At 36.3% G+C, this 115,343-nt stretch carries 88 protein-coding genes, 4 tRNA genes and 2 pseudogenes (1 of these 94 running past the window's edge); 36 read left to right on the forward strand and 58 right to left on the reverse strand.

Going from position 1 to position 115,343, the window contains the following annotated elements:
- The 19 genes from FcAc13_RS09365 to FcAc13_RS09455 form a co-directional block, all read right to left on the reverse strand.
- Positions 1-2,778 (reverse strand): toxin VasX (locus FcAc13_RS09365; protein WP_187755961.1); only part of this gene is annotated, 2,778 nt, incomplete at its 3' end.
- A gap of 11 nt (positions 2,779-2,789) precedes the next feature.
- Positions 2,790-3,701: a hypothetical protein gene (locus tag FcAc13_RS09370; protein ID WP_187755962.1), complete on the reverse strand. Its 912-nt coding sequence runs from the start codon at positions 3,699-3,701 to the stop codon at positions 2,790-2,792.
- Between the two features lie 535 nt (positions 3,702-4,236).
- On the reverse strand, positions 4,237-4,926 hold the full coding sequence (locus FcAc13_RS09375) for a helix-turn-helix domain-containing protein (protein ID WP_187755963.1): 690 nt from the start codon (positions 4,924-4,926) through the stop codon (positions 4,237-4,239).
- Between the two features lie 19 nt (positions 4,927-4,945).
- The gene (locus FcAc13_RS09380; protein WP_187755964.1) at positions 4,946-5,632 is read right to left on the reverse strand and encodes a hypothetical protein; all 687 of its coding nucleotides are present in this window, start codon (positions 5,630-5,632) and stop codon (positions 4,946-4,948) included.
- A 19-nt stretch (positions 5,633-5,651) separates the two neighbouring features.
- Positions 5,652-6,341, reverse strand: a complete 690-nt coding sequence (locus tag FcAc13_RS09385) for a helix-turn-helix domain-containing protein (protein WP_187755965.1) — start codon at positions 6,339-6,341, stop codon at positions 5,652-5,654.
- Positions 6,342-6,360: 19 nt separating this feature from the next.
- Positions 6,361-7,047 (reverse strand): hypothetical protein, encoded by a 687-nt coding sequence (locus FcAc13_RS09390; RefSeq protein WP_187755966.1) that lies wholly within the window; start codon positions 7,045-7,047, stop codon positions 6,361-6,363.
- Positions 7,048-7,066: 19 nt separating this feature from the next.
- On the reverse strand, positions 7,067-7,753 hold the full coding sequence (locus FcAc13_RS09395) for a hypothetical protein (RefSeq protein WP_187755967.1): 687 nt from the start codon (positions 7,751-7,753) through the stop codon (positions 7,067-7,069).
- Positions 7,754-7,775: 22 nt separating this feature from the next.
- Entirely contained in the window at positions 7,776-11,903 is a 4,128-nt protein-coding gene (locus FcAc13_RS09400; protein WP_187755968.1) for a toxin VasX, read from the reverse strand.
- A 17-nt stretch (positions 11,904-11,920) separates the two neighbouring features.
- Positions 11,921-12,835, reverse strand: coding sequence for a V-type proton ATPase subunit F family protein (locus tag FcAc13_RS09405; protein WP_187755969.1), 915 nt, complete (start codon positions 12,833-12,835; stop codon positions 11,921-11,923).
- Complete coding sequence (locus FcAc13_RS09410; protein WP_187755970.1) at positions 12,835-15,192, reverse strand: type VI secretion system tip protein VgrG; 2,358 nt, start codon at positions 15,190-15,192, stop codon at positions 12,835-12,837. The genes FcAc13_RS09405 and FcAc13_RS09410 overlap by 1 nt, the downstream gene beginning before the upstream one ends.
- A 130-nt stretch (positions 15,193-15,322) precedes the next feature.
- Positions 15,323-18,085, reverse strand: a complete 2,763-nt coding sequence (tssH, locus tag FcAc13_RS09415) for a type VI secretion system ATPase TssH (RefSeq protein WP_187755971.1) — start codon at positions 18,083-18,085, stop codon at positions 15,323-15,325.
- A gap of 304 nt (positions 18,086-18,389) precedes the next feature.
- Positions 18,390-18,878 (reverse strand): Hcp family type VI secretion system effector, encoded by a 489-nt coding sequence (locus FcAc13_RS09420; RefSeq protein ID WP_187755972.1) that lies wholly within the window; start codon positions 18,876-18,878, stop codon positions 18,390-18,392.
- Between the two features lie 39 nt (positions 18,879-18,917).
- Positions 18,918-20,693 (reverse strand): OmpA family protein, encoded by a 1,776-nt coding sequence (locus FcAc13_RS09425; protein ID WP_187755973.1) that lies wholly within the window; start codon positions 20,691-20,693, stop codon positions 18,918-18,920.
- Positions 20,694-20,710: 17 nt separating this feature from the next.
- Complete coding sequence (gene tssL / locus FcAc13_RS09430) at positions 20,711-21,376, reverse strand: type VI secretion system protein TssL, short form (RefSeq protein WP_187755974.1); 666 nt, start codon at positions 21,374-21,376, stop codon at positions 20,711-20,713.
- 10 nt (positions 21,377-21,386) lie between these two features.
- Positions 21,387-22,739, reverse strand: coding sequence for a type VI secretion system baseplate subunit TssK (gene tssK, locus FcAc13_RS09435; RefSeq protein ID WP_187755975.1), 1,353 nt, complete (start codon positions 22,737-22,739; stop codon positions 21,387-21,389).
- A gap of 269 nt (positions 22,740-23,008) precedes the next feature.
- A complete protein-coding gene (tssC, locus tag FcAc13_RS09440; RefSeq protein ID WP_187755976.1) occupies positions 23,009-24,538 on the reverse strand; it encodes a type VI secretion system contractile sheath large subunit in 1,530 nt (509 codons plus the stop codon).
- 87 nt (positions 24,539-24,625) lie between these two features.
- Positions 24,626-25,129 (reverse strand): type VI secretion system contractile sheath small subunit, encoded by a 504-nt coding sequence (gene tssB / locus FcAc13_RS09445; RefSeq protein WP_187755977.1) that lies wholly within the window; start codon positions 25,127-25,129, stop codon positions 24,626-24,628.
- Positions 25,130-26,216: 1,087 nt separating this feature from the next.
- A complete protein-coding gene (locus tag FcAc13_RS09450; RefSeq protein WP_187755978.1) occupies positions 26,217-26,618 on the reverse strand; it encodes a hypothetical protein in 402 nt (133 codons plus the stop codon).
- A gap of 26 nt (positions 26,619-26,644) precedes the next feature.
- Positions 26,645-27,730, reverse strand: a complete 1,086-nt coding sequence (locus tag FcAc13_RS09455) for a methyltransferase (RefSeq protein ID WP_187755979.1) — start codon at positions 27,728-27,730, stop codon at positions 26,645-26,647.
- A gap of 317 nt (positions 27,731-28,047) precedes the next feature.
- Here FcAc13_RS09455 and FcAc13_RS09460 point away from each other — a divergent pair, with 317 nt between their 5' ends.
- The 15 genes from FcAc13_RS09460 to FcAc13_RS09530 are packed head-to-tail and all read left to right on the forward strand — an operon-like array spanning position 28,048 to position 41,683.
- Positions 28,048-28,773, forward strand: a complete 726-nt coding sequence (locus FcAc13_RS09460) for a beta-ketoacyl synthase chain length factor (RefSeq protein WP_187755980.1) — start codon at positions 28,048-28,050, stop codon at positions 28,771-28,773.
- A complete protein-coding gene (locus FcAc13_RS09465; protein ID WP_187755981.1) occupies positions 28,758-29,543 on the forward strand; it encodes a lysophospholipid acyltransferase family protein in 786 nt (261 codons plus the stop codon). Before FcAc13_RS09460 ends, FcAc13_RS09465 begins: the two co-directional genes overlap by 16 nt.
- 42 nt (positions 29,544-29,585) lie before the next feature.
- Positions 29,586-29,843 carry a phosphopantetheine-binding protein gene (locus tag FcAc13_RS09470; RefSeq protein WP_187755982.1) on the forward strand — a complete coding sequence of 86 codons (258 nt, stop codon included), beginning with the start codon at positions 29,586-29,588 and terminating at the stop codon, positions 29,841-29,843.
- Positions 29,844-29,859: 16 nt separating this feature from the next.
- A complete protein-coding gene (locus tag FcAc13_RS09475) occupies positions 29,860-30,105 on the forward strand; it encodes an acyl carrier protein (RefSeq protein ID WP_187755983.1) in 246 nt (81 codons plus the stop codon).
- A 37-nt stretch (positions 30,106-30,142) separates the two neighbouring features.
- The gene (locus tag FcAc13_RS09480) at positions 30,143-30,694 is read left to right on the forward strand and encodes a COG4648 family protein (protein WP_187755984.1); all 552 of its coding nucleotides are present in this window, start codon (positions 30,143-30,145) and stop codon (positions 30,692-30,694) included.
- Positions 30,664-32,391: an ApeI family dehydratase gene (locus FcAc13_RS09485; RefSeq protein WP_187755985.1), complete on the forward strand. Its 1,728-nt coding sequence runs from the start codon at positions 30,664-30,666 to the stop codon at positions 32,389-32,391. The genes FcAc13_RS09480 and FcAc13_RS09485 overlap by 31 nt, the downstream gene beginning before the upstream one ends.
- Positions 32,382-34,118: a glycosyltransferase family 2 protein gene (locus FcAc13_RS09490; RefSeq protein WP_187755986.1), complete on the forward strand. Its 1,737-nt coding sequence runs from the start codon at positions 32,382-32,384 to the stop codon at positions 34,116-34,118. Before FcAc13_RS09485 ends, FcAc13_RS09490 begins: the two co-directional genes overlap by 10 nt.
- Positions 34,119-34,123: 5 nt before the next feature.
- Positions 34,124-34,546 (forward strand): acyl-CoA thioesterase, encoded by a 423-nt coding sequence (locus FcAc13_RS09495; protein WP_187755987.1) that lies wholly within the window; start codon positions 34,124-34,126, stop codon positions 34,544-34,546.
- Positions 34,543-35,154, forward strand: coding sequence for a LolA family protein (locus FcAc13_RS09500; protein WP_187755988.1), 612 nt, complete (start codon positions 34,543-34,545; stop codon positions 35,152-35,154). The genes FcAc13_RS09495 and FcAc13_RS09500 overlap by 4 nt, the downstream gene beginning before the upstream one ends.
- Positions 35,155-35,164: 10 nt before the next feature.
- Positions 35,165-37,456, forward strand: coding sequence for an MMPL family transporter (locus FcAc13_RS09505; protein WP_187755989.1), 2,292 nt, complete (start codon positions 35,165-35,167; stop codon positions 37,454-37,456).
- A gap of 40 nt (positions 37,457-37,496) precedes the next feature.
- Entirely contained in the window at positions 37,497-38,066 is a 570-nt protein-coding gene (locus FcAc13_RS09510; protein WP_187755990.1) for a DUF3261 domain-containing protein, read from the forward strand.
- A gap of 5 nt (positions 38,067-38,071) precedes the next feature.
- Positions 38,072-39,253: a beta-ketoacyl-[acyl-carrier-protein] synthase family protein gene (locus FcAc13_RS09515; RefSeq protein ID WP_187755991.1), complete on the forward strand. Its 1,182-nt coding sequence runs from the start codon at positions 38,072-38,074 to the stop codon at positions 39,251-39,253.
- A complete protein-coding gene (locus FcAc13_RS09520; RefSeq protein ID WP_187755992.1) occupies positions 39,253-39,726 on the forward strand; it encodes a hotdog family protein in 474 nt (157 codons plus the stop codon). Before FcAc13_RS09515 ends, FcAc13_RS09520 begins: the two co-directional genes overlap by 1 nt.
- 2 nt (positions 39,727-39,728) lie before the next feature.
- Positions 39,729-40,460, forward strand: a complete 732-nt coding sequence (locus tag FcAc13_RS09525; protein WP_187755993.1) for a 3-ketoacyl-ACP reductase FabG2 — start codon at positions 39,729-39,731, stop codon at positions 40,458-40,460.
- The gene (locus FcAc13_RS09530; RefSeq protein ID WP_187755994.1) at positions 40,457-41,683 is read left to right on the forward strand and encodes a beta-ketoacyl-ACP synthase; all 1,227 of its coding nucleotides are present in this window, start codon (positions 40,457-40,459) and stop codon (positions 41,681-41,683) included. The genes FcAc13_RS09525 and FcAc13_RS09530 overlap by 4 nt, the downstream gene beginning before the upstream one ends.
- Before the next feature lie 776 nt (positions 41,684-42,459).
- On the opposite strand, the gene FcAc13_RS09535 is transcribed toward FcAc13_RS09530, so the two are convergent.
- The 3 genes from FcAc13_RS09535 to gltB all read right to left on the reverse strand — a co-directional run bounded on the left by FcAc13_RS09535 (position 42,460) and on the right by gltB (position 50,074).
- Positions 42,460-43,560 carry a DUF6708 domain-containing protein gene (locus FcAc13_RS09535; RefSeq protein ID WP_187755995.1) on the reverse strand — a complete coding sequence of 367 codons (1,101 nt, stop codon included), beginning with the start codon at positions 43,558-43,560 and terminating at the stop codon, positions 42,460-42,462.
- A gap of 631 nt (positions 43,561-44,191) precedes the next feature.
- Positions 44,192-45,604: an FAD-dependent oxidoreductase gene (locus FcAc13_RS09540; RefSeq protein ID WP_187755996.1), complete on the reverse strand. Its 1,413-nt coding sequence runs from the start codon at positions 45,602-45,604 to the stop codon at positions 44,192-44,194.
- 12 nt (positions 45,605-45,616) lie between these two features.
- The gene (gene gltB, locus FcAc13_RS09545) at positions 45,617-50,074 is read right to left on the reverse strand and encodes a glutamate synthase large subunit (protein ID WP_187755997.1); all 4,458 of its coding nucleotides are present in this window, start codon (positions 50,072-50,074) and stop codon (positions 45,617-45,619) included.
- Positions 50,075-50,406: 332 nt separating this feature from the next.
- On the opposite strand from gltB, the gene mnmL reads away from it, so the two are divergent.
- Positions 50,407-51,339, forward strand: coding sequence for a tRNA modification radical SAM protein MnmL/YtqA (mnmL, locus tag FcAc13_RS09550; protein ID WP_187755998.1), 933 nt, complete (start codon positions 50,407-50,409; stop codon positions 51,337-51,339).
- On the opposite strand, the gene ribD is transcribed toward mnmL, so the two are convergent.
- From ribD to FcAc13_RS09585, 9 genes and pseudogenes are all read right to left on the reverse strand, one after another.
- Positions 51,336-52,463 carry a bifunctional diaminohydroxyphosphoribosylaminopyrimidine deaminase/5-amino-6-(5-phosphoribosylamino)uracil reductase RibD gene (gene ribD, locus FcAc13_RS09555; protein ID WP_187755999.1) on the reverse strand — a complete coding sequence of 376 codons (1,128 nt, stop codon included), beginning with the start codon at positions 52,461-52,463 and terminating at the stop codon, positions 51,336-51,338. The genes mnmL and ribD overlap by 4 nt on opposite strands.
- 2 nt (positions 52,464-52,465) lie before the next feature.
- Positions 52,466-52,918 (reverse strand): transcriptional regulator NrdR, encoded by a 453-nt coding sequence (gene nrdR / locus FcAc13_RS09560; protein WP_187756000.1) that lies wholly within the window; start codon positions 52,916-52,918, stop codon positions 52,466-52,468.
- A 220-nt stretch (positions 52,919-53,138) separates the two neighbouring features.
- Positions 53,139-53,312 (reverse strand): annotated as a pseudogene (locus FcAc13_RS12435) (threonine synthase); the annotation flags it as partial.
- Positions 53,313-53,404: 92 nt separating this feature from the next.
- Positions 53,405-53,578: pseudogene (locus FcAc13_RS12440) on the reverse strand (threonine synthase); the annotation flags it as partial.
- Between the two features lie 92 nt (positions 53,579-53,670).
- On the reverse strand, positions 53,671-54,960 hold the full coding sequence (gene thrC / locus FcAc13_RS09565; RefSeq protein ID WP_187756001.1) for a threonine synthase: 1,290 nt from the start codon (positions 54,958-54,960) through the stop codon (positions 53,671-53,673).
- An 83-nt stretch (positions 54,961-55,043) separates the two neighbouring features.
- On the reverse strand, positions 55,044-55,970 hold the full coding sequence (thrB, locus tag FcAc13_RS09570) for a homoserine kinase (RefSeq protein ID WP_187756159.1): 927 nt from the start codon (positions 55,968-55,970) through the stop codon (positions 55,044-55,046).
- Positions 55,971-55,979: 9 nt separating this feature from the next.
- Positions 55,980-58,436 carry a bifunctional aspartate kinase/homoserine dehydrogenase I gene (gene thrA, locus FcAc13_RS09575; protein WP_187756002.1) on the reverse strand — a complete coding sequence of 819 codons (2,457 nt, stop codon included), beginning with the start codon at positions 58,434-58,436 and terminating at the stop codon, positions 55,980-55,982.
- A 360-nt stretch (positions 58,437-58,796) separates the two neighbouring features.
- Positions 58,797-59,048, reverse strand: coding sequence for a hypothetical protein (locus tag FcAc13_RS09580; protein WP_223064579.1), 252 nt, complete (start codon positions 59,046-59,048; stop codon positions 58,797-58,799).
- A 383-nt stretch (positions 59,049-59,431) separates the two neighbouring features.
- On the reverse strand, positions 59,432-60,190 hold the full coding sequence (locus FcAc13_RS09585; protein ID WP_187756004.1) for an SDR family NAD(P)-dependent oxidoreductase: 759 nt from the start codon (positions 60,188-60,190) through the stop codon (positions 59,432-59,434).
- Between the two features lie 212 nt (positions 60,191-60,402).
- Here FcAc13_RS09585 and folK point away from each other — a divergent pair, with 212 nt between their 5' ends.
- The 3 genes from folK (at position 60,403) to gluQRS (ending at position 62,542) form a co-directional block, all read left to right on the forward strand.
- Positions 60,403-60,882, forward strand: coding sequence for a 2-amino-4-hydroxy-6-hydroxymethyldihydropteridine diphosphokinase (gene folK / locus FcAc13_RS09590; RefSeq protein WP_187756005.1), 480 nt, complete (start codon positions 60,403-60,405; stop codon positions 60,880-60,882).
- Positions 60,883-61,141: 259 nt separating this feature from the next.
- The gene (gene dksA / locus FcAc13_RS09595; RefSeq protein ID WP_187756006.1) at positions 61,142-61,597 is read left to right on the forward strand and encodes an RNA polymerase-binding protein DksA; all 456 of its coding nucleotides are present in this window, start codon (positions 61,142-61,144) and stop codon (positions 61,595-61,597) included.
- A 63-nt stretch (positions 61,598-61,660) separates the two neighbouring features.
- Complete coding sequence (gene gluQRS, locus FcAc13_RS09600; protein WP_187756160.1) at positions 61,661-62,542, forward strand: tRNA glutamyl-Q(34) synthetase GluQRS; 882 nt, start codon at positions 61,661-61,663, stop codon at positions 62,540-62,542.
- 69 nt (positions 62,543-62,611) lie between these two features.
- Here gluQRS and moaA read toward each other — a convergent pair whose 3' ends face one another.
- Positions 62,612-63,607, reverse strand: a complete 996-nt coding sequence (gene moaA, locus FcAc13_RS09605; protein WP_187756007.1) for a GTP 3',8-cyclase MoaA — start codon at positions 63,605-63,607, stop codon at positions 62,612-62,614.
- Between the two features lie 797 nt (positions 63,608-64,404).
- On the opposite strand from moaA, the gene rne reads away from it, so the two are divergent.
- The 5 genes from rne (at position 64,405) to FcAc13_RS09630 (ending at position 70,963) form a co-directional block, all read left to right on the forward strand.
- Entirely contained in the window at positions 64,405-67,128 is a 2,724-nt protein-coding gene (gene rne / locus FcAc13_RS09610; protein ID WP_187756008.1) for a ribonuclease E, read from the forward strand.
- A gap of 395 nt (positions 67,129-67,523) precedes the next feature.
- Positions 67,524-68,270: an ABC transporter permease subunit gene (locus FcAc13_RS09615; RefSeq protein WP_187756009.1), complete on the forward strand. Its 747-nt coding sequence runs from the start codon at positions 67,524-67,526 to the stop codon at positions 68,268-68,270.
- On the forward strand, positions 68,263-69,147 hold the full coding sequence (locus FcAc13_RS09620; protein ID WP_187756010.1) for an ABC transporter permease subunit: 885 nt from the start codon (positions 68,263-68,265) through the stop codon (positions 69,145-69,147). The genes FcAc13_RS09615 and FcAc13_RS09620 overlap by 8 nt, the downstream gene beginning before the upstream one ends.
- A 2-nt stretch (positions 69,148-69,149) precedes the next feature.
- The gene (locus FcAc13_RS09625; RefSeq protein ID WP_187756011.1) at positions 69,150-70,154 is read left to right on the forward strand and encodes a peptide ABC transporter ATP-binding protein; all 1,005 of its coding nucleotides are present in this window, start codon (positions 69,150-69,152) and stop codon (positions 70,152-70,154) included.
- Positions 70,148-70,963, forward strand: a complete 816-nt coding sequence (locus FcAc13_RS09630) for a peptide ABC transporter ATP-binding protein (RefSeq protein ID WP_220680024.1) — start codon at positions 70,148-70,150, stop codon at positions 70,961-70,963. The genes FcAc13_RS09625 and FcAc13_RS09630 overlap by 7 nt, the downstream gene beginning before the upstream one ends.
- 121 nt (positions 70,964-71,084) lie before the next feature.
- Here FcAc13_RS09630 and FcAc13_RS09635 read toward each other — a convergent pair whose 3' ends face one another.
- Positions 71,085-71,369 carry a pyrimidine/purine nucleoside phosphorylase gene (locus FcAc13_RS09635; protein WP_187756013.1) on the reverse strand — a complete coding sequence of 95 codons (285 nt, stop codon included), beginning with the start codon at positions 71,367-71,369 and terminating at the stop codon, positions 71,085-71,087.
- Between the two features lie 247 nt (positions 71,370-71,616).
- On the opposite strand from FcAc13_RS09635, the gene FcAc13_RS09640 reads away from it, so the two are divergent.
- The 8 genes from FcAc13_RS09640 to tuf (FcAc13_RS09675) all read left to right on the forward strand — a co-directional run bounded on the left by FcAc13_RS09640 (position 71,617) and on the right by tuf (FcAc13_RS09675) (position 84,041).
- Positions 71,617-73,185 (forward strand): TerC family protein, encoded by a 1,569-nt coding sequence (locus FcAc13_RS09640; protein ID WP_187756014.1) that lies wholly within the window; start codon positions 71,617-71,619, stop codon positions 73,183-73,185.
- Positions 73,186-73,341: 156 nt separating this feature from the next.
- Positions 73,342-75,114: a YbaL family putative K(+) efflux transporter gene (ybaL, locus tag FcAc13_RS09645; protein WP_187756015.1), complete on the forward strand. Its 1,773-nt coding sequence runs from the start codon at positions 73,342-73,344 to the stop codon at positions 75,112-75,114.
- 73 nt (positions 75,115-75,187) lie between these two features.
- The gene (locus FcAc13_RS09650; protein WP_187756016.1) at positions 75,188-76,522 is read left to right on the forward strand and encodes an NCS2 family permease; all 1,335 of its coding nucleotides are present in this window, start codon (positions 75,188-75,190) and stop codon (positions 76,520-76,522) included.
- An 871-nt stretch (positions 76,523-77,393) separates the two neighbouring features.
- Positions 77,394-78,851, forward strand: a complete 1,458-nt coding sequence (xylB, locus tag FcAc13_RS09655) for a xylulokinase (RefSeq protein ID WP_187756017.1) — start codon at positions 77,394-77,396, stop codon at positions 78,849-78,851.
- 779 nt (positions 78,852-79,630) lie between these two features.
- Positions 79,631-80,005, forward strand: a complete 375-nt coding sequence (rpsL, locus tag FcAc13_RS09660) for a 30S ribosomal protein S12 (protein ID WP_039105705.1) — start codon at positions 79,631-79,633, stop codon at positions 80,003-80,005.
- A gap of 95 nt (positions 80,006-80,100) precedes the next feature.
- Complete coding sequence (gene rpsG, locus FcAc13_RS09665) at positions 80,101-80,571, forward strand: 30S ribosomal protein S7 (RefSeq protein WP_187756018.1); 471 nt, start codon at positions 80,101-80,103, stop codon at positions 80,569-80,571.
- 109 nt (positions 80,572-80,680) lie between these two features.
- On the forward strand, positions 80,681-82,786 hold the full coding sequence (gene fusA, locus FcAc13_RS09670; protein ID WP_187756019.1) for an elongation factor G: 2,106 nt from the start codon (positions 80,681-80,683) through the stop codon (positions 82,784-82,786).
- 70 nt (positions 82,787-82,856) lie between these two features.
- A complete protein-coding gene (tuf, locus tag FcAc13_RS09675) occupies positions 82,857-84,041 on the forward strand; it encodes an elongation factor Tu (protein ID WP_187756020.1) in 1,185 nt (394 codons plus the stop codon).
- Between the two features lie 154 nt (positions 84,042-84,195).
- On the opposite strand, the gene rraA is transcribed toward tuf (FcAc13_RS09675), so the two are convergent.
- From rraA to FcAc13_RS09695, 4 genes are all read right to left on the reverse strand, one after another.
- Complete coding sequence (gene rraA / locus FcAc13_RS09680; protein ID WP_187756021.1) at positions 84,196-84,687, reverse strand: ribonuclease E activity regulator RraA; 492 nt, start codon at positions 84,685-84,687, stop codon at positions 84,196-84,198.
- Positions 84,688-84,877: 190 nt separating this feature from the next.
- Positions 84,878-86,032, reverse strand: a complete 1,155-nt coding sequence (locus FcAc13_RS09685; RefSeq protein WP_187756161.1) for an ABC transporter permease — start codon at positions 86,030-86,032, stop codon at positions 84,878-84,880.
- Positions 86,032-87,180 (reverse strand): ABC transporter permease, encoded by a 1,149-nt coding sequence (locus FcAc13_RS09690; RefSeq protein WP_187756022.1) that lies wholly within the window; start codon positions 87,178-87,180, stop codon positions 86,032-86,034. Before FcAc13_RS09690 ends, FcAc13_RS09685 begins: the two co-directional genes overlap by 1 nt.
- Positions 87,162-88,133 (reverse strand): HlyD family secretion protein, encoded by a 972-nt coding sequence (locus FcAc13_RS09695; protein WP_187756023.1) that lies wholly within the window; start codon positions 88,131-88,133, stop codon positions 87,162-87,164. Before FcAc13_RS09695 ends, FcAc13_RS09690 begins: the two co-directional genes overlap by 19 nt.
- A 435-nt stretch (positions 88,134-88,568) precedes the next feature.
- On the opposite strand from FcAc13_RS09695, the gene FcAc13_RS09700 reads away from it, so the two are divergent.
- Positions 88,569-89,855 (forward strand): NAD(P)/FAD-dependent oxidoreductase, encoded by a 1,287-nt coding sequence (locus FcAc13_RS09700; RefSeq protein WP_187756024.1) that lies wholly within the window; start codon positions 88,569-88,571, stop codon positions 89,853-89,855.
- Between the two features lie 89 nt (positions 89,856-89,944).
- Here FcAc13_RS09700 and nusG read toward each other — a convergent pair whose 3' ends face one another.
- The 7 genes from nusG to FcAc13_RS09735 all read right to left on the reverse strand — a co-directional run bounded on the left by nusG (position 89,945) and on the right by FcAc13_RS09735 (position 93,050).
- Positions 89,945-90,490, reverse strand: coding sequence for a transcription termination/antitermination protein NusG (nusG, locus tag FcAc13_RS09705; RefSeq protein WP_187756025.1), 546 nt, complete (start codon positions 90,488-90,490; stop codon positions 89,945-89,947).
- 1 nt (position 90,491) lies between these two features.
- Entirely contained in the window at positions 90,492-90,899 is a 408-nt protein-coding gene (gene secE / locus FcAc13_RS09710; protein ID WP_187756026.1) for a preprotein translocase subunit SecE, read from the reverse strand.
- 170 nt (positions 90,900-91,069) lie between these two features.
- Entirely contained in the window at positions 91,070-92,254 is a 1,185-nt protein-coding gene (gene tuf / locus FcAc13_RS09715; protein ID WP_187756027.1) for an elongation factor Tu, read from the reverse strand.
- A 250-nt stretch (positions 92,255-92,504) separates the two neighbouring features.
- Positions 92,505-92,580, reverse strand: a tRNA-Thr gene (locus FcAc13_RS09720).
- A 2-nt stretch (positions 92,581-92,582) separates the two neighbouring features.
- Positions 92,583-92,657: transfer RNA gene (locus tag FcAc13_RS09725), tRNA-Gly, on the reverse strand.
- A 190-nt stretch (positions 92,658-92,847) separates the two neighbouring features.
- Positions 92,848-92,932, reverse strand: a tRNA-Tyr gene (locus tag FcAc13_RS09730).
- A 42-nt stretch (positions 92,933-92,974) separates the two neighbouring features.
- Positions 92,975-93,050: transfer RNA gene (locus FcAc13_RS09735), tRNA-Thr, on the reverse strand.
- A gap of 562 nt (positions 93,051-93,612) precedes the next feature.
- Here FcAc13_RS09735 and FcAc13_RS09740 point away from each other — a divergent pair.
- Positions 93,613-94,332: a type 1 glutamine amidotransferase gene (locus tag FcAc13_RS09740; protein ID WP_187756028.1), complete on the forward strand. Its 720-nt coding sequence runs from the start codon at positions 93,613-93,615 to the stop codon at positions 94,330-94,332.
- A gap of 328 nt (positions 94,333-94,660) precedes the next feature.
- Here FcAc13_RS09740 and metJ read toward each other — a convergent pair whose 3' ends face one another.
- Positions 94,661-94,978: a met regulon transcriptional regulator MetJ gene (gene metJ, locus FcAc13_RS09745; protein ID WP_187756029.1), complete on the reverse strand. Its 318-nt coding sequence runs from the start codon at positions 94,976-94,978 to the stop codon at positions 94,661-94,663.
- A 168-nt stretch (positions 94,979-95,146) separates the two neighbouring features.
- On the opposite strand from metJ, the gene metB reads away from it, so the two are divergent.
- Complete coding sequence (gene metB, locus FcAc13_RS09750; protein WP_187756030.1) at positions 95,147-96,319, forward strand: cystathionine gamma-synthase; 1,173 nt, start codon at positions 95,147-95,149, stop codon at positions 96,317-96,319.
- 200 nt (positions 96,320-96,519) lie between these two features.
- On the opposite strand, the gene rlmB is transcribed toward metB, so the two are convergent.
- Positions 96,520-97,257: a 23S rRNA (guanosine(2251)-2'-O)-methyltransferase RlmB gene (gene rlmB, locus FcAc13_RS09755; RefSeq protein ID WP_187756031.1), complete on the reverse strand. Its 738-nt coding sequence runs from the start codon at positions 97,255-97,257 to the stop codon at positions 96,520-96,522.
- A gap of 9 nt (positions 97,258-97,266) precedes the next feature.
- On the reverse strand, positions 97,267-99,618 hold the full coding sequence (rnr, locus tag FcAc13_RS09760; protein ID WP_187756032.1) for a ribonuclease R: 2,352 nt from the start codon (positions 99,616-99,618) through the stop codon (positions 97,267-97,269).
- Between the two features lie 265 nt (positions 99,619-99,883).
- On the opposite strand from rnr, the gene FcAc13_RS09765 reads away from it, so the two are divergent.
- Positions 99,884-101,701 carry a SurA N-terminal domain-containing protein gene (locus FcAc13_RS09765; RefSeq protein ID WP_187756033.1) on the forward strand — a complete coding sequence of 606 codons (1,818 nt, stop codon included), beginning with the start codon at positions 99,884-99,886 and terminating at the stop codon, positions 101,699-101,701.
- 625 nt (positions 101,702-102,326) lie between these two features.
- On the opposite strand, the gene FcAc13_RS12145 is transcribed toward FcAc13_RS09765, so the two are convergent.
- The 11 genes from FcAc13_RS12145 to FcAc13_RS09820 form a co-directional block, all read right to left on the reverse strand.
- Positions 102,327-102,464, reverse strand: coding sequence for a DUF6882 domain-containing protein (locus FcAc13_RS12145; RefSeq protein ID WP_223064584.1), 138 nt, complete (start codon positions 102,462-102,464; stop codon positions 102,327-102,329).
- Positions 102,465-103,198: 734 nt separating this feature from the next.
- Positions 103,199-104,311: a hypothetical protein gene (locus tag FcAc13_RS09775; RefSeq protein WP_187756034.1), complete on the reverse strand. Its 1,113-nt coding sequence runs from the start codon at positions 104,309-104,311 to the stop codon at positions 103,199-103,201.
- Positions 104,312-104,479: 168 nt separating this feature from the next.
- Entirely contained in the window at positions 104,480-105,559 is a 1,080-nt protein-coding gene (locus FcAc13_RS09780; RefSeq protein WP_187756035.1) for a hypothetical protein, read from the reverse strand.
- A 130-nt stretch (positions 105,560-105,689) separates the two neighbouring features.
- Complete coding sequence (locus FcAc13_RS09785; RefSeq protein WP_187756036.1) at positions 105,690-108,389, reverse strand: inverse autotransporter beta domain-containing protein; 2,700 nt, start codon at positions 108,387-108,389, stop codon at positions 105,690-105,692.
- A gap of 509 nt (positions 108,390-108,898) precedes the next feature.
- Complete coding sequence (gene purF / locus FcAc13_RS09790) at positions 108,899-110,413, reverse strand: amidophosphoribosyltransferase (protein WP_187756037.1); 1,515 nt, start codon at positions 110,411-110,413, stop codon at positions 108,899-108,901.
- A gap of 61 nt (positions 110,414-110,474) precedes the next feature.
- A complete protein-coding gene (locus tag FcAc13_RS09795) occupies positions 110,475-110,933 on the reverse strand; it encodes a CvpA family protein (protein ID WP_187756038.1) in 459 nt (152 codons plus the stop codon).
- A 42-nt stretch (positions 110,934-110,975) separates the two neighbouring features.
- Positions 110,976-111,479 carry an SPOR domain-containing protein gene (locus FcAc13_RS09800; protein ID WP_187756039.1) on the reverse strand — a complete coding sequence of 168 codons (504 nt, stop codon included), beginning with the start codon at positions 111,477-111,479 and terminating at the stop codon, positions 110,976-110,978.
- Positions 111,466-112,764, reverse strand: coding sequence for a bifunctional tetrahydrofolate synthase/dihydrofolate synthase (folC, locus tag FcAc13_RS09805; protein ID WP_187756040.1), 1,299 nt, complete (start codon positions 112,762-112,764; stop codon positions 111,466-111,468). Before folC ends, FcAc13_RS09800 begins: the two co-directional genes overlap by 14 nt.
- Positions 112,765-112,778: 14 nt before the next feature.
- Positions 112,779-113,678, reverse strand: a complete 900-nt coding sequence (gene accD, locus FcAc13_RS09810; RefSeq protein ID WP_187756041.1) for an acetyl-CoA carboxylase, carboxyltransferase subunit beta — start codon at positions 113,676-113,678, stop codon at positions 112,779-112,781.
- A gap of 180 nt (positions 113,679-113,858) precedes the next feature.
- Entirely contained in the window at positions 113,859-114,638 is a 780-nt protein-coding gene (gene truA / locus FcAc13_RS09815; RefSeq protein ID WP_187756042.1) for a tRNA pseudouridine(38-40) synthase TruA, read from the reverse strand.
- A gap of 15 nt (positions 114,639-114,653) precedes the next feature.
- Positions 114,654-115,343, reverse strand: the 3' portion of a protein-coding gene (locus FcAc13_RS09820; protein ID WP_187756043.1) for an aspartate-semialdehyde dehydrogenase. The gene runs 315 nt beyond the window's last position; only the last 690 of its 1,005 coding nucleotides appear in the window; the start codon falls outside the window, past its right edge; its stop codon occupies positions 114,654-114,656.

The following is a 115,343-nucleotide window of genomic DNA, read 5'->3' on the forward strand; positions in this document are numbered from 1 at the left end:
GCCCTGAATATTGCGTATCACCTCATAACTACCACCTTGAACAGTCAGATCCGGAAAACGGTAGCTATTAATACCCTTTAGTTGAGGCAGTCTGGTTTCTAATTCCTTCATGATATGCGGTAATTGATTATAAGCGACTCTGGCGCCAAATGAATGCAAATAAATATCTGAGGTCACTAAACTTGCATCCATAAAGAAGGATTTTGCAATAAGGGCATTCGACACGGTACTCCCATTGGGGAAATGAGCCATGCCGGCAGCCGCTGTTATTGTAAAACGCTGAATCAGACGTTGGGTCATTGAAATGGCTTCTGATTCATGCCCCATTTGGATCTCAATGCCCATAAACTTATCGGTTTTCTCGGCTATCTGGGTCATTATTTGAGCGATACTTAGTAATTGTTGATTTTCATAACCCGCTTGCTTGCTCTCTATGATCGCTTGCCATAAGCCGCCCTCCTTACCCATTAAAGCATGAACGAATAAATTATGATTATCGTTTATTAAATTATTCCAGATTTCAAATTCTGAATCTAATTTAATATCCCCTAAATAGCCACCATCCAACATATTCACAATATCAGACATACAACCTAAATGAGCATCTGAGCTATTCGCTTCCACTTCAATCAGCCAAAAAGTATTTTCATTAATTTCAGCCTTTTCCGTTGGCTTAGCTAGCGTAAATAACCACTTGATATAATTTTTATGATCTTCTGAATACGCTATAATTTTCTTTTTAATCGTTTCAAAAGCGACTTTATCGATTTCGTCAAACTTTATGATTTTCTTTTCACTGAGTCTATCTTTATATTTTTTCCACTCTTCATCAAAATCTTTCTCGGAATTTATCAATTCGGTTTCGGGATAAATATATTTTTCAACTTTGGCAATCTCTAAATCTTTTCGGGTTAAATGCTGTTTTCCTGTTGTTTTCCTTAAATAGTTAATCTTATCCGTTTCAGGCCCCGAATAGCTATAACCTACATCATTAATCAGTATGTTATTTAATGACTTCTGATAAGCGGCCTTGACTTTGCTTTCCTCATCTTTATTAAACTTAATCTGCTGGCAACTGCCGTAACTTTCAGGTTTTACAGCGCGTTTTACCGCATCACTATCCATGTAACTAATATATCGCATATAAGAAATATCAATTCCAGGATAGTTAATCATAAATTTATAACGGGGGGATGCTATTTCATTCATGTTACCGCTGTCCATCGTAACGGATTGCTCTAATGAGTATGCAAAAACATTATGATTTGCGCCTTTAATTCCTAAAACATCACCGGCATGATTATAAAAAATATAACGAACATCTTCTTTATTGTTGGCATTTTTATTTTTTAATAATGAATGAAAGATGTTGATACAATGCTTCACTTGACGCCGGTAACTGAGATCCGGACTAAAATAATCTAATTTCTCTGTGTTACCCTTTTCCAGTTGTTCTGAATAATAATTGACAATTTGCTCTTCCCGAGTAGCTGCGCGAAGGTAGTCACTCAAATACAAGCCACCATCAACCATTGTGAGCGTTGGAGACGACATTGTTAACACTTTATTCATCATGTCACCCAACACATTACGCGGAATGGGCTCAAGTTTGAAAAGCTGTTCATTGATTTTTAGATCCAACTTGTTTTCTGTGTTCTTGGCATCATAGATAATCGGATTGGATTCTTTTTCGATTTCTTTCTGACTACTTACGATATCGGTTGGTGACATTTCTTTATCTGATACCGACAACAGTTTTTGGTTGTAGTCATCACGCATTGCTTCATAAATACTTTTATCTATATTTTGTAAACGATTGACAAGGGGAATGATATTTTGCCTTTTACTGATCGCTAATTCTTCAGCCACGCCAAACAAATCATCTAAAACCAGTACTGCTGCTTCTTGATTATAAATTGCTGGTTTTAAACTCAGCGAGTTTTTGAAAAAGGCCGCTTTATTATCTTTGATACTATTAAAGTAGCTTGAGCTATAAAAAACCGATGAATTTAATTTTTTACCCGACTCATCATCTTGAATATCTTTATAATAAAATCCAATATCTTGTTGACGACATTCAAGCTCAACTAAATATTTTGATTGCGATTCAAAATCGCTTAATGGAAATAACCGTGAATGATTTTTATCGCCCAACACATTATGTAAATCGATGGCGACAAATCTTGTTGTCAACTGCGCTTCGTCTAAATCGATGTAATAATCTCGAACTTTTTTTGACCAGCTACGATGACTATATGCAATCCATGCCTTGGTATACATATCATTAACTGAATCTATCGTAATAAAATATCCTCTTAAATAATGTTTATCGGCACTACTAAGACAGGCTTTTGGTGCTTCTTTCGGATGTAACGTTGCCATTTCTTCAATCGCTTTATGACGGTACAGCCCTTGCGCCGTCACTTCATACCCTAAATAACAACGTTTTTTATCGTTGGTTTCTAATAAAATATAAACAAAACCTTCTCTTAACATCCGGTAAGCATATTCATGTGTTGTTAAATCGATTGCTGGTTCACCATCTAACTTTGCCATGCCTTTTGACCAGGCAATATTTCTAAAACCTTTAGGCAAGATCGATTTACGGGTCAAAAACAGCGTAATACCTTTACGTTTACATAACGCACAGTTACCATCTGCCATACTAGAAGCGGTCTTCTGATGATATTCTTCATAAATAACATCATGATCAGCTTGGTATTTGTTATTCTCTTGCTCTAGTTTCTTTTCTTCATTTGATCGAATGTTATCTGTCATACTATTTCCCTTTAATTTTTATTAGATGACGCCACAAATTTTGCAATATCGATCTGTTTTAATCTTTCTGCTAGCGTCCCTGGTTCATCTTGACTGGCCAAAATCGCATTTTTTATCTCTTCGTTGTTTAGCAATGAGCCATACTTCATTGATAGTAAAACAAAAATATCATGATCTTTAACATCGTTAATGCCTAAGGTTCGTGCCTGATAACTGTATTGGCAAAATTTAACCAGTTGCGCTTTATTGCCTGAAACCGTCGTTTTATTCAGTTTCAAATAAATATTGTTCCACGCCTTATATAAGGCGAGTAAATTTTTTGCCTGATGCTGATAATATTTTTCTTCTTCTGTCAATACACGATCCATAGGATCGAAATCACGAATAGGCTGAATAGTGCGAATCGTTTGACTAACATCCGCATAAAAATAGCTGTCACACCAATTAATAATACTGGGCAACCAATGCGGAAAAAAGCCATTACAATCCTGTAACAATTGCATTCTAAAAGGCTCATAAAACGTTAAAAATGGCAGGTTAAATAGTCGCCCACATTGTGAACCAAAATCGAGACATTTTTGGGCTAATACCTCCGGTGGAAACTCACTCACTATCCATCCGCAGATATAATTTTTGGTGAATAAATGTTCTCTGATTACAATGCCAACGCTGGCTCTAACCAATTTATTATTTAATTTTTCATTGGGCTCTTTGATAACAATTAAGTGTGGACAAGCATTTAAATCATAAGCCAGTTCAGGGCGGGCAATTATAGCGATTTGATCCGATTTCACATTCTCTTTTATATTATCCAAATGAAGAGGGCTTATCTCGCTCACATAACCCAACATATCGATGAGTAAATAACAGTATTTATTATCATAAGTAGGATCGGTTAAATAGTTAGTTAGTGTTTTATCCATTGTATTGTTATTTCCTTATACTATTTTGTTGTTATTGTTGTCACTACGAATGCCATTACTAACAGTTGAAAAATGATAATCAACGGTTAGTTCTGGGTTTACAGTACATATTCCATGATCAATATCTTAGCTAAAAGTAGTCACGACTTTGTGCGTTGCCGTTCAATGTTTCAAAATTAAAGCGATGACCTCGCAAATAGCCTAAAAAATTAGCTGGATCGCTTCGAACGATATATTGAATTTTTACCATAAGTTATTTTCAATCTTGCTTGTTTAAATTATGTTTAACTTTTAAACTGATTTAATAAATGTCAACATTAATTTAATGAAATATAACAATCAGTTATTAGCGATTATCTTTTTGGATTATCGTTGCAAAGTGAAAACGATGCTTTAATAATATTTATATTTAATAATTCACTTAGGTAACCTTTCTTTTAGTGAACCATCAAAATCGGTACAACCCAATAAGCCGCATGCCAAGACTACGGCGCTGATTAATTGACCATATTTCATCGGTTATTCTCCTTTGCCATTAATATTGGCCTATTGCTAGCCGGCCAATACCACCGGCATTATAGTAAGCACCGCCTTTTTTAATGACCCGACCTGACCCTTTATAAGTCTTACCTTCATATTCTTTAGTAAATTGTTGAAATAAGGCCATTAACCGATCATCCCTTGCCCATTCCGGCACATTTTCAAGTTGATTATCATAACTAATTTCCGTATAAACATATTCGCCACCGGCCGCTCTGACATCCTCAATATCGGTTACCTTTAATATCACCCTGCGACCATAACAGAAGTAAGCTTTATCATCCAAATCACGCGATACCCCCGCTGGCCCTTGACCGGGCCAAAAGTAAAGCGCTTTTTGCCCTTCCTCAGTCAGGCTATAACGGAAATACGGCGAGCCCTCACTCACCGGTTGGCGCTCAAGTAACCCTAACTCGGCAAAAAGCGGTAAACGGATAGCTAACCGTTTTTGATTAACGTTATAGTAGCGCACTAAATCAGCTGGAATTTTCCCCTCGTCCAATGTCGGGTCATCAATATACGGGAACCGAACATGCCCGGCTAAATAGCATATTGCACGGTTACCGGTTTCGTTCATGCGATCATATTCCGCTTGTAACCTTTCTTTCAGTGAACCATCAAAATCGGTACAACCCAATAAGCCGCATGCCAAAACTACGGCGCTGATTAATTGACCATATTTCATCGGTTATTCTCCTTTGCCATTAATATTGGCCTATCGCTAGCCGGCCAATACCACCGGCATTATAGTAAGCACCATCTTTTTTGATGACTCGACCTGACCCTTTATAAGTCTTACCTTCATAATACTTGGTAAACTGTTGAAATAAGGTCAATAACCGATCATCCCTTGCCCATTCCGGCACACCTTCAAGTTGATTATCATAACGAATGATCGTATAAACATATTCACCACCGGCCGCTCTGACATCCTCAATATCGGTTACCTTTAATATCACCCGGCGACCATAACAGAAATAAGCATAATCTTTCAAATTACGCGCAACTCCTTCCCCTTGACCGGGCCAAAAGTAAAGCGCTTTTTGCCCTTCCTCAGTCAGGCTATAACGGAAATACGGCGAGCCCTCACTCACCGGTTGGCGCTCAAGTAACCCTAACTCGGCAAAAAGCGGTAAACGTTTAGCCAGCCGCTCTAAATTAGCATTGTAAGATTTCACTAAATTAGATGGAATTTTACCCTCGTCCAATGTCGGGTCATCAATATACGGAAACCGAACATGACCAGCTAAATAACATATCGCCCGATTGCCGGTTTCGTTCATCCGATCATATTCCGCTTGTAACCTTTCTTTCAGTGAACCATCAAAATCGGTACAACCCAATAAGCCACATGCCAAGACTACGGCGCTGATTAATTGACCATATTTCATCGGTTATTCTCCTTTGCCATTAATAATGACCTATCGCTAGCCGGCCAATTCCACCAGCATTATAGTAAGCACCGTCTTTTTTGATGACATTTCCAGCCCCTTTATAAGTCTTACCTTCATAATACTTGGTGAATTGTTGAAATAAGGCCAATAACCGATCATCCCTTGCCCATTCCGGCACATTTTCAAGTTGATTATCATAACTAATTTCCGTATAAACATATTCGCCACCGGCCGCTCTGACATCCTCAATATCGGTTACCTTTAATATCACCCGGCGACCATAACAGAAATAGGCTTTATCATCCAAATCACGCGATACCCCCGCTGGCCCTTGACCGGGCCAAAAGTAAAGCGCTTTTTGCCCTTCCTCAGTCAGGCTATAACGGAAATACGGCGAGCCCTCACTCACCGGTTGGCGCTCAAGTAACCCTAACTCGGCAAAAAGCGGTAAACGGATAGCTAACCGTTTTTGATTAACGTTATAGTAGCGCTCTAAATCAGCTGGAATTTTTCCCTCGTCCAAAGTTGGGTCATCAATATACGGGAACCGAACATGCCCGGCTAAATAGCATATTGCACGGTTACCGGTTTCGTTCATCCGATCATATTCCGCTTGTAACCTTTCTTTCAGTGAACCATCAAAATCGGTACAACCCAATAAGCTGCATGCCAAGACTACGGCGCTGATTAATTGACCATATTTCATCGGTTATTCTCCTTTGCCATTAATATTGGCCTATCGCTAGTCGGCCAATACCACCGGCATTATAGTAAGCACCGTCTTTTTTGATGACATTTCCAGCCCCTTTATAAGTCTTACCTTCATAATACTTGGTGAATTGTTGAAATAAGGCCAATAACCGATCATCCCTTGCCCATTCCGGCACATTTTCAAGTTGATTATCATAACTAATTTCCGTATAAACATATTCGCCACCGGCCGCTCTGACATCCTCAATATCGGTTACCTTTAATATCACCCGGCGACCATAGCAGAAATAAGAATAATCTTTCAAATTACGCGCAACTCCTTCCCCTTGACCGGGCCAAAAGTAAAGGGCTTTTTGCCCTTCCTCAGTCAGGCTATAACGGAAATATGGCGAGCCCTCACTCACCGGTTGGCGCTCAAGTAACCCTAATTCGGTAAAAAGCGGTAAACGTTTAGCCAGCCGCTCCAAATTAGCATTGTAGGATTTCACTAAATTAGATGGTATTTTCCCCTCGTCCAATGTCGGGTCATCAATATACGGAAACCGAACATGCCCGGCTAAATAACATATCGCCATATTACCGGTTTCGTTCATGCGATCATATTCCGCTTGTAACCTTTCTTTCAGTGAACCATCAAAATCGGTACAACCCAATAAGCCGCATGCCAAGACTACTGCGCTGATTAATTGACCATATTTCATCGGTTATTCTCCTTTGCCATTAATATTGGCCTATTGCTAGCCGGCCAATACCACCGGCATTATAGTAAGCACCGCCTTTTTTAATGACCCGACCTGACCCTTTATAAGTCTTACCTTCATATTCTTTAGTAAATTGTTGAAATAAGGCCATTAACCGATCATCCCTTGCCCATTCCGGCACATTTTCAAGTTGATTATCATAACTAATTTCCGTATAAACATATTCGCCACCGGCCGCTCTGACATCCTCAATATCGGTTACCTTTAATATCACCCGGCGACCATAACAGAAATAAGAATAATCTTTCAAATTACGCGCAACTCCTTCCCCTTGACCGGGCCAAAAGTAAAGGGCTTTTTGCCCTTCCTCAGTCAGGCTATAACGGAAATACGGCGAGCCCTCACTCACCGGTTGGCGCTCAAGTAACCCTAACTCGGCAAAAAGCGGTAAACGTTTAGCCAGCCGCTCTAAATTAGCATTGTAAGATTTCACTAAATTAGATGGAATTTTACCCTCGTCCAATGTCGGGTCATCAATATACGGAAACCGAACATGACCAGCTAAATAACATATCGCCCGATTGCCGGTTTCGTTCATACGATCATATTCCGCTTGTAACCTTTCTTTCAGTGAACCATCAAAATCGGTACAACCCAATAAGCCGCATGCCAAGACTACGGCGCTGATTAATTGACCATATTTCATCGGTTATTCTCCTTTAGTTAACTCAGTATTCATAATCTAGGATCAGCGGCAATACCGCTTGACCATCGTTAGTCTGTTTGCCATTGGGGTAGTAAAATAATTTACATCGGATTACCATTTGACCTGACAAAAATTCGCCCAATTTATAGCGGATTTGGTAATGGGGGCTTTCACCTTTATCTACGGCCTCAGGATCGCTCCCAACTTGTTCAATATACTTTACTTTCGCTAAACCATTTAAATCATCTTTTTTCGAAATTGGCATTAAATAACGCGCATCGCGCTGTACAAATATAGTTTGTTTGCTCGCTCCCGGCTGATCAAGCTGATGCTGCTCGCCAAGCTGGATTATTGGGTAATCTTTTCCGGTGGTTACCGATATATTGACCGTAGCACGGCTGCCACATCTTTTTTGCAAGCGAACCGAACACTCATAAACACTATTATCAATATCAAAACCAGGAAGATGCAAATACAGATACAGCCCTTTGACGAAACTAGCACGTGTTTGATAATGTGATTCGTTATATTCAATAAATTGGTCGTGTTCCAGCGGCATTAGCTCATCGACATAATAGCAATCATCGTAAACTTGCACATTACCATCAATCCCTAACCGCGCGACAAAATAGTCATTAGCTGAAAATGCAATGCCTTCAAAGGTGGGTGGGTAAGGCTGACCTTTATCACGATGCCCCCACAACCCAAATAAACAGCGATTAAACCATGTTTGCATTCGATTCCACTTATCGGATTCATCTTCAAATAGCAGGCTATATATAGCAACGGCAATCCCCATTACAATGCCAATAAAATAAATAACCGCCCCTGCTGGCCCTAACATCGCCAATATCCCGCCAATTTTAGCTAAACAAATTAAAGCCGAAATAACCATTAATGTACCGCAAAGCCTATACTGACTACGAACATGGGAAGGTAGATCTTTGGTCGTGTTAGCCTTAACGATCAACATTACACCGTCATATAATGACATCATTGGTCCAATGACCCCCAAAACGGTAGCCATGGAACTGAAGGATTTAAACACATTCTCCACGAGCAACGCCTTTACTGAGCCAAGAGAAAAAAATGAATTTATAAAGGCACTTATTTTAAGTTTACTACATAAATCACTCATAATCGTAATTGATTTGACGATTAATTGAGTGAAGTTTTTAACAATTTCCCTTTTTAACTCATCTTGGCGAGTTTGCCCAATACCCAGCCCATCAAGAATTTTATAGTTATGCGCTATTAACATGTAATGAGAATAGGCACTAATCCCATTTAACATGGTCGCTACGCTATCAGAGGATATTAATTTAAATGAACTGCTTGAAGTTGGATGCCATATTTCTTTGATATCATGTACCATTCCCGCCAGTTTGGCTTGTTTAAATTCAGCCCATGGCACGGTATTAATCATATGCAAATCGTTAAATAAACCAAATGTATCATCAGCGATTTGAAAATAATCAATAACTACTGGTTTATCTTCACTGAGTGGCAAGTCCTCGGTAATCGGTGGTAGGGATAATTTGTTATCAGTATCTTTAAGAACATTGGCCGTAAAGAGCTTAGCGCTGGCTCCTAACCCACGCAAAACAGACTTTAATTGCGATGCGTTGACTTGAAATGAAAAAACCTTGCCAACTACACCGGCAATGACCATCGCCGCTTCAAGAAAATGCGCTTGAATTAATTTATCATTAATTAGGCTGGTGGTCGGTTCACGTTGTGCTACGGCGCTGACGGCTCGAGAAATCATTATTTGATATAAATTTAATATGTGGGCGCCCTTTTCCAGAAAAAACAAACTATCGAGATCATGTTGATGCTGTTCTATTAACAGATTTATCGCTTCTGTAGCGCGCGCTGCGTAATCAATTATATCCTCTTTGGGTTGAACTCCGGTTATACTGACCTGATATTTTAATTCCGAATATTTTTCATCCAACTGCTGCCGGATGTTAAGCAATGCCGACCAAAAAGTTGGGGTGTTATCTTTAGGATTACCATTAATTAAATGAAAATAGATGGTATCTTCATCGCGCAGTAAAATATCCCATAAGCCATATTGATAGTCTAATTTTATATTGCCTAAACTGAGGGTACCAATGATGTTATTAAAATCAGTTAAATAACCTATATGGTTGTTAGAACTATTACTATCACATTCTATTTTCCAAAATGGGACTTGATTGTATGTTTTAACTGCTTGAGGTGTGTGAACTGAGGTAGTACCTTTTTCACTATAACCAAATAACCAAGTAGTATAGATGTAGTAGTCGATGGAGTGAGATTTAATTGCGTCAATTAGTTTATTGTAAGCCTTTTCTTCTTCGCTCATAAATTGTGTTATACGATAATCGGCTAAGTTAATCTTATACTTTTCTATCTCTTTGGCTATTTTTTTTTCTCGCTCGGCTTTAGCTGAATTAGGCAGTACAAATTTTCTAACATCATAATATTCAGTGGTTAAATTGCTATCATTAATTCTTGCTAAAAGATCTCTTTTTTCTTTTTCATCAATGGGTAGTTCAATATACCCCTCACGTAAATAGGTGGCTGCATGCGGATAAATCGTTGGCAAAACCGGCATTTCTGGGTTATAGTTCGTCTTACAATAGTCATAGACAACTTTATCACCGGTATCGCTAAATCGCTCAGCAATTTCATTATAAAAACAATCAATATACGATTTATGCTTACGCATATGCATTAATTTTTCATTAAAATATCGATAGGGTACCCCGGAAGCGACTAAATTATCATAACTTGCATAGTATTTTTCATGCAAAAAATCGTCATTAATGGGTCCTTCGGCTATTTTATTACGTGTATAAACCTGCCCATGATAACCTTTGACTTGAGAGGTCTGAAATGTTTTTCCATACTGTTCATCAAACAAAATTTTTGCTTCTTCGTTATGCGATTTTGCATAGTCCTGTTTAAGCTTTTCAAATTGTTCTGACATACTGGCAGTGGATAGATATAATTTTTCATACTCTTGTTGCATCTTGGTGGTATATTGCTGTTCTGCGTTATAGATAAATTCGAGAATTGGGCCAATTTTCATTTGCCTTTGGTAGCTTAGTTCCTCGGCAAGTCCGAAGGTATCTTCAACAACTAAAGCGCTCACCGCAACCTTCACAGACTCTGAAATATCTCGACTATTTTCTTTTCGAATTAATCGGCTAATTAAGCGACCTTGTAAATCAATGAAATGATCATATATCTGTTCACGCTCTACCTTCTTCTCGGTATTTTTCTTTGTCATAAATGAGCGAAAAGGATGATAAGTTATAAATAAGTTCTTAGATAAAGCCTGATTAAACTGTTTATCGTTTTTGGTGTTATCTGTTTCTGACTGATTATCACCAGATGAATGAGATAATGATTCATTTGGACAATAAACTTTCTCTTGGGGTAATTCAAATTCCAGCAGTTTAGGCCCTTCCGGCGTAAAAAATTCACTAAATGCAAAACTTCGTTGTTCGAGACTTAATTTTGTTGAGTTAGAAATCCCCTCAGCAGTTAACATTATTTTTGAAAATCGCGCCAGATGAATATTTTTTGGATCATCTTTTGCCATATCTAAATAGGTTTGTATCGTTTTGTCAGACCACGCTCTACGGGTATAAGCGACATATGCCGTATCACTATAAACCGTCGTATCAATATTAATAAAATAACCTGGAATTCTGTGTGCTTCTTTGGTACATGATTCAGGAATTTCTTTAATATTGCGTTCTTTCATATCATAGCGTGTTTTATGCCTAAAGATGCCTGATGGCGTAACCTCATAACCAATAGGTTCATAATTACCATCAAACCTTTTTGCCAGAATATAAACATACCCTTTGCGTAAAGTTCGATAAACATATTCATGAGTTTGTAACGATACTTCATTAGCGTCAGGCTCTCTACGACCCAAGGATATTATCTTATTAGACCAGTAATTATCTTTGTTATTATATGCTTTAGGAATGATAGCTTTACGCACTAAAAAAATCGGAAAACCTTGACGTTTACACGCAGCACACTGACCATTAGCTAATGCTGAGATTGAAATTGAGTCTGATTTTTCGTAAATAAGTATATCATTAAGTTCTTGTTGTCTTTCTGCATTTAAATCTATATTCTTCATTGATTGCCATCCACTCTTTATTCAATTTCTTTTTTGACCAGTGATAAAAACACACCTTTATCAATTGCTTTGAAACGATCAGATAAACTGCCCGGTTCAAGCACCGCCGCTTCGACAGCCGATTTTAGTTCAATATTACTTAGCAAATGATTACCATAACGATAAGACATTAATGCAAAAATAAACCTATCATTAACTGCCTGCAAACCATATTGCCATGCATCTCGATAGTATTCGGCAAGTTCGAGTAAACTAATTTGATTGGTGTCTTTTTTTATCTCTTGATAAATCTCATATTGAGCAAGATAAAGAAAAAACAATTGTTTCGCTTCTTGTTGATAAAACTTAGCTTCTTCAACCATAAATAAGTCAATATTTTTTGGTTTATAATTTAACTGTTTAATATTTCTTAAGGTATTTTGTATGGTTGGATAACAATAATTGAGAAACATGTTTAACATATCAGCGATAAATTCAGGACAAATGGCATTACCCTCTTGTAATAATTGCATCCTAAATGGCTCATAAAATGGTACAAAACCCATTGCGCAATATTTACTTAGTTGCTTACCAATATTGACCATCTGTTCGGTGATAATTTCAGGCGGGTATTGACTTACCATCCAACCACAGACATAACTTTTAGTACTTAATCGTTCATTTTGAGCCTGCACTACACTAAAATGTAACAACCTTTTATCCAGTTCCTGATTAGGTTTAGCGATGGTTATTAACTTAGGGCACGAATTTAAATCATGAGATATATCGGGTCTTATAACAGTAGCGATTGCCTGCTCACCAAGTAAAGCCTGTATATTATCTAAAGCGATAAAATCTATTTCGCTCACTGTGGTTAACCCATCGATCAATAAATAACGATACTGCCGGCTACTATTGTCATTAGCCAATATATTTAATAATTGTTGTTCCATTAACCTTCCTCCGTACATTTCACTCCTGCCGGCATTTGTACGGTTGAAGAATTGTAACTTTCAGGACTAACCACACCAAAGCTCGCCGCCAGCGCGGTGACATCGCCCGGTGCATAAAATTTAATCCCGCCGCCTTCTAGAACAATTGCCACACCGTCACAGACTAAGGTTAGTTTTTTACTGGCTGAGATAATTACTTCGCTATCCGTACTAGTGATTTTCATTGCTTGTTTTGATGATAGGTGCATTTCGTTATTTTGGGCCTGAATATCGACATTGCCTTTGGAAGCAAAGATTTTTATCCCCATCATGTTAGCAAATAGACTTATCATATTGCCGGCTGTCACCATAAAGCGTTTAAACGCACTGATGTCAACTGTGCTTTGCGCGGTTTGTATGATGTTTTCACCTGCGGTCTGCTGGATCGAGCTTGGCGTGACATCGGCAATACCCGCTGGCGCATAGTTTAAAATGGCCGGTTGGTTGAGTTGATCGAGATTTTGTTCCAGCAGCTGTTTCTGCGTCTGTAAATCAGCCAATTCTGCTTTCGCTGCTTGTGCCAATTCATTAAGCCGTTTCACCATCTGCGACGCTTGCTCAAGCTCTTTTATGGCACTGTCCATATTGCATTGTAGATCACCGGCTTTGTACTGTTCTTCGGTGGTAACATACAATCCTTTGCCGGCGCGAATTGCCCCCCACTCATCGGTACGCAATTCAAAACCATGGCCGCGATTCTTCTTTGTTTCATCAACTAAATGACCAATGTTAAGCTGTGTTTTGCCATACTCTGTCGCTAATTTAATATGTTCTTGCCCACGTTGGTCATCCATCCGTAGTTTGTTATTCGCCGGCGTTCGAATAACATTTCGGTGCTTATTAGCTGTGCTGACATGGTCAGGATGCGTACTATCATGCATTGCATGGGCAATATAGGGGCGATCAGGATTGCCATCGGTAAAGGCTATCGCAACTTCGGTGCCATCAATTAGCGGAAAATGAAAACCATAGGTATCGCCAGCATATGGTTTAGCCAAACGTACCCACAAGCTCTCTTCGCCACTGCGCCAAGTTGTTAAATCAAAATCAAACTTAACCCGGTAACGCCCTTTTGTATCAATATAGCCATAAGTATCATTAGCCGGACTGCTGACACGGGCTGGTAATGTACCGCCAATTTGTGGCCAGATTTTCGGTTGCGGACGGTACGGTTTTAATACCGCGTAAGGGATGGCAGTAAAGCTCAGTTCATAAGCATTACTTCGATCACCATCACTTTGGGTACTTAAAATAATGATTCCTTCGCTAATCTCCGCCAGCGGACTGTCGTCGATTACGATCCGTTGACCAGGTGCTAGGTTATAGTCATTACTTTTACCGTGAATAATAACTTTTTCACTGATGTGCTGCTCATGGCGAATTTTGGCATACCAATGACCACTTTCTACCTGTTGATGATCTCCTTTTGCTTTATAGTGCTCACCATAGCGGTAGTTCGTACCTACCGTTGTGCTATCTTTCGGCTCGGTATTGACTAACTCATAACGATCTGCCTCAGCATCACGATAGTTATAGTCATTCACCACCACTTGACGGGTCACGGTTTTGCTGGTTAACTGTAAATTCCATACACTGTGGCGGCTGTTATCCCCCATACCGCTAGGAACTTTATACACAATATGCCCAGCATCAGCTAGACCTTGTTCAAAATCACTGATCACCAATACATCACAGTGATGCTCTGCGTGGCTTTCAAAACGTAACCATATTCCCACATCGGCAAGCAAACGTTGCACAAAAGCTAAATCGGTTTCCTGCCACTGTGTGATAAATTCCCGTGCTGGATAAGTCTCCTTTAGCGCTAAGCGATAATCCACGCCAGTAAAACCATGGCGACGTAGCACGCTTTCGACCACATTTACCACACTTTGATTTTGATATATGGCAGATGAATGCTCATTGGCAAGCAACGCCAAGCGTGGGGCTAGCACTACCCGATAATGTGCTTCGTCTTCATTGATGGATAACTGACTAAATGCCGTTACCACCCCATATAACGTGCGTGGCATGGCCGGGGTATCGAGAGAGCTGATATGTTGTAACATATCACTAACGCTTTGCGGTTGAAATGAAAAAGAGGCAGATTGCGTTAAAACGGAATCGATCTGAATATGTTTATCCTTACTGGTGAACGTCACCTCATAATGCCATGGTGCATCTATCTGTTCGTGACCTTTCACTGATAAAACAGATAAAGGGGCCGTCAGTCCAGTAATGTTTAAACTATAACGGTTATGACTTGGTTGAGTTATTTTTGTAGTAAAATTTTCCAGTTCCTGACTGATATCTTTAGTCACGGCGTTACTCCTGTATTCCTGTTAAATCTATGGTTTTACATCATATTTTGGTTTCACAACAAAACTTGATATTTTGTCGCCATATTCTGGTACCATGCTCTAATAATTGATATTAGGCTAATGAGTAAAATCACGATCCTTTTGTTGTTTTTTTATTTTTATTTGTTGGTGATGATATTTTTTTTGCTTTTGGTTTACTCGTTAATTGCGCTGTATCCATTTTCCACTCTAATACAATTCCCTCACCATCAATAAAATCAAGACACAATACTTGACTATTGATATCACGTTTTTGTAACAATAGATTAGACACTGCTGGTAAAATTTGCTGATTTAAAATACTGTCAATATTACGCGCACCGGTATCCGGTAATAAACAGGCATCGACTAACTGTTTATAAAGCGCATCACCCACCTTAAATTGAATGTGATAATGTTGATTGAGGCGTTTTGCGACTTTAGCTAACTTCATTTCAACAATTTGTCGCATAGCATCGCCACTTAATGGAGTAAAGATAACGGTTTGGAAACGAGCTAATAATGCGGGTTGAAAATGTTCACGAATGATAGGGCGCAATAACTCTTGCTGTGTGGCAATTGGTGCATCTGGCATTTCCTCAAATAGTGCCATCAATTGATCACTGCCTAAATTGGAGGTCATTAAAATAAGGGTGTTGCGAAAATCAATTTCACGCCCTTCACCATCACGCATAAACCCACGATCAAACACTTGATAAAATAGATTAAGAACATCACGATGGGCTTTTTCAACTTCATCCAGCAGCACAACACTATATGGTCGTTTTCGCACCGCTTCGGTTAATACGCCACCTTGTCCGTAACCAACATAACCGGGTGGCGAGCCCTTCAGTTGTGATACCGTATGCGCTTCTTGATATTCCGACATGTTAATTGTGACTAAAGATTGTTCACCACCAAATAACGTATCCGCAAGTGCCAGCGCACATTCGGTTTTACCAACACCTGATGGACCAACCAATAAAAATACGCCCAGTGGCGCATCTTCAGCTGTTAAGCCGGTTTTGGCTGCGCGAATACGTTTTGCCAGTTCCGCTAGTGCGACATCTTGTCCGACTACGCGTGTACGCAAATCGTCCTCAATGTGTAATAGATGACTTTGCTCATCTTTTAACAAACTTTCGAGTGGCACGCCTGTCCAATCAGCTATGACAGTCGAAACCGTGCGACTATCTACATCAAGCGATAACAGCGGTGCACTAGCTTGCAATTCATGCAGTTGTTGCTGAGCGTCACTGATTTGTTTCATCACTTTTTTATTTTGTGCGTTATCTTGAGCACGTAGTTCTATCAGTTTTTCTACCCATGCTTTTTCTTGTTCAAATTGCGCTTTAGTTTTCGCAAGCACTTTCGTCACCGACGCAATTTGCGCATCAATCTCTATCACTCGGGGTTGTAGATCTTGTTCACCCAATGCCTGATCGGCAATCAATGCTGCCTGTTCCAATTGCAATGAGGTGATAGTTGCTTCAAGTTTAGTAATCGACTCAGGGATGGTATCTAAGCTCATTCTTACTCGAGCTGATGCGGTATCTAATAAATCCACTGCTTTATCCGGTAGTTGTCGACCACTGATATAACGGCGAGAAAGTGTGACGGCGGTTTTTACGGCCTCATCTAAAATATGTACGCCATGATGCTTGGCATATCGTGATTTTAGACCACGTAACATTAAGCAAGCATTATCATCATTCGGTTCATCAACTTTGACCATCTGAAATCGACGTTCTAGTGCTGCATCTTTTTCAAAATATTGTTTATATTCAGACCATGTCGTCGCGGCAATCGTACGCAGTTCACCACGCGCTAGAGCTGGTTTTAATAAATTAGCTGCATCCGCGCCACCAGCTGAATTACCGGCACCGATAATAGTATGAGCTTCATCAATAAACAACAAAATCGGTGTTGGTGATTGCTGTACAGCGTCTATCACGTTTTTTAATCGTTGTTCAAATTCTCCCTTTACGCCAGCACCCGCCTGTAATAAGCCTAAATCAAGTGTCATTATCGTGACATCTTTTAAACTCGTTGGCACGTTACCTTCGACAATTCTTAAGGCGAGTCCTTCAACTAATGCCGTTTTACCAACGCCAGGTTCACCGACTAAAATTGGATTGTTTTTACGACGGCGGGATAAAATATCAATCATTTGGCGAATTTCACTATCACGACCAAATACAGGATCGATTTTTCCGCTATGAGCTTTTTCAGTAATATTTTCACAAAAACGATTAAGCGCTGCTTGGTGATGTTTTTGTTGTTCAACTACCAAAGGTTGAACCTTTGAAGCGGTTTGAGTGTCTTTATGATTTTCAGGTTGTGTTGCAATCGCATTTTCAATATTTTCTGATACTTGTTGATGATTATCCAAGGGAGCCAGAACGTTTTCATCAGAACTGTCATCTAACATTGGCCGTAAACGTTTTAAAGCAACCACTGATAAGCTTAATAATTGCCAAGCATCCTGCGCTTTTAAACTTTGTGGTGATTCTTGTAAAGCTTGCAATAGATGGATAGAACGGATCTGTTCTTCATGATCTTCGAGAGAGGCTTTTAACCACGCAGCTTGTAATAGTTCCATTAATGAGCTTGAAAGACTCGGCTTTTGATTAATGCTATGTGGCAGTGAATCAAGATAATTTAGCAATCCTTGCCAGATGCCATCCATGTTTAGCTGATAGTGACGTGCAATAATAGTAATATCACTATTACCCTGTTCAAGTAATTTTAATAACCAGTGCGCTAATGTGATCTCACTATGTGCGCGCGTTTGGCATAGCCCAGCGGCAGACTCTAACGCTCTAGCACAGTAAGGATTGAGTCGTCGTAATAGTGTAGATGGATCAGTTATCATCGCGATTCCTTTTTAATTTATTATAATTATGTTTTGTTATTTAAATTGTGTTAACGATTAGCGTCATAGCGGTAAAATTTTATAAACACTATCACATCGACAAATCCGCTAATCAGTTTTTGCTTTGATACTACTTAAGCAAATGTATTTAATTTCCCTGTAAACATGATGCTATTGCGGTCAGTAGGCCTTGGTGTTTAAATACATTTGATTAATTAGTCTGTATTTTAATAATGCTGTCATTGATAAAACTAAATAGTTAAAGATGCCATCATTGCCATGATGACATCTGATTTTTAGTAAATTAACTTCGGCTTTCTACCCAGCTGTCTGAGTGAATGATGTTGCCATCTTTGAAAGTCCAAGTAATTTTTTCATAACGCAGTTCAACACGCTCTAAGTGATTGTATTGTTCTTTTGTTGGATCTTTGATGTTGTGCATTTCTGGTTTAACAGAAACAACTTTTACCCCTTCCATGAAAGTATTGAAATATTCAACTTCCTGACCCGCGTTATCAATTTGATACCATTTAATTTCAACAGATTTTAAGTTTTGACCGGTGGTTACTGCTTTGTAAAGATAAGGTGATGAAGAATCAACCTCTTTAACAAACTCAAGGGCTTTGTGTACACGTGTACCAGTTAATTTACCAGTATTACCGTCAGTAGGAATGTAAACTTGATGATCAAATTCAACAACTTCAACACTCCCCTCACGGCCTTCTACTGTCACTGAACCTTTAATTTCAGAACCACCATCATCTTTTAAAAACATATATGCAGGTACTGCCATAGTATTATCTCCTTATTGTTATTGTTAATTACTTAATATTTAGTTCTCATCTAGCAATTGACATGTTGTTATTTGAGGAACCAAATTTATTTCCACCCGTCGATTTTGTGAACGTTGCTCAGGAGTATCATTACTCACCAACGGTTTTTTTGCGCCATACCCTTGTATAGCAAAACAGGTTTCCGGAATGTCACTGGTTTTAATCATCCAATCCCTTACTGCCGCAGCCCGTTCTAATGAAAGCTGCTGGTTTTTATTTGCATCACCCGTTGAATCGGTATGCCCTGAAATTAAGACTAACCAACCTGCATTATCGTTTTGTTTAATTTGGGTTTTAATTTCCATAAGCGCATTGATTAAAACTTTGGTCGATTCAGGTTTTAACAAAGCTTTACCACTTTCAAATAACGATAAACTATCAAGCCGAATCACAGGATATTCTTTAATAACGACCTCTTTTTCTTTAATGATAATTTTTTCTGGTTCAGGTGGCGGTGCTGGGGGTGGCGGTGGTGGAACATAACGACCAATCGCACGATTAAGTGGTACCAGTAAATCTTGACCATGATAAAGCCCTAGTCCTAATTTTACCGGCACGCCTTGTTGATTGTAGTCATTCAGTAAATGACGATCTGCTTTCAAAATTGCTAAAGCTCTATACTTTTCGTCATAACTATCCATGGCAATGAGATCATAATGTTGAATATCATTGTTAATCTGCTGTGCTAACTTGATATTATTCCAATAAGAAGCACCGAGACCCGCCATAAAAAATAAGGAAGTGATCATTATCATATTGCAGATAGCTTTTCTCTTCGGCGAATATGGATAAGCAATCGGCATATATTTAACCAACCTATCTGGTGGGGTAACAATTTCCGCAATCGAATAATGATTGGGAATATCAAGTGTTGTCCGTCGATTGATAGTGTGGCTGAATAAATTGTCATGAATAAAATGTGAATTTAATGGATAAATAGCTATCCCTTCTGGTTCACATTTAGCAATAGTTTGTTTATTATCTGTCAATACACTTAAGACATGCGCATTCAACCACTGCTCATATTCTTGCAACATGGCACGAAGCGATAAACGTTGTTGACGTTCCTGTGAGTTAAGTTTTTTATCATTTATCCAGTTATCAATCGGTGATAAATACTCATCCATTAAGTAAATTTGGCGCGCTACAATTTGATACCAATATACAGGTAATGTCACATCATCATGATAATGGATATTATTTAAACCAATATGCGCTGAGACATATACTGGCAGTTGATATTTAGCGATCCGACAAGTATCCACCCAAGATTGTCTGAATGACTGTAATTTAGCTGTAAATAATCCCTGTTTATTTTCTAACTCAGGCGTGATAGCCAACAATAAACCGATACGGCCTAACATATCTGGCCAACGCGCTATTAGTGAATCAAAAACGATTGGTAACTCTGAATATTCTTCGACATATACCCAAACCGCTTCTGATGAAATAATAATATTGGACTCAGCTAAAGTAAGATCCTCGGGAAAATATTGTTTTGCGCAATTACCGGTCACTAACAAAATAGGTAACCGATAGCGTTGCCTAGCCGGTAATAACGATAGTTTTTGAGTTAAGAAATCAATATTTTTAGTGCAAGCATTTAATTTTTTTCGGTAAGAGAGCTGGCGATAAAATAATAAACTTGCTACACCTAAAATCAATATTACACCGATAATCTGCCAACCAATTGCAATTGGTAAGAAGACCAATAGTAAAACTAAACTTAGAATAACACTATAAATAATCTGTAAACGCCATGGATAATCGTTCATTATTAACCTCTTATCCTTTATTGAGTTAATGGCTTAATAAGAGCATTGAGCCTATCATCTAAGAAAAAATACAGACCAATAACCAATCCAATTGACAGCAAGGTAAAAAACATCAGCAGGGTTTTGCGCCCAAAATAGCGAAAACTTCGGTTTTGTTCAATAATTGCATGTTCAAGTTCTGGCTCGTGATAATGCAAAGCTTCTCTAAGGGCAATAATTAAATGTTCGCGCTCCATTTGCGGCTGATTTAAATAACAACCTTGAAACCCTAATCCTAATACCCGATCAAAGCAGCTTAAGATTAAATACTCTTTTTTGTCGGCACGTAGTCGATTGCGAATTTTTTCAAAGAGATCATGACCAGCATTATTGGTATTAAAAAATACGACTTGTAATGGCGCACCTAACCATTCATCATAATTTTGTGCTTGTTTATTATTTTGACTACATAACAGTACTGTTTCATCCAACAGTGCACATTGCGCATAACTAATATCATCAATCACCTCCTGACTGAAATGCGCGGCATGTAATTGTTCACGTAGAATCATCACTTGTTGTTTACATTGTTTATAAAGATTACTAACCGATGAAATTACTGTTCCTTCTTTTAGTTGCACTACCGTTAAAACGGTTTCTCTTAATAATTCATCAATTTCTATATTTTGTTGTTCAGTACTCATAATGCTAATCCTATGTACGTAGTACCGCAAAAAGCTCTAACGAAATATCGGGTATCGATCTTGGTATATAAAACTCACAACATCTTGCCAATAACATGGCTTTTGCTGAATCATGTGAAAGATCTAATGCAAAATACTGATTTTCTAAACGCATCGGTATCGCTGCCGGAACGTGACTTAATGCTTTAATCGGTATTCCTGATAGTGCAGAGTGAATAATTTGTCTTACATCATCCGGTGCACCAGCCTTACATAAAATCGGAAACTGTGATTGAAGTTGGTGACCAGGCATACTGGATCGAACAGATAAATAAAAATCAGCTTCTTCAACTAAACGTGCATCATGTAAGCGACCTGTCCAGAAAGTATCTTTATCATGTACCAAATCAATTTTAATAACACGTGAAGGTAAACTTTTTTCGAGCAAATTTCGCACTAATTCAAAAAGTGGAGGAAATACGGCATTTAAATTATCGTGTTGATAAGCAGGAATACCATCCACATCATGTTCCAGAGAGAAGGTTAATAACGCACCAGTAAAAGCGACCAATTTTTGATATAAATTTTCTGGATGTAACGATGGGTTATCGCGCAAAAATTTCAGTTGGGGTTCAAAAGTATTTAACGCATTAAGTAACCAGAATAAAGACACATCAGCAACTGCAAATTCGGCCATTTGTTGATTACGTTCATGGCGCATTCCCATTAAACGTTGGCGTTTAGCTTGAACTTGAATACATAATAATTCTAATTCTTTAAGTAACGTACTGTTTTGTTGATGTAAATTTAATACTGGTGGCAGATATTGATTATCTAACACAAATCGACCATTTAAATCGCGTTTTAACACCGCTATCGGACAAGTGAGGTATTCACTATGATCTTCAAAATCAAATAAAAAGCTTAAGGCACATCGTTCAACCGCTATAATTTCTTGACCGCTGCCGAGTAAATCTGAAACTTCCACCCATTCTTGACGGAATCGGGTTGGTTTTTCAATGAGCTTTTCATCATAAGCACAATTTTCACCATTCGCATTAAGTAATGGTAATCCAATATAAACTTTAACTTCATCAACAGCTACCGGAACCTCTGAGGCTAAATTTCTAACCATAGGAATGTTATCTGAAACATCAGTATCAATAAGTACTCCATCTGTAAAACGCATGCTCAATGTTTCTACACTAAGGCGATCAACTAACAACATTTGTTGATCAATTTGCAGACGGTCAATCCCCCAAGGATTTGCAAGGTACAGTTTAGCTAATTGTTGTTTATTATAAGATTCCCACAATGTTTGTTGTTGAAATTGTTCAGGTGTTAAAAATACACCTTCATTCCATAGCGGGCGATATATTTTCATTATTTTGTTAAGCTCCACTTATGTGATCGTTTTATGCAATACTAAAAGCCGTTCTCACTTTATTAAGAATCATTTAGTAGCACGCATTTATAATGATGCGAACGATATTATTAACTTATAAATCTCATACCTGTTTGACAGTCATAAACAAATTTAAATATAAAATTTAAAAATAGGCTTTTTAACTCACCTCACTGACCTTATTAGACCGGTGAGGTGGCGAACTCAAAAGTTTATTTCTGCATTTAACATAGCATTGTTCTCAATGCTTAAGCTTTTGCTTTAGGCATTTGTGATACCATTGATAAATTAATATCCATTCCCTCGATTTGGAAATGTGGCACCAAGAATGTTTTGACTCTGAAGAAGCCTGGGTTATCCTCTATATCTTCAACAATAACTTGTGCTTGACGTAATGGATGAGAAGCTTGCACTTCATCGCTTGGATCTGTCATTTCCGTCACCAAGTTATTAATCCATTTATTAAGTTCCAGTTCAAGAACTCGGCGATCTTTAGTTGCACCAATATTTTCACGTTGTATCACTTTAAGATAATGAGCAATACGTGAAAGTAAGAAAATGTAAGGTAAACGTGAATTAATACGGCTATTCGCTGTCGCTTCTTTGGTATCATATATCGCTGGTTTTTGTGCCGAGTTAGCAGAGAAGAAGCAAGCATAATCACGGTTTTTATAAAAAGATAGTGGAATAAAGCCAAGATTAGCAAACTCAAACTCTCGGGTTTCAGGAATTAACACTTCGGTTGGAATTTTAACTTGATTACCCGTACCGAGATCATATAAATGAATTGGCAGATCTTCAACTAAACCACCAGCTTGAGGACCACGAATTTGTACACACCAACCATTGCTAACAAAGCTTTGTACCATATTGGCAGCAAAAGCAAATGATGCATTTGCCCATAAATAACGGTCATGATCAGGACCTTTAACATCTTCAACATAGTTAAAGCTACGCACCGGCACAGTTTCTGGCCCATATGGTAAACGCGCCAATACTCTTGGCAAGGTTAAACCAATATAACGTGAATCATCGGTTTCTCTAAAACTATTCCATTTAGTGTATTCTGCACGATCAAAGTAGTTAGCGATGTCTTTAATTGCAGCCACTTCATCCATATTTTTCTTACCGAAGAATTTTGGACCAACCGATGCAATAAATGGCATATGCGCTGCCGCAGCGACTTTTGATACGTTTCGTAATAGAGCAATATCTTGTGGACCACGATCAAATTCATAATTAGAAATTGTCACACCAAGTGGTTCACCACCCGGCGTATCATATTCTTGAATGTAAGTATGACGATAAAAACCGGTTTGGTTAATTTCTGGCGCATCTTCAAAATCTTGACGCAAGTCATCTTTTGATACGTCTAATAATTCAATTTTTACATTACGACGGAAGTCAGTACGGTCAACTAAAAATTTTAAGCCACGCCATGTTGCTTCGATTTCTTGAAAAACAGGATGATGCATAATGGCATCGAGTTGCCGACTTAATTTTTGGTCAATTTGACTAATATGATAATCTAGAAGATGCTTATCTAATTTTTCAATTTTTTGTGAAGAATCTTGAATCATTTTTAGTAAAATATTGACCGCCATTGTCACGCGTTCATTAGGTGAAGATTCCGATAAAGTATCATTGTCTTCATACTTATCCATATCCTGTGCTTTATCGATCGGATTTAAATTAATTTTATTAAACAAGGATTGATATACGCCACTGGCGTCTTGTGTCACCGTTTGAACTGATTGTTCTACTTTTTGTTCTGACATAGTTCTATTCCTTTTATCATGATCCAATTTTGATCATCAGCTTTTCTTGCAAATTAGTTAATTACAGCACAATTACGACTGCTAAATTTATTCTTGAGTATTTTGGGCAACAATGGCATTTAATTCTGCGCGAAGTTCATCTGAAAGTTGTTCATCTTTAACGATTTTTTCCAACTCATGACGAAATGTTGCATTATCCATCAAGTTAGATTTGAGATCTCTCAACAGGTTGCGCATAGCCAGCAGTGAACGTAGTTGGGGAATTTTTTTAGCAACTTGTTCTGGTTTAAAATCATTCATCGATTGAAAATCGAGATTAACGTTAACTTCAGAATTGTCACCGGCAAGCGTATCCTGAACTGAAATCGTTGCTTGAGGATTTAATTCTTTTAAAACGGCATCAAAATTATTTTTATTGATTGATACTTTCTGTCTCTCAATAAGTGGACGAGTATCCTTACCATGACTGTAATTTCCCATAGCAAGAATTTTTAAGGGTAATTCAACCTTCTTTTGAGCCCCACCGGTATGAAGGTCTAGTTGAATATTAACACGTGAAGCGGGAACTTCATTTTGATAGCTATTTGACATAATTATTCCTCTTAGTAAATTCAATTGTTAACTTTACGATGACGAGTATATATAAGAGTAGCCATATCAACAACCGTATTGACGTATCAAAATTTATACTAAAATGAATTATTTTTTATGCGATTTTTGATTAAATTTTTATTATTTATAAGGTTAACGGTTAAGATTAATGGTGAAGATTATCTAAAAAGATTATTTATAATGCATTTTATTGTGCAAAAAATAGTCACCCATTTAAAATAAATATTCAATTGATCAGATTTTTAAGATACGAATTCAGATTATTCGACAATAACCATTGGTTAAACAGTATTGAAATGATTTGCACATCAGCATCGAATTAATAAGCGTTTATAACAGACTTTTTTGCCAAAATGGCTTAACAACTCTTTCTTTTCCATTTAGTTTGCAAACGATCAAATAATACTCTGTCAGTGTATTATCTCCCACTTAACCTGATTAGCGAATGTATTATTTTCTTCAACACTATCTATGACAATGTCTGAATGTGGTGTACAGACCGTCGGAATAACATACCAATGCTTTGTATTTATGATCAATTTGATGAAACTATTGCTTACGCTTAAATTAGCTGTACACTATGATTAAAGCTTTTATTATCAATGATTTTTCTTCATAAGTTAAATTCAACAGAGTGAGTTAATCGGCAGCGTTGTTACATTCGCATACACTGTTTTGCTGGCTTCAAGCACAATGTGCTCTATCACAAGCTTGCGCAACGCTATTATGTTTAAATTCACCATAAAACCTTGCTGAATTATTGTTATTAACTTCATTTTAATGAGGTTATTTTATTAGACTGAAATCATTAACCCACAATAGAAATTTTTCAATTATGGTATGTCACACTATTTTAGCATCGATTAGGTGAGTTTATGTAAAAACTGTTGTAAAAAATTGATACCAGATTCGTCAAAATTGCCATTATCATAACGGGAAAAGACGATTAGATTAATGCAATAGTAAGGTCTATTAAGAGGGGATATTATGCGTATCATCTATGCAAAAATACCCTCTTATGAGGGTATTGCAAGTATTTAATTGATCATTAAATATAATCAAGTTGTTATTGTTTCTGCATAAAAGCGTTCTGTTGAATTTTCTGATCCAAATTTGCGACCCAACGTTGATAATTGCGATGCACTTTACCATTTGGTCCTTTTAAATTTTCGCTGGTAGAAGCATATTTAATCGTATAACCTTTTTCAGAATAGATTATATTAACGGTAACATTATAGCCTCGATTATAGAGTGATGCTTCAATAGTATTTTTATTAATAGCATGCATATTCCATGAACCAAAAGCACGTTGACCTTTTGTTGCAGCTGCTAAAATGGATTGTTTTACTTGCTCTTTGGTTAAGCCAGTTAATGCAGTATTGTAGTCTTGTGGTTCTTGGTATTTTCCCGCACAACCAAATAAAGATATAGCTAAAACAGCTGATAATATGATTTTCCAAAACTTCATCAGTTACTCCTTGATATATTATTAGTTTAACGTTTTTTACAAATAAGTAAGGTATGACCTAAACCTAGACCATCAATATCTTGTTCAACATGAAAACCCGCTTTATTCAAGCATTGGTAAAATGTTTTAGAATGATAAAAACGGCTATTTCCATTAGCAAAGCAAGTAAAATAAAGTGATGAAGCATTCAAACTTAATGCTCCTGCTTCGAAAGGTTGTCGATCCCAAAACATTTCCATAATACAGACAACTGCGTCATTTTTCATGCTAGCGTGAATCAGTGACAAAATTGCGATAATTTGTGCTTCGCTAAAACAATCGAGAAATTGACTCATCCACCATAAATCAGCTTGATTAGGTAATGACACCGCCGACAATAAATTAACCGGATAACCTGTAATACGAGACGCAAATCCCGCTGCCTGAATGTTTTCTTGTGCTAGCTTAATTTGTTGCGGTAAATCTAGTAGTGTAATTTGGATATTAGGATCTTGATTAGCACAAAATAAAGCCCATTTACCGGTATTACCACCAACATCATAAATATGTTGCGGATTAAGTGATTTAATTTGTTTAAATGCATCAGGAAATGAACTATCAGAATAGAAATGATCGAATTCAAACCAACTTTTTTTCGCTTTGGTTGGCAATTGACTTAAGTATGGATAAATACTTTGCCAATCGCCAAATACTTGTAAACCTGAAGGCTTGCCTTCTACTAGCGCTTGCTCAAGATATTGCATTCCTTCGTAGCACACATCTTGAGTGAAATCTATATTAACATTGGTCATTTTATCATGTAACAAATAATGTCCGATTTTTGCCAAAATATAATGATCATTGTGTAAATAAACAATATGCATACTTAATGCAACATCGAGCAATAATTGAATTGCGTAGGGTGATAATGCAATATTTTCACATATTTGCTCTATTTTAACCCCTTGCTGATGAAATTGATCCAAATAAGCTAATATACCTTTATTTCGCAAACATAATACAGCTTGAAATAAAATAGGAGAAAACGCAATTTTCTGGGCTTCGGTAATGGCATCTAATGCTGTATAAATCTCTTTGTCATATCTATATTTTTTTGGTTGTTTTGTATCCACTAATCTTCCTTTTTAATTTTAATTATTATTAGGATCCTTGATAACAAGAATAAGAGATTGCTATTTATAGTCTATTTAGGGTTTGAATTAGCGCATTATAATGGGTTTAATTTCAAAACCCAAATAATTAATTGTGCTATAATTGTAAAGTTATTAATTATCGTAAGTTTATTAAGTTAAAAAAATTAAAAAGGGTAATTGGTTAGAGATTGATTAATTTAAAATAGCACTTTCAAATTTTTTATTTTGGAAATCATTTAATCAACGATATAATATTTAATCTTTTATGATTGTTGTAAAATAATAAAAATAATGGCATGAAACTTTCTTTTTCAATTGAAAATTGGTTTGCGATATCTTCTGGTTTATTAAATCAGGCTCAATGGCTTGCATGGTCAAATAAGCAAAACCATGATTGGCATTTACCCTTACCTAAATTGACTAAATTACCACTCTTACAAGCACGCAGGATGAGTATTCCTTCTCGGCTTGCTGTTGAAGTTGGATTAGAATTAATTAAAGAAACCCAAGTTGATTTTGCTATTTTTATCAGTCGTCATGGCGAATTGGAAAGAACCTACAAAATTCTTGATACATTAAATCATAATCAAGATATTTCCCCAACTGACTTCGCTTTATCGGTACATAACACCGCTGCTGGATTATTATCAATTATTGCAAAACAAGCGATCCCGATTAGTTCAATTTCTGCTGGACAAGATGGATTTCATCAAGGATTAATTGAGGCGATATCGCTAATAACACAAGGTTTCAAACGTATTTTATTAATTGATTTTGATGGTGCGATTCCTGATTGCTATCATTCCCAAATTACGGTTACCGTGCCCGCTTATGCTACAGGTTTCATCATATCACAAGGTAATACGTGCGAAGCGGAATCTTTGGTTAATCTTACCAATGAAGTTGTCCCCTATCAAGCCGGTTATCCGCAATCACTCGCTTTTTTGCATGGTTATTTAAATAAGCAATCCTCTTTTTATCTAGAAGGAAATAAACAACACTGGTTATGGACGATAAACTAACGATAAAAAGATTACTAATCAAAATTAATCAATTTTGGCGAATCATTGCTACGGCAATTGGTTTTAGCTTATTTGGGTTAGGTGGATTATTTTTTTTGTGGCTGATATGGTTTAACTTACTCAGAATATTCGTTTGGAATAAAACCCAACGTGCAATTATTGCCCAATATAGTATTAGTTTAAGTTTTAAGCTTTTTTTATGGATAGTTAAATTACTGGGAATTATTAGCTACCAATTCAATGGGTTAGACAAACTCAAACAGGACAAACACTGTTTAGTGGTAGCAAATCATCCCTCGTTATTAGATTTTGTGTTATTGGCATCAGTTATGCCGCGTTGTGACTGCATGGTCAAGGAATCACTATTAAAAAATTTTTTTATCGGTGGCATTATTAAAACAGCGGATTATATTCCCAATACTGAGGCAAGCAGGATGCTACCTCATTGCCAACAAACATTAACAACAGATGGCCGGATTTTAATATTTCCTGAAGGGACACGTAGTATACCTAATGAGAAAATTAAACTTCAAAGAGGTGCGGCGAATATTGCATTACGCTGTCAGGCTGACATTAGGATTATTAACATAGAATGTTGGCCGCCATTCCTCATTAAACAACAGAAATGGTATGATGTGCCATTAAAAAAGCCTGTGTTTAATATTACAGTAGGGGAAAAAATCCCTATTAGTAATTATCTAAGTGAAAATCTTGCTCTTTCAGCAAGAGAATTAACTTATGACTTAACATTAAAACTAAGTCCTAAATAAAATGACATAGCAAAGATAAAACAATAAATACAAGGAAAATACATGACTCAATTACAAGAAGAAATAAAGCAACTTATCATTGACGTTCTAAATCTAGAAGAAATCACCCCTGATGATATTGATACCGATATGGCCTTGTTTGGCGATGGTTTAGGTTTAGATTCTATTGATGCTTTAGAATTAGGATTAGCTATCAAGAATCGTTATGGTATTGTACTCTCAGCCGAAAATGAGGAAACTAAACACATCTTTTATTCAGTAAAAACATTAGCTGATTTTGTCGCTTCCCAACAACATTAATAAAGGAATTTACTCAATGGATAAACAACAAATTTTTAATGAAATTCAATCAGCTTTAGTAAAACTATTTGAACTATCACCGGATGATATTAAACCTGAATCCAAATTGTTTGAGGAACTAGATTTAGATAGCATTGATGCGGTTGATCTGGTTGTTCATCTACAAAAAAAGATCGGTAAAAAAGTCGATCCAGAAACTTTTAAATCGGTCAGGACTGTTCAAGACGTTGTTGATTCTGTTGATAAATTGGTAAATGGTTAAGACGCATTTTTTCAAACTTGCAAGTATGACTAAGTTAATGGCAATCATAAAAATAATGATTAATATTTTATTAATCGGTTACCCTTTTATCATCTTTTTTTCATTACATCATGGTCACTTAAACTTAGCCATTTTAGGTCTGTTCATTATATTTATATTACGTTTATTAACATTACCGGCAATGAATTCACAACTATACTGGTTTAGTAAAATCATGCCGTTTGTCGGGTTGTTTTTAGCTAGTGTCAGCTGGTTATTGTCAGAATATCAATTATTACTTTATTATCCGGTTATGGTAAACAGTATTTTATTGACAATATTTGCCTATTCTTTAAAACATACACCGACTATCATCGAACGCTTTGCCAGAATAAAGCATCATAATTTATCAACAGCTCAAATACACTATACTCGCAACGTTACGATTTTTTGGTGTTATTTTTTTGTATTTAATGGCTCAATTTCTTTATTTACTTGCTTAATCGATGATTTACAGTGGTGGACATTATATAACGGTGCTATCAGTTACTGTTTAATTGGATTATGTATGGGGGGAGAATGGTTACTTCGCCAAAAATATCGCAATTAATACCACTAGTAGAACAAATAGATCGTGATGATAATGATGTGATTGCTATTCGCCAACATCAAGCCTTGTATGCTATTGATTTTAAGAAGTATATTGCTTCATTATATCAACAAATTAAATTATCGCCGGCAACACATTGGGCGATTGCTATGCAAGATAGTTTTTATTTTGTGGTTAGTTTGTTTGCCATACTTTATGCAGGTAAGCAACCTGTATTACTGAATCCAAGACAGAAAGAGATGACGTCTTTTTACCAAGCGTTAATCACTGACCACCTTACTTTAGAATGTGTGCCGTTAACGCCAGATCATCTGATTAATATTCACCATTTAAATACCGATACCGTTATTGATAATTTGCCATCAATACTACCGGCAACATTTGTGTCAGATAGTTTAACCATATTCACGTCAGGTTCTACTGGATTACCCAAGCCTGTTAGCAAAACCATCGCCCAATTGGAAACAGAAAGTCAAATCTTAACCAACCAGTTTACCCCATTATCCGATTTAGTCTTTATTGCTTCGGTAAGTCATGAACATATGTATGGCTTAACGTTTAAAATTGTCTTGGCGTTGATGAATCAAGCACCTTTTATTTGTGAAACCATCAGTTATCAAGAACAATTGGCTAGTTATCGTTACCGGAATATTCTGTATATTACAACACCATCTATTCTTAAAATGCTGGATGCCAATATTGCTCCAATTAGCTGTAACAAAGTCATATCAGCGGGTGGATTACTGACATCTCAGACGGCAAACCTTTGTTTAAAATGCTTTAATCGTTTACCTAATGAAATCTATGGTTCGACTGAAACTGGCATAATTGCCACACGTAGCCAATATCAAAGTGAAACGCCATGGCAGTTATTTGCTCCTATGAAATTAACATCACATCATGAAAATGAGCAAGTCGTGTTACACTCACCGCTAATTACACAACCGGAAATACTTAATGATAAAGTTGCAATCATTGACGATCAACATTTCTATCTTCAGGGACGGACAGATAAAATTGTAAAAATCTCAGAAAAAAGAGTATCTCTAACGTATATAGAACAACAGCTTGAAATACTTAACGAGATCACCCATGCAACAATTATCCCTCTTGAACAGAAAAATCGAACTATCTTAGCTGCGGCTATAATCTTATCTCAAATAGGTCAAGAAAAACTGCAACAACTGGGTCATTTCCAATTGACCCAATATTTTCGCCAACGATTAAAAGATAAATTATCTCTGGTAACTGTGCCCAAAAAATGGCGTTTTGTTAAACAACTGCCAGTTAACCAGCAGGGCAAATCCACCTATATTGAAATAAAAGCCCTATTCGAAAATCCTGAGTTAATAATGAAAAAATTACCCAAAGAACTTAATATTTCTGTGAATGACAATACCGCTGAGCTTGAACTCATAGTTCCAAATGATCTTTTTTGGTTTAATGGTCATTTTCCTACACAACCGTTATTACCTGGCGTAGTACAATTAAATTGGGTGATACATTATAGTGAAATCCTATTTGCCCAAAAATTTAATATTCAATCGCTTGAAATCATAAAATTTCAAATGCCTATACTACCCAATGACACGTTAATTTTACACATCAACTGGCTCAAAGAATTCAACAAATTACAATTTACATATACAGTTGCCAATAAAACAGCTAGTAGCGGGAAAATAAAACTATGCCAATAGATAGTGAAAATACTGATCATTTAACTCAGTACTGTTTCGTCATTCCATGCTTTAATCATAGCTATAAGATTTTTAACGTGCTACAGCAACTCGCACATTATCAACTACACTGTTTTATTATTGATGATGGTAGCGATATTGATAAAGCGGAAATGCTAAAAAATATCAGTCAACAATTTACTTGGGTTACCCTACATCGTTTACCAACGAATCAAGGTAAAGGTGTTGCAGTAATGACTGGAATGAAATTAGCCTATTCGCAAGGTTATAGCCATGCTATTCAAATCGATGCGGATGGACAACATAATAGTCATGATATTGCTAAGCTAATTGACCAATCATTGTGTCATCCAAAGGCTCTTATTTCCGGTAAACCGGTTTATGATGATTCGGTACCTAAACATCGCTTAATCGCACGTTATATCACGCATTTTTGGGTCTGGATAGAAACATTATCTTTTACAATTCAAGATAGTATGTGTGGATTTAGAATTTATCCACTTGAACAAACCATGCAAATAATGAATAAAAATAATATCGGTAATCGAATGAATTTTGATACCGAAATTATGGTGAGATTGTATTGGGATGGTGCTGAGGTAATTTTTATTCCAACAAAAGTGATTTATCCTGCTGATGGGCTATCACACTTCAGGGCCGTTAAAGATAACTTACTCATTTCTTGGATGCATACCAAACTTTTTTTCGGTATGTTGCCGCGTGCTTATGCTTTGATAAAAAGAGATAATTCCCAACAAATGCCACAACAACATTGGTCACAAGTCAATGAACGTAAGGGATTATGGGGCATAAAGTTTATTTTAACTGCGTATCGTATTTTGGGGCGTAAAATAGCACAATTGATTATGCTTCCAGTCATTCTATATTTTTGGTTAACTGGCACAACACAGCGTAAAGCTTCCAAGGCTTATTTACAATTAATTAAACAACAGTATCCATCTGTTCCTCTGGTTAATAAAAATAAATTGACTACTTTTCAACATTTCTATCGATTTGGTGAATCGTTACTTGATAAATTAGCCAGTTGGCAAGGTGATATCACCATCAATGATCTCTATTATCCACATAAAGCCCTGTGTTTAGAGGTTATAGAAAAACGACAAGGCATTATTTTATTGGGATCACATCTTGGTGATTTAGAAATGTGTCGAGCTATTGCCAATCTATCCCACCACGTCACGATTAATGCCTTAGTGTTTACGCGCCATGCAACACGATTTAATCAGATTCTTGCTACGGTAAATCCTAAAGCAACCATTAATTTAATTCAAGTCGATACACTTAATGCTAATAGCGCAATACTGCTTAAAGAAAAATTAGATCGCGGTGAATGGGTCGCCATTATGGGCGACAGAACGTCAACTAATCCTCATCAACGAACCGACGATGATGCCATCATATGGGCCAATTTTTTGGGCCAACCAGCACCTTTTCCCAAAGGTCCATTTATTCTATCATCGGCGCTAGGTGTTCCTGTTTACCTTGTTTGGGGATTAAAACCAAACGGACGTTATCAATTCTATTTTGAACATTTTAGTGAACAATTACGCTTACCACGTAAAGAACGACAGCAAATCTTACAAGCTACCGTACAGCGTTATGCTACACGTTTAGAATATTACTGTTTAATGTCACCACTTGATTGGTTTAATTTTTATGACTTTTGGCACTATACTAAGCCCACACAACTGACAAAAAAAAGATAATAATTATGATAAATAATACAATTCACAGCGCCACAATCGAAGTCATCACTTCATTTCATGATACTGATGCCATGGGCGTTGTCTGGCATGGTAATTATTTAAAGTTTTTTGAGAAGGCCCGTGAAGCTTTGTTTAAAAAATTTAATTATGGTTACAAAGAGATGCTTGATTCCGGCTATGTTTGGCCCATTATCGATACTCGCGTTAAATACGTTGTTGCCACCATAGCAGAACAGACCCTGCAAATAACCGTGCAATTAGCCGAATATGAAAATCGTATAAAATTAAATTATATAGTAAGAGACGCTATAACAGGTAAAAAAACGACCACTGGATATACCATTCAAGTTGCCGTTAATGCCGTGAATAAAGAGATGAGTTTTGTTACGCCACCAATCTTTTTAGAACGTTTTGGATTAATCACATGAAAAATTTCCTGATACTCTGTTTTATTCTTCCTTCGATATTTTTTGTCAGTAATGGTCAGGCCATAACGCTGGATGAATTACAACAAAAATTTAGTCAATATCCGGTTACGCGTGCTAATTTCACACAAGATAGATATATTCAAGGTATGAACAAGCCCTTACATTCAACGGGGCGAATGATCATATCACAACACCATGGATTATGGTGGCAACAGTTGACTCCATTTGCCTTGACGCTAAAAATGAATGATCAACGTATGCAACAAATCATTGGTCAACAACCACCACAAATTATCAGAGCGGATGAACAGCCACAATTATTTCAATTTAATACCTTATTAGCCGCAATTTTTAATGCTGATAAAATTACCCTTGAAAAAAATTTTCAACTGAACTTATCTGATTCTGATAATGCACAAAAATGGCAACTGATATTGATACCGAAAATGGCTCCTTTAAATAAAATTTTTCATAAAATTACCTTAATCGGTGACCAATATTTATTACAAATTACCATTGATGATAAGCAAAACGATAAAACATTGATTGTTTTTACTGATCATCAAACATTACCCTTAACTGAAAATGAAAAACATTTATTCGATTAATTGTGATACCTTGAAAAAAGCAGCTGTTTTATGGGGGCTAATTGTTCTTGGACTATTAGTATTGGCAATATATTTACTGCCAAAAAGTAAACTTAATACCAGTGTACTATCATTATTACCTCAAACACAAAATACAGCTGTTCCTGCAGAGTTAATGACAGGTTTTCAAGAACGCTTAGATAAGCAATTAGTGTGGTTAATTAAACCCAAACTATCCGATGACCTTGAACCAGTAAAATGGTGGTATGACAACTTAACCCAGCAAAAATTTATTGAAAAAGTCAATGGGTTAATGGATCAACAATTTCAGCAAGAATGGGCTAAAACAGCGTATCAATATCGTTATCAACTTATCGATACTGATACCCTAACAAAGATAAAAAATGGCACACATTTACCTTGGATATTAAGTCAACTTTATTCGCCATTTAGTGGCTTAACCATGAATGAACTTAATCATGATCCATTGCTCATAACACGTTCAACACAATTAAATCAACTTAGTCATAGCGGTAATTTAACCGTTAATAATCATTGGCTGACAGCTAAAGATGAACAAAATAATACTTGGTATATGATCTATGCTCAACTGCAAGGTTCCTCATTTAATATGCAGCAATCACAGCAGATTATTAAACAACTCGATGAATTAACGCTGTTACTTAAACAACAATGGCCAGATACAGAAATTATCAAACGAGGCGTATTGTTCTATAGTGATTATGCCAGTTCTCAAGCCAAAAATGATATCTCAACGATTGGTAGTCTGTCGATTCTCGGCATTGTAATCCTCATTTTAGTCATTTTCCGTTCTATACGTCCTATTTTATTGACACTTCTGTCGATTTCGATTGGTATTCTTTGTGGAATAGTTGCCGTAGTAGCGCTATTTGGTGAAATACATATTATTACCCTCGTTATGAGTACCAGTATTATTGGGATTGCGATTGATTATGCCCTACATTATTTAACCGAGCGTATGTTACATGGGAATCAAGAAACCGCGTGGCAAAGTCTTAACAATCTCCTTTATACCTTAATAATTGCTCTGACGACTAGCTTAATTGCTTACGTTATTTTGTTGTTTACGCCCTTCCCGGGATTAAAACAATTAGCAACCTTTGCGATTTTTGGTTTAATGGGAGCTTTTTTTACCGTTATATGCTGGTACCCATTTCTCGTTAATAATTTGCCGGTAAGATTAAATATTGGCGAACGTTATTTAACGGGTTGGTTAACATTATGGCAAAAAAACAGCATGCAAATAATAATGACATTAATGATGACTACTTTTATTGCCATAGGGCTCACACAATTAAAAATTGATGATGATATCGGACAGTTACAAACATTACCTACCGATTTATATCAACAGGAACAAAAAATTATAGCTATAACAAAGCAAAGTCATGATCAAAAATGGTTTGTTGTCTACGGCCAAACCCCGGAACAAACTTTACAACGACTCGAAGCATTCATCCCAATACTAAATCAGGCCAAACAAGATGGATTAATCGGCTCATATCAAACGATAAATTTATTCTCACTCCAGCAACAACAACAGAATATTGATACTATCAAACAATATGCACCTGCTATTATAGACGGGTTAGAAAATATGGGTTTAACGCCTGAGAATAGTCGTCTAAATCTCAATGAATTAGCGCTTATGACCCCACAACAATGGCTAAATAGTTCAATCAGTGAAGGACGCAATTTACTCTGGCTTAGTTTAACTGACGGGCAAAGTGCAACATTAATACCGATTAGTGATATTAAAAACATAACCAAGTTAAGTGACTTATCTTCTGGAATATCAGGAGTGCAGTTGTTAGATCGACGACAAGAATTTAATGATATGTTTATGCATTATCGTATTCATTTAAGTGAATTATTGGTTTTTGCCATTATCATAATTTGTGCTACTTTTATATATCGGAATCGTAATAATGGTTTGTTTATGGCCATTAAAAGCACGTTACCGACCTTATTATCGATTGGTGCCTCATTGGCTATCCTCGGCATAACTCAGCAATCACTTAATCTATTTTCGATGTTAGCATTAATTTTAGTTATTGGTATTGGTATTGATTATAGTTTATTCTTAAGCAATACCAAGAGCCAAACAACTGGCGCATTATTAGCTGTATCGATGGCAGCATTAACCACCTTGCTATCGTTTGGTTTGTTAGTATTAAGCCATACTAACGCTATCGTTGGTTTTGGTTTAGTACTCACTGGTGGCATTTTTACAGCATACTTATTTGCGCCAATTTGCCAACCGCAAAATAAACAACACTAATTAATCAAAATAAATAATAATCAAATAATTAGGTAGCAAAATGAAAAGAATTCAATATTGGCTAATGTGCTTTATAACATTATTACTCTGCTCATGTGCCAACAAACCTATCAGTCCCGAAACTTGGTTAACCAAAGGGGTTAAAGTGAATTTACCAGCCCCTCATTTCGACCAAGTTTATCATGATCAACAATTACTGACATTTAGTTATAACGGTCAACAGCATTCATTAATCACAATGATTGATGCACAAAATGATGCATTAAGTGTAGTTGGTTTATCAACACTAGGCATTCGTCTATTTAAAATTGACTACTATGGTAAAGTAATTACGACTGAACAAAATATTTTTATTAAAGAGCTACCATCCGCGTCTCAAATTTTATCTGACATTATGTTCAGCATTCTACCTATAGAGCAGTGGCAACCTTTATTACCCAAAGGTTGGCAATTAATTGACACCAACGAGCAGCGTTTACTGATTAATGAGCAGCAACAAACAGTGATTGAGATCAAATATCGTCAACCACCTTCATCGCAAATCCGTAAACCTACAAATATCAAACATTATATTTTTGGGTATCAAATCGCAATTAGCAGTATGGAGTAGTTAGAATGGTTTATATCACCGCGTTAGGCGCGATCAACTCTTTAGGCAGTAATATGACGCAAATTAGTCAAAATTTAGCTAAATATTACAATGCTACTCATTATTTAGAGGAAAATAACGGTTGGTTATTACACAATAAAAGGACTTGGTTTGGCAAAGTTAAAACACCATTACCAACAATTCCCCATCATTTAGCGGCATATAATAGCCGAAATAATCAATTAATCTATGCCAGCTACCTTCAAATTGAGTCACAGATACAACAGATTATTGCAAAATACGGTAAACAAAGAATTGCGGTAATTTTAGGCACAAGTACTTCGGGTATCCATGAAGGTGATTTAGCTATCAAACATTATTTGCAATCAGGCCAGTTACCGGGAAATTACTATTATAATCAGCAAGAATTAGGTGATCCATCTTGTTTCTTAAGTACCTTATTACACCTACAAGGTCCAGCTTACACTATTTCAACAGCATGTACATCCAGTGCCAGAGCAATAATAAGTGGCAAACGTCTGATTGAAAGTGGTCTTGTTGATGCTGCCATTGTTGGTGGTGCAGATAGTTTAAGTAGAATGCCAATTAATGGATTTCATGCTTTAGAATCACTATCAGATAAACCTTGCACGCCTTTTGCACAACATCGCTGTGGTATTAATATCGGAGAGGCAGGCGCCCTATTTGTACTAACTAAGGAGCAAAACAGTGAAATAGCGATATTAGGTATTGGCGAGTCTTCCGATGCGCATCATATTTCGGCGCCTCATCCGGAAGGTATTGGCGCACAAAAAGCAATGGCAATGGCTTTAACAGATGCCCAACTGACCGCAAGCGATATTGGCTATATTAATTTACATGGCACGGCAACACCGTTAAATGATCAAGCTGAAAGTAAAGCAGTTTATCGTTTATTTGCCCCATATAATACACCATGTAGTTCCACTAAACATCTCACCGGTCATACCCTTGGAACAGCAGCTGCAACCGAATTAGCGATCAGTTATTTATTAATAGAGCAAAATATCCCGTTACCCCAACAGAATTTCTCGGTTTCACCGTTTGATCCGCAATTAGATAACATCGCCATGGTGACACAATCTATGAAACTTGAAAAACCAATTATAATGTCAAACTCATTTGCATTTGGTGGTAATAATGTTTCTTTAATTATTGGTAAAAAATAATGGAATACGAATTAGCAAAACACTATTTACCGCATGATACGCCAATGGTCATGATACAAAATGTACATTTGATCGATAATGAACAGTGCATTTGTAGTGTTGAAGTGAGCCGCCAAAGTATTTTAGCACCATTCCTCAATGATCAATTTGCTTTACCGAATTATTATGCTATTGAACTTATGGCGCAAACAATTGGAGTATGGAATGGTTATCACGGTCAAAAAAATGAACATCAAACTAAAATTGGCATGCTATTAGGTGGTAGATCGATCGATCTTTCCGTCACGCAATTTCCATTAAATAGTCTGTTAATGATTCAGGCAAAATTAATCTTACATGATAATAAATTGGCCAGTTTTGAATGCCAGTTAACAATCGATGACACATGTGTTGCCACAGGAAGACTCAACGTTTATGAACCGGATAAATCCGAATTGGCAGTGTTATTTGGTAAACCCCGTTTAGGAGAATAATAATGACAAAAACAGTCCTTGTAACCGGCGCAAGTAAGGGTATTGGTAAAGCTATTGCCATTAAACTTGCCCAAGATGGATTTAATATTGCTGTTCACTATCATAGTGACGAAAAAGGAGCACAACAAACTCTGCAAACTATTGAGAATAATGGTGGCAAAGGAAGGTTATTATCTTTTGATGTCAGTAATCGCGCTCAGTGTCAACATATTATTGAATCTGATATTGAACAAAATGGTGCCTATTATGGTGTAATCAATAACGCAGGTATTATTCGTGATGGTGCTTTCCCGGCATTAACTGAAAAAGATTGGTGTGACGTTATTCATACTGATTTAGATAGCTTTTATAATGTCTTACATCCGTGCATTATGCCAATGATCGGTCTACGTAATGGTGGACGTATTATCGTGATTTCATCGATTTCAGGTGTTGTTGGTAATCGGGGGCAAGTAAACTATAGTGCTGCTAAAGCTGGTCTCATTGGTGCAAGTAAAGCCCTTGCAATAGAATTAGCTAAACGCAATATTACCGTTAATTGCATAGCACCAGGTGTTATCAATACTGGTATTTTAGATATCGATCCTATCGTCTTTCATGAAGCAATGAAATTAGTTCCTTTAAAACGGATGGGCAATGTTGAAGAAGTAGCTGGATTAGCCAGTTATCTTATGTCAGATATTGCCGGTTATATAACGCGTCAAGTTATTTCAATAAATGGAGGTATGATATGATTAGACGTGTGGTAATAACTGGCATGGGCGGGGTCACGGCATTTGGTAGCAATTGGCAAACGGTTCAGGCACGCTTAAAACAAGGGCAAAATGCCGTGAGATATATGCCCGAATGGGAAATTTATGATGGATTGAACACTAAACTTGGTGCACCTATCGATGATTTCGTACTACCAGAACATTATACACGTAAGAAAATACGTTCTATGGGACGCGTTTCATTGCTGTCCACACAGGCTACAGAAATCGCGCTGAAACAATCAGGTTTATTAGAAGAATCAGTGCTTACGGATGGTCGTACCGGTATCGCTTTTGGATCATCTACCGGAAGTACAGCGCCTGTCGCAGCATTTGCGACGATGTTAAATGAAAAACACACCAATAATATTACCGCCACCACCTACGTACAAATGATGCCACATACTACGGCAGTAAATACCGGGTTATTTTTCGGCCTGAAAGGACGCATCATCCCCACATCCAGCGCTTGTACTTCAGGCAGTCAAGCTATCGGTTATGCATATGAAGCAATAAAATACGGTCTGCAAACCGTCATGGTTGCCGGTGGCGCGGAAGAGCTATGCCCATCGGAAGCAGCAGTATTTGATACTTTATTTGCAACAAGTCAGAAGAATCATAATCCAAAAGATTCACCACGACCATTCGATCGTGATCGGGATGGTTTAGTGATTGGTGAAGGTGCCGGCGCCTTAATTTTAGAAGAATACGAACATGCTAAAGCTCGTGGAGCAAAAATTTATGGCGAAATCGTTGGTTTTATGACCAATTGTGACGCGAGCCATATCACTCAACCACGTAAAGAAACCATGAAGTTTTGCATTGAACAAGCATTAAAGCAAGCCAATTTGCCATCTTCGGCAATAGGTTATATCAGTGCCCATGGTACTGCAACAGATCGTGGCGATATTGCTGAAAGTCATGCTACTGCTGAAATTTTCAATCATCAAACACCGATTTCTTCATTAAAAAGTTATTTTGGTCACACTTTAGGCGCTTGCGGTGCGCTTGAAGCATGGTTATCTATTGAAATGATGCATTCGGGTTGGTTTAACCCTACCGTTAATCTTGTTCATCCTGATCCACAATGTGGTGAACTTGATTATATTATGGGAAATGGCAGAGAATTAGATATTGAATACATTCAAAGTAATAATTTTGCCTTTGGTGGCATTAATACTTCCATTATTATTAAACGCATGTAGTGAAACGATAAAAGCTTATGTTATCAGTCAGTAATCATTCATCGGTATACGCCTAATTTTTGATTATAATCTTATAACAAGCTCCCCATTTGAGGGTCAAGTACCATTATCAATGGCTAGTAGATTGGCTATGGCACTCTGACCCGATCGTGATTGTTTTTGCTCTTCTCAATATAGAGTTTCTGCCTGCACTTATCATAGGATATATCGTCAGCATCACTGAATCGGATCAGTGAAGATCATAAAATTTCTCCGTTCAGTTAATGTTGATAGAGATCATCTAGACAGGTAGATAGACCATTATCATAAATGAACTATCTGATTAATTTATCTTATATCAGTTTACAAGTAGAACTTTGAGTAAAAAATTTTACCTTGAGTGCATTTGCAACTGATTTCATAAAATAATACCAATAGTTTGTACTAAATAGATAGAATGCCCATCTCTACCGTTACATCTTTGCTTCGTAAATGTTATAAAAATAAGTTTATTATGCCCGATGATTATTAACGCTTTATCAAATTTCAAACTTTACCTATAGACTTGGCTACAGATTTATGCTGGATAAACTGATTTTGTCAGTATTTATTCACTTGGTAAATAAAGTGCTAACACGCTTTTGATTAGACGTTTAAATTTATCTGTAACTTTTTTATTTTATTTACTTTATATCATTTTAATGCGCTTACTTCATTATCTAATCGGGTATTAGAAATGATATTGAACGACTTAACAACGGATTACTCGATCTATCAATCTATATTATTAGTAGCTTTCATTCTAATACTTCATTTGTGCCATTAGCATTGTGAGTTTCTTTATTAGCCATTTGCTCGACTGATGATTCATCTTGCAACATGATTTGCCTAATTTTAAGGGAGTAATCGGTTAATCTGGTCTCTTTCGGTCTTGGTTTACCTTTTTGACCAGCCTCACGAATGACTCTTGGCCAACGTGCTTGCCAACATAAACATTCTGAGACGAAATAACCTATTATATAAAACGGCAACATCACGATAAATACTGGAATCATAATGATATAAGTTGCTATATGCGGTAAACTTTGGCAAATTTTAACTAAAGGTTTAATTTGTTGCTTAAGTGCACGACCTGGTAACGGTAAAGTTGTGGTTATGCGTGGTTTAGGTAATTCATCCATACCGTTTTCCATATAACGACGAATAAATTCCCACTCATCACGATGATCTGCAAGACTATTGGTGTTTTTACCAATACCAAAGCCATCAATAAACGGTAAACCGGTTTTATAAGGGTGAAAATAGAATACATTTACTAAATTTTGAGGATTTTCGTTTTCCTCATCTACACAAATAGGCATGATATCTTTCCAACGAAACACTACCGTTCCACCTAAGTATTTTGGTCGTTGGATATAGACCTGCTTTGTAACACGGTTAAATCTGACCCGAATATGGCGTAGCGTAAATAATTCAAATCGACCGATATGGCGAAAATAACGAACAAAAAAATAAGCAAACACAATAAATAGAATAAAATTGAATGAGGCGGCCAAAATGACTAAAACAAAATCATCTTTGTGATGATTAAAATGTTTAATAAGAATATCAATTGCGAAATAAGCATTAGATAACGGTATGAGAAATAAAAGCAAACTTATCCAGGTAATAATTCCGCGAAAATTTTCAAACATGCCACCACGAATCTCTAAATAATGTTCATTATAAGCATAATATGGCCCGATAGGGCGAGGGGTATCGCTCATTGACTTTTTAGTATAATTTTTACGTAATTCACTTGGGCGTAAATTTTTATCTAATTGTGGTATTTGAAAATTTCTTAGCATCGCAGATGAAACCGAATTACTAAACCACATTAACCATTCGCCAATATACATCTGAATGTTTCCCCCTGTTATCTATTTCATCTTTTAATTATTGTTGCCGTAATATCAATATCGTTACCGATTTATTATTCTCAATAAAACCAAGGCAACTATCACATCGAGTCTGTTGAACTGAGACAGGAGATCAAATAACCTTAACACTATGCTCACTATGTTTGTTCGCTACAAACAAAATGCTAGTAAAACCTCTTTCTTAATAGCAAATAATGAATGGATAATGCTATGATAGCTTAATTTGAACCTGTGCTATCAGCATACATATATGATTATGAATAAATAGAAATTGTTTAATATTTAATTCATAAACAGATATATGTGCTTATATCATTCGTGCAAAAGAGTAGTTAATTAGATCAGTTGGCAATTTATTCTTTCATCTTTCTTCCTACTTCGAACAGTATTTTATCGCTAACAGAGCGCTATTAAACTTATTTTGATGTGAGAAGAACAATTATCGAATAAATTAAAAATTTTCCATTATTTGTTATTGGATGAAAGTTTATTATTTATATCATTTATTTTCAAGACACATATAATAAACAATCAATTAAATTAAAAATTAATGTTCTAATTATCAACACGTTTAAATAACTTAAACGTGTTTTTCTATTATATTGATCATTTAGATTTCTAAATAATCAAGAATGCCTTCAGCAGCCTTACGACCTTCCGCAATAGCAGTAACGACTAAATCAGAACCACGCACTGCATCACCGCCTGCAAATATTTTTGGATTTGAGGTTTGATAACCTCGATTCGCAGGCGCAACAATACGTCCTTGTAAATCCAGCTCTACGTGATGTTCCGTAAGCCACGGCATAGCATGTGGTTTAAAACCAAATGCCATAATGACAGCATCAGCAGGTAACACAAACTCTGATCCTTCAATTACCATTGCAGCGCGACGTCCATTAGCATCAGCCTCACCCAGTGCTGTTTTCACCATTTTGATACCGATTACTTGCCCTTGGTCATCAACTTCAATACTTATCGGCTGAACATTAAATAAAAAAGCTGCGCCTTCTTCTTTAGCATTTTTTACTTCACGCTTAGAACCAGGCATATTAGCCTCATCACGACGATAAGCACAAGTTACCTCAGTTGCACCCTGCCGAATGGAAGTACGCACACAGTCCATAGCTGTATCACCACCACCTAAAACAACAACGCGTTTATTTTTCATATCAACATAGGGTGCATCTGCTGTTTGTGGATGTTGCATAATATGTTTAGTATTGGCAATTAAAAATGGTAAAGCTGCATAGACACCGTGCGCATCTTCATTTTCTAACCCACCACGCATTGATTGATATGTTCCGGTACCAATGAAGACGGCATCAAATTCATCGATAATCGACTGCAAAGAAATATCTTTACCTACTTCGGTATTTAAGCGAAATTCAATCCCCATATCAGTAAAAATCTGCCGACGATTGATTAACACCGCTTTATCTAACTTAAAGGCGGGAATACCAAATGTTAATAAACCACCAATTTCTGGATGACGATCAAATACAACTGGTTTAATACCATTACGAACCAGCACATCAGCACAAGCTAATCCTGCAGGACCGGCACCAATAATGGCAACCCTTTCACCACTCATCTCAACATGATTGACATTGGGTCGCCAACCTAATTTAAATGCTTCATCGGTAATAAACCGCTCAATATTCCCAATGGTTACCGCACCAAATTCAGCACTTAATGTACAAGACCCTTCGCATAACCGATCTTGTGGGCAAACTCGCCCACAAATTTCAGGTAAGCTATTGGTTTGATGACATAGCTCGACAGCTTTTAAAATCTGCCCTTCATTGACTAATTTTAACCAGTTGGGAATATAGTTATGTACTGGACATTTCCATTCACAATATGGGTTTCCACAAGCTAGGCAACGATCTGCTTGTGCTGTTGCTTGCGATTGAGAGAATCCTTCATAAATTTCAACAAATTCAATTTTTCGAATTTTTAGCGATTTTTTTGGTGGATCAATCCGTTGCAAATCGATAAATTGATAAACATTCTGACTCATTGCATATTCTCCCTATTGCGCCTGTACTCGTAATTCATCGGCCGAACGACTACGATGTCCCAGTAATGCTTTAATATCGCTTGATTTTGGTTTCACCAATACAAACTGTTTGGCATAGGTTGCCCAATTCGCCAGAATATCCTCTGCTCGTGATGAATGTGTCAATTGCGCATGCTCCATAATTAAACCACGTAAATGCTCCTCATGAATAGCGAAATCAATCACGTCAAGCATTTCAACGAGCTCCTTATTCATACGTTGATTAAATTCACCATCTTCATCCAGAATGTAAGCAAAACCACCGGTCATACCCGCACCGAAATTAACCCCTGTTTTTCCTAAAACACAAACAATACCGCTCGTCATATATTCACAGCCATTATCCCCGATACCTTCAACCACACTGATTACACCTGAATTACGTACTGCAAATCGTTCTCCAGCTTTACCCGCAGCAAATAATTTACCGCCGGTCGCACCATATAAACAGGTATTACCAATAATGGTCGCTTCATGACTTAAAAAAGCTGATCCAACAGGTGGTGAAATCACAATACGCCCGCCGGCCATTCCTTTTCCAACATAATCGTTAGCATCACCTGTTAAAGTCAATTCAACACCATTGGCATTCCAAACCCCAAAACTTTGCCCGGCAGTGCCATTAAAATGTAATTTAATCGGACTATCAGTAAGACCTTGATCACCATATCGCTGGGCAACATAACCAGATAATGTTGCTCCTGCAGAACGATCGGTATTTTGAATATCAAAATGTAATATTTTTGACTGTTTTGCATCGACTGCATCTTTTGCTTGCAGCATGATTTGGTGATTTAAAACCCCTTGGTCAAAAGGTGCATTTAATTCCGTATGATGCACAGCACATCCTTCTAAAGGTGTAGCGGCTATCAATAAGGCGGATAAATCTAATTTGTTTTGTTTAGCAGTAAAACCTTCAATCTCAGTGAGTAAATCCGTTCGACCAATTAAATCGGTAATTCGCGTGACACCAAGTTGTGCCATAATTTCCCGCGTTTCTTGAGCGATAAAACGGAAATAGTTCATCGCTTTTTCCGGTAGCCCATGATAATGATTATTGCGTAACGTTTCATCTTGCGTTGCCACACCTGTTGCACAGTTATTTAAGTGACATATTCGTAGATATTTACAGCCTAATGCCACCATGGGTCCAGTACCAAAACCAAAACTTTCCGCACCTAAAATGGCGGCTTTAACAATATCTAATCCCGTCTTAAGCCCACCATCTACTTGTAACCGTATTTTATGTCGTAACCCATTGGCAACTAGAGCTTGTTGTGTTTCAACTAATCCCAATTCCCAAGGTGAACCAGCATATTTTACCGAGGTTAATGGACTGGCACCGGTTCCCCCATCATAACCGGAGATGGTGATCATATCGGCATAAGCTTTAGCCACACCGGTTGCAATCGTACCCACCCCAGGCTCTGACACCAATTTTACCGAGATCATTGCTTTAGGGTTGATCTGTTTTAAATCAAAAATCAATTGCGCTAAATCTTCGATTGAATAAATATCATGGTGTGGCGGCGGTGATATTAATGTCACACCCGGCACCGAAAAGCGTAATTTAGCGATATAAGGTGTGACTTTGTCGCCTGGCAATTGCCCCCCTTCACCGGGTTTTGCTCCTTGTGCTACTTTTATTTGAATAACATCAGCACTCATTAAATATCCAGGAGTGACACCAAAACGTCCAGAAGCAACCTGCTTGATTCGGGAAACTTTATTAGTATTATAACGAGCAGGATCTTCTCCCCCTTCACCAGAGTTGGAATACCCCCCTAAAGTATTCATCGCTTGCGCCAATGATTCGTGAGCTTCTGGGCTTAATGCCCCAATCGACATGGCCGCTGAGTCAAAGCGTTTGAATAATGCTTCACAAGGTTCAACCTGATCCAGATCAATCGTTTGTTCTTCAGCCAGGTTTAATTTGAGTAAATCGCGAAATGTTGCCACTGGACGACTATTCACCACTTGGGCATATTTTTTATAATCTTCATAATTACCATTATTCACCGCTTTTTGCAGTGTCTGCACCACATCTGGATTATAAGCATGATATTCACCATCATGAATATATTTGAGAAGGCCACCTTGATCTAAAGGTTTACGTTTTAGCCATGCTCGCTTCGATAAATTGAATAAATCTTGTTGGAAGTCTTCAAAATTTGCGCCACTAATTCGGCTAGTTACGCCAGAAAAACACGTTTTTACGACATCTTCATGTAAACCAACAGCTTCAAATAATTTGGCGCAACGATAAGAGGCAACGGTAGATATCCCCATCTTAGACATAATCTTATAAAGCCCCTTATTGATACCATTACGATAATTAAGTATCACATTACGGTAGCTTTTATTGATTGTTCCATGATCAACCATTTGGGCCAGACTTTCATAAGCTAAATAAGGATAGACGGCTGTTGCACCAAAGCCAATTAGCACTGCAAATTGATGCGGATCACGACAGCTAGCCGTTTCAACAATAATGTTGGCGTCACATCGTAAATTTTGCTCTACCAAGCGCTGCTGTACGGCACCGACAGCCATTGGCGCTGGAATCGGTAAACGGTCAGCGGCTATATTTCTGTCAGATAAAACTAACAGAACCGCACCAGCACGAACTTTATTTTCCGCATCACCACATAGTTGTTCAATAGCATCACTTAAGCTGCCATCAATTTCATAAGTGATATCTAACACATCGGTTTGATAATATTTCGATTCTAACGAGGTTAACTGTTGGAAATCGGAATATAACAGTACTGGCGATTTAAACGATACACGGTGCGCTTGCCCTTCCGCCTCAGCAAATACGTTCATTTCCCGCCCAATGCTGGTTGCTAACGACATAACATGCGCTTCACGCAACGGATCAATCGGTGGATTGGTTACTTGAGCAAATTTTTGACGAAAATAATCATAAATGATACGTGGCCGACTAGAAAGTACAGCAAATGGTGTGTCATCCCCCATTGAACCGGTAGCTTCATAACCGTTTTCCCCCAAAACTCGCAATATTTGGTCAAGTTCTTCAAAGGAATATCCAAATTGTTTTTGATAGGTCGCCAGAGTTACATCATCAAATTCCCGTTGTCCAAGATGTTCATCAGCCAAATCTTCAAAAGGGGTTAATCGTTTGACATTTTTTGCCATCCAGATTTTATAAGGGTGCCGTTTTTGTAAATCATTATCAGTTTCTTCGGATTGCAGAATTTGCCCTTTTTCGGTATCAATTACCATAAGTTCACCCGGCCCAACACGACCTTTTTTGACAACTTCATCGGGTTGATAATCCCAAATACCAATTTCTGATGCACAGGTAATTAAACCATCAGTGGTAATCACATAACGTGCCGGACGCAATCCATTACGATCTAAGCAACATGCAGCATAACGACCATCAGACAGCACAATACCAGCAGGTCCATCCCATGGTTCCATATGCATTGAGTTAAAATCAAAAAATGCCCGCAGATCTTCATTCATATCAGGATTATTTTGCCAGGCTGGCGGAACCAGTAATCGCATAGCACGCACGATATCCATACCACCAACTAAGAAGAGTTCTAACATATTATCTAATGAACTGGAATCCGAGCCGGTGACATTGACAAATGGCGCAGCATCTTGTAAATCGGGAATAAGTGGCGTTTTAAATTTGTAAGAGCGTGCTTTAGCCCATTGGCGATTTCCTTCAATTGTATTGATTTCACCATTATGCGCTAAGTGGCGAAATGGTTGTGCTAATGGCCATCTAGGTAATGTATTGGTAGAAAAACGTTGATGGAATAAACAAATTGAGGTTTCCATACGCAGATCAGCTAAATCCAAATAGAATCTCGGTAAGTCTTTCGGCATACATAAGCCTTTATAAATATTGACTTGATTTGAGAAACTACAGACATAAAAGGTATTATCGGTAACCCGTTTTTCAATTCGACGACGCACCATAAATAAACGGCGTTCTAAATCGATTGTACTCCAACCTGCCGGCGCATTAATAAACACTTGTTCAATTCTTGGTAAGGAAGAAAGGGCGATTTCACCTAGCACACTGACATCAATTGGCACGTCACGCCAACCGACCAAAGAGAGTGTTTCTTGCAGTAATTCTTCTTCAATAATTTCGCGGCTATATTGTGCTTCCTTTTCGTCTTGACTGAGAAACAACATTCCTACCGCATAATTCGTGGCTAACCGCCAACCAGCTTCTTGAGCAACCAACTTAAAAAATCGATCCGGTTTTTGTAGTAATAAACCACATCCGTCACCGGTTTTACCATCAGATAAAATTGCTCCACGATGTTGCATTCTTGCCAAACCGTGAATTGCTGTACGCACCACTTTGTGACTTTGTTTACCTTCTATATGAGCGATTAACCCAAAACCACAATTGTCTTTGTCATGATGCTGATCATATAACATATTATTGCCTCTTAATCATTTTATTTTGTCACCGCCTAGCGTATTGCTATTAAATCTTTGAATACCGCGATATTGAGACAGAAATTAACGATAAAAGCAGTTTCGGTCAAATAAATTCTACTTATAAGTCAAGATTATAATAAGTGTTGATTGGGTATTAATAGAACTAATGAATTTTGCGGAGAAAACCGCGTTATGACTAGCATTATTCCTTCAATAATACCCAAAATTTAACCATTTGGTGTAATAAGCAAGTTGACCTTCCCGAAATAACAGAATTCGGTTACCATGAGTGCAATTTATAATCCTGTTAAAACTCATAATTTTTTGATATGCAATTACATCTTGTGGTAAATACTTTCGGAGCAGATCTGGCTCGTCGTTATGGTGAGAAAATTTATAAACTGACCCTACATGGCGGTTTTAGCTGCCCTAATCGCGATGGTGAATTGGCTAAAGGAGGATGTACATTTTGTAATGTTGCCTCAATTATTGATGAATCCATACAGATTAAATCTATTTCCGAACAATTAGCCTTACAAGCATCGCAAATGAAAAAATCAAAACGTTATTTAGCTTATTTTCAGGCTTATACCAGTACTTATGCCGAAGTGACAACATTGAGAAAAATGTACCAAGAAGCGCTGGAAAATGCGGATATCGTTGGACTTTGTGTCGGTACTCGACCAGACTGCGTACCAGATGCAGCATTGGATCTGCTTGCTAGTTATCAAGATCAAGGGTATGAAGTTTGGTTAGAATTGGGTTTACAAACCTCCAATGACAAAACGCTATGCGAAATTAATCGTGGTCATACCTTTGCTGATTATCATATAACAACCCAGAAAGCGCGGAACTTGGGGATTAAAGTTTGTACACACTTGATCATTGGTTTACCGAAAGAGACCAAACTAGATTGTTTTAATACACTTAATCAAGTACTCGATACCGGTGTGGATGGTTTGAAGTTACATCCGTTACATATCGTCGAAGGCAGTATTATGGCTAAAGCTTGGCGTGCCGGTCGACAGTCTGTCTTAACATTGGACGAATATGTAGATATTGCCGGCGATTTAATTCGCCATACCCCAAAACAGATCTTATTCCATCGCATTTCGGCCAATGCCCGAAAACCAACTTTGCTCGCACCAGATTGGTGTGCTAACCATTGGCAATCAATGAATGCTGTTGATCACAATCTGCGCCAATTTGGAGCACAAGGTAGCGCGTTAGGTGATAGCTACCAATTTTTCGAAGATGTTTAGGGTTGTCTATGTAAAATACACCGCAAGTCATTACCAACCATTGTAACAGAATGATAAGCAAATTGAGGCGCATCGGCAAGTAACGTTAAATGTGGTAAAACTGCCAGATCTTGTGCATTGTGCCCTAAAAGTTTTGGCGCATAATAAACAATTAATTCATCAACTAAATCTTGTTCAATTAGCGCACCCGCTAAATGCGCACCCGCTTCCACCCATAACGAATTCATTTGGCGTTTCGCACATGCTTTTAATAACAATTGAAGATTAATCTGGTTGGGTTGATCAGGGATTAATAGTTGCTGACAATTTATTGGCATAATCTGGCGTTGTGTTTGACTCACGATCCATATTTCACCTGATTGGTGAAAAAGATTTTCATCGCCTGTCAGTTGATTTTGCCGATCAATAATAATTCGTATCGGTTGACGTAACGTTGATTCGGGGTAGATGGTCTGTATTTCTGAAGGTAACTCATCATAACGTACTGTAAGACTGGCATTATCTTTTTTCACGGTAACATGCGTGCTAAGAATGGCACTGGCTTGAGCACGAAAACGCTGCACATCCTGTCTGGCTTGAGAGGATGTTATCCATTTACTTTCCCCCGAAGCCATGGCAATTTTACCATCTAAAGATGCGGCAAGTTTTAATTGAACGTAAGGTAATCCTGTTCGCATACGTTTAAAAAATGCACGATTTAATTGCTCGGCGGCCTCAGCACATAAGCCTATATCAACCCGTATACCTGCCGCACGTAATCGTGCAATACCTTGGCCTGAAACCTGAGGATTAGGGTCTTGCATTGCGACGACAACTCGGCTAATCCCTGCATCGATCAACGCATTGGCACAAGGTGGTGTTCGACCAAAATGGCTACAGGGTTCCAGCGTCACATAAGCTGTGGCATTTTTTGCTAAAGCGCCAGCCTGCTGTAACGCATAAACTTCAGCATGGGGTTGACCGGCTTGCCGATGATAACCGGTGCCAATAATTCGATTATCTTTAACGATCACACAGCCCACATTAGGATTTGGGGTAGTCGTAAAACGACCACGCTCAGCCAATGCAATGGCTTGCATCATAAATTGAAGATCATGATCGTTGAAAACAGTCAGATTATTCATGGTTATTTCTGTTGTAATTTAGCAATCTCTTTACTAAATTGTTCAATGTCATCAAAACTAAAATAAACTGAAGCAAAACGGATATAGGCCACTTTATCTAAATTTTTTAATTCTTCAATCACATAATCGCCTATTAACTTAGTTGCCACCTCACGTTCACCGGTTGCCCGTAATTTTGATTTAATTCGTGTTATTGCATCTTCTATCGCATCAAAACTGACAGGGCGTTTTTCTAATGCTCTTTGCATACCACTACGTAATTTTTCGTCATTGAACGGTTCACGAACATTATTACTTTTTATAACATTAGGCATAATCAATTCAGCCACTTCAAATGTGGTAAAACGTTCATTACAATCAGTACATTGTCGTCTACGGCGAACCTCGTATCCTTCACTTACCAAACGTGAGTCAATCACCTTAGTATCATCAGCATTACAAAATGGACAATGCATATATTGATCTCCGTTATTTATGTTAAATGTTATTACAATAGCTTAGATAATACTTTTAGACAATAGTCAGAATGCTGTCTTTTAATAGCGAATTGGTTTTATCTGATATATTAGTTTAATGATTAAAAAAGAAATGTGATAAGCTCATCCTGGTGAATTAAGTTTCAAAACCGGCGAGAAATAATTATTAGGGGAATTAATATTCCCCTTTTATCTTAATTTACCACGCTAAATTAACTAAAAAATCCTTCAATTTAGCAAAATCATCTGTCATCTTATGCGATAACAGTGGCATATCGGCACGATCTGCTAATTCTTTTGGTAGTGGTATCGCTTTACCAAGAATATTTTCAACTACCTCTTTAAATTTAGCTGGATGAGCGGTACCTAAAAAGAAGTGTGATTAGTTCATTCTAGTGAATTAAGGTTCAAAACCGGTAGGAAATTATGATTAGGGGAATTAGTATTCCCCTTTTTTATCTTAATTTACCACGCTAAATTAACTAAAAAATCCTTCAATTTAGCAAAATCATCTGTCATCTTATGCGATAACAATGGCATATCGGCACGATCTGCTAATTCTTTTGGTAGTGGTATCGTTTTACCAAGAATATTTTCAACTACCTCTTTAAATTTAGCTGGATGAGCGGTACCTAAAAAGAAGTGTGATTAGTTCATATTAGTGAATTAAGGTTCAAAACCGGTAAGAAATTATGATTAGGGGAATTAGTATTCCCCTTTTTTATCTTAATTTACCACGCTAAATTAACTAAAAAATCCTTCAATTTAGCAAAATCATCTGCCATCTTATGCGATAACAATGGCATATCGGCACGATCTGCTAATTCTTTTGGTAGGGGTATCGTTTTACCAAGAATATTTTCAACTACCTCTTTAAATTTAGCTGGATGAGCGGTACCTAAAAATAGACCATACTCACCAGCTTGTAATTGATCACGTAATACGCGATAAGCAATTGCTCCATGAGGTTCAGAAAGATAACCTTTTCGATCAAGTTCCCGCACAGTTGCACTCGCTACTTCATCTGAAGCACTACCATGGCCTAAAGATTTTAATACCCAACCTTCACGTTGATAAATCTCTTCAATTCGTGGCCAGTTATTTGGTTGGCTGACATCCATTGCATTAGAAATCGTTGCCACCGTTTTGTGTGGCTCCCATTTCCCTGTATCCAAATAGCGCGGTACCGTATCATTGGCATTAGTTGCGGCAATAAAGCGTTTAATCGGTAACCCCATAGTTTTTGCCAATAAACCTGCTGTCAAATCGCCAAAGTTACCACTTGGTACAGAAATGACCAGTTGTTCACGTTGTTTTGGCGTTAATTGTGCAAATGCCTCGAAATAATAGCAAATTTGGGCTAATAATCGGCTAATATTAATTGAATTAGCTGAATTTAGACCAATTTTATTTTTTAGTTCTGTATCATCGAAGGATTTTTTTACTAGCGCCTGACAAGCGTCAAAGTCACTCTTAATCGCAATCGTATGAATGTTATCCCCTAAGGTGCAAAAGAGTTTTTCCTGTAACGGACTAATCTTACCTTCAGGATATAAAATAACCACACGAATATTCGGTAAATGATAAAAAGCGTGAGCAACTGCTGCCCCGGTATCGCCAGAGGTTGCTGTTAAGATTGTTACTTTTTTATCATCTGCCACTTGCACTAATGCTTGCGCCATAAAACGCCCACCAAAGTCTTTAAATGCCAAGGTTGGTCCATGAAAGAGTTCTAAAGTGCCAATGTCAGATTCAATAGCTTTGACCGGGGCGGGAAATTGAAATGCATTGTTTACCATACGCAATACATCATCATAGCTAATCTCGTCACCAATATAAGCTGATAAAATTTTGGCGCTACGTGTCACAAAATCAAGTTTTAATAAAGATTCAATTTCAGTGGCGCTAAATTTTGGTAAATCTTGTGGGAAGAACAGACCTTGATCTTTTCCTAATCCTTGTTGCACTGCTTGGGAAAAACTTACCTGTTCCGAATGATCTTTTAAATTGTAAAGTTTCATATTACTGTTCCAATTTTATCTAGTTATTCAGCAAATGTGGGTTATTCATTCGCTGCGTGATATTTTGCTATCGCACGACAGAACTAAATTGTTCTGGCACCTTGTTGATCAATTTTACAAATATGTGTGAAGCCGTCTTCATTTTGTAAGTAATGGGTTTGTAACCATAATTCAATCTGTTGCGCGGAGGCTAAATCATCGCTGACCACATAAATCGTTGGGCCAGAACCCGAAATACCCGACGCTAATGCACCTAATTTTTTTACTGCTTTTTGGGTTTCATCAAAATGAGGTAATAACTTTTTACGATACGGTTCAGCAATATTATCCTTTAGCATTGCTGCTGCCAGTTTTGGTTGCTGGCTATAACACGCATGAACAAAACCACCAACATAACGTCCATGAGCAATACAATCTTGTTTTTGATATTGTGCTGGTAAGATCGCTCGCGCTTCGGCCGTTGAAACTTTAATCCCCGGATATGCCATTACCCAATACCAATTATCAAAATGAGGAATTGACTGACTGATAATACCCATCTCATCTAATATCAGTTGCATCCCCCCTAAATAGCAGGGCGCAACATTATCATAATGTACGCTACCAGAAATACGCCCTTCCAATTCCCCCATCATCGTTAACATTTGTTGTTCATTAAATGGTTTTTCAAAATATTCATTTAGTGCTACCAGTGCGCCCACTACCGAACAAGCACTCGATCCCAAACCAGAACCAATAGGCATATTTTTTTCTAATGTCATCGCAACTGGTAATTCTTTCCCTATTGATTGACAGAAAAGTTGCCAACATTGGTACACTATGTTTAGTTTCGGATCCTTAGGCAATTTTTTAACAAAACGGCCTTTGTTCTTTAACTGAAATTGCGTAGCTGTTTCAACGGTAATGCAATCCCCTAGCATGTTACCATCAATAGGGTTGATAGCCGCACCTAAGATATCAAAGCCGACACTAATATTCGCCATAGATGCAGGCGCATACACCTTTATTATTTTATTCATTTAACCACCAATTTTACTTGACGTTGTTCGCAAAATATCAGCAAAAACCCCTGCCGCTGTAACATCATTACCCGCACCATATCCGCGTAAAACTAACGGAATTGGTTGGTAATAACGGGTATAAAATGCCAAGGCATTTTCACCATTTTTAATTTTATAGAGCGGATCATCACTATCGACAGCGGCAATTTTAACACTGCATTGCCCATTCTCAATGCTACCCACATAACGTAATACTTTACCTGCTTTGGCAGCATCATCAGCACGGGTTTTGAATTGCTCATCAAGTTGCGGTAATTTGTTCATAAATGCCGTTACATCACCCTGTGAATAGGATTCAGGTAATACCGATTCTACATGGATATCATCTAATTCCAACTTTAGACCTGATTCACGTGCTAAGATCAATAATTTACGCGCGACATCAGTTCCGGATAAATCATCGCGAGGATCGGGTTCAGTAAAACCTTTTTCTTTAGCTAACTTAGTTGCTTCAGATAATGTCATGCCTTCATCAAGTTTACCAAAGATAAAGGATAATGAACCTGATAAGATACCCGAGAACTGGATTAATTCATCTCCAGCGTTAAGTAAATTCTGTAAATTTTCAATGACAGGTAAGCCTGCTCCAACATTTGTATCATATTGGAATTTACGTTTACTTTTTGCCGCTTCTTGACGCAAACGCAAATAGTAAGCCATTGAACTGGTATTGGCTTTCTTGTTCGGCGTAACGACATGGAAACCATTTGCCAGGAAATCGGCATATTTATTGGCGACATCACTACTTGAAGTACAATCGACTAGAATTGGATTAAGTAAACGATTGTCTTTTGCAAATGCGATTATATCATCTAGCGTATAGTTATCCTGACTTTGTTTAATTTGTGTGCGCCAATCATTCAACAAAATACCATCACGATTTAAAACACAATGTTTGGAATTAATTAGACCACAAACTTTTAAGTCGATTTGTTTATTTTTAAGCCACACTTGTTGCCGTGCAATTTGATCGAGTAATGCTCCGCCTACACCACCAACACCGATAACAAATACATCAAGAATTTGATCAGTACCAAATAGCATTTGATGAGCAACCCGAACTCCCATTACCGCAACATCATTATCCACAACAACCGAAATCGACCGTTCAGAAGACCCTTGAGCTATGGCTACGATATTGATATTTGCCCGTGCTAGTGCCGCAAAGAAATTCGCTGATAATCCTCGTAAGGTGCGCATTCCATCACCGACCACTGAAATAATTGCAAGTCTCTCGATAACTTCAATGGGTTCTAATAATCCGTCTTTGAGTTCCAAATAGAATTCATCACTTAGTGCTTCTTCAGCACGATATAATTCTGCATGAGGAACACAGAAACTAATACTATATTCTGATGATGATTGGGTGATTAATACCACAGAAATGCCAGCATATGACATTGCGGAAAAGACACGAGCCGACATACCAACCATGCCTTTTAGACCTGGTCCAGAAACATTAATCATTGCCATATTATTAAGGTTTGTAATGCCTTTAACGGGTGTCGAGGAATCAACAATATTTGCGCCAATTAAAGTACCTGGCGCATCAGGATTATTGGTATTTTTAATTAAACAGGGAATTTGGAATTGAGCAATTGGTAAAATGGTTCTTGGATGCAAGACTTTCGCCCCAAAATAGGACAGCTCCATTGCTTCTTGATAAGACATCGTTTTAAGCAGTCTGGCATCTGGTACTAAACGTGGATCACAGGTATACACGCCATCTACATCAGTCCATATTTCACAACTATCCGCTCGCAAACATGCCGCTAATACAGCTGCCGAGTAATCAGAACCATTACGTCCTAATACAACTAACTCTCCTCTTTCATTACCTGCAGTAAAACCTGGCATTAAAATAATATCCTCTTTAGGAATATTTAACGCTTTGATACGACGAGTTGATTCATTGATATCAACCGTTGATTCTAAATAACCCCCATTAGCTAGTAAAGACTCAACCGGATTTATGACGGTAACATGATAACCTTTAGCATTAAGTAATGCTTTCATGATCGCAATAGATAGCTTTTCACCTCGACAAATAATTGATGCATTAATACTGTCAGGACATTGACCTAATAAACGAATACCATGAAGCAATTGCTTAATGTGTTTTAGCTCATTAAGCGCAAATGACTGCAATTCTTCATAAGCAAAATTGGGGTGTGCTTCAAATAACCCAGTTAATAGATCAGCAAAAATCTTTTCAGCATCATAAACATTGCTGTTAATGTCAAGACCAGCAACTGTCTTATCCACCATTGCAACTAAATGATTAGTTATTTTTGCAGGTGCCGATAACACGGTAGCGGTTTGTTCCTGTTTGGAATTATTTTCAATGATTTCAGCAACCCGAAGAAAACGCTGTGCATTAGCGACGGAAGTTCCACCAAATTTTAATACTTTCATATCGCACCTTTATTATTTTCCATTAAAATTGAATATTTTCAAACTTACCCTTTTTGGCGACGATGTCGCTCAATAATTCATTATAATTGCCCTGTTACAACAATATCACTGATCTAACAATCACTACTTATAATAAATGTCTAAGCGTAATCATTCAGCTTAGGTATAAAAAAACCCGCTTATTTTGCGGGTTCTTCTGATATTCTTTAGGAAAAATTAACCCGCTCTGTTCCTAATAGTGCCAGAGGTGCCAATAATAATGTTAATCATTGTTACTGTTTTCATTTTACCTAAACCAAATTCAATTATCTTTATATACCCAAAAAAAACAGCCCGACATTTTAAGTCAGGCTGCACATTTTAAAAAACTTTTTTGCTATTTTCGTATTCGTTAACCACACGATTTAGTGCTTGGTATAAATTCGCCGCATCACCTTTTTTAAGTGCTTCATCAAGTATAGTCAGATAAGACAACATTAATTTCTGGTTGTCTTCAGCAAACTGTGGTGAAACTTCTTGATCTTCGTATAACATAACGTAAGTGCGCGCAAAACCAAAAATCAAAAAATAAACTGAAGCGTTATGAGGATCTTCTTGAATTAATTTTCGCATTGCTGTACGCAACTTCACATAGGTGTCAGTTCCCGGAAGACTTTTGGCGAATGTTGCTACTACTTCAGAAAATGTCATTATTATCAGACCTCAATTCATTTTTCCAAGGCAAGAGAATATCAATCACTGAACATAAGTGCAAGTGGATTTTATTACTATGTTGTCATTTTTTTTATATTATTAATATTTATTATTAAAAAGGCTATCTCGATAATAAAATACTAATAATATGATAGAGTGACAAAATTATTTTTTCTCTATTTGGAGATAAATGATGGTAAACAAGCTTCGTTAGATTATATGTATTTCAACGATTAATAATTTAAGCATTCCTTTGCTAATACTCTTAAGATGTTTTACATAACTTTGCGTAATATTAGTTACTAATTCATATCCTTAACGACTGCAAGTCCCCCCGAAGCTTGAGCAGTTGGCATAATTTCTATTGAATTTACATTAAAATGTTCTGGTGTATTTACTAACCAAGAAACCGTATTGGCGATATCTTCAGGTTTAATGTACTCGACCCCTTGATAGACATTCGCTGCCTTTTTATTGTCACCATGAAAACGAATATTTGAAAATTCAGTATCGCCACATAATCCTGGCTCAATATTGGTGACTCTAATTTTTTTACCTAATAGATCAGTACGTAAATTCGCACTGAATTGCTTAACAAATGCTTTTGTTGCCCCATAAACATTGCCTCCTTTATAGGCATAACTTCCCGCCGTCGACCCAAGATTAATAATATAACCACAATTACGTTCGACCATTGTTGGTAAAATGGTACGCGTTATATGCATTAAGCCAATAATATTGGTCTGCACCATCATTTCCCAATCATCATAATGAGCTTCATAAGCTGGTTCCATACCCAAAGCAAGTCCGGCATTATTAATTAATATATCGATTGGTTTAAAATCTGTTGGAATGCCAATTAATAAATTTTCAACAGCATCTTTTTTGGTCACATCTAATAGTAAAGGTAAGAAGTTGTCACCAAGTTGCACTGCCATTTCATTTAATTTTTCTATGCGTCTAGCACTACCAATTACTTTATAACCATCGGCTATCAATTTTTGACAAATCGCTTTACCAAAGCCAGACGATGCCCCTGTTACTAAAACTGTTTTCATCATTCATCCTCCAAATTATTTAAATTACCTTTTTAAGTCTATACTCAAGATAAATTTAATTATAGTCAAAAGACAACTGACAGTTAATCGATCTCTATGTGCTGATACTGACGATGAAGGGAAATATGATCGAGACTTGTGCCAGATGATAAAATTTGGTGAGTTGGTTATTATGTTTTAAGCTTATATTTTTTATCAACCAAAAGGATATCAATATGGCAATAGTTTATATTGCTTTAGGTGCCAATCTTGGCGAACCAGAAAAACAAGCACAAAATGCGATTTTAGCTATTAAGCAAATCCCGCAAACACAAATTGTTAACGTATCGCCTTTTTATCGCAGTAACCCACTTGGTCCACAAGATCAGCCCGATTATCTTAACGCGGTAATCAAGATCGATACATTATTATCCCCATTTACCCTACTTAAGGCATTACAAACCATTGAAAAAGAGCTCGGTCGTGAAAGAAAAGCTGAACGATGGGGGCCTAGAACGCTCGATTTGGATATTCTGTTATATGACAACATGACAATTAATACTGATACGCTCATTATTCCACATTATGACATGTATAATCGAGAATTTGTCTTGTATCCTTTATTTGATATTGCACCTGATCTGATATTTCCTGATCAAACATCATTAAAAGAACGTATAAAAAAAATTCCAATAAATAACATGACTTATTGGTAAGAAATTGTTAATATGCCGTCACACATAAAGCTTAACTGTTTGATTTTTATTGAAATAAATGATTTTATTTAATATTTACCGGATTATCAAAATTAAATCTTAATAATAATAATATTTTTGCATCGTTTATTGCTGCATTGTTTTAAATCAAATACGGCAAAATATTTTATTTTTAGTAAAAATAATTAAAAACGATTTGATAAAGCAAAATTTGTTGATATAGTTTAGCGTTTTTTAATTTGTTATGTAGGAGATCGGGATGACCAAGGAAACCAAAATCAATACTTCTTCCTTAAGTCTTTTAGCTATGGCAGGTCTTAAACCTTATCAAGAGGCAAAAGATGAAGAGTATATGAATCCTAAGCAATTGAAGCATTTTCGTCTTATTCTTGAAACTTGGATAAAACAACTTCGGGGCGAAATGGGTAAAACAGTTACTCATATGCAAGATGAGGCGGCAAATTTCCCAGATCCTGCCGATAGAGCTACACAAGAAGAAGAATTTAGTTTAGAACTAAGAGCGCGAGACAGAGAGCGCAAATTAATTAAAAAAATCGAAAAAACGTTATTAAAAATTGATAATGATGATTTTGGTTTTTGTGATTCTTGCGGTATTGAAATTGGCATTAAACGTTTAGAAGCAAGACCGACAGCTGATCTTTGTATCGATTGTAAAACACTGGCGGAACTGCGTGAAAAACAAATGGGTATGTAATATTATACCGTCGATATCATATTGGCGGTTTTTTCTTGTCTATATAAAAGAATAGTTTTGTCAATGTATAATGTTGGTCGTTTTGCGCCCACGCCTTCTGGTCAATTGCATTTTGGTTCTTTTATCACTGCTTTAGGTAGTTATTTGCAAGCAAAATCCCAAAACGGCGAATGGTTAGTGCGTATTGAAGATATTGACCCACCACGCGAGGTTGCCGGTGCAGCCAACCACATTCTATTCACGCTTGAACAATTTGGTTTAAATTGGGATCGCGAAGTGTTATATCAATCAAAAAGACGAGAACGTTATCATGCAATTATTGAATCATTAATTGACTGTCAGTTGGCATATTATTGTGATTGTACTCGCTATCGGATACAACACCTACCCCATCATTGCTATGATAATCATTGTCGAAATTTAAAGCTAGTTGCAGCAAATGACCAGCCAATGGCTATAAGACTTAAACAAACTCAACCTATTTATCATTTTGTTGACCAAATTAGAGGTAAACAATCGGTTAATATTCATCAAGCCATGGAAGACTTTATTATTTATCGTAAGGACGGTCTTTTTGCCTATAATTTAGCCGTTGTCATTGACGATTATGAACAGGGTGTAACAGAAATTGTTCGAGGAGCTGATTTACTTCCCGTTACAACAAAACAATTGTCGTTATATCAATTATTCAACTTTGAAAAACCCCGGTATTATCATCTTCCATTGGCTTTAAATAGCGATTTAAGTAAATTATCTAAGCAAAATCATGCTCAGCCTATTACTATAAATAATATTCAACAATTAACCATTAAAGCCTTACTTTTTTTAGGACAAACCATCCCCGATAACTGGCAAGATAGTAGCCAAGAACAGTTACTCCAATGGGCCATTAAACATTGGCAAATTAGCGATATTCCCAAAAACGATTTAGTTTTTTGTGATTAATTATTTTTCTGCCATTCTTGCTGATTAGTAAATCTAGCATCAAGTGAAGCTTAAATTAGTGAGTAATTACTAACCACCAATAATGGAAAGCGTTTGTATCATCCCGGCATTATGTTGATGAAGGTAATGTGTTGGCGGTTTTATTTTTAAGGTGGTGAGAATGCGTTGTTTTAACAAAGCAGATTGGGCATGATCTTGTAATAAATCACGTAAATCAATCGCCGCAGCACCAAATAAGCAGTAATGTAATTTTCCAGTAGCCGATATGCGTAAGCGATTGCAACTTTGGCAAAAGTCTTTACTATAAGGCATAATTAAACCAATCTTACCTTGATAATCGTCATGACAATACACTTTAGCCGGTCCGGCTAAAAATTGTTTTAGTTGCAACTGCCAACCTTGTTGTATGAGTTGTTGTTCTATACTTGCCCCAGAAACATAATAGCGCGAAAAATGTGAGGCACTACTGTTAGTCTCCATTAATTCGATATAGCGTAATTCAACGGGGCGATGTTTAATCCATTGTAAATGCGTACTAAGGTTATCATTTAATCCTTTCATTAAAACCGTATTGATTTTCACCTTCGTCATACCATTTGCTAGTGATTTTTCAACACCATCTAAAATGGAATGTAACTTATTTTCACCAGTAATGAGTTGAAATAATTGTGGTACAAAACTATCAATACTGACATTGAGTGACGTCAACCCTGCATTATGCCACTCTACAATACGTTCATTAAGACGATAACCATTCGTCGTTAATGCAACATCCTTAATCATTGGATATTTGGCAATTAATTCGATGATTTGGGTTAAATCACGACGCAATGTTGGTTCACCACCGGTTAAGCGAATTTTTTTAACACCTAACTCGCCAAAGGTTTTAATAAGCTGGTTTATTTCATTGTAGGTTAAAAATTGTTGAGAATGATGAGATTGATAACCATTAGGTAAACAATATTGACAGCGAAAATTACACAATTCTGTTATGGATAAGCGTATGTACTCAAACCGTCGTTGATAATTATCAACTAATAATGAATCAACTAAAGAATTTTGCATCAAAAGCACCTTTTAAAACAGGTAGCATAACCCCATTTATATTACACCGAATAAAAATCGATGGTAACAATTCTATCCGACCATTAAAACTTAGCGATTTTAATGTATAAGTTAACACATTATCAGTCTCTTTATGTTTATAAAGACTCAGATAGGCGTGAAAATCATAATTAATTGGCTAAGATTGTTCAATATATTATTTCTAATAAATAATTTATAGCTTATTAATAGATAATAGCTTTCAATATAGAGTAATTCCAAACATTTTAAAATAATTTGATAGGGTTTAATAACGTTTTCATGTAGTATATATTTAGATCATAGCATAAACAGTTTAATTTACTTGCTATCCTTGTCTGAAATGATAATAATATAGTCGGAATTATCTGCTTATAATGCAGCAATGGCATCAGACATTATAAGTAATTGGTTGAATTTAAATAAATTTTATTAACACATAAAGTTTACAGAATAACAAATTGATTAGAGCTCATTTTAAATAATGGCACAATAAAATTTAAATTGAAGGGTAAATCAGGCTTCGCTTGATAAGGTATGGAACATTCAATTTAAAATACAAATATCACGTTTTTGAAGTATGGGTTGTTTACTAAAAATGCCCGTATTTATGATACTAGAGCATAATATTCACATAAAATAATAACAACGACAATATTAATAAAATAATGAATATTTGGTATGTGTATTTAATACGTATTTAAAAATGCAATTAAAATAAGTTCTCTTTTCTAGTTTGCTTTGTTCTGTGACTTTTGAAAAGTACAGAGTGTAGAATAATGAAAAGAATGTTAATTAATGCAACGCAGCAAGAAGAGTTGCGTATTGCTCTCGTAGATGGTCAACGTCTATATGACCTTGATATCAAAAGTTTGGGTCATGAGCAAAAGAAAGCAAATATTTATAAAGGGACCATTACTAAAATCAATCCAAGCCTAGAAGCAGCATTTGTTTCATATGGCGGTGAACGTGATGGTTTTTTACCTTTAAAAGAAATAGCGAAAAGTTATTTTCCTAACGATATTACAGAACGTCGCAGTATAAAGCATCTTCAAGAAGGTCAGGAAGTTCTGATTCAAATTGAAAAAGAAATTCGAGGTAAAAAAGGCGCCGCTCTAACAACTTACATCAGCCTTGCTGGTAGTTATTTGGTTTTAATGCCAAATGATTCTAAAGCGGGTGGTGTTTCAAGACGAATTGAAGGCGAAGAGCGTGCTGATTTAATACGCAATATTGATGCCCTAGAGAAACCAGAAGGTATGGGTATTATTGCTCGTACAGCTGGCGTAGGTAAATCACAAGAGGAGTTACAACAAGATCTTGATGCGTTAATTGCCTACTGGAATGCTATTCAAACGGAAGCTAAAAATCATCCTGCTCCAAGTCTTATCCATAAAGAAAGTGACGTGATTACGCGTGCTTTTAGAGACTATTTACGCGATGATATTGGTGAAATTCTAATTGATAACCAAAAAGTACTTGAAGCAGCCAAAAAACGTTTAGTAGATTTAGGTCGGGTAGAATATTTAGATAAATTAAAACTTTATACCGGTGAAATTTCACTATTTAGCCATTTCCAGATTGAAGGACAAATTGAGTCAGCCTTTCAACGTGAAGTTAGATTACCATCTGGTGGATCGATTGTTATAGACACCACTGAAGCCCTCACTGCGATAGATATAAACTCAGCTAAATCGATCAAAGGTAGTGATATCGAAGAGACCGCATTTAATACAAATCTTGAAGCTGCTGATGAAATCGCTCGTCAATTACGCCTACGTGACCTAGGTGGTTTGATCGTTATTGATTTTATTGATATGACCCCCATCCGTAATCAACGTGAGGTTGAAAATCGGTTAAAAAAAGCAATGAAATCCGATCGTGCTAGAATTCAAACGGTACGTATTTCGCGTTTTGGGTTGCTCGAAATGTCGCGACAACGACTCAGTCCGTCTTTAAGAGAAGCAACTCATCATATCTGCCCTCGTTGCCAAGGCACTGGAACTATTCGTGACAACAATTCGTTATCGCTGTCAATCCTGCGCTTAATTCAGGAAGAGGCGATGAAAGAAAATACAACGCAAATTGATGTGATAGTGCCTGTAGCAATCGCCAGTTATTTATTAAATGAAAAACGTCGTGCTATTACTAACATTGAAAAAAATTATCCTAATATCAAAATCGTTATTGCTGCTGATAGTGAAATGGAAACACCTCTTTATAAGGTTATTCGTAAACGTAGTGGCGAAGAAACAGACGTATTAAGTTATAATTTGCCAAAACTCATTCGTGAACTTGAGGAAGAAGAGGAAGAACAAATTACCGAAATCGTTTCCGAAGAGGCGATTTTGTCAGGTGTTAAGGTTGAACTAAATCCAGAAATTAACAAAGCTAAACCAGAACAAATTCACCCAGTCAAAACGGGTTTCTTTAGTTCTCTTATGAAAAAATTAGGTGGTTTATTTGCTGCAAAACCTAACGTTGAAACAGCAAAAAATACCTCAAATAAAACCGAACCGACAGCTAAAAGCCGTAATTACAAACGAACCCCTAATCCTCGACGTCAATCGAATAGAAATAATACTAATATTAGTGATATTAAAGAAAAAGAAGCCAACAAAAACAATCATCGCACACGCGCTAATAGCAAAGTAGCGACACAACCGATCGCAAATCAAGCCGTATCATCAACTACGATTGATGCTATACCACAGCCAAAAGCAGAAGTTAAACCAAGACGTCCACAACGACAATTGGTTAAAAAAGTGCGAGTGACACGGGAAGAACAGGATGACGCAAGCCAAAATAGCGTCCCATCTGAAGCTTTAATCGCCGTGCCAATGATTGCCACTATTTTACAACCTGTTTTGTTAGGCAACTTACCTAACCCTAAAACTAATCCAGAAGATAATGTCAATCCATTTAATCGTCGTACACGCAAGACTTCGCGTCATTTAAGATTAAATGGGCAACGCCGGAAAAAAACAAGAAATACAGCCCGAACCAACTCGCCAATGCCGTTAACAATGGCAGTTTATTCGCCTGAATTGGCTTTAGGTAAAATTAACATTGATTATAGTTTTGTAAACGATAGATTAAGCACTAAGCAAGATCAGAGCCAACCTGCACAAAATGCCAGTAACTGTGTGGATCATATGATTATTCCAACGTTATTAACGCCAATTGTATTTAAAACAGCAAATGTGCAACAAGCTGTCGTTAAAACAGAAATGTTTATAGCACCAACGCTTGAAACAGTAACTCATATAGAGGTACATGAGGATAAGGTATCGAATCAAGACAATATCACTTTACCCAAAATTGTCGGATTCTCCTCCTCATCCATGACAAAAGCACCTGCGCCAAGTGTTAATTCTGAAACATCACCGCTAACGATTGTTCATCGTGATGAATCTAACTATCAATATCTTGGTAAAGAAAAAACAAACGGACTCAATACTAAAAATCATGCTTACTCAAGTGCTGCTAAACCAACACATTAAGTGATTACGATCTTGGTGTGGTATTTACCACACCAAATCGGTTTTATTAATTGAGTTTGTTTATGAGGTAAATTCGCATAACATATTAACGGTTATTCATTGTTGATATTCAATTTTTATATTTAAAATGATAATTTCTAAATGGAAATAAATGTTTTTGGTTGTGTTAAACGTTTTGCGAGCTATTAAAGAGATCGATAATGCTAATTTACATCATAAAGAAATTGTTTTCATTTTTAATTTTGTTTTTTTTATTATCTTTAGTTAGTGTTAGTGTATTATATTTTTCTCCCAATAATTCACTTTATCATCTAACCTTCTATCAATTTTATTATGATTTTTATTATCAATTGCTTAGTAATCATCCGTTATCATTACCGTTATTTGATTACAATATGTCTGAAATTTTACAACATGTTTTCTTACCAACCACAGAATTAGGCTTATTGGCAATTTTCTGTGCCATTATTATTGGTTTTCCGATTGGTGTTATATCGGGGTTATCGAGCAATAGTCGTTTTATTCATATCTTACGTTTACTATGCTGGTTGCTCTATGCTAGCCCATTAGTTTGGATCGCTATTTTAATTATTAGGTTATCAACAGTTGATTGGCATTTTACGCAGCATATTGATTATTCATCAACCATTGGCAATTCATCTTTGATAACAATATTATCAACTAATAATGACCATAAACTACCGTTGTTAGTTAATCATATTACACCGTTATTGCTTCCAGTTATCATTTTAACAATCCAACCATGTATTACCACCATTCAAATCGTTAGTGAGCGAGTAAAACTGATCGCTAATCAAAACTATATAAAAGTCGCGTATATTAAAGAAAATGCATCATGGAAGGTGCTATTCAGGCATTTATTACCAAATGCTATTCCCAAAATAATTCCACAATTAACCGCTAACATTACCACCTTATTGTTTTCAACAATGGTTATTGAAATATTATTAAATCGGTCAGGAATGGGCACATGGTTACTGTATGGCTTCTATCAACACAATTTTAGCATCTTAGCATTAACGTTATTAGGCTGTGGTATTATCATTAGTTTGTTGATGCTGCTAAGTGAAATTCTAGTAGTTATAATCTATCCAACACAATCAAGGCCATTGCATGAATAAAATAAGCAATTTCCTTAGCAAAATTGGCAATAGTATTGTCAATTTTAAAAACACCATTCATAGCAATATTTATCTTATTATTGGTTGCTATGGTATTTTAACCATAGTTTTTATCTGTTATTCAACTAAATGGCTATTTCATGCCACGCTCGCGCCGATATATGAAAACTTATTACCTCCAGCTTGGCAGAATAAAGGCGACATTAATCACATTCTCGGTACCGATGAACAAGGTCGAGATATCTTCAACTATTTATTATTAGCCTACAAATCTTCAATTAAATTAACGTTATCCGCCACCGGTTTTGTGGTCATAATCAGTGCAGTAATTAATTACCTTTTATTTTTTATCGCACCATTACGTCCATTATTTTCAATGTGTTTTAGAGTTATTATCTCGTTTCCGCCAATCCTCAGTGCAATCGTCGTCGCGCTATTTTGGGATAATGATATCGATGCAATATTGATCATTATTGGGTTAGCCTATCTGCCCAGATTTGTCCATAACATTGATTTACACATTATGCAAGAATGGCAAAAAACTTATATCACTGCACATCGTTTAGATGGTATTCCAACGGTAAAAATTATTAATTTTTATATAATTCCTAATATCTTACCGGCTTATCTGACCGAAATCACCAACCTTTTTAGCAATATCATTTTGGCTTTAACGGTACTAACTTTTCTTGGTTTTGGAAGTAGCAATTTTCGCCACCCTGATTTAGGGGTGATGATGAATAACATGTTGACCATCATCCATGATAACTATTGGGCTTTTTTTATCAGTGGTATCGCTATAATTGTCACGATTTTACTTATACATTTGGTTAATTTAGGGATCAATATTATCTTAGCTAAAAAAGGTGAAAGTTAGTTATGGCATTATTAGATATCCGAAATCTTACCATTGAATTTATTACCTCTGACGGATTATTACGTGCAGTAGATCGCGTAAATTTAAAATTAAATGAAGGTGAGATCAGAGGATTAGTTGGCGAATCGGGATCGGGTAAAAGTCTCGTTGCGAAAGCAATTTTAGGTGTTACAAATAAAAATTGTAAAATCACCGCCGATCGTTTCTTTTTCGATGGTGTTGATTTACTAAAATTAACGAATAAACAACGTCGAAAAATAATTAGCGCTAATATTTCGATGATCTTCCAAGAACCACAATCTTGTCTTGATCCGACCATGAAAATTGGTCGATTACTTATTCAATCCATTCCATCGTGGACATTTAAGGGGCATTTTTGGCAACGATTATTTTGGCGTAAAAATCGCGCAATTGAGTTATTACATCGGGTTGGTATTAAAGAGCATAAAGAAATTATGAATGCTTATCCATACGAACTGACTGAAGGTGAATGTCAAAAAGTAATGATCGCTATCGCACTAGCTAATCAGCCTAAATTACTAATAGCTGATGAACCCACCAATGCAATGGAATCCACCACGGAAGCACAAATATTTCGTTTATTAGCCAGTTTAAATCAGAATTCAGGTACCACGATTTTATTAATTAGCCACGATTTACAAATGGTAACCCGATGGACTGATCGGATTAATGTCTTGTATTGCGGGCAGACCGTAGAGGTGGCTAATAGCGAAGAGTTGATAAAAAAACCTTACCACCCTTATACACAAGCATTGATTTTTGCAATACCTGATTTTGGCAAGGCTATGCCACATAAAAGTCCATTAAATACTTTAGCCGGTGTCATTCCGCCTTTAGAACATTTGCCAATTGGTTGTCGATTAGGCCCACGCTGTCCTTATGCTCAAAAAAAATGCATTGAGACCCCCGAGTTGATCACCATTAAAGATCATGCTGTTGCCTGCCATTTTCCACTTAATATAGAATTACCGGATAATAAATCATGAATCCAGCGCTAAAAGTTCGTAATTTGTCGAAACGATTTGCTATACCAAAAGGATTATTTGGTCATCTTTATATAGATGCGGTTAAACCGGTGTCATTTTCGCTTAATGAAGGCAAAACCTTAGCAATAATCGGTCAAAATGGCTCCGGTAAATCAACGTTGGCTAAAATGTTAGTTGGAATGATTAAGCCTGATAGTGGAGATATTTGGATTGAAGATCAAAAATTAGAATATGGTGATTATCATACACGTAGTAAGCTTATCCGTATGATTTTCCAAAATACCGATAGCTCATTCGATCCGCGTTTGAAAATCGGCAAAATACTGGATATTCCTTTAAAACAAAATACGCGACTGACGGCCTACGAACGAGAACAATTAATTTATGATGTATTAAAGCAAGTAGGGTTATCCGCTGAACATGCTAACTACTATCCTTCCGTCATGGCTGTAGGGCAAAAACAACGTGTGGCGCTAGCCAGAGCTTTGATACTTAAACCTAAAGTGATTATTTTTGACGAAGCCTTAACGGCCTTAGATATTTCAATGCGCTCACAAATTATCAATTTAATGTTATCGCTGCAACAACAACACAATTATTCCTATGTTTATGTTACGCAAGATATCGGTATGATGAAACATATCAGTGATCAGATTCTAGTAATGCATAACGGTGAAATTGTTGAAAGTGGTAATACTGCTGAAGTACTTGCTTCGCCATTAAGTGAGATTACACAAAAACTTGTCCACAGTTATTTTGGTGAAGCACTTACTGCCGATACATGGCGTACCGATACTCGCGCTTTTTAATTAAAGTGATTTGGCAAGATTGAGTCATTCCCTATGACTATTATTTTTTTGCTACTAAGTGAATTGACTCAAAATTATTATTTAATCCAGCTAGTTAAATTGCTATTCATAGGCAACGGTATTAAAGATAACGGCATAAGTACGCTGTTGGTTCAGCAACTTGAACACTGAATTCACTTTTTCCTTGAACATGGAAGACTTGACCCACCTGTAAAATTTGCCAATCTTTTGCTGTTGGTAATAATACATTTAACGAACCAGAAATAATGGTGATTTCCTCAGGAAAATTAGTACTAAAAGTATAATCCCCTGGTACCATTACCCCTATACTGGATTCACCACTATTGGCATTGTGAAAATGGATTGATTTTACTTTACCGCTGAAATATTCATTGATTGTTAACATAAAAACTATCCCATTATTTGTTACATGAGATATGAGTATACAAAAAAAACGTATTAATCTGAAGTCAGTTTAACTCGTTATTATTAATAATTAACTTATTGATTTTTTAAATAAAAAATATATACATGAGTATATTTTGAATAATATTGAGTAATAAGAGCAAATTATCATTGATTTAATTGATAAAACCGTCCAGAATTAACCACTGCAGCATGTGCTGTTTAACTTAAAGGTAACCACCTGCTTTATGGAATGGATCATGGATCCAACAATTTGGATTGGTCTTTCGACTCTGATTGTTCTTGAAATCGTCCTCGGCATTGATAATATCGTTTTCATTGCTATTCTTACTGAAAAAGTTCCGCCAGAAAAACGCGATCATGCGCGTATTACCGGTTTATCTTTAGCATTAATTATGCGGATAATTCTGTTGATGTTTACTGGTTGGCTCGTTACATTAACCGATCCGCTTTTCACCCGATTTGGTATCACATTTAATGCGCGCCAACTGATTATGCTTGTCGGCGGTATTTTCTTATTATTCAAAGCAACAATGGAGCTTAACGAGCGATTAGAAGGATCGGCACAAGAAAATGACCGACAAAAGAAAACCTCTCATTTTTGGACTGTCGTTGCACAAATAGTAATACTCGATGCAGTATTTTCTTTAGATTCAGTTATTACCGCTGTTGGCATTGTTGAACAAGTTCCTATTATGATAATCGCGGTCTGTATTGCGATGGTTATCATGATGTTAGCCAGTAAACCGCTAGCCTATTTTGTTAATTCTCACCCAACTATTGTTATTCTCTGTTTGAGTTTCTTGTTAATGATTGGCTTTAGCTTAGTCGCTGAAGGTTTTGGATTTGCAATCCCGAAAGGTTATTTATATGCAGCGATTGGGTTTTCAATTCTCATCGAACTGTTTAATCAAATTGCTATTTTCAATCGTCAACGTTTCCTTAATACTAAGCCGTTACGACAACGCACCGCTGAAGCAATTTTAAACTTATTAAAAGGCGATAACGAAGATGAAGAACTCACCATCAATACCAGAGATAACGTAACTGAGAATAGTAAAAATACCGATGTTTTTAATGCGCAAGAATTGAGTATGGTCGAACGCGTTCTTGGTCTGGCCCAACGTTCAGTGAGTAGTATTATGACATCCAGACAGAATATCAGTATGATTAATATTAATGATAAACGTGACGATATTTGGCAAGAGATTAATGAAAACCAACATACACGGTTAATCGTCACTGATGATGCGTCAATCGATGAACCTTTAGGTATAATACAAGTAAATGATTTAGTTAAAGAAATTTTAAATAATCAACAAAACTTTTCAATTGCAAAGTTGATTAAACAACCGCTTATTTTTCCAGAAACGATTTCATTATTAACGGCTTTAGAACAGTTTAAAACCGGTAAAACACATTTTGCATTTGTGGTTGATGAGTTCGGCTCAATGCAGGGCGTGGTATCCGTGACTGATGTCATGGAAACAATAGCTGGTGAATTCCCAACAGAAAATGATGAAGTTGATGCAAAACATGATATTCAATGTCAGGGAGAAGATTGTTGGATTGCTAATGGGTATATTCCACTTGAGGAGTTAGTACGCTTTGTTCCGATCGAATTAGACGAACGCCGAGAATATCATACCTTAGCGGGTCTATTGATGGAAAAATCACAACATATTCCAAGTGTTGGAGAAATCATTAAATTAGATGATTATCTATTTGAGATTCTAGAAATTGATAGCCATCGCATTGTTAAAGTTAAAATTAGTCATATCGCTCAACATCATTAATCTAATTTTCTGCGTCAGGGGCAACAAATGCCCCTTAGCGATATGATAACGAAACAATAAACAAAAATTTCAAAATATTTAAACCAATAACTAAAAAATACGCTAAAATAAATATCGAAATTTTTTCATCCATGAACAACGCTAAATGAGGTGGAGATGCACGATACTGGACCATTACTTGCTGCAATCATCGGTGGTATCGTTTTAGCCGCTATTTTAGGTATGTTAGCCAACCGATTGCGAATTTCACCATTAGTCGGTTACCTTATTGCAGGTATTATTTTTGGTCCATCAACCCCTGGCTATGTTGCTGATACGGCGATCATAAGTCAATTAGCTGAGATCGGTGTAATTTTGCTCATGTTTGCGGTCGGCTTGCACTTCTCTATCAAAGATTTACTCACGGTAAAAGCTATTGCTATTCCTGGTGCAATCACACAAATAGCTGTCGCAACCTTATTAGGGATGGGGCTATCGGCAATCATTGGATGGTCAATCATAACCGGTCTCGTTTTTGGTCTCTGTCTTTCAACCGCAAGTACAGTGGTTTTACTTCGTGCTTTACAAGAAAAAAATTTAGTTGAAAGTAAACGCGGTCGCATAGCGATTGGCTGGCTGATTGTCGAAGATATGGTAATGGTATTAACGTTAGTTTTATTACCCCCAATTGTTACTATGCTAAATAATAGTGATGATATCAATTTGTGGTATCTAGCAATGCAAATCACTAAAACTATCGGCTTAGTGATTATCTTCATTACTTTTATGATGTTAATTGGTAGACGATTAATCCCATGGTTATTAGCCAAAAGTGCCAGTACAGGATCAGAAGAATTATTTACCGTTTCAGTATTAGCGATTGCATTGGGTATTGCCCTAGCTGCGGTACAATTATTTGGAGCATCGTTTGCTTTAGGAGCCTTTTTTGCTGGAATGGCATTAACTGAATCGGAATTAAGTCACCGTGCTGGTAATAATATCTTACCGCTAAAAGATGCTTTTGCCGTGCTATTTTTTGTCTCGGTTGGTATGCTGTTTGATCCGCATATCTTAATTGAACACCCATTATCGACACTTTGCACCGTAGTTATTATTATTTTTGGAAAATCCATTGCAGCTTATTTTATCGTCAGATTATTTGGTAATAGTAAACGGACGGCTTTAACGATTTCTGCTAGCCTTGCTCAAATTGGTGAATTTGCCTTTATTTTAGCAGCATTAGGTAAATTATTAGCTGTGTTTCCTGATGATGCATATAGTTTAATTCTGGCTGGAGCAATAATCTCAATAGTGATTAATCCAATTATATTTAATCTGATTGAAAGATATTTATCGAAAACCGAAACCATCGTCGATAAAATGATTGATCCGATAGCGGTAATTAATCAACAAGTCCCTCAAAACCTAAAAGATCATGCCATTCTAGTTGGTCATGGACGCTTAGGAAGCACTATTGCAGCACAATTAAAAAACCAAGATATCCCATTTGTGGTAATTGATAATTCATTATCACTTATTGAACAATTGCGTCATGATCATATTGCCGCAGTATTTGGTAATGCATCTAATCATGAAATATTAGATATAGCGCAAATTAATACTGCAAAATGGTTAGTAATTTCAATGCCTAATGGCTATGAAGCGGGTGAAATTTGTTCACTTGCCCGAGAAGCAAGGACTGATCTTGCGATTTATGTTTGTGCTTTCTATGATGATGAAGTGGAATATATTGTTGAACATGGTGCAACAGGGGTAATTACTGGTAAGCATGAAATTGCAAAACATATCCTAAATTTAATTAATCTTTCACCTGATTCTTTGTCTTCGAATACTGAAAATATGGATAAAAAACAAAACATCAGCAAGAACAAAATGAACATTTCAATCAATGCTAACTTACCAGAAGGAAATGGCAGTCCAATCGAATAATTATTTGACTTTACTAAGTTATTTGTCATAGTAACGTCGCTTTATTTAATTTATTAATCAATTAGGTTTTAATATGACTCATCTGAAATCGAATAATCAGCAATCTTTATTTGAAAAAATATTTCAATTAAAAGAAAAAAAGACAACCGTAGGTACAGAATTTATCGCTGGATTCACGACATTTCTTACCATGGTGTATATCATTTTTGTTAATCCAACCATCCTTTCTGCTACAGGAATGGATAAAAATGCCGTATTTGTCTTAACCTGCCTTGTCACCGCATTTGCTAGCATTTTAATGGGTCTATTTGCCAATTTGCCCATTGCTTTAGCCCCAGCTATGGGCTTAAATGCTTTTTTTGCGTATGGGATCTGTATTGGCATGGGTTATTCATGGCAAGTCGGTATGGGGGCTATTTTTTGGGGTTCTTCAATCTTTTTCTTATTATCGATATTTAAAGTACGTTACTGGCTTATTTCCAATATTCCGCATTGTTTAAGAATTGGGATTAGTGCTGGTATTGGATTATTTATTGCTTTTATGGGCTTTAAAAATATGGGTTTAGTGGTTCATTCTGAAGCTACTTTGTTAACCATTGGCGATATTTTATCTCTAAATGTATTACTTGGCGCACTGGGTTTCTTTATCATTATCATCTTAGCTGCTCGTAATGTTCATGCTGCGGTATTGGTTTCCATCGTTGTTGTCACGTTATTAGCACTTTACTTAGATCCGAATATTCATTATGACGGTATCATTTCTATGCCACCGGATATTTCAACTGTTGTTGGGCATGTTGATCTAACGGGTTCATTAAACTTAGGCATAATGGGAGTTATTTTTTCTATTATGATCGTGAGTTTATTTGATTCTTCGGGAACCATTCTAGCCGTTACCGATAAAGCAGGAATTGCCGATGAGCAAGGTCGTTTTCCTAAAATGCGCCAAGCATTATTAGTTGATAGCTTCAGCTCTTCATTAGGTGGTTTATTTGGTACATCATCAGTATTAACCTATATTGAAAGTACCGCCGGTGTTTCTGTTGGTGGTCGTACTGGTTTGACTTCTGTTGTTGTCGGTTTATTATTTTTAATTGTTATCCTCTTTTCACCACTCGCCCACTTGGTACCAACTTACGCAACATCTGGAGCATTAATTTTTGTTGGCATTTTAATGGTATCGAGTTTAGTTAAAATTAATTGGCATGATTTAACCGAAGCTACGCCAGCATTCATTACCGCATTAATGATGCCTTTTGCCTTTGCTATTACCGAAGGCGTAGCATTAGGTTTTATTTCTTACGTTATTCTTAAGTTATTTACTGGCAAATTTAAAGAGTTAAATATTTGTGTTATTGCGGTAGCAATTTTATTTATCCTCAAATTTGTCTTTATTGATCATCACTGATGCCATTTTTTCTATTTCTACCGTTAATAAACGGTAGAAATAGTGTCCATCAAAGCACAACATGCTGTTGTATTGAGGCTTGATGCCTATTCCAGTCTATTACGTTTCTAGCATTAGAGTCTTATTTTAATGATACACTTTTGATAAATAATGATATGCAAATAATCAATCTCGATTACCCATTTTATATAGTTTGATCTATTTCACAAAAAACAAAAATATATGCATATAGATTACAACATTTATAATCCCTCTAGACTACAATCAATCATGACAACAAAACGATGATTTTACCAATTTACTAATGCCATTTAGAGGAATATTATGAATGAAATTAGTTTAGGTTAAACGTTGGGCGAGAAGCGATATGTTTGATTCAAGATCAGTTAACGATTCTAAGTAAGCGAGTGCTGATCGGATACCAAATAACGTTGAAGAAAATACTTTGGATATGTTTGAATTAAAAACGCCGTTCTAAAACTGAGAATTTAATTTCAATTACTAAATTACGACGTCAAAGAGTGGATAAATATGATAGTTACAGCCATATCGCTACAATTGATACTATGGCATTAGTATTAAAAAGGCTAAAAAATTTTAGCTGATAAAACATTCAATCAAAAATTAATCGCTCGTTATACAAGCAAGACTGAGAAAATAGGTTAAAACATTTTAGAAGGTAGGCTATTACTATAATAAATCGCACAATATTATTTACTACATGATCTCAATCTAAATGTTATAGCAGTAAACAAGAAAAATTAGAAAATCAAGTTAACCTGTTTATTTTGGTCAGACTGTCTTTTATATAACAAGGAACAAGACAAATTAATATGTCGTTTTGTTCGCATAACTATAGTGGGGAAATAATATGTATATCGGTATTGATTTAGGTACATCAGGCGTCAAAGTGATTCTGATGGATGAACAGCAAAACATTATAGCTTCCCATAGCGAAAAACTAACAGTATCGCGTCCTCATCCATTGTGGTCAGAACAAGATCCACAACATTGGTGGCAAGCAACAAATATCGCCATGTTGGCACTTAAACAGCAACATAATTTGCAGCCTGTAAAAGCAATGGGTTTAAGCGGGCAAATGCATGGCGCGGTATTATTAAATAAACAATCTCAGGTATTAAGACCTGCCATCTTATGGAATGATGGACGCAGCGATACCCAATGTCATGAATTAGAAAAACAAGTGCCAACATCAAGAAAAATTACGGGTAACCTTATGATGGCAGGTTTCACAGCACCGAAACTTAAATGGATACAACACAATGAACCTGACATTTTTACACAAATTGATAAAGTCCTCTTGCCTAAAGATTATTTACGTTTGAAAATTACTGGGCAATTTGCATCAGATCTATCTGATTCAGCAGGCACAATGTGGTTAGATGTTGAAAAACGTGATTGGAATGATCCGTTATTAGAAGCCTGTGGTTTAACTCGACAGCATATGCCTACCCTATTTGAAGGCAATCAAATTACTGGTTATGTCAATGATGATATCGCACAAAGTTGGGGAATCAACTCAATTCCTGTTATCGCTGGCGGTGGTGATAATGCAGCCGGTGCAATTGGTGTAGGACTTTTTCAACCTGGTCAGGCAATGCTATCACTTGGTACTTCTGGAGTTTATTTTGCCGTTACTGATCACTTTATTAGCCAACCTGAACAAGCTATTCATAGTTTTTGTCATGCCTTACCCAACCGTTGGCATCTTATGTCTGTAATGTTAAGTTGTGCCTCTTGTCTTGATTGGGGGTGCCAATTATTGAAGCTAGAAGATGTTCCAACCCTATTATCTTTAATTGAAACTGAAGCATCCAATAATAAACCACCACTACACTTTTTACCTTACCTTTCTGGTGAAAGAACTCCTCATAATAATCCACAAGCGAAAGGTGTGTTTTTTGGATTAACTTATCAACATAGCCAAGTAGATTTAGCTAGAGCCATTCTATGTGGTGTAAGTTATGCCCTTGCTGATGGTATAGATGCCGTTAATCAGACGGGCGTTACACCCGAAAAAATTATGGTGATTGGTGGTGGTGCACGTAGCGCATATTGGCGCCAATTAATTAGTGATGTTTCAGGCTATACTATTGAATATTGCGAAGGTGGTGAAGTTGGGCCAGCTCTAGGCGCAGCAAAACTTGCGCAAATTGCTTGTCATCCCAATATTCCGTTGGAAAAACTATTAACGCCTTTACCCGTGATTCAAATTCATCAACCGAACATGATCCACAATCAATATCACCAACAACAACGTGTAATATTTAGAAAACTATATCAACAACTTAAACCATTAATGGTATAATCATAATGAAGCAGGAACTGTTTATTATATGCTTTCCTGCTTTTCAGATACTTTGATAGCGCCGATTTTTCCTTCATAAATTACAAAGATATTTTTTTCATTATACTCATCTTAAATTCATTTTACGCAATCGATTGTGCTGGAGACCTGTCAAAATCACTAGCTTAAATCTAATTTCCTGTTACTAAACATGGATTACAATAACTCTATCTCATCAGTCAGCTCATATTTATAATGACATTATTAAGCATGTAACCCAAGTCACATTAACTGAAATTCATAAATTTAAAACCAAATTTTATAATAATATAATACCAATCAATAAGTTATAGTAAAAAATAAATCATGATATTTAACAATATCCCACATCCGTTTTTTATTGTCGTTAACCGACCGAAACCTAGCAAAGAAAATTGGAAATCGATTAAAACGCCGTTCAATAATTTTTTGGGGTTAATTAATAGCTCATACTGCCGACTTTAATAACTAGTATTTCAAACAAAAGCTGATAGTTACTTTTGCAAATTATTTACCACTAATTTTGGTCAAAAAATTTACCAAACCCTTCTAAAAAAGTAATATCGAAGATTTTCACTATATTTTTTAATAGATGATAAATAGTTTAATTAACCAACATAGGGTAATACTTGACATTATGCCTCATCAGGACTAGAATCTTGCGACCCAAATACTATATCTTACGGTATTATGGGTACAGTTGTTTTTACGTATCTAAAAAGTAGTTTTAATTATTTATTAAATAAATCAGGAGCTTATTAATGGCAACAATTAATCAGCTGGTACGCAAACCAAGAGCACTAAAGGAAGCAAAAAGTAACGTTCCTGCGCTTGAAGCATGCCCGCAAAAACGCGGTGTTTGTACTCGTGTTTATACTACAACACCTAAAAAACCTAACTCAGCATTACGTAAAGTATGTCGTGTACGTTTAACTAACGGTTTTGAAGTGACTTCTTACATCGGTGGTGAAGGTCACAACCTACAAGAACATAGCGTGATTTTAATCCGTGGCGGTCGTGTTAAAGACTTACCAGGTGTGCGTTATCACACCGTGCGTGGAGCGCTTGACTGTGCTGGTGTTAAAGATCGTAAACAAGCCCGTTCTAAATACGGCGTTAAAAGACCTAAAGCTTAATGGTTCTCCGTTAAGTAAGGCCAAACTATATCATTCCATTTAACTCATTTGAGTTTTGGGTAAACCTGAAAAATTATTGAAAACGGAGTAATCCAATGCCACGTCGTCACATTGCTGGTCAGAGAAAAATTCTACCTGATCCTAAGTTCAGTTCAGAATTACTAGCTAAATTTGTAAATATTTTAATGATAGATGGTAAAAAATCTGTCGCAGAATCAATCGTATATTCAGCTCTTGATACGCTTGCAGAACGCAGCGGTAAAGATCATTTAGCTGCTTTTGAAGTTGCACTAGATAACGTAAGACCAACTGTAGAAGTTAAGTCTCGCCGTGTTGGTGGTTCTACATACCAAGTACCTGTCGATGTACGTCCTGTACGTCGTAATGCACTTGCGATGCGTTGGATTGTAGAAGCTGCACGTAAACGTGGCGATAAATCAATGGCTTTACGCCTTGCGAATGAATTAATGGATGCTTTTGAAAATAAAGGCACTGCTGTGAAAAAACGCGAAGATGTTCATCGTATGGCTGAGGCTAATAGAGCGTTTGCACACTATCGTTGGTAATCTTGCCACTGGTATTAAGTGGCTTGAAATTAGACTGATAGCACATATCTACTGTCAGTCAACCTAAATGATATTTTATTAAGCAAACGATTCTAAATAGAGGATTAATATGGCTCGTACAACCCCTATAGCACGCTACCGCAATATCGGTATCAGTGCACACATTGACGCAGGTAAAACGACAACTACTGAACGTATTTTGTTTTACACTGGCGTAAGTCACAAAATTGGTGAGGTTCATGATGGCGCAGCGACCATGGACTGGATGGCACAAGAACAGGAACGTGGTATTACTATCACCTCAGCAGCGACAACTGCATTCTGGTCTGGTATGGGACAACAATTTGAACCACACCGTATCAATATCATCGACACCCCGGGACACGTTGACTTCACCATCGAAGTTGAACGTTCTATGCGTGTTTTAGATGGTGCAGTAATGGTTTACTGTGCGGTTGGTGGTGTTCAACCTCAATCTGAAACAGTATGGCGCCAAGCAAACAAATATAAAGTTCCGCGTATCGCATTTGTCAACAAAATGGACCGTATGGGTGCTAACTTCTTACGTGTGGTTGAGCAAATCAAAACACGTTTAGCGGCAGTACCTGTTCCATTAGTATTACCAATCGGTGCTGAAGAAGGCTTTACTGGTGTTGTTGATTTACTTAAACGTAAAGCAATTAACTGGAATGATTCAGACCAAGGTACAACCTTTACTTATGAAGATGTGCCAGCGGATATGGTTGAGCAAGTTGAAGAATGGCGTGCAAACTTGATTGAAGCTGCTGCTGAAGCTAACGAAGAGTTAATGGAAAAATACCTAGGTGGTGATGAGTTAACTGAAGAAGAAGTTAAAAAAGCACTACGCGAACGTGTACTTGCTAATGAAATCATCTTGGTAACATGTGGTAGTGCCTTTAAAAATAAAGGCGTTCAGTTCATGCTTGATGCCGTTATTGAGTATCTACCTGCACCAACTGATGTCCCTGCAATTAAAGGTGAATTACAAAATGGTGAACCAGCAGAACGTCATTCAAGTGATGATGAACCATTTGCTGCACTTGCATTTAAAATTGCAACTGACCCATTTGTTGGTAACTTAACCTTCTTCCGTGTTTACTCTGGTGTAGTTAACTCTGGTGACTCAGTGCTTAACTCAGTTAAGGATCGTAAAGAACGCTTTGGTCGTATCGTACAGATGCATGCGAACAAACGTGAAGAAATCAAAGAAGTTCGTGCGGGTGACATTGCAGCAGCAATCGGTCTTAAAGATGTCACAACTGGTGATACGCTTTGTGCTGAAAATTCACCAATTATTCTTGAAAGAATGGAATTCCCTGAGCCGGTTATCTCGGTTGCAGTAGAACCTAAAACTAAAGCTGACCAAGAAAAAATGGGTATTGCTTTAGGTCGTTTGGCTAAAGAAGATCCATCATTCCGTGTCTGGACTGATGAAGAATCAAACCAAACTATCATCGCTGGTATGGGTGAATTACATCTAGAAATCATCGTAGACCGTATGAAACGTGAATTTAACGTTGAAGCGAATGTCGGTAAACCACAAGTTGCTTACCGTGAAACAATTCGTACAACCGTTAAAGACATCGAAGGTAAACATGCAAAACAATCTGGTGGTCGTGGTCAATACGGTCATGTTGTTATCGACTTATATCCATTAGAAGCGGGTGGTGCTGGTTACGAATTTGTTAACGAAATCAAAGGTGGGGTAATTCCTGGTGAATTTATTCCTGCAGTAGATAAAGGTATCCAAGAGCAATTGAAGTCAGGTCCTTTAGCTGGTTATCCGGTAGTGGATCTTGGTGTGCGTTTACATTTTGGTTCTTACCATGATGTCGACTCATCCGAAATTGCCTTTAAACTTGCCGCATCAATGGCATTTAAAGAAGGCTTCATGAAAGCTAAACCTGTACTTTTAGAACCAATTATGAAAGTAGAAGTTGAAACCCCTGAAGATTATATGGGTGACGTTATCGGTGACTTAAACCGTCGTCGTGGTATGATCGAAGGAATGGATGATACTGCAACAGGTAAAACTGTTCGTGCGCAAGTACCTCTTTCAGAAATGTTTGGCTATGCGACAGACCTTCGTTCACAAACACAGGGTCGCGCTTCTTACTCTATGGAGTTCTTGAAGTATAACGAAGCACCTTCAAACATCGTAACAGCAATTATTGAAGCCCGTAAAGCAAGATAATTATTTATATATAAATAAAGTAACACTTCCCTACAACATGAGGGAAGTGATTTAATAAAGGAACATTAAGATGTCTAAAGAAAAATTTGAACGTACAAAACCCCACGTTAACGTAGGTACAATCGGCCACGTTGACCATGGTAAAACAACTTTAACTGCAGCAATTACTTCAGTACTTGCTAAAAAATACGGTGGACAAGCACGTGCATTCGATCAAATCGATAATGCACCAGAAGAAAAAGCACGTGGTATTACCATCAATACTTCACACGTTGAATACGATACACCGACTCGTCACTACGCACACGTAGACTGCCCGGGCCATGCTGACTATGTTAAAAACATGATCACCGGTGCAGCACAAATGGACGGTGCTATCCTAGTAGTAGCAGCAACAGATGGTCCGATGCCACAAACTCGTGAGCACATTCTATTAGGTCGTCAGGTAGGTGTTCCTTACATCATCGTATTCTTAAACAAATGTGATATGGTTGATGATGAAGAGTTATTAGAATTAGTTGAAATGGAAGTCCGTGAACTTCTATCTCAATACGATTTCCCGGGTGATGACACACCAGTTATTCGTGGTTCAGCGTTAAAAGCGTTAGAAGGCGATGCAGCATGGGAAGACAAAATTGTTGAATTAGCGGAAGCGTTAGACACTTATATTCCGGAACCAGAGCGTGATATCGACAAACCATTCCTACTTCCAATTGAAGATGTGTTCTCAATTTCAGGACGTGGTACAGTGGTAACAGGTCGTGTAGAAAGCGGTATTATCAAGGTTGGGGATGAAGTTGAAATCGTGGGTATCAAAGCGACCACAAAAACAACTTGTACAGGCGTTGAAATGTTCCGTAAATTACTAGACGAAGGTCGAGCGGGAGAAAACGTTGGTATCTTATTACGAGGAACTAAACGTGAAGAAATCGAACGTGGTCAAGTGTTAGCCAAACCAGGTTCAATCACCCCACATACAGATTTTGAATCAGAAGTTTACGTATTAAGCAAGGAAGAAGGTGGTCGTCATACTCCATTCTTCAAAGGCTACCGTCCACAGTTCTACTTCCGAACAACTGACGTAACAGGTACTATTGAATTACCAGAAGGTGTAGAAATGGTAATGCCAGGCGATAACATCAAAATGACAGTATCGTTAATTCACCCGATTGCGATGGCAGAAGGTTTACGTTTTGCTATCCGTGAAGGTGGTCGTACTGTTGGTGCGGGTGTTGTTGCACGAGTTATTAAATAATTGTTGTAAATTACAACGATATACTAAAAGGCCGCTTCATGCGGTCTTTTTTGTCTATTCAATAAATAACAGCTTATTTTATCGATAAAAAAACTAGTATTAAAAATACTAGTTAGAAGAGTAAGTGAGAACTAAAATTGAAATAACAAAAATATTATTCTTCATCAATGGTTAAAGCAATTTCTGACAAAATAATTCCGGTATTATCAGCATAGACAAAATCATCAGTAAAAAAGGTAACACCACCAAAATTGACCCGAATATATGTCTCACCAACACCCTGATCTTCAGCACCAACTGGAATTGAAGCTAAGGCTTGGATACCAATTTCTGCTTCTGCAAGGTAATCAACTTGTCTCACAGCACCATAGACAATTATACCTTCCCAGTTATTCTGAACTGCAATATCAATCAATTCAGCATCTAGTAGCGCTCGACGTACCGAACCTCCACCATCAATAACTAATACTTTACCAGAACCGTCATTTTGCAATACTTCAAAAAGGAGACCTTTGTCTTCAAAACATTTCACTGTTACTACTTGACCGGAAAAAGATAAAACTCCACCAAAATTAGTAAATAACGGTTCGACAACGTTGACATCTTCTGGGTAATAATCACATAAAATAGAAGTATCAAAATCCATATAAATTCCCCTTTAAGAACTGTTAATAGGTTAAGTATAATGCTAAAAGCGTTTATCTAGCAAAATACCTTTTTATTTTTTTATAATGTGAATCAAATCAAACTTTCGATATCAACATATATCCGTATAAATAACTGTGACGGATAATTTATTAAAACATTATAATAAATAATAGTCATCAATTTATTGATTATTTATAGAAATATTTAAACGAATAGCGTTTAAAAAATGCTCGTGCTCTTCCCTCTCGAACCATTGCAATAAATATACCTAAGAATGCATAAAAACAACCTAATACCATTAACATAAATAAATTAAATAAATTGTCTAAAATAGATAATCCCATTTGATTAACGCCGGCAATCATATTAGTCGCCCACGTTGAAGGCAATAATTTCGCGATACATTTTACCCAATTAGGCATTGCTTCGAGTGGCCAAATGGTACCTGAAAGGTAAAATACTGGCGTGGTCATAAAGGATAAAGTCAAATATATCATTTCAATTTTTCTTAAACTTTCAGTTAATAATTTAGCCAATCCCAATACTGCTAATAAAAAAGGAAAAGTCATTAATAATATTTGCGGTAACGTGGCTAATTGACGATAACCTAAGATCCATGGCCACAAGCCAAATAAAACGATCGATAGAAATAACCAAATTGGAATTAAAGCCGATAAACTTCCCAAAAAAATAATTGCTGGCGGTTTACCTTGAGGAGAAGCGCTGAGTGCGATATGTGTTCTAGTTGACACGATCAATAATGAATGTTGCAACAGCATAACTAATAAGCCGGGAAATGTGATCGCAGCAAAGCTGATACCCGCATTATACAAAGGATCAATCTGACTTTTAATTGGCATTAAAATGATGTTAACTTGTTCAGCCGTTAAGCCACTATTACGCATAAGGTTTGCATTATAACGACTAAGAAATTGTTGGTAAATGGATTTAAAATCTTGTTGAATCATTCCATTTGCTAACCGGCTGGATGCATCACCATATGCGGGAATAGTGATCGTTTCACCTTTTAGTAAACGTTTTTCATAATCATGAGGAATCGTTATAACAGCAAACAATTTTCGATCATTAATATCTTGATAAGCATCTAAAGAATTTTCATAAATGGTAATATTAACTTTAGCACTAGTATCTAATACTCGAATCAATTCGCGGCTAGAAGCACTATGATCGAGATCAACCACCGCTACAGGTAAATTATTAATTGACCCATTAAGATAGACCAAGCTCATCAATACTACCGAAATCATCAACAGTAACCATTTTGGTTCGGCAAGAAATCTTAGAGTAACACGTTTAAATGCAGTCCAATACAATATAAACATCATGAAGTTCCTTCTAGAATTAAACGTTTAACTAAGCGTTTTCTTACTAAGAACGTAATAATGATCGGATAACTAGACAAGATTAAGCATGTTTTTACTACAGATAATAAACTAGCATGACGTAAAAACAGATCAAATAATTTATTTAAAGCATAAGTTAACGGTTCGATTGACGATATAAACCTGGCTATCCAAGGCATAGATAATTCTGGTACAACAACACCGGAATAAGTCAACGCTAAACCGACCAATAATCCGATAAAAGAATAAGCATCAATTATTGAGCGAGTAAAAGTAAATAATAAAATACCAAGACTTTGTGCTGCAATGACATAAAAGAATCCGACAATCAGCATTGAAAAAGGATTACCAGAAACTCTGGCTTGTGAATATAACACTAGTAAAGCAATTTCAAAAATGAGCAGCATGGTATACCACAAAGTATAAGGCGCCAGTTTTCCTAAAATAAATGGATAACTTAAACGCGTTTTTCGTGGTAATTTACCTAAAACATGAATGGTTAAAGCAACAACAAAAAGCTGAATTAAATGTACCATTGCAGAAAATTGCTGAAAATACATAGAATTACCACTAGCATTAAATAACCCATCATAATTAAGATTAGCCTGTACCAACTTGGGAATTGCCAAACCCGCTTTTGCTGCTAACAGTATTCGTAATTCACTATTGAGTTGTGCGATTAAACCTGAATAATCCATAATTGAGTATAATCCAGCACTGTAATATAGGGCATTATAATAAAAAATAGGTGTCGGTTGACGCCCAGCTAGCACATCGGCTTCAAAGTTAGGGGGTATATAGAGTAATGCATAAATATTCGCTTTAGCTAGCGATTTTTCGGCTTGATTTAACGAATCTTCATAATCAATGATATTCGCATGTGCACCTGCATTGAGATCACGTATAATCGTTTTTGAAAGAACACTCTTATCTTGATCGACTACCCCAACAGGTAAATCATAAAGAACCCCTTGCGAAAAAATATTGCCAATTAAGACAAATATCAGTAAAGGTAAAATCCACAATAACCAATGATGAGTAAAACGCCGAAATATAAATTGTAGCTCATCATCAAATGCAGCCTTAAAGCGTTTAAAAAAAACGACAGCTAATTCTCTAAGGTCCATAAACAACTCATACCAACACGTAAATTTTTGATCGGTTTGATCGGATATAATCGTACTTCAAAAGTTTTAAGGTCGAAGTCACCCGTCGCTCGAGTGGCACGTTTAGTAGTAAAATCCCCCATTGTGGCAATATATTTAATTTCGGCTTCAATTTTCTCTTCTCCCAGTGCCGGTACCGTTAAGAAAACATGATCACCTTTATGAATATTGACTAAGATATTCTCACGAATATTATACACAAAATAAGCATCTGGCAGTTGTACAACTGTTAATAATGGACTAGTGGCATTGAATAATTCTCCGACTTCAGCAGGAATTGATCCTACTTCCCCATTAACAGGAGATTTAACTTGTAAATCATCATACTGAATCATTAATTGTTTTAATTGCTCCTCGGCCTGCTGTAACTTAGCTTGATAAATTTGCTTTTGTTCAACCCGATCGCCATTGAGTGCTTGATCTAAATTTGCTTGTGCCGATTTTACTTGCTGATAAGCCGCATCGCGAGCTTTCAATGAATTATCTAAAACCGACTGTGAAACAAAACCTTTACTCGATACTGCTTTATTTCTTTCATAGTCTTTTTGGGCATTATCATAAGTCGCTTGTGCTTGAGCTAATAAAGCTTGGTAGTAACGGATACTTTCTTCACGTGTGCCATGCAAAGACAGTTCCAGTTGTGCTTTAGCTTGATCACGTTCTGCCTGAGCCGCTTTTACCTGAGATAATAATTCAGGGCTATCAAGTGTAATAACAATATCACCCTCTTTAACATCATCACCACGATTGACATGTATAACTTGTACACGTCCTCTGGCTTTAGAGGATAAATTGACATTCGGTGCATCAACTTCTCCTTGCAATATTAGATCACTGTTATGTGAACGAATTAATATTGTCATGGAAATCGTCAATACAATAAACAAAACTACAAAAAAAATCTTTTTATTCATAATTAAACAACACAGTTAGAATGAATGTGATAAGAAAGAAACCTTTAATTTTATATTCTTTTAAATTACAGATACAAAATCAGTAGTTCTTATTATAATAGAAAATGACACTAATCAGCGTAATACAGACATAGATGTCAAAGATGATATAATCCGTATAATTGATTATATTAAACCTATTAGTACTTAACGATAAGTATTAACAATAGGTACGAACGAATGAAGTACGTTACTAGTAATATTTATTATACCATAGTATATGAGAGTAGAGCAAAATACTATAACTAAATTGTACTATTTTTTACCTTAGATTAATAGTTATTACCTATATTATATATTGAACTAAATCGATTAATAAAATCTGACTTATTTAGTATGATATTCGCTATTATAACAATATTTGTTTATAAAATATTTTAATAAGGTATAAAAAAGATGAAAAAAATCGTTATTGTTGGTGGCGGTGCCGGAGGTTTAGCGCTTGCAACGCAACTAGGTAAAAAGCTAGGTAAATCAGGTAAAGCTGATGTAACTTTGGTTGATAAAAATACCAATCATTTATGGAAACCGCTACTTCATGAAATTGCTACAGGTTCACTTAACGATGAACTTGATAATGTCAACTATTTAGTCCAAGCTAAAAATAACTATTTTTCATTCAAACAAGGTCAATTAATCGATATTAATCGTGAGCAAAAAACGATTAAGTTGAATAATATTAATGATCATCAAAATCAAACGATATTCCCCGAAACAGTACTTAATTATGATATTTTAGTTATGGCAATCGGTAGTACCTCTAATGATTTTGGTACACCAGGTGTTAAAGAAAATTGCATTTTCTTGGATGACCAAGAATCGGCAAAAAAATTCCGTAAATCATTCCTTTCGACTTTATTCCGTATTTCATCAGGCTTAGATACAAAAGACAAACTAAATATTACTATTGTTGGTGCTGGAGCCACTGGTGTTGAGATGACAACTGAACTATTTAAGATGGTTGACACAATCGGCTACTATGGATTTAAAAAGTTATCTTCGGAATTATTGAATATTACCATAATTGAAGCAACTGATCGTATTTTAGGGGCATTACCAGAGAATACGGCTAAAGATATTCATCTCAAATTAGAAGAGTTTGGTGCTAAAATTCTGACTAAGACTAAAATTGTAAAAGCCGATGAAAATCATTTCTATCCTGAAGGACAAGAGCCTATTCCTGCCGATATTATGCTATGGACAGCTGGTGTTAAAGCTCCCGATTTTCTAAAAGATATTGCTGCTTTAGAGACTAATCGGGCAAATCAACTTGTCGTTAAATCAACACTACAAACTAGCCGTGATGAAGCTATTTTTGCTATTGGTGATTGTGCATGTTGCGCTAAATCTGGTGGAGGATTTACCCCAGCTACCGCACAAGCAGCACATCAAATGGCTGCGATTTGTTATAAAAATATTGTTGCCCTTATAAACAATCAGCCATTAAAAACGTTTGAATACAATAATAAAGGAACAATTATTTCACTGGCACATACCGCCCAAGGTGTTATTACGACTATTGGGGAAAAACAAATGGGAGTCAAAGGATGGTTTGCATCTTGTATTTATACAATGTTATATCGCTTCCATCAAATCTCTTTATTTGGGATATTTAAAACATTAAGGTTAGTGAGTGCCAACAGAGTATACCGTTCTATTAGAACAAAAATTAATATGGAATAATTTGGCTCTTTTTCACGAGTATTTTTATAACATCGCAAAAAGAAAAACCGAGCTAAAGCTCGGTTTTTTAAATACATTAATAAGTTAAATTAGCTTTTTTCTACCTGACTAAAATCAAGCTCGACTGGTGTTGAACGACCAAAGATAGATACCGACACTTTTAAACGGCTCTTTTCATAATCAACTTCTTCCACTACACCATTGAAATCAGCAAAAGGCCCCTCATTAACACGTACCAATTCACCTGGTTCAAATAATGTTTTAGGACGTGGTTTGTCACCTACCTGTTGTAGGCGATTCATAATCGCATCAACTTCGCGTTGGCTAATGGGCGCCGGACGATCAGATGTACCACCAATAAAACCCATTGTTCTTGGCACGCTACGAACGAGATGCCATGTCGCATCATTCATCGCCATTTCAACTAAAACATAACCTGGAAAGAACTTTCGTTCACTTTTACGGCGTTGACCACCTTTCATTTCAATAACTTCTTCGGTTGGGACAAGTACTTCACCGAATAAATCTTCCATATTATGTAATTTTATATATTCACGTAATGATTGTGCAACACGCGCCTCATAACCTGAGTAAGCTTGAATAACATACCATCGTTTTTTTTGTGTTTCACTCATACTAATGCCCTAATACTGTTAAACCAGAAACTCCCCACGAGAACATAGCGTCGAGTCCCCATAGACATAGACCAACAACAATAGTTATAACAGCAACTAACACTGTCGTTTGTGTGGTCTCTTTTCTGGTTGGCCAAACGACTTTACGAAGCTCGATTCGGGATTCCTTAGCAAAATTGATAAAGATTTTACCTTTAGTGGTGGTTAATACAATAAATAGTGCCAAAGCAGAAATCGCAATCACACCAACTAAACGAACAACTGTATTGGGTTCATAAATTGCATTTGGTTCCGAAAAATAAAAATTACCCCAAACAATAAAAGCTACAAGTAAGATAAAAAATATCCACTTAACTTTATCAAGCGATCCCTTCGCTTCTTGATTTTCGCTATTAGTACTAGTTCGCATATAAAACCCGTCATCTATTTTTATTTCTGAAAATAATTCACTTCATAAAATGCTCTTTAATTGCGATAAAAACATTTTACTAAATAAACTATTATTAACCAAATAAACTTAATAAGATAAGAAAGGGTATCTTAAGACACCCTCTCTTATTAAACTCATTATTAAAATAATTATTTAATAACTCGTGCAACAACACCCGCACCAACAGTACGACCACCTTCACGGATAGCAAAACGTAAACCTTCTGCCATCGCAATCGGGTGAATTAACGATACTGTCATTTTGATGTTATCGCCTGGCATTACCATTTCTACACCTTCTGGTAATTCAATAGTACCTGTTACGTCAGTTGTTCGGAAGTAGAACTGTGGACGGTAGCCTTTGAAGAATGGAGTATGACGACCACCTTCTTCCTTGCTTAATACGTAAACTTCTGATTCAAAATCTGTATGTGGGGTGATTGAACCTGGTTTGGCTAATACTTGACCACGTTCGATTTCTTCACGTTTAGTTCCTCGTAATAAGATACCAACGTTTTCTCCCGCTCGACCTTCGTCTAGTAATCTACGGAACATTTCAACGCCTGTACAAGTTGTTTTTGTGGTCGCTTTGATACCCACGATTTCAACTTCATCCCCAACCTTGATAATACCGCTTTCTACACGACCTGTTACCACTGTACCACGACCCGAAATTGAGAACACGTCTTCAATTGGAAGTAGGAATGGTTTGTCGATATCACGCTCTGGTTCCGGAATATAAGTGTCTAACGCTTCCGCTAATTCAACAATTTTGTCTTCCCATGCTGCATCGCCTTCTAACGCTTTTAACGCTGAACCACGAATAACTGGCGTGTCATCACCCGGGAAATCGTACTGAGATAGAAGTTCACGGACTTCCATTTCAACTAATTCTAATAACTCTTCATCATCAACCATATCACATTTGTTTAAGAATACGATGATGTAAGGAACACCTACCTGACGACCTAATAGAATGTGCTCACGAGTTTGTGGCATCGGACCATCTGTTGCTGCTACTACTAGGATAGCACCGTCCATTTGTGCCGCACCGGTGATCATGTTTTTAACATAGTCAGCATGGCCCGGGCAGTCTACGTGTGCGTAGTGACGATTCGGTGTATCGTATTCAACGTGTGAAGTATTGATGGTAATACCACGTGCTTTTTCTTCTGGTGCATTATCGATTTGATCGAATGCACGTGCTTGTCCGCCGTATTTTTTAGCAAGTACTGAAGTAATTGCTGCTGTTAAAGTTGTTTTACCATGGTCAACGTGGCCGATTGTACCTACGTTAACGTGGGGTTTTGTACGTTCAAATTTTTCTTTAGACATTAATTGTCCCTCTAATGTAATACAAATCGGTGTTAAATCACCACATTAACCTCGTATTTTTAACCGTTCTTCAGCTTTTTAATATTTGATAATAAAAAACGTCCAAAAAGTAAAAACACTCACTTAAAAATCAGCTCTGAATGATAACAGATAAAAGTACCTTGTTACAAGCTTTATAGTATAATTTTGCTTAAGTAAAGAAAATTAATTTTGACAGGTCGAGATTAAGTATAAAATTAAGGGAAGACATTGGTGCTGATAGGCAGATTTGAACTGCCGACCTCACCCTTACCAAGGGTGCGCTCTACCTACTGAGCTATATCAGCATTGGAGCGGGCAGCGGGAATCGAACCCGCATCATCAGCTTGGAAGGCTGAGGTAATAGCCATTATACGATGCCCGCATGTTCAACATTGGCTACCTAAATGCTTATATAGTTAGATATTGCATACTTTACGCGACCTTACTAATTTTCGCACTTAGCTGCATAATTATAAAATAGAACTGGCTATCATTCTACTTTATTAAAAATCTATTAACCTGAATAATATTATAAATTATGTAGTTTTAAAAATTATTTATCTTACAATAAATGGTGGTGGGGGAAGGATTCGAACCTTCGAAGTGTGACACGGCAGATTTACAGTCTGCTCCCTTTGGCCGCTCGGGAACCCCACCCGAAACTACAACTTACTTTTTAAAATATTACTTAGGATAATATGGTGCCGGCTGCCGGAATCGAACTGGCGACCTACTGATTACAAGTCAGTTGCTCTACCTACTGAGCTAAGCCGGCCTAAGTGCTGCGCATTGTAGATTTATTTAAAAGCCATTGCAAGTGCTAATTGCAATTTTTTTTTCAGTTGCTTAAAAAGCATTCAAAGATACTCAATTACAGATATTTTTTAATATAAATTATAACCTGACTTTGGCTGTTTTTTCATCTTAATTATGCGTTTCATTGGTTTTTTTTAAATAATAGCATCGAAAAATATATCGATAATCATATGTTTTATATAATCTTTTTATAAAGATATCCAATAATATACTAAGGCAACAATCTAACAAAATGAATTTCATACACTTTTTTTAATTTTAAAAAAGAATATGACAACTTTAGCAGCGAGATAAATTACAAAAATTCTTACCAACTCGAAAAAAATAGCCGTTATTTATCATCGATAATTTTAGGTTAACTGCTAAATTATTTCCAATGGTTATATTGTGTTTATTAGTAAAATACGCATAATGAATCAATTATAACTGGTTATTATTACATCCATCTCTTAAGCACATTAATCAAACATAATAATTCTTTTGCAATATTGGTAAAGTATTTAGAATATAGGAACATCACAATGCACATTCATTTTATTATTCACGAAGCATTTGAAGCACCCGGTGCCTATGAACATTGGGCAATCAGTCATAAACATATTATGAGTTATTCTCGCGTTTATTTAGGAGAATTACTACCAGATGACATAGATAACCTTGATTTTTTAATTATCATGGGTGGCCCACAATCACCGTCGACCACCCAACAAGAATGTGCCCATTTTAATTCTCTTGCAGAACAAAGCCTTATTCGGTCAGCAATTAAAGCTGGTAAAGTGGTAATTGGGGTTTGCCTTGGTGCACAATTGATTGGTGAAGCTTTAGGCGCAAAGCATGAGCATAGCCCTGAAAAAGAGATTGGTAAATTTCCAATTAAGTTAACCCAAACGGGCAAAAATCATCCGTTGTTTTCTGAGTTTGGTGATGACCTAGCAGTAGGGCATTGGCATAGTGATATGCCTGGTTTGACTAAAAATACCCAAATCATTGCATATAGTGAAGGGTGTCCTCGTCAAATCCTTGCCTATGATAAATTGGTTTATGGTTTTCAATGTCATATGGAATTAACTAATGAAGTAGTTGAACAACTTATTTGCCATTCACAAAACGATCTCAGCCAAGCAACTAAATACCGCTTTGTTGATACGCCTGATCAACTTCGTGCACATGATTATACCGAAATGAATCGAAAACTTTTTACTTTTCTTGACAAGTTAACTCTCGACTATTTGTCGAGCTAAAAAACTGTTTTCGATTAAATAATTAGTCGGGAATAAACTGAACAAGAAAATATTATTGATGACCAAACACAGCATTGTCATTTAAGGTTTAAACTGACAAAAAATAGTTTGTTTTAAAACGCTAATCGAATTGGTGGCGACAGCACAAATCCTATTTGGCATCAATAGAATTCTTTTAGCAACGCAAATCAATCTAGTCAAATCACCAGCAAACAATAAGCATTATTTTAAGTAATATTGCAAAATATCATTAGCCATTATTGATAAATTATGTTTATTTGAATCTATTTTCTGATTGCATATTCCAATATCAAATGATAAGTCATGATTAATATTCTAATGCATCAGGATCAATTCCCAACTTAATCATCATTTCGCGAGCCTGAACAGGAATACCATCATCACGTTCTTTATTTAGATCATTGTCACTTGGTAATGGTTGACCGGTGAAAGCATGTAAAAACGCTTCACATAACAATTCACTATTCGTTGCATGTCTCAGATTGTTAACTTGTCTTCTAGTGCGTTCATCAGTAAGAATTTTTAAAACTTTCAAAGGAATTGACACAGTAATTTTTTTCACTTGCTCGCTTTTCTTTCCATGTTCAGCATAGGGACTGATATAATCACCGTTCCATTCCATCATACAGCTACCTCATCATTTGGTATTAATAACAAAATATATGTGATTAATTTTATCGTCTTTTTTTAATCGTCGCAATCTACACATCGAAGTATTTAGACATCTAGACATGTTGACGTCTTATACTGGTGTGCTATATTTGAACATATATTCTTATAAAGGTTGAACATTATGAAAAAATACAGCGATCAGCCCGTTCTTTCTCAAAGAACAATTGCCGTGAGGAGTGGATTAAATACCGACAATCAACATGGTGCCGTTATTCCTAAAATTTCTCTAACGACTTGTTATCGTTTTGAAGAATTTGCAAAACCAAGACCATTCGATTATGGTCGAAAATCGACACCAAATCGAGATTCAGTACAAAAAACGATTGCCGCGCTCGAAGGTGGTGTTGATGCCATTTTAACAAATTGCGGTATGTCGGCCATTCACTTGCTTTCGGTTGCGTTACTTTCTCCTAATGATTTAGTTATTGCTCCCTATGATTGCTATGGTGGTAGCTACCGATTATTTAATAGTTTAAGTCAAAAAGGCTATTTTAAAGCAAAATTTATCAATCAGGCTGACGATGAGGCGGTTAAACAAGCATTAGCTTTGCAGCCAAAATTAATTTTAATTGAAACACCAAATAATCCACTATTACGCGTAGTCGATATAAAAAAAATAGCTGATTTAGCCCACCAAGCAGGTGCATTAGTGCTTGTCGATAACACCTTTATGACACCCATTTTACAACAACCCTTTACACTCGGGGCTGATATAATTATTCATTCATGCACTAAATTTTTAAATGGTCATTCTGATTTATTAGCTGGCGTTTTAGTATTTAAAGATCAACAGCTTGCTGATGATGTTTTGTGGTGGTCAAATAATATCGGAACAGCTAATTCATCGTTTGATACTTATTTACTCCAACGTGGCTTAAGAACATTAGCGGTGCGCGTTTTAGCACAGCAAGAAAGTGCTATGAAAATCGTCGATTTTCTCTCACAACATCCAAAAATCGCAGCTGTTCATCACCCATCTTTAACCTCCACTTTGGGACATGATATTGCCAAGAAACAACAAAAGGGTTATGGTTCGTTATTGAGTTTTGAGCTAAAAGGCGGAGCAGAAAAAACACCTATTTTTGTTGAAAAACTAAAGATTTTTACCTTAGCACAATCATTAGGAGGTACCGAAAGTTTGATTTCTCATCCAACTACTATGACCCATGCGGGTATTAGTGCTCAAGCTCGTCAGGCCGCGGGAATTTCGGATCAATTGTTAAGAATTTCAGTTGGCTTAGAAGATGTTAATGATCTGATTGCCGATTTAGCTCAAGCGTTAGAGCAGATTTAATCCAACGTAAGTGGGTTAAAACCCACTTATCAATTTGAATTATAATAAAATGACCAATATCCAGAATCAAAATGTTTTATGATTCTAATCAAATTGCACTATGCGCGTATATTTTTTACTTATTATCACAATCCCACTCGCATTGTTTAATGCTAATATCACTTCATTACTGATTCGTCGTGACAACTTACCTGACTAGGTTAGTTAGATTTTTGTCTCACGACTTCAAACAAACAAATACCAGTTGCCACGGAAACATTCAGCGAAGAGACCATCCCTGCCATTGGAAGACTGACAAGCTCATCGCAATGTTCTTTGGTTAAGCGTCGCATTCCCTCACCTTCAGCGCCCATTACTAAAGCAAGTGGCCCAGTTAACTTACTCTGATATAAGGTATGGTTGGCTTCTCCTGCTGTACCGACAATCCAAATCTGAAACTCATCTTTTAACATTCGCATGGTACGTGCCAGATTGGTGACTCGAATAACCGGTACTCCTTCAGCAGCACCACAGGCTACCTTTCTAGCAATAGCATTCAGTGGGGCAGATCTATCTTTAGGTACAATAATAAAATCCACACCCGCGGCATCAGCACTTCTGATACAAGCACCTAAATTATGTGGATCGGTAACACCATCTAAAATTAAGATAAAAGGTGTCGTTACTTTTTTAATTAAATTTGGCAAGTCATTTTCATGGTAATTTTGGCTCGGTTTAATTTCTGCCATAATACCTTGATGAACGCCTTGTTTCGTTTGTTCATCAAGCCATTTACGCTCAACTAACTTAATCACAATACCTAGTGATTGTAATTCTTCAATTAATGGTATTAATCGTTTATCTTCACGATTTTTTAATAGATAAACTCGCAAAAATTTTTCTGGCGAGCGGGCTAAAACAGCTTGTAAGGCATGAATGCCGTATATTATTTCACTCATATTGATTGACTACTTAGTTTTCTTCTTAGCTGATGAATTCGTATTTTTTTTCGCTTTCACAGATGATGTTCCGGCACGTTTACGTTTTTTCTTGATCGATTTATCAAGATTAAGTTTAGGTGCAGAACGTTGTTGTTTATTACCCCGTTCTTTGCCAGTTTTTCCGTAACGACGTGGCTTATTATCGCTGCCAACTAAACTAAAATCAATTTTTCGCTCTTCTGGATTTACCGCCTCAACTTTCACTTTAACCTTATCACCCAAGCGATAACTGAAGCGAGTATTTTCACCGATTAAACGACTTCTTGCAGCATCAAAACTATAATAATCATTTTCTAGAGATGATACATGGACTAAACCGTCAATAAACAGATCATCTAATCGCACAAAAAATCCGAAGTTAGTCACACTACTAATAACACCGTCGTAAACTTCACCAACATGATCTTGCATAAAATCACACTTTAACCAGTCTACCACATCTCTAACCGCTTCATCTGCACGACGTTCAGTCATTGAACAATGCTCACCAAAATAGAGCATTTCTTGCATATTATAGTGATAACCACCTGTTTTGCTATCACAATGCGCTTGATTAGCTAAAATCCATTTAATAGTGCGATGTAATAATAAATCGGGATAACGCCGAATCGGTGAAGTAAAGTGAGCATACGATTCAAGAGCTAAACCAAAATGACCTCGATTTTCTGGATCATAAATAGCCTGTTTCATTGAACGCAGTATCATCGTCTGCAACATGTCATGATCAGGGCGTTTAGCGACCAATGCCATTAATTTAGCGATATCTTTCGGTTGCGGCTTTAACCCACCTTCTAAAGTTATCCCTAGTTCATTTAGTGTGGTTCGTAAATTATTTAAACGATCTTCATCAGGCTTATCATGTACACGATAAAGCGATGGAATCTGTAAGTGCTCAACAAACTTTGCTGCGGCGACATTGGCTAAAATCATACATTCTTCAATAATTTTATGGGCATCATTTCGTTCAGCCATTTCTATTCGCTCAATGCGTTTATCGGCATTAAAAATAAATTTTGGCTCTGCCGATTCAAATCCAATTGCCCCTCGTTCATTACGTTTTTTATCGAGAATTTGATAAAGATTATGAAGATTTTCTAAATGTTTAACTAACGGTTGATAATGATCACGTAACTGCTGATCACCATGTAACATTTTATGCACTTTAGTATAGGTTAATCTTGCATGAGAATTCATTACTGCTTCATAGAACTGATAAGACGTTAAATTGCCTTTTAGCGAAATAGTCATTTCACACACTAAACATAATCGATCTACTTGTGGATTTAAAGAACAAAGCCCATTAGATAATACTTCGGGTAACATCGGCACCACTCGAGATGGAAAATAAACTGACGTTCCTCGATTACAGGCCTCTTTATCTAATGCGGTTTTAGGTTTGACATAATAACTGACGTCTGCTATCGCTACCCAAAGTCGATATCCACCACCACGATTTTTTTCACAATATACTGCATCATCAAAATCACGCGCATCTTCCCCATCAATTGTCACCAAAGGCAAATGTGTCAGATCTTTTCTACCTTTTTTAGCTTGAGCGGAAACGGTTTCAGATAATTTACTGATGGCTTTTTCAACTTCAACAGGTAACACATGAGGAATATCATGATTGCGAATGGCAATTTCAATAGCTAGACTGGTACCCATGTTTTCGCCTAATATTTCGGTAATTTTGCCGATGGCTTTTTGGCGCTGTTGTGGCCTTTTGAGTAATTCAACCGCAACTACTGTCCCCATACGTACCGTTTTAGGTGGTTTTTCAGCAATTAAAATATCAAAATTTAATCGGTTATCATCAGGAACGACAAATCCAATGCCTTCTTCAATAAAATAGCGACCGACAATTTGATCACTACGAAACTCAAGCACTCTAACAATACGCGCTTCGGTTTTACCTTTATATTGACTAGCAATCGGTTGAGCGAGAACTACGTCACCATGAAGTGTTTTTTTCATCTCCTGGTGCGATAAAAAATAATCATCAGCCTGACCTTCAACCCGTAAGAAACCATATCCATCGCGATGAGCTAACACCAATCCTTTGACCATTAATAATTTTTCGGGCAATGCATAACATTTACGGCGAGTAAAGATGACTTGTCCATCACGCTCCATGGCCCGTAAACGACGATGCAATGCTTCTTTTTGTTGTTCATCAAGCAATCCCATTGCTTTAGCAATATTTTCCAGATTAGCTGGTTTAGCAATATTTTCTAAATAGTTGATAATATGTTCACGACTTGCAATCGGTGATTGGTATTTTTCAGCTTCGCGATCATAAAAAGGATCTTTGATTACCATTTGTTTATCCATTATTGATAAAATTACCTAATAGCATAGCATACTTTCATCAACTCCATATCGATTAGCTATAAGTTTAAGCAAATAAATAATTAATCTTTACTGTGTTATTTAGCCGTGATAACTCAAGTATTGTTCGATTAACTTTAATAGCGAATCATGATAGATATGATATAATTTAACAAATGTTTATTAAGTTGTTAGTAACACTCATTACAATGAATAAACTTCAAGCTGAAGATTATTCAATGGAGAATAACGGAATATGATGGAAAAAATTCGTACGGCAGGTAATAGTACTATTGTTAAAGTAATATTTGGTTTAATTATTATCGCTTTTATTTTTACTGGGTTTGGTAATTTTTTGCAATTTGGATTTTATAGCTCAAACGATAGAAACTTATATATTGCTAAAGTTAATGGAGAAGGAATTAGTCGGGAAGTTTACGAAAAAGAACTCCAGATGGTCTTGAAAGAGGCAAAGAATTTGAAACCGGATGATCCTCTGCTCGAAGAGGTCAGTAAATCAGTTCTATCTAATATTATTAACGATGTGTTATCATATGAATTTGCCAATTCACTTGCCTTAAATATCACGGATGAGCAAATCAAAAATGTAATTCGTCAACAAAAGATTTTCTTTGAAAATAATCATTTTAGTAATCAACGCTATTTACAATTACTAGCAGAAAACAATCTGACACCGGACGTTTATGCTGCAGGATATCGCACTGAAATGAAAAAAAGTCAGTTAATTAATGGATTAATTACTACTAATTTCGTTGTTCCCAAAGATTCCGAGATTTCTGCATTGATTAACCAAACTCGAACTATCTACTTAACTGATTATAGTTTATCCAATTTAAAAGAAGATTTTTCGGTTTCAGATCAAGATATTGAGAACTTTTATAATATTCACAAGCAGTCATACACACATCCTGCTCGATTAAAAATGAAATATCTTATTAATCCTTATCCGGAAATTGAAAGAGATATTACTATTTCTCAAAATGATATCCAAGAATACTATAATGAAGGTAAACCGGGAACGATGTCATTACCAAAGCAATCCTATAGTATTTTGTCATTTAATTCACTAGCTAAAGCTCAAGCTAGCTACCAAAGTCTGATTGCTATGCCAACTCCCAAACGTTTGGCGGTAAAAATGGATCATTTAGGATGGTTTAGTAGTGAACAATCGGTTAATGAGCTTTTACAAAATCAAAAGCTAACGAAAGTTGGCAGTATTTCTAAACCCATTAAGCAGGCAAATTCATACTATATTATTCGTTTAGATGAAATTCAAGTAGCAAAAAAATTACCTTATGATTATGTTAAAGCTAACATAGAGAGTGTGTTAAAAAAAGAACAAGCTGATAAAATCTACAATGAACAACAAATCCGTTTGGAAAAAGCCGCTAAGCTACCTACTTTAGAGGAAATATCCCGTGCATCAGGCCTTCACATAAATGAATCAGAATGGACAACCGAAAATGAGATATACTCAATCGGCAGATTCCAAACAATTCGTAATATCATTTTTAGTGATTTAATGATAAAAGATGGCAAACCAACCAATGCCATTTCAGATATTATCTATGCCCCTGAATACCAAAGTAGTTTTATTGTCCAAGTGACTGATTATCAAGATGCTGGCATTAAGCCGTTTGATGAAGTTAAAAATCAAATTAAAGACTTTTTAATCACACAGAAAAAGAAAGAGCATTTTTCTGAAGCTGTTGATACAATTGTTACACAAATGAATAACGAAAATTCCAATGGCGATATCGCCTTTGCGCAGCGAGTAACATTAAAACGCACTAATAATGAAAGTAACTTACTTGATCAAAGCAGTGTCGATAAAATATTTGCCATGGTGCCAAACGCCAAAACAGGTAGAATTTTTGGCGGATCTATTGAAACCCCAACAAATGCTAAACTATATGTTTTAATCAACGTAAAAGATGGTGAAGTTGCTGATTTGTCAACGCCATTACAACTTGATTATACAACCATCAATTATGATTATGTACTTGATGAACTTCGTTCAAATGCAAAAATTGAATTGCTTTCGCAAAAATAACTATGTTATTTGATGTGATTAATTATCGTTACTTTCAAACCATCCTGACGGATGGTTTTTTATTGCTATTACTGATTAATCAACCATTAACCGCGGCAAAATCAACCATTGATATATGGTCATTGAATAATTAATAATGATGTTAGCTATAGGAAAAATTAGCACGTTTATAAAAATAAGATAATTAACTTACGTAACCCCAAAAAATGGGTAGGAAAATCTTTTTATCAATTTTAATGTTGTATTAGAATCGGTCATTTTATTTATTATACTTTCGTTAATAAGAACAGAAGCGGTTTGATTTAATTTTACCGATATATTAGTTGGTTTGTGATTTTACAAAACTATCGGGCAAATAAAAGTTAAATTGTATTAGCTTAAATTCAAACTAATACTTTTGCAACTCATAGATATATCTAATCTGACAGTCAGTTTAATGTATAGTTATGCTGGTTAGTCCTTTTTGCTCATCGTCACGGATCCATACCATAAACACTCGAGTTGAACCCGATAGGCCACTTTAACCAACTTCGCCACCGCCGAGGAAACATGTAAGAGCAGCAAACTCCCATACGTCATCCATAGACGCAGCAATTTTACGTATAGTTAGCGTCTCCATCTGATATTATTCACCAAAGTTCCGTACTCGCCGAGCAAACGCACCTAATGGTTCGCTTACTGATGGGTGATCCCTCCCCAATAACCAAGTGCCATCTTCAGTATCGTAAGTGCCGACTACTTGCACTGGTGCAATTATAATCAAATCCTTTGCGTCATTGATAAAAGCGATCTTAGCTAAATCAAGAGCAACTTTTTATGAAACTGTATCAAGGTCCTACATATCTATTGCTGCTTGTCTAGGCAACTGTATCTCATGGTTCAGCGTGTGCAATAGTCAGATCTGGCTCTAAAAGCACGACCGTAATGTTACAAGAACCTTTTCCTTTGCAGCTAAAAGTTTTTAAAAACAGATTATTTATTCTTTTTAATGTATTAATTTATGTTAATGAACCTTATAAATGTTCAATATTGGCAGTAGGATGACATACATATGCAGCATCCATTGAAGCACAATATTTTTTATATTAGATTAGAATACAATTATTGCCATTCAAGTAGATAATTTTTTGTAGATATTCGATCGTTCACAACTTGACCGAAAATTAGTGGCTTAATTTATTCTAGCAACAGAGCAACCCATATCTATCAGATATTTTGACTCTTAGTTAGATTAATTAATCCATGTTCATTTTATTATTTGCATATTTATTTCATACCGATTTATTAGGAAAAGGTTTTTAAAAGCAAATTTATCTTATCAATTTTACTATGTGTCTCTCCACTAATAGCTTTGAAACTTCACTTGATTGGCTAAAGAACAAAAGCTAAATATAATAGCGATTTAGCAAAAAACACCTCGAAAGGTGTTTTTGATTAAGAGTTTAACAATAGATGTTGGCAGCCTAATAATAATTAAATTATTCCTATTAGTTTTTATTAATCACTTAATAAACGTCTAATAAGTTCTGGACTATCATCCAATTGCGTTGTAGTAGCTGAAGTTCTAATTACAGCAGTATCGTTATAAGTTGCATCAACGCTTAAATAATACCCTTGAGCACCTGCATAACGAAGTTGTACATCAGAACTATTCTTAATTTTCAAATTACCATTTACCGGAATTTGATAAACAATACCATTTATAGTTGGTCCTTGTTGATCCATAGTTGTATTAATGCTAACCAAATCTACCACATTATCTTGGGCGGATGTAGTGGCGCCTATAGCATTCACGTCTTGATTTACCAATGACCATTTATAGTTAAAATATCCGGTTATATCAGTGTTGTCTTCTGACATTACTTTTACCGTGAAATATTCCAACACTTTTGGAATTCCATTCCCTAATTCATCTCCGATGGTAAACGTACCATTATTAAAATTTGCGCGATAAATCTTAATCTGCGCCCCGTCCTCAAAACGACGCACAACACCGCCGCTAACAGCTGTACCACCAGTACCATCATTAACGCTAGGTTCGGAAGATGAATTTTCATCAAAAAGACCTGGCGCTGTAATCTGGTGAACATAACCAACCACTACTTTATCAAATTTTGATGGATTACCGTAAGGTGTATTAGGTTGAATTCGGTAGGCTAATAATGAACCTACTGCAGCTGCAGGAATCTTCCATTTAACGGTACCGGACGATAAATCTGGATTTTGGTTGTCTTCGAAGGTAATACCACTATCCGACCAAACAAATTGTCCACTAGTGCTATCTTTATATCCAAACTTTACTGTTTGGCGTGTTTGTTTACCACCTTTATCTTCGTCAAGATCTTTATCAACCACTACGAATTTTAGCGTAAGCGTATCACCAACTTTGAGTGGCTGATTATTATTCCTGCTACTAGTGATATCCACAGAATTAGCAGTAAAAATTGATGTATTATTTACCATCTTCGATGGCGCATTAACTAACGGTGCATGACCACGTATAATGCCTGTTGTCGCAGCGATATCGTTTCCACTGGCATACGCCACATTAAAAAAATAGCCTGTTAAAAGCATTCCTAAAGCTACTTCTTTTAATATTATATATTTCATATAGAAAATACTTCCTTTGTGACGATCATTTAAATTATATATATATTCTGTTTAATAACATTAGTAGTAATTTTATGAATGCTCTTATTCATTTTCAGTTAAAACGTAAACTCAGGTAGAAGAAACACCGATTAAGGTGTTTCTTTATAACAAGTACCCTATATTAGTTTAGTTCGTAGGCGTTGCCTCAGAAGCAATTACCTTAAGTTTATATCCTTGCGCTCCTGCCACCAAGTTTTGTACAGTTTGTCCATTAGCACTCACTAGACCATTCACTGGGATCTGATAGTATAGACCTTCAATTTGCTGTCCACCTGATGACTGTCTCGCATTTACAGCATCAAGTTGAGTTATGTCTGGTTGACTTGGCGTCGGAACATTAGCCGGCTGACCCGAATTAACAATGTCTTGTCGGTTGGTGGTAAAATCAACTAAATTCCATTCGAATTTAAATTGATTCGTTATATCCGCATTCGTTATTTCGGTAGAAGTAACTTTTGGTGCATATAATAGACCAACAACTGGGGAATCATTAGCACCAATACTATTAGCGCTATAAGTTATGACACCACTGTTAACCGATATTGCGTAAAGCTCAATCGTATATGAGTCACTATCTAGACCAATTTCACCATTGGTAATGGACGGAATATCAGTACTACCGGAACCTACATTAGTCGCAGCTGGTGTGTCCCCCGAATTATCTTTAAGGCCTGCATCGTCTGATTTAAATACATCACCGTATACATACTGACTTGCTACGGACGGATTACCAAAATCTGTATTTGCAAGAATTTCATAGTAAATATGAGATCCAACCGCATCTTGTGGTATGATCCACTGAGCATAGTCACCATCATTGTCCGTACCAACACTACCACTTGCTACCCAAACAAATTCCCTAGAACGATCTTGTTTAAGCTTATTATAACCAAATTTAATCGTTTTAGCAGTTAGCTGTAAGCTATCTTTATCACCATCTTGGTCAACAACATTAAAGTAGATTCTAATTTTATAACCATTAGTTACTGTGTTGGCCTGCGCAACTGCATTATCGTTTTTGTCAAAAAGTTTAACAGTAATACTGTTTTTATCATAGACCGCTGTTGTTTTGTTTTTAGCATTAACGAGCGGTGCACGTCCTTTAATAATTCCAGTGGTAATACTATTTGCTGCATATGCTCCACTAATGCTATAACCTGCTAACAATAAGCCTATAGCGACTTTTTTTAACGTTAAATTTTTCATAAATTAAATTTCCCATTTATCTTCAACATATTGTGTTGTATTTATATAAATACACCACCTGGTGGTGTTTGCTGCTCAATAGCTAAGCTTATTTGATGATATAAACTTAGCTAAACTTATTAACTTATTTTTAATAAGTTGTTACTTGTAATTGAAAGCCTTGATCCCCGGCACATGCTGCTGGTGAAACAGGAGGATGCGCTGCGCCCCAAGTTTTCCCCGCCACGGCTAAACCAGTTGAACCATCACTTGCCAAACTGATTTTACCATTTACTAAACCTTTAATCGTATAGGTATCACTTAAACTTACATTAAACCATGGTCCATTCGGATTACCAATATAATCATTTAATTGCGTATTATTTGATCTAGAACACGCTGCATTGTTATCACCAACCAATGACCAAACAAAATTAGCTCTTATAGTAATTGCCCCATTCTGACTCGGATCAATATTATATGCTTTAGCTTCATAAGTTGAATCAACCACGAATGGATGTGTGCTATCTGGCGTCACAATAATTGAACTAGTGTTATAACTAAGTCTACCTGAAGCAACCATTTCACCGGTATCTTTGTTATATACCGCAAGCCAATTTGCCGAATTATTACTATCCACGAAATAAATCGGTAATGTTGCCGAACCATATGGAGCCACTTTAGTTGTGATATTCACTTGATTCAAGGCTGCTGTTGTTGCGATTTCTAGCAAGTACTTATCAGGTGTACCAGCTACCGGATTGATGGATTTAACTAATAAACAATCCTGATCACTCGGACATTGAGCTCCTGTTGCTGAACCATCAATAAAGTTGATGCTTCGATTATCAGTAGCGGTAACCGCTGACCAATATTGATTAATTTTATCAATATTATATGAATTAGGATAATCACTTAAAATAGTTGGATCATTAAACGATGAACCTACCTTGTTATCAAATAAGGTAACTTCTAACAATACTGAATCTACACCATCGTTTCTGGCCGCTGTTTGTAGACTTGAACCAACTGGTTCACCTGTACCGACAACAGTGGAAATGTTACGTAACTTTATTTCTCTGCGCGTAATTGATGGCTTAATGGATAACCAAGTTGTATTAGATTGAGCTATTTTTCCTTTACCATCGGTAACTTTAACATCAATTTCATAACGGCCCGCTGTTTTCGTTGTTGATGGCGCTGGATTGCGTATACCTTGTTGATTAATATACGATGGAACAAGAATTGACCAATGTTCAACATCCTTAACCGTAATAACCTTAGCACTATTACCGGCTTGACAAGGACTATTATTAACACGTCGTTCGTAACAAATATCACCACCATCATTAAATAATGCATTAAAATCGAGAATACCACTCACTGTGTTCCAAGAAGTTGGTGATATTGTAATACCATCTTTGGCATTATGTACTGCAATAGAAAGCGGAATGCTGATACCTTCCTCAAATTCACCCAATGCAGCGAGATCAACACTGAATTTTTTCTCTTTATACTCCAAAACGATAAAATTATTACGATCAACCAGATCATAACGGCTACCCTTAAGTGAACGAGCCACCTGTACCATATCTGGATCCAACTGATCTTTTAATGGTACGCCAATGCGATAATTCATCGTCATTTCAACTTTAGCTTGTTTCTTAGCGTCTTTACCTTGTTTATGTTCACCTTTAATGGTGAATAATGGAACAGGTGTATAATCAATACCGACTGTTAAAGCATAAGGATCTTTTTGTAAATTATCTTTACCAAATAAAGCAACTTTTTTACCATAATATTGCTCAAACATTAAAGATGCACCAAAATGCGGATAAGATGGTAAATACCCTTGGAATCGAATATCAAATCCTCGTGCTGCACGTTCTAGATAATCATCAAAATCTTTAGAATGTTTCCAATCGGATAATGGCATATAGTAGTTAGCCGCAAATTTCATATAATCCGACCATGCTTCCAAACCAAGACCTAAACGATTGTGATTACGTTTAAAATCATGGTCAAAAAATACGTTATAACCCAATAACCAACTCTTATCAGCCACATCCCAACGCTGACCAATACCAAAGTTAGCAATCCGGCGATCTTTTTCGTATTCCTGATAGGTTAATTGTGAAAAGATCAATGTTCGATCAGAATCGTACCAAGGACTAAATAATTTTACATTTACATTATTTAGTCTGGCTTGATCGCTCACATCGAATGATAATTGTGCTGTTCCAAAAAGACCTAAGAAGTCTTGCGCAGCTGTTTGAATAGGATCGATGACTTGGCTATGGACTTGGCTTCGAATATAGCTTTCAGCATAATCTTTAGCATTAGTGTGTAACTCATCTTTTATTCTACTGGAAGACATATTTTCCCAATCTTGTTGCCCCAAGAATTGCAATGCATTGGCTAAATGAGTTTCGATGACTTCATTATCCGAAGCTTTTTTATTATCTACCGTTTCGGAAGATCCCAAACTAGGGAGGTTATATTTATTTTCGCTCTCAATTTTACTTTCCGCAATAAGAGGTGGCAATAATGGCGAATTAGCGGGCAATATAATGCTTTGACCTTCTTTAACTACATCAACATTATCATATTCACCTTTATTAAGTTCACGTAATTCCATAATGGAAATACTACTCAATAGCGCAATTTGATACAGGCTGCGTTGTTGATCATTGATAAAAATTCGCACAGCATCTTCAGTTTTTTCAGAACTGTTAGTATAATTATTGGTTATTGTAGAATTAGCACTTATTTTAGCATAAGCAGCATTATAACTTAAAGTCACAATCACAAATGTTGCAACAGTAGTTAAATTAAAATACTTCTTTATCATAGTAATTCCTTAACTTTGCTCATGTTTTTTTATAATTATGTGCTTTTATCAAAAATTCATACAAAAATTCTTATAATTTTCCGTCAAATTTATAATATTTTAACAAAACAATCAATAACTATTTTGTTATTATTGGTATTAATTATAAGCGACAAATGATTATATTCCTTATAATTCAACTGGTTACGATTAAAAAAAATATGACATATTTGTAATTTAGTAACATATTTTTGTAAAAATTACTTAACAAATATTTAATAATCTAGATAAAATAATTAATTCTAATAATAACTTAAATTTATAAAACTGATTTTTATTTCTTTTTTGAAAACAATCCGTTTACTACCTTATTGATTTCGCGGATTGTTTATTTGTGAATGGTGGTTTAGTGAAAATTGAGATAAAAATTAACCAAATTTATTTTATTCCTTTATCAATAATACTATTGACGCGATTTTGTATTTTTAATCGTGAAATAAATTATAATTTTATATGTCAATAATCTTTAGTTATTGATCGACATTATAGATTTCTAAATTTTCTGCTTCTTTATTAAACAATGTTGAATTTTTCTGACTCCTGGTTAATTCAAGAGCAGATAAATAGGATTTAGTAATATCTCCTGTTATATAATGACCATCAAACACAGAACATTCAAATTCGGTAATTTTAGGATTACCTTCATTGACCGCAGCAATTAAATCTTTTAAATCTTGAAAAATAAGTTTATCGACACCTATTTTTTGTGCTATTTCATTAATCGTCTTATTATAAGCAATTAGTTCTTCTGCTGCTGGCATATCAATTCCATACACATTTGGATAACGTATTTCAGGGGCAGCTGAAGCCAAATAGACTTTTTTAGCACCGACAGAACGAACCATTTCAATAATTTCTTGCGAAGTGGTACCACGTACAATGGAATCATCAACTAATAAAACATTCTTACCTTCAAATTCAATCCGATTAGCATTTAACTTCCGTCTTACTGAACGACGACGAATTGATTGACCTGGCATAATAAATGTACGTCCTACATAGCGATTTTTCACAAATCCTTGTCGATAAGGTTTGTTTAAAATTCTGGCTATTTCTAATGCTGCATCACATGATGTTTCTGGTATTGGAATAACCACATCAATATCTAAATCATGCCATTCACGCGCGATTTTTTGACCTAACTTTTGTCCCATTAAAATTCGTGATTGATACACTGAAATCCCGTTCATCAATGAATCCGGACGAGCAAAATAGACATATTCAAAAATACATGGACAAAATTCAACTTGATCAGCACATTGTTGTGCAAAAAGTTGCCCATCATAAGTAATATAAATCGCTTCACCCGGTTTAACATCGCGCATAAATTCAAAATCTAACGTATCTAATGCAACACTTTCAGAAGCCACCATATATTCTGTATGCCCATCAATAACCCGTTTACCTATGACCAATGGACGAATCCCATTGGGATCACGGAAAGCAATCAATCCATGGCCGATAATCATTGCCACGCATGCATAAGCACCTTTAATGATTTTGTTAAGCTGATAAATTGCCGAAAAAATATTATTTGGGGTTAATCGCGCAGTAGAAAACTTATCAAGTTCACTGGCAAAAATATTTAATAATACTTCGGAATCAGATTGTGTGTTAACATGCCGTCTAACTTTTTGTAATATTGTTTCTCGCAATTCACGAGTATTAGTTAAATTTCCATTATGAGCTAGTGTGATACCATATGGAGAATTAACATAAAATGGCTGGGCTTCTGATACGTTAGAACTACCTGCGGTTGGATAACGCACGTGCCCTATTCCGATATTTCCTTGTAACCGCTGCATATGTTGCAATTGAAATACATCTTGTACCAATCCATTGGCTTTACGTAATCTGAAATAATTATGCTGATCTATGGTTACAATTCCTGCTGCATCTTGTCCACGATGTTGCAACACAGTAAGAGCATCATAAATAGATTGATTGACTGGACTAAAAGCAACAATTCCTACAATACCACACATAAACTAACCCTCAATAAATTAATTATTATCATTGATGCGCTGCTAATAAAGCGGTTGAACTTTAAAATACTCCAAAAAACCAATGAATTAAATATTCAAAATGGGGAATTAAAATTGAATTTTGCCACATTAAACTCTGTGATAATGAGGTAAATGTATCACAACAGAATAATATTGCTGTAACAATCAATATACCGCGTAACACACCAAACACCGTACCCAAAATCCGATCAATCGTTGATAACCCCACATGATGTATAATTTCGCAAATGATATATCTCACCACGCTACAAACTATCATTGTTGTAATAAAAAGCACAATGACAGCGATAATATTACGAATATATCCATTATCAAAATAGGTTAAATAGTCAGCTATATGATAGTAAAACTGACTGGCAACAAAACATGCACTAATCCAACTGATTAACGATAACGCTTCTTTAACAAAACCACGTAATAGGCTAACTAAAGCTGATAAGCCAATAACACAAAGAATAATAATATCTATCCAATTCACTACAAATAGATTCCTCTAAAAAATGACAATTTTATTGCTATTCTACTGTAATATATAGCCTTTAAGTTTAGTCAAATTCTCTAAATCAATAATAACCATATCAGCCTGTTCTCGGGTTTGATAATTTCCAACTAATAATCGTGTAAGCTGACCATCTTTAACAACTTGAGGAACGGTGTAAACATCATAATTATTTAAACGTAAAAGAGCGATTAATTCATCAATTTTTTGTTTATTTTTTAAAGCAACTAATTGTATAACATAGCCTTTATCACTCGGTGAATAGCTACTTTGATTATTGGCAGGATATTGTTCATGTTGATCAGAATTATTCACTTGAAAATCAATATTATTTCTATTATCAAGTGATGCAGACGGTGATAACTGGTTATTGTCTGTTTCGAGATTATTCGTTGAAGGGAGTAAAGGAATCGTAGTGGTAGTTTTTTTGGTTTTGTCAGTTATAACATAGGGGGCAATAATTAAACTAAACAATATTAAAGAGATAATCCCGATTAGTCGATTTCTAATTTTACTGCTCATCATTTTTAACGATTCCTAAAATATCTGATACGGTATGAAATGAACCACAAATAACAATAATATCATCATCATCTGCATCCGATTTTACCTGCTCCCAAGCAGATTTTACGGATGGAAAAGTAAATACAGTCGCGACGGATTGATCAATAAAGGCAGCAATATCACCAGCCTTTGCACCTCTTTCACCATACAATGATGCACAATACCAATAATCAGCATGCAGAGCAGCAATAGTCGATTTGATATCTTTATCTTTTAGCATCCCAATGACAAACCGTAGTTTTTTAATGTTGCCACGTTGTATAATGCATTCTTGCAATTGATTGGCTAAATACGTTGCAGCATGAGGATTATGTGCAACATCAATAATAACTAATGGTTTTTCTTGAATAACTTGAAATCTGCCGGTTAATGCGGTATTAGCTAAACCTTGATAAATACTCTCTGAATCAATATCTAATTGTGAATAACTTATCGCAGCTAAGGCTGTTGCTGCATTCGCTAAAGGAATTTTTGGTACTGGCAAATTATTATAATGGTTTTTTGATGATTGAAATTGCCAAATCCGGTCGTTAATTAAACGATATTGCCAGTCAAAACCTAAGTTAGGCGCGCAAATATGCAATTGAACATGTTTTTTCTTTGCACATGCAATAATAGATTGAGGTGTATTAGGTTCACCGACAATGGCAATACAGTTTTGTTTAAAAATACCGGCTTTTTCTTGCCCGATACTTTCAAGCGTATTACCCAAATAATCTACATGATCTAATGCGATTGAGGTTATGACCGCTACATCAGCATCAACAATATTGGTAGCATCTAAACGTCCGCCCAAACCGACTTCTAAAATCACAACGTCAAGATTGGCTTGTTTAAACATTAATAAGGCTGCAAGGGTCGAATATTCAAAATAAGTCAGTGAGATATCCTGACGTTCCTGTTCTATGAGATTAAAGGCATTAGTATGCTGTGTATCAGGTAGCTCCTGATCATTAATACGAACACGTTCGGTATATCGTAAAATATGAGGAGAACTATAAACGCCAACCCGTAAACCTGCAGCTAATAAAATCATTTCAAGGGTACGGCAAGTTGTCCCTTTACCATTAGTACCAGCAATAGTGAACACATAAGGAGCCGGTTTGCCTATATCTAATCGTTGAGCAACTTGACTGACTCTTTCCAAACCTAATTCAATTGTTATAGGATGAATTTGTTCCAAATAACTAAGCCAAGTTTCTAACGTTGACTTGGCATTTGGTTTTTCTGACTTCGCTATATTCATGATATAAGCTACAATTAATTTTGATCCACTGAAACTTCCACAGCAGCGGTATTAAAAGGATCGGGTAATCGCATCAATTTAGCCAATATACTAGCCACTTTTGTTCGCATATCCTTACGATGAATGATGAGATCTAATGCACCTTTTTCGAGTAAGAACTCACTTCGTTGAAAACCGGTAGGAAGTGTTTCTCTTACCGTTTGTTCAATAACGCGTGGTCCGGCAAAACCAATTAAAGCTTTAGGTTCAGCAATATTAATATCACCTAACATGGCAAGGCTTGCTGAAACGCCACCCATTGTTGGATCTGTCATAACAGAAATAAAAGGTAATCCTTCATCTTGCATTTTGGCTAAAATTGCACTGGTTTTTGCCATTTGCATTAGTGAAAATAAGGCTTCTTGCATACGAGCGCCACCACTTGTTGAAAAACAAATTAATGGACACTTATCTTCAATCGCTTGCTCTGCTGCTCTGACAAACATCGCACCGACCACAGATGACATTGAACCACCAATGAAAGAAAATTCAAAAGCGGCGGTTACCACAGGAATACCAAATAAAGTGCCCTTCATAGCAATCATGGCATCTTTTTCATGGGTTGCTTTTTGTGCTGCTGTTAAACGATCTTTATATCTTTTCGAATCTTTAAATTTTAGTACATCTTTGGGTTCTAAATCGGTACCAAGCTCAATATCAGAACCTTCATCTAAAAAATAATATAAGCGAACACGTGCAGGCATTCGCATATGATGATCACATTTAGGACAGACTTCTAAATTGCGTTCAAGTTCTGCTTGATAAATAATTTGTTCACAACTAGGACATTTAGTCCAAACCCCACCAGGGATATTTGCTTTTTTATGATTCGACGAGATATTATTCTTATTCAGAATTTTTTCAATCCAACTCATTATTAACCTTCTAGTAGCATATTGAAAGTACTATACAAGCACATATTGTAATAACATCAACTTTAAAATATTTCCTATTGTATATTATTTTAATCCGTTACTTAATAAATATTTTAAATTTAGCATAATTTCTAAGCAAAAATTAACATCACTTTCAGATACCAGACTTAATCAATAAATTCATAAAAATAAAGGACCTAATGAATTTTTAGGTAATTGGAAATGATCAGGATAGATCACATCGACTAAATAGAGTCCTTCTGGTTTAGCTGTCGCAGCGGCTAATGTTCGATCTTTTGAGGATAATAAAAATTGTATCCATTCTTCAGATTGATGACCATTCCCAACTTCAATCAGACTACCAACTATATTTCTGACCATATGGTGCACAAATGCATTAGCTTGAATATCAATAACAATATAACGTTGTTGTCTAGTTACCCTAATATGATGTACATTTCTAAATGGAGACAAAGATTGACATTGGGCAGCTCTAAATGCGCTGAAATCATTTTCACCTAATAAAACTTGGGCAGCTTTATGCATTTTATTTTCATCTAAGTCTGGATAATAATGGCTAATCCCCTTATTGAGAATGCCGTGCCGAAGAGGATGATTGTAAATAATGTAGCGATATCGACGAGCCAATGCACTAAATCTAGCATGAAAATCATCGTCAACAATTCGTGCCCATTTAACCGCTATATTAGCTGGTAAATTAGCATTTACACCAAAGGTCCATGCAGTAATCGATCGTTGTGTTTGCGTTTCAAAATGAACGACTTGCCCAGTAGCATGGACACCAGCGTCAGTTCGACCGGCACAAAAAATTGAAATAGATTCGTTCGCAATTTTACTCAATGCAGTTTCTAATGTTGCTTGAATAGAAACAACACGTTGTTGTTTTTGCCAGCCAAAATATTGGCTGCCATCATATTCTATACCTAATGCCACTTTCATTATGGTAACTCGCAATTATAAATATTCGGTAAGTAATTTTTCGGCCGTTTCTAATAAAATTTGTGCCCCTAAAAAACGAATATTATCACTCACGCTAAAACATTTTATTTGCTCAGAATGACCATGATTATAGCGAATATCAGCAAGATGAATCGATTGCAACCCTTCTTGTTCAGCTTTAACTTGTGTTACTGGTGTTGGATAATCAGAAGTCATAAGCGTGACACCATATTCCAAGCCAAAACTATCATCGTAACCAAAATCAATATTGACAGGTGTTGAAGAAGTAAAAGTCAAGGATTGGGTTAGGCCATAAAATACTGGGACCAACATTGCATCAATCGTTATTGATAACTGGTAATCACCGGTTATTTTTCTAATTTCCTCAATAATAGTCACCTCATCTGCCAGCGCATTATTTAGTGGCAAAATATTAAATGCCATTTGTTTATTAAAAAGTTCATTTTCAGCCGGTAATCCATTAAGCAAACGTGCGCTTTGATTGGCTAATTGTTCAGCTCCATTTTTACCATAAAATGAGGCCGGAATTAAATTAGTAATATGCAATTGTAATAACTGCCGTATATCTGTTAATGTTGCAACTGTTCTCAGCGCCTGACTAACAACCGGATTAGCTACCGCAATAATATTTTCATTACGAAAATCCGCTAATAAACTATCATTAATCCTCGGTAAAACTAAGGG

Origin of the sequence: Frischella japonica (assembly GCF_014489845.1) — a bacterium.
GTDB classification, from domain to species: domain Bacteria; phylum Pseudomonadota; class Gammaproteobacteria; order Enterobacterales; family Orbaceae; genus Frischella; species Frischella japonica.

What these genes read in the sequence shown, in the direction of transcription:
- FcAc13_RS09370 (WP_187755962.1), bottom strand. Translation starts at nt 3,701, where the DNA reads ATGGATAAAACACTAACTAACTATTTAACCGATCCTACTTATGATAAT.
- FcAc13_RS09375 (WP_187755963.1), bottom strand. Translation starts at nt 4,926, where the DNA reads ATGAAATATGGTCAATTAATCAGCGCCGTAGTTTTGGCATGCGGCTTA.
- FcAc13_RS09380 (WP_187755964.1), bottom strand. Translation starts at nt 5,632, where the DNA reads ATGAAATATGGTCAATTAATCAGCGCCGTAGTCTTGGCATGTGGCTTA.
- FcAc13_RS09385 (WP_187755965.1), bottom strand. Translation starts at nt 6,341, where the DNA reads ATGAAATATGGTCAATTAATCAGCGCCGTAGTCTTGGCATGCAGCTTA.
- FcAc13_RS09390 (WP_187755966.1), bottom strand. Translation starts at nt 7,047, where the DNA reads ATGAAATATGGTCAATTAATCAGCGCAGTAGTCTTGGCATGCGGCTTA.
- FcAc13_RS09395 (WP_187755967.1), bottom strand. Translation starts at nt 7,753, where the DNA reads ATGAAATATGGTCAATTAATCAGCGCCGTAGTCTTGGCATGCGGCTTA.
- FcAc13_RS09400 (WP_187755968.1), bottom strand. Translation starts at nt 11,903, where the DNA reads ATGAAGAATATAGATTTAAATGCAGAAAGACAACAAGAACTTAATGAT.
- FcAc13_RS09405 (WP_187755969.1), bottom strand. Translation starts at nt 12,835, where the DNA reads ATGGAACAACAATTATTAAATATATTGGCTAATGACAATAGTAGCCGG.
- tssH (WP_187755971.1), bottom strand. Translation starts at nt 18,085, where the DNA reads ATGATAACTGATCCATCTACACTATTACGACGACTCAATCCTTACTGT.
- FcAc13_RS09420 (WP_187755972.1), bottom strand. Translation starts at nt 18,878, where the DNA reads ATGGCAGTACCTGCATATATGTTTTTAAAAGATGATGGTGGTTCTGAA.
- FcAc13_RS09425 (WP_187755973.1), bottom strand. Translation starts at nt 20,693, where the DNA reads ATGAACGATTATCCATGGCGTTTACAGATTATTTATAGTGTTATTCTA.
- tssL (WP_187755974.1), bottom strand. Translation starts at nt 21,376, where the DNA reads ATGAGTACTGAACAACAAAATATAGAAATTGATGAATTATTAAGAGAA.
- tssK (WP_187755975.1), bottom strand. Translation starts at nt 22,739, where the DNA reads ATGAAAATATATCGCCCGCTATGGAATGAAGGTGTATTTTTAACACCT.
- tssC (WP_187755976.1), bottom strand. Translation starts at nt 24,538, where the DNA reads ATGTCAGAACAAAAAGTAGAACAATCAGTTCAAACGGTGACACAAGAC.
- tssB (WP_187755977.1), bottom strand. Translation starts at nt 25,129, where the DNA reads ATGTCAAATAGCTATCAAAATGAAGTTCCCGCTTCACGTGTTAATATT.
- FcAc13_RS09450 (WP_187755978.1), bottom strand. Translation starts at nt 26,618, where the DNA reads ATGAAGTTTTGGAAAATCATATTATCAGCTGTTTTAGCTATATCTTTA.
- FcAc13_RS09460 (WP_187755980.1), top strand. Translation starts at nt 28,048, where the DNA reads ATGAAACTTTCTTTTTCAATTGAAAATTGGTTTGCGATATCTTCTGGT.
- FcAc13_RS09465 (WP_187755981.1), top strand. Translation starts at nt 28,758, where the DNA reads ATGGACGATAAACTAACGATAAAAAGATTACTAATCAAAATTAATCAA.
- FcAc13_RS09470 (WP_187755982.1), top strand. Translation starts at nt 29,586, where the DNA reads ATGACTCAATTACAAGAAGAAATAAAGCAACTTATCATTGACGTTCTA.
- FcAc13_RS09475 (WP_187755983.1), top strand. Translation starts at nt 29,860, where the DNA reads ATGGATAAACAACAAATTTTTAATGAAATTCAATCAGCTTTAGTAAAA.
- FcAc13_RS09480 (WP_187755984.1), top strand. Translation starts at nt 30,143, where the DNA reads ATGGCAATCATAAAAATAATGATTAATATTTTATTAATCGGTTACCCT.
- FcAc13_RS09485 (WP_187755985.1), top strand. Translation starts at nt 30,664, where the DNA reads ATGGTTACTTCGCCAAAAATATCGCAATTAATACCACTAGTAGAACAA.
- FcAc13_RS09490 (WP_187755986.1), top strand. Translation starts at nt 32,382, where the DNA reads ATGCCAATAGATAGTGAAAATACTGATCATTTAACTCAGTACTGTTTC.
- FcAc13_RS09495 (WP_187755987.1), top strand. Translation starts at nt 34,124, where the DNA reads ATGATAAATAATACAATTCACAGCGCCACAATCGAAGTCATCACTTCA.
- FcAc13_RS09500 (WP_187755988.1), top strand. Translation starts at nt 34,543, where the DNA reads ATGAAAAATTTCCTGATACTCTGTTTTATTCTTCCTTCGATATTTTTT.
- FcAc13_RS09510 (WP_187755990.1), top strand. Translation starts at nt 37,497, where the DNA reads ATGAAAAGAATTCAATATTGGCTAATGTGCTTTATAACATTATTACTC.
- FcAc13_RS09515 (WP_187755991.1), top strand. Translation starts at nt 38,072, where the DNA reads ATGGTTTATATCACCGCGTTAGGCGCGATCAACTCTTTAGGCAGTAAT.
- FcAc13_RS09520 (WP_187755992.1), top strand. Translation starts at nt 39,253, where the DNA reads ATGGAATACGAATTAGCAAAACACTATTTACCGCATGATACGCCAATG.
- FcAc13_RS09525 (WP_187755993.1), top strand. Translation starts at nt 39,729, where the DNA reads ATGACAAAAACAGTCCTTGTAACCGGCGCAAGTAAGGGTATTGGTAAA.
- FcAc13_RS09530 (WP_187755994.1), top strand. Translation starts at nt 40,457, where the DNA reads ATGATTAGACGTGTGGTAATAACTGGCATGGGCGGGGTCACGGCATTT.
- FcAc13_RS09535 (WP_187755995.1), bottom strand. Translation starts at nt 43,560, where the DNA reads ATGTATATTGGCGAATGGTTAATGTGGTTTAGTAATTCGGTTTCATCT.
- FcAc13_RS09540 (WP_187755996.1), bottom strand. Translation starts at nt 45,604, where the DNA reads ATGAGTCAGAATGTTTATCAATTTATCGATTTGCAACGGATTGATCCA.
- gltB (WP_187755997.1), bottom strand. Translation starts at nt 50,074, where the DNA reads ATGTTATATGATCAGCATCATGACAAAGACAATTGTGGTTTTGGGTTA.
- mnmL (WP_187755998.1), top strand. Translation starts at nt 50,407, where the DNA reads ATGCAATTACATCTTGTGGTAAATACTTTCGGAGCAGATCTGGCTCGT.
- ribD (WP_187755999.1), bottom strand. Translation starts at nt 52,463, where the DNA reads ATGAATAATCTGACTGTTTTCAACGATCATGATCTTCAATTTATGATG.
- nrdR (WP_187756000.1), bottom strand. Translation starts at nt 52,918, where the DNA reads ATGCATTGTCCATTTTGTAATGCTGATGATACTAAGGTGATTGACTCA.
- thrC (WP_187756001.1), bottom strand. Translation starts at nt 54,960, where the DNA reads ATGAAACTTTACAATTTAAAAGATCATTCGGAACAGGTAAGTTTTTCC.
- thrA (WP_187756002.1), bottom strand. Translation starts at nt 58,436, where the DNA reads ATGAAAGTATTAAAATTTGGTGGAACTTCCGTCGCTAATGCACAGCGT.
- FcAc13_RS09580 (WP_223064579.1), bottom strand. Translation starts at nt 59,048, where the DNA reads ATGCGAAAATTAATTCAAGAAGATCCTCATAACGCTTCAGTTTATTTT.
- FcAc13_RS09585 (WP_187756004.1), bottom strand. Translation starts at nt 60,190, where the DNA reads ATGATGAAAACAGTTTTAGTAACAGGGGCATCGTCTGGCTTTGGTAAA.
- folK (WP_187756005.1), top strand. Translation starts at nt 60,403, where the DNA reads ATGGCAATAGTTTATATTGCTTTAGGTGCCAATCTTGGCGAACCAGAA.
- dksA (WP_187756006.1), top strand. Translation starts at nt 61,142, where the DNA reads ATGACCAAGGAAACCAAAATCAATACTTCTTCCTTAAGTCTTTTAGCT.
- gluQRS (WP_187756160.1), top strand. Translation starts at nt 61,661, where the DNA reads ATGTATAATGTTGGTCGTTTTGCGCCCACGCCTTCTGGTCAATTGCAT.
- moaA (WP_187756007.1), bottom strand. Translation starts at nt 63,607, where the DNA reads ATGCAAAATTCTTTAGTTGATTCATTATTAGTTGATAATTATCAACGA.
- rne (WP_187756008.1), top strand. Translation starts at nt 64,405, where the DNA reads ATGAAAAGAATGTTAATTAATGCAACGCAGCAAGAAGAGTTGCGTATT.
- FcAc13_RS09615 (WP_187756009.1), top strand. Translation starts at nt 67,524, where the DNA reads ATGTCTGAAATTTTACAACATGTTTTCTTACCAACCACAGAATTAGGC.
- FcAc13_RS09620 (WP_187756010.1), top strand. Translation starts at nt 68,263, where the DNA reads ATGAATAAAATAAGCAATTTCCTTAGCAAAATTGGCAATAGTATTGTC.
- FcAc13_RS09625 (WP_187756011.1), top strand. Translation starts at nt 69,150, where the DNA reads ATGGCATTATTAGATATCCGAAATCTTACCATTGAATTTATTACCTCT.
- FcAc13_RS09635 (WP_187756013.1), bottom strand. Translation starts at nt 71,369, where the DNA reads ATGTTAACAATCAATGAATATTTCAGCGGTAAAGTAAAATCAATCCAT.
- FcAc13_RS09640 (WP_187756014.1), top strand. Translation starts at nt 71,617, where the DNA reads ATGGAATGGATCATGGATCCAACAATTTGGATTGGTCTTTCGACTCTG.
- ybaL (WP_187756015.1), top strand. Translation starts at nt 73,342, where the DNA reads ATGCACGATACTGGACCATTACTTGCTGCAATCATCGGTGGTATCGTT.
- FcAc13_RS09650 (WP_187756016.1), top strand. Translation starts at nt 75,188, where the DNA reads ATGACTCATCTGAAATCGAATAATCAGCAATCTTTATTTGAAAAAATA.
- xylB (WP_187756017.1), top strand. Translation starts at nt 77,394, where the DNA reads ATGTATATCGGTATTGATTTAGGTACATCAGGCGTCAAAGTGATTCTG.
- rpsL (WP_039105705.1), top strand. Translation starts at nt 79,631, where the DNA reads ATGGCAACAATTAATCAGCTGGTACGCAAACCAAGAGCACTAAAGGAA.
- rpsG (WP_187756018.1), top strand. Translation starts at nt 80,101, where the DNA reads ATGCCACGTCGTCACATTGCTGGTCAGAGAAAAATTCTACCTGATCCT.
- fusA (WP_187756019.1), top strand. Translation starts at nt 80,681, where the DNA reads ATGGCTCGTACAACCCCTATAGCACGCTACCGCAATATCGGTATCAGT.
- tuf (WP_187756020.1), top strand. Translation starts at nt 82,857, where the DNA reads ATGTCTAAAGAAAAATTTGAACGTACAAAACCCCACGTTAACGTAGGT.
- rraA (WP_187756021.1), bottom strand. Translation starts at nt 84,687, where the DNA reads ATGGATTTTGATACTTCTATTTTATGTGATTATTACCCAGAAGATGTC.
- FcAc13_RS09685 (WP_187756161.1), bottom strand. Translation starts at nt 86,032, where the DNA reads ATGTTTATATTGTATTGGACTGCATTTAAACGTGTTACTCTAAGATTT.
- FcAc13_RS09690 (WP_187756022.1), bottom strand. Translation starts at nt 87,180, where the DNA reads ATGGACCTTAGAGAATTAGCTGTCGTTTTTTTTAAACGCTTTAAGGCT.
- FcAc13_RS09695 (WP_187756023.1), bottom strand. Translation starts at nt 88,133, where the DNA reads ATGAATAAAAAGATTTTTTTTGTAGTTTTGTTTATTGTATTGACGATT.
- FcAc13_RS09700 (WP_187756024.1), top strand. Translation starts at nt 88,569, where the DNA reads ATGAAAAAAATCGTTATTGTTGGTGGCGGTGCCGGAGGTTTAGCGCTT.
- nusG (WP_187756025.1), bottom strand. Translation starts at nt 90,490, where the DNA reads ATGAGTGAAACACAAAAAAAACGATGGTATGTTATTCAAGCTTACTCA.
- secE (WP_187756026.1), bottom strand. Translation starts at nt 90,899, where the DNA reads ATGCGAACTAGTACTAATAGCGAAAATCAAGAAGCGAAGGGATCGCTT.
- tuf (WP_187756027.1), bottom strand. Translation starts at nt 92,254, where the DNA reads ATGTCTAAAGAAAAATTTGAACGTACAAAACCCCACGTTAACGTAGGT.
- FcAc13_RS09740 (WP_187756028.1), top strand. Translation starts at nt 93,613, where the DNA reads ATGCACATTCATTTTATTATTCACGAAGCATTTGAAGCACCCGGTGCC.
- metJ (WP_187756029.1), bottom strand. Translation starts at nt 94,978, where the DNA reads ATGATGGAATGGAACGGTGATTATATCAGTCCCTATGCTGAACATGGA.
- metB (WP_187756030.1), top strand. Translation starts at nt 95,147, where the DNA reads ATGAAAAAATACAGCGATCAGCCCGTTCTTTCTCAAAGAACAATTGCC.
- rlmB (WP_187756031.1), bottom strand. Translation starts at nt 97,257, where the DNA reads ATGAGTGAAATAATATACGGCATTCATGCCTTACAAGCTGTTTTAGCC.
- rnr (WP_187756032.1), bottom strand. Translation starts at nt 99,618, where the DNA reads ATGGTAATCAAAGATCCTTTTTATGATCGCGAAGCTGAAAAATACCAA.
- FcAc13_RS09765 (WP_187756033.1), top strand. Translation starts at nt 99,884, where the DNA reads ATGATGGAAAAAATTCGTACGGCAGGTAATAGTACTATTGTTAAAGTA.
- FcAc13_RS09775 (WP_187756034.1), bottom strand. Translation starts at nt 104,311, where the DNA reads ATGAAATATATAATATTAAAAGAAGTAGCTTTAGGAATGCTTTTAACA.
- FcAc13_RS09780 (WP_187756035.1), bottom strand. Translation starts at nt 105,559, where the DNA reads ATGAAAAATTTAACGTTAAAAAAAGTCGCTATAGGCTTATTGTTAGCA.
- FcAc13_RS09785 (WP_187756036.1), bottom strand. Translation starts at nt 108,389, where the DNA reads ATGATAAAGAAGTATTTTAATTTAACTACTGTTGCAACATTTGTGATT.
- purF (WP_187756037.1), bottom strand. Translation starts at nt 110,413, where the DNA reads ATGTGTGGTATTGTAGGAATTGTTGCTTTTAGTCCAGTCAATCAATCT.
- FcAc13_RS09800 (WP_187756039.1), bottom strand. Translation starts at nt 111,479, where the DNA reads ATGATGAGCAGTAAAATTAGAAATCGACTAATCGGGATTATCTCTTTA.
- folC (WP_187756040.1), bottom strand. Translation starts at nt 112,764, where the DNA reads ATGAATATAGCGAAGTCAGAAAAACCAAATGCCAAGTCAACGTTAGAA.
- accD (WP_187756041.1), bottom strand. Translation starts at nt 113,678, where the DNA reads ATGAGTTGGATTGAAAAAATTCTGAATAAGAATAATATCTCGTCGAAT.
- truA (WP_187756042.1), bottom strand. Translation starts at nt 114,638, where the DNA reads ATGAAAGTGGCATTAGGTATAGAATATGATGGCAGCCAATATTTTGGC.